The sequence below is a fragment of the Luteimonas qiangzhengi genome (assembly GCF_039548515.1).
GTDB lineage: Bacteria > Pseudomonadota > Gammaproteobacteria > Xanthomonadales > Xanthomonadaceae > Luteimonas.
Map to the genome: position 1 here is coordinate 115,150 of NZ_JBCLVE010000010.1, position 102,930 is coordinate 218,079.

The 102,930-nt window shown below is 66.7% G+C and carries 92 protein-coding genes, 2 pseudogenes and 1 riboswitch (1 of these 95 only partly in view); of the genes and pseudogenes, 53 read left to right on the forward strand and 41 right to left on the reverse strand.

Features of this window, described 5'->3' with window-relative positions:
* The 3 genes from lipA to rarD all read left to right on the forward strand — a co-directional run.
* Positions 1-887, forward strand: the 3' portion of a protein-coding gene (gene lipA / locus WCE59_RS09130; RefSeq protein ID WP_343258445.1) for a lipoyl synthase. The gene continues 121 nt to the left of window position 1, outside the view; only the last 887 of its 1,008 coding nucleotides appear in the window; its start codon lies beyond the left edge, outside the window; its stop codon occupies positions 885-887.
* 210 nt (positions 888-1,097) lie between these two features.
* Entirely contained in the window at positions 1,098-3,278 is a 2,181-nt protein-coding gene (locus WCE59_RS09135) for a carboxy terminal-processing peptidase (RefSeq protein WP_343258446.1), read from the forward strand.
* 38 nt (positions 3,279-3,316) lie between these two features.
* Positions 3,317-4,234 (forward strand): EamA family transporter RarD, encoded by a 918-nt coding sequence (gene rarD, locus WCE59_RS09140; RefSeq protein WP_343258447.1) that lies wholly within the window; start codon positions 3,317-3,319, stop codon positions 4,232-4,234.
* A gap of 64 nt (positions 4,235-4,298) precedes the next feature.
* Here the strand turns inward: rarD and WCE59_RS09145 are convergent, their stop codons facing one another.
* The 5 genes from WCE59_RS09145 to WCE59_RS09165 are packed head-to-tail and all read right to left on the reverse strand — an operon-like array spanning position 4,299 to position 9,055.
* A complete protein-coding gene (locus WCE59_RS09145) occupies positions 4,299-4,619 on the reverse strand; it encodes a hypothetical protein (protein ID WP_343258448.1) in 321 nt (106 codons plus the stop codon).
* Entirely contained in the window at positions 4,616-5,935 is a 1,320-nt protein-coding gene (locus tag WCE59_RS09150) for an ABC transporter permease (protein ID WP_343258449.1), read from the reverse strand. Before WCE59_RS09150 ends, WCE59_RS09145 begins: the two co-directional genes overlap by 4 nt.
* A 12-nt stretch (positions 5,936-5,947) precedes the next feature.
* Positions 5,948-7,114, reverse strand: a complete 1,167-nt coding sequence (locus WCE59_RS09155) for an ABC transporter permease (protein ID WP_343258450.1) — start codon at positions 7,112-7,114, stop codon at positions 5,948-5,950.
* A 13-nt stretch (positions 7,115-7,127) separates the two neighbouring features.
* Positions 7,128-7,811, reverse strand: a complete 684-nt coding sequence (locus tag WCE59_RS09160) for an ABC transporter ATP-binding protein (protein ID WP_343258537.1) — start codon at positions 7,809-7,811, stop codon at positions 7,128-7,130.
* A gap of 17 nt (positions 7,812-7,828) precedes the next feature.
* Complete coding sequence (locus WCE59_RS09165; RefSeq protein WP_343258451.1) at positions 7,829-9,055, reverse strand: efflux RND transporter periplasmic adaptor subunit; 1,227 nt, start codon at positions 9,053-9,055, stop codon at positions 7,829-7,831.
* Positions 9,056-9,194: 139 nt separating this feature from the next.
* Between WCE59_RS09165 and WCE59_RS09170 the strand changes: the two genes are divergently transcribed.
* From WCE59_RS09170 to WCE59_RS09210, 9 genes are all read left to right on the forward strand, one after another.
* Positions 9,195-10,112: an ABC transporter ATP-binding protein gene (locus WCE59_RS09170; RefSeq protein ID WP_343258452.1), complete on the forward strand. Its 918-nt coding sequence runs from the start codon at positions 9,195-9,197 to the stop codon at positions 10,110-10,112.
* Entirely contained in the window at positions 10,112-10,873 is a 762-nt protein-coding gene (locus WCE59_RS09175; RefSeq protein WP_343258453.1) for an ABC transporter permease, read from the forward strand. The genes WCE59_RS09170 and WCE59_RS09175 overlap by 1 nt, the downstream gene beginning before the upstream one ends.
* A gap of 36 nt (positions 10,874-10,909) precedes the next feature.
* Positions 10,910-12,754 (forward strand): CIA30 family protein, encoded by a 1,845-nt coding sequence (locus tag WCE59_RS09180; RefSeq protein WP_343258454.1) that lies wholly within the window; start codon positions 10,910-10,912, stop codon positions 12,752-12,754.
* Positions 12,755-12,763: 9 nt separating this feature from the next.
* The gene (locus tag WCE59_RS09185) at positions 12,764-13,933 is read left to right on the forward strand and encodes a sensor histidine kinase (RefSeq protein WP_343258455.1); all 1,170 of its coding nucleotides are present in this window, start codon (positions 12,764-12,766) and stop codon (positions 13,931-13,933) included.
* Between the two features lie 96 nt (positions 13,934-14,029).
* The gene (locus WCE59_RS09190; RefSeq protein ID WP_343258456.1) at positions 14,030-14,632 is read left to right on the forward strand and encodes a response regulator transcription factor; all 603 of its coding nucleotides are present in this window, start codon (positions 14,030-14,032) and stop codon (positions 14,630-14,632) included.
* Between the two features lie 48 nt (positions 14,633-14,680).
* Entirely contained in the window at positions 14,681-15,109 is a 429-nt protein-coding gene (locus WCE59_RS09195) for a hypothetical protein (protein ID WP_343258457.1), read from the forward strand.
* A gap of 76 nt (positions 15,110-15,185) precedes the next feature.
* Complete coding sequence (locus WCE59_RS09200; protein WP_343258458.1) at positions 15,186-15,386, forward strand: zinc-finger domain-containing protein; 201 nt, start codon at positions 15,186-15,188, stop codon at positions 15,384-15,386.
* 27 nt (positions 15,387-15,413) lie between these two features.
* Positions 15,414-16,538, forward strand: coding sequence for a glycosyltransferase (locus tag WCE59_RS09205; protein ID WP_343258459.1), 1,125 nt, complete (start codon positions 15,414-15,416; stop codon positions 16,536-16,538).
* Complete coding sequence (locus tag WCE59_RS09210) at positions 16,516-17,838, forward strand: O-antigen ligase family protein (protein ID WP_343258460.1); 1,323 nt, start codon at positions 16,516-16,518, stop codon at positions 17,836-17,838. Before WCE59_RS09205 ends, WCE59_RS09210 begins: the two co-directional genes overlap by 23 nt.
* Positions 17,839-17,930: 92 nt before the next feature.
* On the opposite strand, the gene lpxL is transcribed toward WCE59_RS09210, so the two are convergent.
* A complete protein-coding gene (lpxL, locus tag WCE59_RS09215; protein ID WP_343258461.1) occupies positions 17,931-18,845 on the reverse strand; it encodes an LpxL/LpxP family Kdo(2)-lipid IV(A) lauroyl/palmitoleoyl acyltransferase in 915 nt (304 codons plus the stop codon).
* Between the two features lie 49 nt (positions 18,846-18,894).
* On the opposite strand from lpxL, the gene waaA reads away from it, so the two are divergent.
* Positions 18,895-20,235: a lipid IV(A) 3-deoxy-D-manno-octulosonic acid transferase gene (gene waaA, locus WCE59_RS09220; RefSeq protein WP_343258538.1), complete on the forward strand. Its 1,341-nt coding sequence runs from the start codon at positions 18,895-18,897 to the stop codon at positions 20,233-20,235.
* Positions 20,236-20,262: 27 nt separating this feature from the next.
* On the opposite strand, the gene WCE59_RS09225 is transcribed toward waaA, so the two are convergent.
* The 5 genes from WCE59_RS09225 to WCE59_RS09245 all read right to left on the reverse strand — a co-directional run bounded on the left by WCE59_RS09225 (position 20,263) and on the right by WCE59_RS09245 (position 25,166).
* The gene (locus WCE59_RS09225; protein WP_343258462.1) at positions 20,263-21,612 is read right to left on the reverse strand and encodes a TolC family outer membrane protein; all 1,350 of its coding nucleotides are present in this window, start codon (positions 21,610-21,612) and stop codon (positions 20,263-20,265) included.
* Positions 21,613-21,674: 62 nt separating this feature from the next.
* The gene (locus WCE59_RS09230) at positions 21,675-22,337 is read right to left on the reverse strand and encodes a protein-L-isoaspartate O-methyltransferase family protein (protein ID WP_343258463.1); all 663 of its coding nucleotides are present in this window, start codon (positions 22,335-22,337) and stop codon (positions 21,675-21,677) included.
* Positions 22,327-23,040 carry a TetR/AcrR family transcriptional regulator gene (locus WCE59_RS09235; protein WP_449284139.1) on the reverse strand — a complete coding sequence of 238 codons (714 nt, stop codon included), beginning with the start codon at positions 23,038-23,040 and terminating at the stop codon, positions 22,327-22,329. Before WCE59_RS09235 ends, WCE59_RS09230 begins: the two co-directional genes overlap by 11 nt.
* An 84-nt stretch (positions 23,041-23,124) precedes the next feature.
* Positions 23,125-24,201 carry a hemolysin family protein gene (locus WCE59_RS09240; RefSeq protein WP_343258464.1) on the reverse strand — a complete coding sequence of 359 codons (1,077 nt, stop codon included), beginning with the start codon at positions 24,199-24,201 and terminating at the stop codon, positions 23,125-23,127.
* Positions 24,198-25,166 (reverse strand): homoserine kinase, encoded by a 969-nt coding sequence (locus WCE59_RS09245; protein WP_343258465.1) that lies wholly within the window; start codon positions 25,164-25,166, stop codon positions 24,198-24,200. The genes WCE59_RS09240 and WCE59_RS09245 overlap by 4 nt, the downstream gene beginning before the upstream one ends.
* A 53-nt stretch (positions 25,167-25,219) precedes the next feature.
* Positions 25,220-25,320, forward strand: a riboswitch (TPP riboswitch).
* 79 nt (positions 25,321-25,399) lie between these two features.
* Between WCE59_RS09245 and thiC the strand changes: the two genes are divergently transcribed.
* Together thiC and WCE59_RS09255 are read left to right on the forward strand one after the other, a co-directional pair.
* Positions 25,400-27,280, forward strand: a complete 1,881-nt coding sequence (gene thiC / locus WCE59_RS09250; RefSeq protein ID WP_343258466.1) for a phosphomethylpyrimidine synthase ThiC — start codon at positions 25,400-25,402, stop codon at positions 27,278-27,280.
* Between the two features lie 118 nt (positions 27,281-27,398).
* Positions 27,399-28,004: a DUF4136 domain-containing protein gene (locus WCE59_RS09255; protein ID WP_343258467.1), complete on the forward strand. Its 606-nt coding sequence runs from the start codon at positions 27,399-27,401 to the stop codon at positions 28,002-28,004.
* A gap of 59 nt (positions 28,005-28,063) precedes the next feature.
* On the opposite strand, the gene WCE59_RS09260 is transcribed toward WCE59_RS09255, so the two are convergent.
* From WCE59_RS09260 to ppa, 3 genes are all read right to left on the reverse strand, one after another.
* On the reverse strand, positions 28,064-28,363 hold the full coding sequence (locus WCE59_RS09260) for a contact-dependent growth inhibition system immunity protein (RefSeq protein ID WP_343258468.1): 300 nt from the start codon (positions 28,361-28,363) through the stop codon (positions 28,064-28,066).
* 18 nt (positions 28,364-28,381) lie between these two features.
* A complete protein-coding gene (locus WCE59_RS09265; RefSeq protein ID WP_343258469.1) occupies positions 28,382-29,104 on the reverse strand; it encodes an RNase A-like domain-containing protein in 723 nt (240 codons plus the stop codon).
* A gap of 117 nt (positions 29,105-29,221) precedes the next feature.
* Positions 29,222-29,755 (reverse strand): inorganic diphosphatase, encoded by a 534-nt coding sequence (gene ppa, locus WCE59_RS09270; protein ID WP_343258470.1) that lies wholly within the window; start codon positions 29,753-29,755, stop codon positions 29,222-29,224.
* A gap of 218 nt (positions 29,756-29,973) precedes the next feature.
* Here ppa and WCE59_RS09275 point away from each other — a divergent pair, with 218 nt between their 5' ends.
* The 3 genes from WCE59_RS09275 to WCE59_RS09285 all read left to right on the forward strand — a co-directional run bounded on the left by WCE59_RS09275 (position 29,974) and on the right by WCE59_RS09285 (position 33,872).
* The gene (locus WCE59_RS09275) at positions 29,974-31,521 is read left to right on the forward strand and encodes a M91 family zinc metallopeptidase (RefSeq protein ID WP_343258471.1); all 1,548 of its coding nucleotides are present in this window, start codon (positions 29,974-29,976) and stop codon (positions 31,519-31,521) included.
* 22 nt (positions 31,522-31,543) lie between these two features.
* Positions 31,544-33,073, forward strand: coding sequence for a M91 family zinc metallopeptidase (locus tag WCE59_RS09280; protein ID WP_343258472.1), 1,530 nt, complete (start codon positions 31,544-31,546; stop codon positions 33,071-33,073).
* Between the two features lie 124 nt (positions 33,074-33,197).
* Positions 33,198-33,872, forward strand: coding sequence for a hypothetical protein (locus tag WCE59_RS09285; protein ID WP_343258473.1), 675 nt, complete (start codon positions 33,198-33,200; stop codon positions 33,870-33,872).
* 87 nt (positions 33,873-33,959) lie between these two features.
* On the opposite strand, the gene WCE59_RS09290 is transcribed toward WCE59_RS09285, so the two are convergent.
* Positions 33,960-35,984, reverse strand: a complete 2,025-nt coding sequence (locus tag WCE59_RS09290; RefSeq protein WP_343258474.1) for a sodium-translocating pyrophosphatase — start codon at positions 35,982-35,984, stop codon at positions 33,960-33,962.
* A 221-nt stretch (positions 35,985-36,205) separates the two neighbouring features.
* On the opposite strand from WCE59_RS09290, the gene rimK reads away from it, so the two are divergent.
* From rimK to WCE59_RS09305, 3 genes are all read left to right on the forward strand, one after another.
* Entirely contained in the window at positions 36,206-37,114 is a 909-nt protein-coding gene (gene rimK / locus WCE59_RS09295; RefSeq protein ID WP_343258475.1) for a 30S ribosomal protein S6--L-glutamate ligase, read from the forward strand.
* A 238-nt stretch (positions 37,115-37,352) separates the two neighbouring features.
* On the forward strand, positions 37,353-38,036 hold the full coding sequence (locus WCE59_RS09300; RefSeq protein ID WP_343258476.1) for a response regulator transcription factor: 684 nt from the start codon (positions 37,353-37,355) through the stop codon (positions 38,034-38,036).
* The gene (locus WCE59_RS09305) at positions 38,023-39,360 is read left to right on the forward strand and encodes a sensor histidine kinase (RefSeq protein WP_343258477.1); all 1,338 of its coding nucleotides are present in this window, start codon (positions 38,023-38,025) and stop codon (positions 39,358-39,360) included. Before WCE59_RS09300 ends, WCE59_RS09305 begins: the two co-directional genes overlap by 14 nt.
* 29 nt (positions 39,361-39,389) lie before the next feature.
* Here WCE59_RS09305 and WCE59_RS09310 read toward each other — a convergent pair whose 3' ends face one another.
* From WCE59_RS09310 to WCE59_RS09325, 4 genes are read right to left on the reverse strand one after another with little or no spacing between them, the layout of a single operon-like run.
* The gene (locus WCE59_RS09310) at positions 39,390-40,046 is read right to left on the reverse strand and encodes an ABC-type transport auxiliary lipoprotein family protein (protein WP_343258478.1); all 657 of its coding nucleotides are present in this window, start codon (positions 40,044-40,046) and stop codon (positions 39,390-39,392) included.
* Positions 40,043-40,969, reverse strand: coding sequence for an MlaD family protein (locus tag WCE59_RS09315; RefSeq protein ID WP_343258479.1), 927 nt, complete (start codon positions 40,967-40,969; stop codon positions 40,043-40,045). Before WCE59_RS09315 ends, WCE59_RS09310 begins: the two co-directional genes overlap by 4 nt.
* A 2-nt stretch (positions 40,970-40,971) precedes the next feature.
* The gene (locus WCE59_RS09320) at positions 40,972-41,790 is read right to left on the reverse strand and encodes an ABC transporter ATP-binding protein (RefSeq protein ID WP_343258480.1); all 819 of its coding nucleotides are present in this window, start codon (positions 41,788-41,790) and stop codon (positions 40,972-40,974) included.
* Positions 41,791-41,795: 5 nt separating this feature from the next.
* Positions 41,796-42,911, reverse strand: coding sequence for an MlaE family ABC transporter permease (locus WCE59_RS09325; protein WP_343258481.1), 1,116 nt, complete (start codon positions 42,909-42,911; stop codon positions 41,796-41,798).
* 139 nt (positions 42,912-43,050) lie between these two features.
* Between WCE59_RS09325 and WCE59_RS09330 the strand changes: the two genes are divergently transcribed.
* Positions 43,051-44,301 (forward strand): threonine/serine exporter family protein, encoded by a 1,251-nt coding sequence (locus WCE59_RS09330; RefSeq protein ID WP_343258482.1) that lies wholly within the window; start codon positions 43,051-43,053, stop codon positions 44,299-44,301.
* A gap of 84 nt (positions 44,302-44,385) precedes the next feature.
* On the opposite strand, the gene WCE59_RS09335 is transcribed toward WCE59_RS09330, so the two are convergent.
* From WCE59_RS09335 to WCE59_RS09345, 3 genes are all read right to left on the reverse strand, one after another.
* Positions 44,386-44,751 (reverse strand): H-NS histone family protein, encoded by a 366-nt coding sequence (locus WCE59_RS09335; protein WP_343258483.1) that lies wholly within the window; start codon positions 44,749-44,751, stop codon positions 44,386-44,388.
* A gap of 150 nt (positions 44,752-44,901) precedes the next feature.
* Positions 44,902-46,593, reverse strand: coding sequence for a proline--tRNA ligase (locus tag WCE59_RS09340; RefSeq protein WP_343258484.1), 1,692 nt, complete (start codon positions 46,591-46,593; stop codon positions 44,902-44,904).
* A gap of 54 nt (positions 46,594-46,647) precedes the next feature.
* Positions 46,648-47,031 carry a DUF4124 domain-containing protein gene (locus WCE59_RS09345; RefSeq protein WP_343258485.1) on the reverse strand — a complete coding sequence of 128 codons (384 nt, stop codon included), beginning with the start codon at positions 47,029-47,031 and terminating at the stop codon, positions 46,648-46,650.
* A 128-nt stretch (positions 47,032-47,159) separates the two neighbouring features.
* Between WCE59_RS09345 and pssA the strand changes: the two genes are divergently transcribed.
* From pssA to rimI, 3 genes are read left to right on the forward strand one after another with little or no spacing between them, the layout of a single operon-like run.
* Positions 47,160-47,936, forward strand: a complete 777-nt coding sequence (gene pssA / locus WCE59_RS09350; RefSeq protein WP_343258486.1) for a CDP-diacylglycerol--serine O-phosphatidyltransferase — start codon at positions 47,160-47,162, stop codon at positions 47,934-47,936.
* Entirely contained in the window at positions 47,933-48,193 is a 261-nt protein-coding gene (locus tag WCE59_RS09355) for a hypothetical protein (RefSeq protein WP_343258487.1), read from the forward strand. The genes pssA and WCE59_RS09355 overlap by 4 nt, the downstream gene beginning before the upstream one ends.
* Before the next feature lie 38 nt (positions 48,194-48,231).
* The gene (gene rimI, locus WCE59_RS09360; RefSeq protein ID WP_343258540.1) at positions 48,232-48,672 is read left to right on the forward strand and encodes a ribosomal protein S18-alanine N-acetyltransferase; all 441 of its coding nucleotides are present in this window, start codon (positions 48,232-48,234) and stop codon (positions 48,670-48,672) included.
* Positions 48,673-48,716: 44 nt separating this feature from the next.
* Here rimI and WCE59_RS09365 read toward each other — a convergent pair whose 3' ends face one another.
* The 3 genes from WCE59_RS09365 to WCE59_RS09375 are packed head-to-tail and all read right to left on the reverse strand — an operon-like array spanning position 48,717 to position 53,474.
* The gene (locus WCE59_RS09365; protein ID WP_343258488.1) at positions 48,717-51,551 is read right to left on the reverse strand and encodes a valine--tRNA ligase; all 2,835 of its coding nucleotides are present in this window, start codon (positions 51,549-51,551) and stop codon (positions 48,717-48,719) included.
* Positions 51,552-51,563: 12 nt separating this feature from the next.
* Positions 51,564-51,989: a DNA polymerase III subunit chi gene (locus tag WCE59_RS09370; RefSeq protein ID WP_343258489.1), complete on the reverse strand. Its 426-nt coding sequence runs from the start codon at positions 51,987-51,989 to the stop codon at positions 51,564-51,566.
* 9 nt (positions 51,990-51,998) lie between these two features.
* Entirely contained in the window at positions 51,999-53,474 is a 1,476-nt protein-coding gene (locus tag WCE59_RS09375) for a leucyl aminopeptidase (RefSeq protein ID WP_343258490.1), read from the reverse strand.
* A 152-nt stretch (positions 53,475-53,626) separates the two neighbouring features.
* On the opposite strand from WCE59_RS09375, the gene lptF reads away from it, so the two are divergent.
* Together lptF and lptG are read left to right on the forward strand one after the other, a co-directional pair.
* Positions 53,627-54,730, forward strand: a complete 1,104-nt coding sequence (gene lptF, locus WCE59_RS09380; RefSeq protein ID WP_343258491.1) for an LPS export ABC transporter permease LptF — start codon at positions 53,627-53,629, stop codon at positions 54,728-54,730.
* Entirely contained in the window at positions 54,727-55,836 is a 1,110-nt protein-coding gene (gene lptG / locus WCE59_RS09385) for an LPS export ABC transporter permease LptG (RefSeq protein WP_343258492.1), read from the forward strand. The genes lptF and lptG overlap by 4 nt, the downstream gene beginning before the upstream one ends.
* A gap of 30 nt (positions 55,837-55,866) precedes the next feature.
* On the opposite strand, the gene WCE59_RS09390 is transcribed toward lptG, so the two are convergent.
* Entirely contained in the window at positions 55,867-57,243 is a 1,377-nt protein-coding gene (locus WCE59_RS09390) for a sigma-54-dependent transcriptional regulator (RefSeq protein WP_343258493.1), read from the reverse strand.
* Between the two features lie 95 nt (positions 57,244-57,338).
* Complete coding sequence (locus tag WCE59_RS09395; RefSeq protein ID WP_343258494.1) at positions 57,339-58,958, reverse strand: sensor histidine kinase; 1,620 nt, start codon at positions 58,956-58,958, stop codon at positions 57,339-57,341.
* A gap of 201 nt (positions 58,959-59,159) precedes the next feature.
* Here WCE59_RS09395 and sucC point away from each other — a divergent pair, with 201 nt between their 5' ends.
* Together sucC and sucD are read left to right on the forward strand one after the other, a co-directional pair.
* Positions 59,160-60,326, forward strand: coding sequence for an ADP-forming succinate--CoA ligase subunit beta (gene sucC / locus WCE59_RS09400; protein WP_343258495.1), 1,167 nt, complete (start codon positions 59,160-59,162; stop codon positions 60,324-60,326).
* 24 nt (positions 60,327-60,350) lie between these two features.
* On the forward strand, positions 60,351-61,229 hold the full coding sequence (gene sucD / locus WCE59_RS09405) for a succinate--CoA ligase subunit alpha (protein ID WP_343258496.1): 879 nt from the start codon (positions 60,351-60,353) through the stop codon (positions 61,227-61,229).
* Between the two features lie 220 nt (positions 61,230-61,449).
* Here sucD and metK read toward each other — a convergent pair whose 3' ends face one another.
* Positions 61,450-62,688 carry a methionine adenosyltransferase gene (gene metK, locus WCE59_RS09410; protein WP_343258497.1) on the reverse strand — a complete coding sequence of 413 codons (1,239 nt, stop codon included), beginning with the start codon at positions 62,686-62,688 and terminating at the stop codon, positions 61,450-61,452.
* A gap of 130 nt (positions 62,689-62,818) precedes the next feature.
* Between metK and WCE59_RS09415 the strand changes: the two genes are divergently transcribed.
* Positions 62,819-63,601 (forward strand): UPF0149 family protein, encoded by a 783-nt coding sequence (locus WCE59_RS09415; RefSeq protein ID WP_343258498.1) that lies wholly within the window; start codon positions 62,819-62,821, stop codon positions 63,599-63,601.
* Positions 63,602-63,636: 35 nt separating this feature from the next.
* A complete protein-coding gene (locus WCE59_RS09420; RefSeq protein WP_343258499.1) occupies positions 63,637-64,740 on the forward strand; it encodes a metal-dependent hydrolase in 1,104 nt (367 codons plus the stop codon).
* Here WCE59_RS09420 and dusB read toward each other — a convergent pair.
* The 5 genes and pseudogenes from dusB to WCE59_RS09445 form a co-directional block, all read right to left on the reverse strand.
* Positions 64,686-65,684 (reverse strand): tRNA dihydrouridine synthase DusB, encoded by a 999-nt coding sequence (dusB, locus tag WCE59_RS09425; protein ID WP_343258500.1) that lies wholly within the window; start codon positions 65,682-65,684, stop codon positions 64,686-64,688. The genes WCE59_RS09420 and dusB overlap by 55 nt on opposite strands.
* Before the next feature lie 72 nt (positions 65,685-65,756).
* Positions 65,757-66,737 carry a ribokinase gene (locus WCE59_RS09430; protein WP_343258501.1) on the reverse strand — a complete coding sequence of 327 codons (981 nt, stop codon included), beginning with the start codon at positions 66,735-66,737 and terminating at the stop codon, positions 65,757-65,759.
* A 14-nt stretch (positions 66,738-66,751) separates the two neighbouring features.
* Positions 66,752-67,936: pseudogene (locus tag WCE59_RS09435) on the reverse strand (NupC/NupG family nucleoside CNT transporter); the annotation flags it as partial.
* A 126-nt stretch (positions 67,937-68,062) separates the two neighbouring features.
* Positions 68,063-68,251, reverse strand: a pseudogene (locus WCE59_RS09440) (Na+ dependent nucleoside transporter N-terminal domain-containing protein); the annotation flags it as partial.
* Between the two features lie 87 nt (positions 68,252-68,338).
* Positions 68,339-69,472: a GGDEF domain-containing protein gene (locus WCE59_RS09445; protein WP_343258502.1), complete on the reverse strand. Its 1,134-nt coding sequence runs from the start codon at positions 69,470-69,472 to the stop codon at positions 68,339-68,341.
* A 122-nt stretch (positions 69,473-69,594) separates the two neighbouring features.
* On the opposite strand from WCE59_RS09445, the gene hemP reads away from it, so the two are divergent.
* From hemP to gcvH, 7 genes are all read left to right on the forward strand, one after another.
* Positions 69,595-69,801 (forward strand): hemin uptake protein HemP, encoded by a 207-nt coding sequence (gene hemP, locus WCE59_RS09450; RefSeq protein WP_343258503.1) that lies wholly within the window; start codon positions 69,595-69,597, stop codon positions 69,799-69,801.
* A 100-nt stretch (positions 69,802-69,901) separates the two neighbouring features.
* Positions 69,902-72,133 (forward strand): TonB-dependent hemoglobin/transferrin/lactoferrin family receptor, encoded by a 2,232-nt coding sequence (locus WCE59_RS09455; protein WP_449284140.1) that lies wholly within the window; start codon positions 69,902-69,904, stop codon positions 72,131-72,133.
* Positions 72,134-72,168: 35 nt separating this feature from the next.
* Positions 72,169-73,113 (forward strand): DUF6607 family protein, encoded by a 945-nt coding sequence (locus WCE59_RS09460; RefSeq protein ID WP_343258505.1) that lies wholly within the window; start codon positions 72,169-72,171, stop codon positions 73,111-73,113.
* A gap of 126 nt (positions 73,114-73,239) precedes the next feature.
* A complete protein-coding gene (locus tag WCE59_RS09465; protein WP_343258506.1) occupies positions 73,240-74,199 on the forward strand; it encodes an SPFH domain-containing protein in 960 nt (319 codons plus the stop codon).
* Positions 74,200-74,201: 2 nt separating this feature from the next.
* Positions 74,202-74,651: an NfeD family protein gene (locus WCE59_RS09470; RefSeq protein WP_343258507.1), complete on the forward strand. Its 450-nt coding sequence runs from the start codon at positions 74,202-74,204 to the stop codon at positions 74,649-74,651.
* Between the two features lie 51 nt (positions 74,652-74,702).
* Positions 74,703-75,809, forward strand: a complete 1,107-nt coding sequence (gene gcvT / locus WCE59_RS09475; RefSeq protein ID WP_343258508.1) for a glycine cleavage system aminomethyltransferase GcvT — start codon at positions 74,703-74,705, stop codon at positions 75,807-75,809.
* 88 nt (positions 75,810-75,897) lie between these two features.
* On the forward strand, positions 75,898-76,284 hold the full coding sequence (gcvH, locus tag WCE59_RS09480; protein WP_343258509.1) for a glycine cleavage system protein GcvH: 387 nt from the start codon (positions 75,898-75,900) through the stop codon (positions 76,282-76,284).
* Between the two features lie 10 nt (positions 76,285-76,294).
* Here the strand turns inward: gcvH and WCE59_RS09485 are convergent, their stop codons facing one another.
* Positions 76,295-76,858 (reverse strand): hypothetical protein, encoded by a 564-nt coding sequence (locus WCE59_RS09485; RefSeq protein ID WP_343258510.1) that lies wholly within the window; start codon positions 76,856-76,858, stop codon positions 76,295-76,297.
* A gap of 137 nt (positions 76,859-76,995) precedes the next feature.
* Here WCE59_RS09485 and WCE59_RS09490 point away from each other — a divergent pair, with 137 nt between their 5' ends.
* On the forward strand, positions 76,996-77,733 hold the full coding sequence (locus WCE59_RS09490) for a hypothetical protein (protein ID WP_343258511.1): 738 nt from the start codon (positions 76,996-76,998) through the stop codon (positions 77,731-77,733).
* 91 nt (positions 77,734-77,824) lie between these two features.
* Here the strand turns inward: WCE59_RS09490 and WCE59_RS09495 are convergent, their stop codons facing one another.
* Complete coding sequence (locus WCE59_RS09495; RefSeq protein WP_343258512.1) at positions 77,825-79,231, reverse strand: serine hydrolase domain-containing protein; 1,407 nt, start codon at positions 79,229-79,231, stop codon at positions 77,825-77,827.
* An 82-nt stretch (positions 79,232-79,313) separates the two neighbouring features.
* Here WCE59_RS09495 and WCE59_RS09500 point away from each other — a divergent pair, with 82 nt between their 5' ends.
* The 6 genes from WCE59_RS09500 (at position 79,314) to WCE59_RS09525 (ending at position 89,113) form a co-directional block, all read left to right on the forward strand.
* On the forward strand, positions 79,314-79,916 hold the full coding sequence (locus WCE59_RS09500; protein ID WP_343258513.1) for a LemA family protein: 603 nt from the start codon (positions 79,314-79,316) through the stop codon (positions 79,914-79,916).
* Between the two features lie 23 nt (positions 79,917-79,939).
* Positions 79,940-81,829, forward strand: coding sequence for a M48 family metallopeptidase (locus WCE59_RS09505; RefSeq protein ID WP_343258515.1), 1,890 nt, complete (start codon positions 79,940-79,942; stop codon positions 81,827-81,829).
* 78 nt (positions 81,830-81,907) lie between these two features.
* Positions 81,908-84,700: a type VI secretion system Vgr family protein gene (locus WCE59_RS09510; protein ID WP_343258516.1), complete on the forward strand. Its 2,793-nt coding sequence runs from the start codon at positions 81,908-81,910 to the stop codon at positions 84,698-84,700.
* Entirely contained in the window at positions 84,697-85,575 is an 879-nt protein-coding gene (locus WCE59_RS09515) for a DUF4123 domain-containing protein (protein ID WP_343258517.1), read from the forward strand. The genes WCE59_RS09510 and WCE59_RS09515 overlap by 4 nt, the downstream gene beginning before the upstream one ends.
* Positions 85,572-88,160: a T6SS effector BTH_I2691 family protein gene (locus tag WCE59_RS09520; RefSeq protein WP_343258518.1), complete on the forward strand. Its 2,589-nt coding sequence runs from the start codon at positions 85,572-85,574 to the stop codon at positions 88,158-88,160. Before WCE59_RS09515 ends, WCE59_RS09520 begins: the two co-directional genes overlap by 4 nt.
* Entirely contained in the window at positions 88,160-89,113 is a 954-nt protein-coding gene (locus WCE59_RS09525) for a DUF6708 domain-containing protein (protein ID WP_343258519.1), read from the forward strand. The genes WCE59_RS09520 and WCE59_RS09525 overlap by 1 nt, the downstream gene beginning before the upstream one ends.
* Positions 89,114-89,117: 4 nt before the next feature.
* Here the strand turns inward: WCE59_RS09525 and WCE59_RS09530 are convergent, their stop codons facing one another.
* Positions 89,118-90,374 (reverse strand): 6-phosphofructokinase, encoded by a 1,257-nt coding sequence (locus WCE59_RS09530; RefSeq protein ID WP_343258520.1) that lies wholly within the window; start codon positions 90,372-90,374, stop codon positions 89,118-89,120.
* Between the two features lie 142 nt (positions 90,375-90,516).
* Between WCE59_RS09530 and WCE59_RS09535 the strand changes: the two genes are divergently transcribed.
* Genes WCE59_RS09535 through WCE59_RS09550 form a run of 4 tightly spaced genes read left to right on the forward strand, consistent with a single transcriptional unit; the run spans position 90,517 to position 93,692 of the window.
* Positions 90,517-91,095: an adenylate kinase gene (locus WCE59_RS09535; RefSeq protein ID WP_343258521.1), complete on the forward strand. Its 579-nt coding sequence runs from the start codon at positions 90,517-90,519 to the stop codon at positions 91,093-91,095.
* A gap of 3 nt (positions 91,096-91,098) precedes the next feature.
* The gene (locus tag WCE59_RS09540; RefSeq protein WP_343258522.1) at positions 91,099-91,695 is read left to right on the forward strand and encodes a hypothetical protein; all 597 of its coding nucleotides are present in this window, start codon (positions 91,099-91,101) and stop codon (positions 91,693-91,695) included.
* Positions 91,692-93,068, forward strand: coding sequence for a UDP-N-acetylmuramate:L-alanyl-gamma-D-glutamyl-meso-diaminopimelate ligase (gene mpl / locus WCE59_RS09545; RefSeq protein WP_343258523.1), 1,377 nt, complete (start codon positions 91,692-91,694; stop codon positions 93,066-93,068). Before WCE59_RS09540 ends, mpl begins: the two co-directional genes overlap by 4 nt.
* Positions 93,069-93,101: 33 nt before the next feature.
* A complete protein-coding gene (locus WCE59_RS09550) occupies positions 93,102-93,692 on the forward strand; it encodes an LON peptidase substrate-binding domain-containing protein (RefSeq protein WP_449284141.1) in 591 nt (196 codons plus the stop codon).
* Here WCE59_RS09550 and WCE59_RS09555 read toward each other — a convergent pair whose 3' ends face one another.
* Positions 93,693-95,681: a bifunctional DedA family/phosphatase PAP2 family protein gene (locus WCE59_RS09555; RefSeq protein WP_343258525.1), complete on the reverse strand. Its 1,989-nt coding sequence runs from the start codon at positions 95,679-95,681 to the stop codon at positions 93,693-93,695. It abuts the gene before it with no gap.
* 77 nt (positions 95,682-95,758) lie between these two features.
* Between WCE59_RS09555 and WCE59_RS09560 the strand changes: the two genes are divergently transcribed.
* The 3 genes from WCE59_RS09560 to WCE59_RS09570 all read left to right on the forward strand — a co-directional run bounded on the left by WCE59_RS09560 (position 95,759) and on the right by WCE59_RS09570 (position 98,566).
* Positions 95,759-96,421, forward strand: coding sequence for a serine/threonine protein kinase (locus WCE59_RS09560; RefSeq protein ID WP_343258526.1), 663 nt, complete (start codon positions 95,759-95,761; stop codon positions 96,419-96,421).
* Positions 96,422-96,461: 40 nt separating this feature from the next.
* Positions 96,462-97,283 (forward strand): SDR family oxidoreductase, encoded by an 822-nt coding sequence (locus WCE59_RS09565; protein WP_343258527.1) that lies wholly within the window; start codon positions 96,462-96,464, stop codon positions 97,281-97,283.
* Positions 97,284-97,348: 65 nt separating this feature from the next.
* The gene (locus WCE59_RS09570; RefSeq protein ID WP_343258528.1) at positions 97,349-98,566 is read left to right on the forward strand and encodes an acetylornithine transaminase; all 1,218 of its coding nucleotides are present in this window, start codon (positions 97,349-97,351) and stop codon (positions 98,564-98,566) included.
* Positions 98,567-98,665: 99 nt separating this feature from the next.
* Here WCE59_RS09570 and hemL read toward each other — a convergent pair whose 3' ends face one another.
* Together hemL and thiE are read right to left on the reverse strand one after the other, a co-directional pair.
* Positions 98,666-99,961: a glutamate-1-semialdehyde 2,1-aminomutase gene (hemL, locus tag WCE59_RS09575; protein ID WP_343258529.1), complete on the reverse strand. Its 1,296-nt coding sequence runs from the start codon at positions 99,959-99,961 to the stop codon at positions 98,666-98,668.
* 66 nt (positions 99,962-100,027) lie between these two features.
* Positions 100,028-100,654 carry a thiamine phosphate synthase gene (gene thiE, locus WCE59_RS09580; RefSeq protein ID WP_343258530.1) on the reverse strand — a complete coding sequence of 209 codons (627 nt, stop codon included), beginning with the start codon at positions 100,652-100,654 and terminating at the stop codon, positions 100,028-100,030.
* A gap of 73 nt (positions 100,655-100,727) precedes the next feature.
* Here thiE and WCE59_RS09585 point away from each other — a divergent pair, with 73 nt between their 5' ends.
* Positions 100,728-100,919 carry a rubredoxin gene (locus WCE59_RS09585; RefSeq protein ID WP_343258531.1) on the forward strand — a complete coding sequence of 64 codons (192 nt, stop codon included), beginning with the start codon at positions 100,728-100,730 and terminating at the stop codon, positions 100,917-100,919.
* A gap of 47 nt (positions 100,920-100,966) precedes the next feature.
* Here the strand turns inward: WCE59_RS09585 and WCE59_RS09590 are convergent, their stop codons facing one another.
* Both WCE59_RS09590 and WCE59_RS09595 read right to left on the reverse strand, forming a co-directional pair.
* The gene (locus WCE59_RS09590; protein WP_343258532.1) at positions 100,967-101,812 is read right to left on the reverse strand and encodes a SirB1 family protein; all 846 of its coding nucleotides are present in this window, start codon (positions 101,810-101,812) and stop codon (positions 100,967-100,969) included.
* Between the two features lie 55 nt (positions 101,813-101,867).
* Positions 101,868-102,329: a DUF192 domain-containing protein gene (locus tag WCE59_RS09595; RefSeq protein ID WP_343258533.1), complete on the reverse strand. Its 462-nt coding sequence runs from the start codon at positions 102,327-102,329 to the stop codon at positions 101,868-101,870.
* Between the last annotated feature and the right edge of the window lie 601 nt (positions 102,330-102,930).

Genomic DNA, 102,930 nt, shown 5'->3' on the forward strand with positions numbered 1-102,930 from the left:
TCGTCGAAGCGCCGGTGCTGCGCAAGCCGTCCTGGATCCGGGTACGCATCCCGTCCAACGGTGCGGTCGCCGCGCTCAAGTCCAAGCTGCGCAAGAACCGTCTGGTCACCGTGTGCGAGGACGCCAGCTGCCCGAATATCCACGAGTGCTTCGGCCACGGCACCGCCACCTTCATGATTCTCGGCGACGTGTGTACCCGGCGCTGCAGCTTCTGCGATGTAGCCCACGGCCGGCCCAAGCCCCCTGATGCAGACGAGCCCCGGCGTCTGGCGGAAACCGTCGCCGACATGGGCCTGAAGTACGTGGTGGTCACCAGCGTGGACCGCGACGACCTGCGCGACGGTGGCGCCCAGCACTTCGTTGATTGCATCACCGCCATCCGCGAGCTGGCCCCGGGCACCAAGGTCGAGATCCTGACCCCGGACTTCCGTGGCCGTGGCCGCATGGACCGCGCGCTGGAGATCCTGGCGGTCAACCCGCCGGACGTGTTCAACCACAATGTGGAAACCGTGCCGGACCTGTACCGCAACGTGCGCCCGGGCGCGGACTACCAGTGGTCGCTGACCCTGCTGCAGAAGTTCAAGGCGCAGCATCCGCACCTACCCACCAAGTCCGGGATCATGCTCGGCCTGGGCGAGACCATGGAGCAGGTGCAGGCCACCCTGCGCGACATGCGCGCCCACGACGTGGACATGGTCACCATCGGCCAGTACCTGCAGCCCAGTGCGCACCATCATCCGGTGCTGCGCTACTGGACGCCGGAGGAGTTCAAGGCGCTGGAGGAGTACGGCATGGAACTGGGCTTCACCCACGTGGCTTCCGGCCCGCTGGTGCGCTCGTCCTACCACGCCGATCGCCAGGCGATGGAAGCCGGCGTCGCCGCCTGACCGGTCCAAACTTGCCCCCGGCTTGTCCTGAACGGGGCACAAGTCCCGTTCACTCCAACGCCACGGGCGGCAGTTAGAGTGGAAACCAAGGCAAGAAATGGCGCCTTTGGGTCGGAATGAAACTTTCGGCACTGTGACGGCGTCCAAGTCCACTCCCATATTCAAGCTGCCGGCACGCACGCCGGCCCCCACGAGGTAACGAGCCGCCGCATGAAAGCCTCCCGCCTGATCTCCACCGCGCTGATCGCGCTGACCCTGTCGGTGCCGTTGGCCCTGATGGCCCGCGCCGACGGCGAAGCGATTCCCGATTCGGCCAGCCTGGACCAGGTGCGTACTTCCAGGCTGGTGTACGGCCTGCTGTCCGACAGCCGCTTTGTCTACCGGCCGCGGGCGATGGACGCGGAGATGTCCTCGGACATCTTCGATGGCTATCTGAAGTCGCTGGACGGCAACAGGATGTTCCTCACTGCGGACGACGTGCAGCAGTTCGAGCCTTACCGCCCGCAGATGGGCGCCTCCGTGCGCGAGGGCAAGCTGGAGCCGGCCTACGCCATCTTCGCTCTGTACAAAGACCGTGTGAACGAGCGGGTGGAACACATCCGCGGCCTGCTGGAGCAGGACATCTTCGATTTCACCGGCGAGGACCGCTGGGAATACGACCGCAAGGAAGCCGAGTGGGCCAGCGGTGAAGAGCTGGATGAAATCTGGCGGCAGTCGGTGCGCAACGACTGGCTGCGGCTGGTGCTGGCCGGGCGCGAGGGCGAAGAGATCCGCACAACGCTGGACCGTCGCTATCAGAACCTGGCCCAGAATGTGTCCCAACTGGGCGGCGAGGACGCGTTCCAGACCTTCCTCAACGCCTATACCGCGTCGATCGATCCGCACACCGATTACTTCAATCCGCGCAGCACGGATCTGTTCAACCAGAGCATGTCCCTGTCGCTGGAGGGCATTGGTGCCCAGCTGCAGAAGCAGGACGACGTGGTCGTGATCCGCGAGCTGATTGCGGGCGGCCCGGCAGCGATGAGCGGCAAGTTCCGCCCCGGCGACCGGATCACCGGCGTGGGCCAGGGCACTGACGGTTCGATCGAAGACGTGGTGGGCTGGCGCATCGACGACGTGGTCGAGAAGATCAAGGGCCCCAAGGACACCCAGGTGCGCCTGGAGGTGATCCCGGCCGGCTCGGGCCTGGACAGCGAGCCGGTGTATATCGTGCTGACCCGCGCACGCGTGCAGCTGGAAGAACAGGCGGCCAAGTCCGAAGTGATCGAAGTCAGCGGCGCCGGGGGCGAGGCCGACAAGCGCATCGGCGTCATCGAACTGCCGGCGTTCTACCAGGACTTCCAGGGCCGTCGGAATCGTGATGGTGACTACACCTCGGCCACCCGCGACGTCGGCCGGATTCTGGAGACGTTCAAGAGTGAGGGCGTTGACGGCGTGGTGCTTGATCTGCGCGGCAACGGCGGCGGATCGCTCAACGAGGCTGTTGAACTGACCGGGCTGTTCATCGACACCGGCCCGGTGGTGCAGGTGCGCGAATCCGGCGGACGGGTGAATGTTGAAGGCGTGCGCACGCCCGGCGTGGCGTGGGAAGGGCCGCTGGCGGTGTTGATCAACCGCGGTTCGGCCTCGGCTTCGGAAATCGTGGCCGGCGCCATCCAGGATTACGGTCGTGGCCTGGTGATCGGTGAGACCACCTTCGGCAAGGGCACGGTGCAGAACCTGATCGACCTGGACCGCATGCCTTCCGGCGAAGGCCAGCGCTATGGTTCGGTCAAGCTGACCGTCGCCCAGTTCTACCTGCCTGGCGGCAGCAGCACGCAGAACCGCGGCGTGGTGCCGGACATCCTGTTTCCGGTGACCGTGGATGCGACCGAGTTCGGCGAAAGCACCTACGACAATGCGCTGCCGTGGAACCGGATTGCCGAGGTGCCGCATACCCGCTACGGCGACTTCAAGCCGATCCTGCCGCAGCTGACAACGCTGCATGAGGCGCGGGTGGCCGAGCACCATGAGTTCCAGTGGTTCCTGGAAGACGTGGCCGAGTCGCGCGCCGAGCGGGAAAAGAAGTACGTGGTGCTCAACGAGGCCGAACGCCGTGCCGAACGCGAGCGCCAGGACCGCAAGCGCCGCGAGCGCCAGGAGGTCCGTCGCGAATTGGGCCTGCCGCTGGATCCGCTGGCCGAAGACCGAGACGACGGCCTGCACGCCAACGAGCGCGACATCCTGGTCGATACGGCCCGGGTGAAGGCGGCGGAGGAGCGTCCGGATCCGCAGCGCGACGAAGCCGCGGCGATCCTGGCCGATGCCATGCGCCTGCTGGACGGCGACCGCGTGATCTCGGCGCAGGTGCTGCCCGAATCGACCCGTCCCGGAAGCTGGGCCCGCTGAACAGGCCCGGCTGACCGCCCTCCGAAGGAACAATTCACGTGAATGCCGGATCGGTCGGCGGCGTTGATCGCCGCGGCCTGTGGACCGCTGTGGCGGCGTTTGTCCTGTGGGGACTGATGCCGCTGTACTGGCACCTGCTCAAGGTGGTGCCGTCATTGCAGATCGTTGTGCATCGCGTGGTGTGGGGCGCGGTGCTGGTGGCCGCCTGGCTGTTCTACAAATACGGCCGCGGCTGGCTGCGCGAGACGCTGTCCCAGCCCCGGGCTGCCTGGATGCTGGCCCTGAGCGGGACGCTGATCGCCTTCAACTGGGGGCTGTACATCTGGGCGGTCAACGCCGGGCACGTGGTGGAAAGCAGCTTGGGCTACTTCGTCAATCCGCTTCTGAACGTATTGATTGGCGTGGTGCTGCTGCGCGAACGCCTGAACCGGGTGCAGTGGATCTCGGTCGCCATCGCGGTGGCCGGGGTGCTGTGGCTGACCTTCAACTACGGCAGCTTCCCGTGGATCGCACTGGCCCTGGCGGGCTCGTTTTCACTGTACGGATTGATCCGCCGCCAGCTCAGCGTCGGGCCGGTGCGCGGGCTGGGCGTGGAAAGCCTGTACATGCTGCCAGTGGCACTGGTAGTGCTGGCCATGACGGCAGGTTCGCCGGAAGGCGGAGGACTGTTTGCATGGGGCGAACCGGTGGCGCTGATGCTGGTGCTGGCGGGGGCGCTGAGCGCCTTGCCGCTGATCGGCTTCGCCTACGCGGTGCGGCGGATTCCGTTCACGCTGATCGGTCTGATCCAGTACATCGCGCCGACCCTGCAGCTGTTGTGCGGAGTGCTGGTGCTGGGCGAATCGTTTGGCCGGGACCGGGCCATCGGCTTCGGCTTCATCTGGATCGCACTGGCCGTGTTCGCCACCGACGGCCTGCTGCGCGCCCGTCGCCGCGCCGTCGCCCCGGTGGTGTAGAAGCCGTCGCTGCAGGAGCACCGGCGTTGTAGGAGCGCGCCATGCGCGCGAAGCCGCGGGCACTTCAGCGCAACGCGACCCAGGCAATCCCCAGGCTTCCAACCACCGCCACCGCCACGGTAGCGATCCACCAGCGCCGCGCCTTCAATCGCAGCCGGCGCACGCGCTCGTCATGCACCGCACGGGCCTGCTCGATCAGCGGTTCGGCCTGATTGCGCGCGCGCACCTGTGCGGCTTTCCGCTTCTTCTCCGGCAGGTCATCGATGCCCTCGTAGAAGGCGAACACCCGGTGATGAAACTCTTGGTACAGCGCGTCCAGTTCGCTGCCGGACAGGCGTTGCAAGGTGTCGGGTGAGGTGTCCGCCGTTGCGCGCTTGCCGCTCATGCAGCCCTCAGTGCCGTGGTCACCGGCAGCTGTGCGGCACGCACCGCCGGAAACAGCCCGCCGACAAAACCAATCGCCAGGGCCCACTTCAGGCCGTTCCACAACAGCTGCGGCGTGACGCTGAATTCGAACGTCAGCTGGCCCACGCCGCCGGCCAGGGTGGACGCGGTATAGCCGTTGAACACCAGCCAGGCAACCAACCCGCCCAGCACGCCGCCGATGGCTGCCAGCAGCATGGTTTCCAGCATCACCGCCACTACTACAGGCAGGCCGCGAAAGCCGATGGCGCGCAGGGTGGCGATCTCGCGTGCCCGCGCGGCGACGGTGGCGAACATGGTGTTGAGCGCGCCGAACACCGCGCCGATGGCCATGATTGAACCAACCACGATCCCGATCACGCGCAGCACCCGGGTCATGCCTTCGGATTGGCGGGCGAAGTAATCCGCAGTGGTCTCCACGCTCACCTCCAGGCGCGGGTCGTCGTCGAGCGCGGTCTCGAACGCCGCGAACGCGCCCGGACCTGTCAGACGTGCGGTCATCGAATTACGGCTGCTGCCGCGCCGGTAGGTAGTGGCGACGATCCCCGCGTCGCCCCAGATTTCAGACTCCATCGCATCGCCCGATTCAAACACCCCCACCACCCGCCACAGGTCCGGGCCCAGGCGGATCTCGCTGCCCGGATCCAGGCCGGCGAACTGCTGGCGCGCGCCGCGTCCCACCACCAGCTCGCGACGACCGGATTCCAGCGCCCGGCCTTCGATGATGCGCATGGTCGGGCGCACCTGCCAGGCCATCGGGTCCACGCCGCGCAGCTGCACGCTGCCGTCTTCTGCGGCGGCGCCGCGGCGGGGCAGGCTGGCGGCCACCACCAGCTCGGCCGAAGCCAGCGGCATGTTGTCGGCATTGCGTGCGACCTGCGGCGCCTGGGCGATGGTGACCACGGTGTCGCGGGAGAGCACCGAAAGCACTTCCGCCCCGGACCCGCCGCGCAGCACGATGGCCGTGCCTTCGTCGCCGGTCGAGGCCACCGTCTGCCGATAGCCTTCGGCCATTGCCAGCAGTGCCACCAGTACCGCGACCACGCCGGCGATGCCGATCACCACCACCGAGGAAGCGCCCAGCCGCTGGGGCAGCGTGCTCACCCCCACCCGGGTGACCGAGCCGGCCTGGCGGCCGCTGCGGCTGCCCAGCATCCAGGCCGAAAACGCGATCGCCAGTGCCAGCAGCACCGGCCAGGACAGGGCGATCCACGCCACCAGGCCGACCAGCACCACGGCACCCAGTGCAAGACCCTGGAACATGGAACGGAGCTTCATCCCGGCCCTCCCTCAGCGCCCGGCCAGCGCATCGACGATGGACAGGCGCATGCCGCGCCAGGCCGGCAGCAGGCCGATCACCACCCCAATCACGACCATCAGCCCCAGCCCAAGAAGCCAGCTGTCCAGACCCACCGGCGGCAGGGTGATCATGCCGCCGCTGGCCTGGCCGACCGCGGGGCCGGCCAGCATCGCCAGCCCCAGGCCGGCTACGCCGCCGATCACTACCAGCAGCACCGATTCGGCCAGGATCATCAGCAGCACGCTGGTGCTGGTGAAGCCGAGTGTCTTCAGCACGCCGATCTCCGAGGTGCGCTCGCGCACGGCCTGGGCCATGGTGTTGCCGGTGAGCAGCAGCAGGGTGAAGAACACCGCGCCCATGATCGAGCCCACGATCAGGCCCACGTCGGCCATCTGCCGCACCTGCGAGGCCATCGCCGCCTGCTCGCTCATGCTGCGGGTTTCGTGACGCGAGTTGGCCGACAGGGCATCGATGTCGCGCGCGATCCGGTCCGACTGGTGCACATCATTCACCCGCGAGATGTACCAGCCCACGTCGCCACTGACGTAGGGCGTGGACTCCTCGAAATAGTCATAGCGCATCAGGATGACCATGTTGGCCAGCGGATAGTCGGCGCCGTCGGCTTCGCTGAGAATGCCGACCAGGTCGAACTCCCAGTTCATGCTGCCGTCGTTGTGGGGGTAGATCGATGACAGCAGCGGGATTCGGTCGCCCACTTTCCAGTCGTAGCGCGCTGCGGTTTCCTGGCCGACCAGGATCGCGGTGCGGGTGCGCGCGAACCCGTCGCGGGCTTCGCGCGAGGCCTGGTATTCGGGATAGAGGTCCAGATAGTTGCCGGCCACGGCGAAGGCAAAGATCTGGTTGCGCGGGCTCTGGTAGGTGGCCAGAAACCAGTTGGCCCAGCTGACGTCGGCCACCCCGTCCACCAGCGCGATGCGAGGGCGCAGCGCCAGCGGCAGGGTGTCCATGAACGACAGCCGCGAGCTGGTCTGCAGGCGTTGGGCGCCTTCAGCACTTTGGCCGATCTGCACGAACGCGGTACGGATGCCATCGAGCAGGCCGAACAGCAGGAACGCGGCCATGATCGAGGCCAGGGTCAGGAACGTGCGCGCCTTGCGCCGGAACAGGGCGGCCCAGATCAGGTGCATGTACTTCATGCCGGCGCCCCGGTCACATCGCGTGCGCGGGCTGCTCGACCAGCACGCCCTTGTCCAGATGCAGGGTGTGCGAGGCGTGTTCGGCGGCCTTGGGGTCGTGGGTGACCATCACGATGGTCTTGCCGTATTCGCGGTTGAGCTCCTGCAGCAGGCCGAGGATCTCCTCGGCTGACTGCCGGTCCAGGTCGCCGGTGGGCTCGTCGCAGATCAGCAGGGTCGGATCGGAGACGATGGCGCGGGCGATCGCCACCCGCTGCTGCTGGCCACCGGACAGCTCGTTGGGCTTGTGCCGGGTGCGGTCGGCCAGGTCCACCAGGGTCAGCGCGATCTCCGCGTTGCGCCTGCGCCGGGCAGCACTGAGGTTGGTCAACAGCAGCGGCAGCTCCACGTTCTTCAATGCGCTCAGCGCCGGCATCAGGTTGTAGAACTGGAAGATGTAGCCGACATGGCGGCTGCGCCAGGAGGCGAGTTGACCGGGGCCCATCCGGTCGATGCGTTCGCCGGCGACCTCGATCTCGCCGGCGGTGGGCGTGTCCAGTCCGCCGATCAGATTCAGCAGGGTGGATTTGCCGGATCCGGAGGGGCCCATCAGCGCGACGAAGTCGCCCTCGGCGATCTCCAGGTCCAGACCCTGGAGCACTTCGACGTTCTCCGGGCCGCGCTGGTAGGACTTGCCCAGGTTGCGGACCGAGACCAGCGGCGGCGGGGTGCCGGTCACTGCAGTACCTGCACCCGGTCGCCGTCCGCCAGGCCGGCAGGTGGATCAAGGACAACGCGGTCGCCGGCCGAGAGCCCGGAGTGGATTTCACGCTGCGCGCCAATGGTGTCGCCCAGTTCAAGCGTCTGCTGCTGCACGCGGCCTTCGGAATCGATGGTGAATGCCACCGTGGCGCCATCGCGTTCGGCCAGCGCTTCGGCGGGGATTCGCAGGCTTGGCGCTTCGCCGTCCTCCGGCTCGCGCGCCTGCTCGAGAAAGCTCACCGAAGCACCCATGTCCGGCACGATCCGCGCGTCCTTTTCCAGCAACGCGATGCGCACCTTCACCGTGGCCTTACCGCGGTCGGCGGTGGGAATGATGGCGATCACCTCGGCCGGGATCTTCCAGTCCGGGTAGGCATTGAGCGTGGCTTCCACCGGCATCTGCGGGCTCACCCGGCCGATGTAGGCCTCGCCCACGTCGACCTCGACTTCCAGCGAATCCATGTCCACCACCGTGCCGATGCCGGTGCGGGTGAAACCGCCGCCGGCCGACAGCGGCGAAACGATCTCGCCGGGCTGCGCGGCCTTGGCAATGACCACGCCGGCAAACGGCGCGCGCACGATGGTGTTGTCCACGCCGAGATCCGCGATGTGCAGTTGGTCGGCGGCCACATCGACCTGGCGCTGGGTGGAGGCAAGCTGGGCGCGCAGCGAATCGCGCTGGGCCACCGCCTGTTCGTACTGCGCACGGGAGACCAGCTGCTGATCCACCAGCGACAGCAGCCGTCCGGCGTTGGCCTCGGCTTCCTTGAGCTGTGCTTGAACGTTGGCCACCTGGGTCCGCGCGGCGGCGAGCTGCGCGGCGGACAGGCTGCGCTGGGCGTCGGCATCGATCGGGTCGAGGGTGGCCATCACCTGGCCTTCCTCCACGGCCATGCCTTCCTCGATCAGTACCTCGCGCACGCGGCCGGTGATCTTGGCCGACACCGTGGCCATGCGCCGCGCAACCACGTAGCCGCTGGCATCCAGCACCGATGCCGGGGCCGCACCGGCGCCGCTGGCGACCACCTCTGCCACCCGCACCTCGACCGGCGCACCGCGACCCAGCAGCGCCGATGCAACCAGTATCAACACCAGTGCGGCGACCACTGTCAGGACAATCCACCTCCATCGCCGTGATGGCGGCGGGGCAGGCGTGCGGTCGATGCGGAGTTCCCTGAGCAGGTCTGCTTTGGTGTTCATCGGCTCTGCCGTTGGTGCGGATGTCCCGAAGCTGGCCAGCCTAAACCCGGTGTCACGCGGAGTCACGTGACACCTGTCATCTCCGCTGGCTGACCGTTGCGACTGTTGCCGCCTGTTGCAGGCGCGGAAGATTGGCCCCATGGAAACGATCACCCACCACCACAACGCGCTTCCCCTGGCCCGGCTGCAGGCCGCCCGCAAACGGTACGGCGACGTCATTGCACTGGACGGCGTCGACCTGCAGGTACAGGCGGGCGAGGTTGTTTCGGTGCTTGGTGCCAACGGCGCCGGCAAGAGCACCGCGATCGGTTTGCTGCTGGGTTTGCTCCGGCCCGACGCCGGCGAAGCGGCGCTGTTCGACGGCCCGCCGGGGTCCATGCAGGCACGCAGGCGCACCGGGGTGATGCTGCAGGAGAGCGGGGTTCACGGTGACCTCAAAGTGCGGGAGCTGCTGCGCCTGACCTGCAGCTACTACCCGCAGCCGCGCAGCATCAACGATTGCGCGGCACTGGCCGGATTGGAGGGATTGCTTGATCGCCGCTACGACAAGCTGTCGGGAGGGCAGCAGCGCCGGGTCCAGTTTGCACTGGCTATCTGCGGTAACCCGCAGCTGCTGTTTCTGGACGAGCCCACTACCGGCCTGGATATCCAGGCGCGCCAGCAGCTGTGGCAGGCGGTGTGCGCGCTGGTTGCCGAAGGATGCGGTGTTCTGCTGACCACCCATTACCTGGAGGAGGCCGAGGTACTGTCCGACCGGGTGGTGGTGCTGGATCGCGGCCGGGTGGTGGCGGCGGGCAGCGTGGGCGAGATCCGCTCGCACGTTGCCCAGCGGCGCATCCGCTGTGTATCAACGCTTGATGCCGCGCAGGTGGCCGCCTGGCCACAGGTGCTGTCCGCCAGCCGTGACAACGACCGGCTGGAGATCGTGGCCGGCACCGCCGAGCCGGTGGTCCGACGCCTGCTCGAGGCTGATCCCACGCTGCATGACCTGGAAGTGCAGCGCGCCGGCCTCGCCGACGCCTTCATCCACCTTACCCGTGAACAGGAAGCCGCCTGATGGCCATCGTTGCCCGCCCACACGCTTTCTCGCCTTGGCGCTGCTACCTGCTGGAAGCCCGGTACGAGCTGCTGCGCCAGCTGCGCGAGCCGGCGTTCGTGCTGCCTACGCTGCTGTTTCCCACCGCGTTCTACCTGCTGTTCGGGGTCATGCTGTCGCGCAGCGCGGCCAATGCGGAGTACATGTTGGCCGGATACGGGGTGTTCGGGATCATGGGCGCGGCGCTGTTCGGCTTCGGCGCGGGGATTGCGAGTGAGCGTGAGCAAGGCCTGCTGCGGCTCAAGCGCGCGCTGCCGGCGCCGCCCGGTGCGTGGCTGCTGGCAAAGATGGCGGCGGCGATGGCCTTCGCGGCGGTGATTTCGATCCTGTTGGCGACGCTGGCGGCCACCCTGGGTGGCGTGGCGCTGGCGCCCTGGCAGTGGCTGGTGCTGCTTGCGATCAACGTGCTGGGCGTACTGCCGTTCTGCGCGATCGGGCTGTACATCGGCAGTCTGGTCGGGGCCAACGCGGCGGTGGCCGTGGTCAACATCCTGTTCCTGCCGATGGCGTTCCTGTCCGGGCTGTGGATGCCGCTGGCGGTGCTCCCGGATATCTTCACCCGCCTGGCACCGGTATGGCCGGCGTACCATCTGGGCCAGGCTGCGATGAAGGTCGTGGGCCACGATGCCGGCGGCAGCCTGTGGCTGCACCTGGGCGTACTGGGAGTGGTGACGGGCGTGTTCTTCATCCTTGCGCGGCGCCGGTTGGCGGCCGCGGTCTGAGTGTCCTGTCCAACAGTATCCCTGGAGAATCGAACCATGAAACGACTTCCGGAAATCCTGGCCTTCACGGCGCTGGCTGGAGTGCTTGGCCTGGCGGTGGCGCTGCAAGGGAACGCGGGTGACCGCACTGGCAGCGACACAAATGCAGCTTCCGAGGCGCCGGGCAACAGCTTCGCGATCCGCGATGCGCGGGTGTTTGACGGCGAAGGCGACATCGGCATTGCCACGGTGGTGGTGCGCGAGGGCCTGATTGAATCGGTGGGCGCGGACGTTGCCGTGCCCGAGGGACTGCCGGTGGTGGAAGGCGCTGGTCGCACCCTGCTGCCGGGTCTGATTGATGCCCACGTGCACGCCTGGGGCGACGCCCGGCGCGACGCGGTGCGCTTCGGTGTCACCACCGCGTTCGACATGCACGGCATGGTCGATCGCCTGCCGCAGCTTCGCCAGCAGCGCGAGTCCGTGACCGATACCGGCCAGGCCGACCTGTGGGCGTCCGGCTATGCGATCACCGCGCCGGGTGGACACGGCACCCAGTACGGATTCCCGCTGCCTGCGATCGACGCGGATACCAACGTGGAGGCCTTCATCGGCGAGCGGCTGGATGAGGGCGTCGACTTCATCAAGCTGATCGTGGAAGACATGAGTGCCTATCCGGGCGCGCCTTCGCTGCCGACGCTCACGCCGGAGCAGGTGACAGCAGTGATCGGCGCGGCCCACGCCGCGGATCGTCTTGCCGTGGTGCATGCTTCGACCCTGCGCGATTCGCGCCACGCGATCGAAGCCGGGGCCAACGGGCTGGTGCACATCTTTGCCGACCAGCCGGTTGACCAGGGCTTCATCGATGCCGCGCTGAAAGGCGATGCATTCGTGGTGCCGACGCTGGCGGTGCTGGCTTCGTTCGCTGCGGCGGGCGAGGGTGCCGCGCTGGCAGCGGATCCGCACCTTGGCCCGATGCTGACCGCTGAGCAGCGGGCGACACTGGGTACGGTGATCCCGGGGGTTCCCCCCAATGACCGGCTCGAACAGTCGCTTGCCAGCGTGCGCGCCCTGCATGCCGCGGGGGTCACCATCCTTGCCGGCACCGACGCCCCCAATCCCGGCACGGCGCATGGGGTGAGCATGCATGGTGAACTCGAGCTGCTGGTCCGTGCCGGTCTGGAGCCGACGCAGGCGCTGGCCGCCGCCACGGCGCTGCCGGCCAGGCACTTCGGGATCGGCGATCGCGGTCGCATCGTGCCCGGCATGCGCGCTGATCTGCTGCTGGTGGACGGCGATCCGCTGGCCGACATCACCGCCACCCGCGCGATCGTGGGGGTGTGGAAGAACGGCTATCGGATCGAGCGCGATCCTTCGGCCGGGGCACCTGCTGCGCAGGCGGCGCCGGATCAGACCCTGGTCAGCGATTTCGACGCTGGTTCTGTCAGCGCAGCGTTCGGAAGCTGGCAGCCCACCACGGACCAGATGGCGGGTGGCGCCTCGACGGTCGGGCACCGGCTGGTGGCAGACGGCGCCAACGGTTCGTCCGGCGCGCTGGAGGTCACCGGTGAGATCCGCCCGGGCTTCCCGTTCCCGTGGGCCGGGATGATGTTCTTCCCCGCGGCCGAGCCGATGCAGCCGGTGGACCTGTCCGCGCGCGGCGAGCTGGTGTTCCAGGTGCGCGGCGATGGCCGCAGCTACAACGCCATGCTGTTCTCCGGCCCGTCGGTGCAGGGCATGCCTGCCACGCTGACCTTCCAGGCCGGTCCGGAGTGGACCGAGGTGCGCCTGGCCCTGTCCGACTTTCCCGGGGCCGATCTCTCGCTGGTCCGCGGTATCGCCTTCACCGCCGGCCATCCGGCCGGGTCATTCGAATTCTTCCTCGATGACGTGGAGCTGCGCTGACCGATGGAGATGACCGGCACCTTGCTGCGCCGGCTGTCACCGGCTCCGGATTCGGCGATGGCCTGGGCCGTGCGCCAGGGCAGGTCGCCGTGGGCGGAAATGGTCCACCTGCTGTGGTCGGCCTGGGTGTTCACCACTCCCGCGTTCTCTCCGGGCGGCTACAGCGCCCGATGGTGGCTGCTGACCGCGATGTCGTATCCGCTGTTCGTGCTGCTGTACACGCGCGTGCTCGCCGCTCCGGCGCGCAGTGCCTGGCGCTATGCGGCGGCAATGATGTTGCTGTGCGTGGTGCTGCTGCCGTGGTATCCGTCGGGCATGTCGTACTTCGTGTTCGGCTGCGTCCTGTTGCACATGCACGGGCACCGGTCCGCCTGGGTGGCGATGGGGCAGGTGGTGCTGCTCGGGATCGGTTTTGTCGGTTACGCAATGCTGCTTGGCTATCCATGGCAGGCGGTAGTGTGGATGCCGGTGGTGACGCTGATCGTGGGCGCGGTGGTCCAGGTGGAGCGCATCAACGAACTCAAGGACGCGGCGCTCAAGCTGTCCCAGGAGGAGGTGCGGCGGCTGGCCGCGACCGCCGAGCGCGAGCGCATCGGCCGTGACCTGCATGACCTGCTCGGTCATACCCTGTCGATGGTGGCGCTGAAGTCGGATCTGGCCGCGCGGCTGGTCGAGCGTGATCCGGCTGCCGCGCGGCGCGAGATCGAGGAGGTGGCAAGCGGTGCCCGGCAGGCACTGGGCCAGGTGCGGCGCGCTGTCAGCGGCATCCGCGCGGCGCAGCTGGCGGGGGAGCTGGCATCAGCGCGGCTGCTGCTGGAGACCGACGGCGTGGAGTTCGGCTACGAGATCGGCGACGGCGGCGGCGACTCGGCGCTGCCGCCGGGCGTTGAATCGATCCTGGCACTGACGGTGCGCGAGGCGGTCACCAACATCCAGCGTCACGCGCGGGCCAGTGCGGCCAAGGTGAGCTTTGCGGTCGAGGGCAAGGAGGCTGTGCTGCTGGTCGAGGATGACGGCCGTGGCGGCACGATCACTCCCGGCAACGGCCTGGCCGGCATGCGCGAGCGGCTTGAGGCGGCCCACGGCAGCCTGCAGATCGCGTCCGGCGTCCACGGCGGCACCCGCATCGAGGCGCGACTGCCCCTGGCCGCAAACGATGACCCCGACCCCGCGCTGTAGGAGCGCGCCATGCGCGCGAAGCCGCGTGACGATTGGCGTGGACCGCAGCGTCGGATGCGACGCAGGGTCACCGCCCGCTTCTGGTAGCTTGCGCGCATGATCCGGATCCTGCTGGCCGAAGACCAGGCCATGGTGCGCGGCGCACTTTCTGCGCTGCTCGGCCTTGAGCCTGATATCGAAGTGCTGGGCGCCTGCGCTGACGGCGAGAGCGCCTGGCGCGAGCTGCAGCGGCTCAAGCCCGACCTGCTGGTCACCGATATCGAAATGCCCGGCCTGACCGGGCTGGAACTGGCCCAGCGGATTCAACGCCACGAGCTTCCGATCAAGGTGGTCATCGTCACCACCTTCGCGCGCTCCGGCTATCTGCGCCGGGCGCTGGACGCGGGCGTGTCCGGCTACCTGCTCAAGGATGCGCCGGCCGAGGAGTTGGCCGAGGCGCTGCGCAAAGTGCAAGGCGGTGCCCGCGCGATCGACCCGCAGCTGGCGCTGGAGGCCTGGTCGGAAGCCGACCCGCTCAGCGACCGCGAACGGCAGGTGCTGCGCCTGGCCGGTGAGGGGCGGTCAGCCGGCGAGATTGCCACGCAGCTGCATCTGTCGCAGGGCACGGTGCGCAACTATCTGTCCGAGGCGATCGGCAAGCTGGGCGTTGGCAATCGTATCGAGGCGTACCGGCTGGCCAGGCAGAAGGGCTGGCTGTAACCGGCAACGTGCCGGCTTACACTGCCGCCAGACCACAGGGGACAGACCATGAGCACCTTGAAAATACCCGCCAGCCTGCGTGCGATTGGCTGGATAGCGCTGTTCTGGAATATTGTCGGCGTGGTGATGTTCATCATGCAGACCGGCATCACCCCCGAACAGATTCAAGCCATGCCGCCGGGGCAGCGGCTGGTGTACGAAGCCATGCCTGATTGGCTGACGGTCGCCTACGCGGTGGCCGTGTTCGCCGGTGTCGCCGGCGCGTTCGGGCTGCTGCTTCGCAAGGCCTGGGCTGTGCCGGCATTCGCACTGTCGCTGCTCGCCGTGACCCTGCAGATGGTCGGTGTCTACGTGTTCACGCCGGCTTGGCAGGTTTCCGGCGCGGCCGGCCTGCCTATGGCGGTGCTGCTGATCGGAATCGCCCTGTCTCTGCTTTGGTATGCGCGACGGGCTGCGAATCGCGGCTGGATCAGCTGACCCGGCCCGGCCGCCGTCGGCCCGGGCGGGGACAGGTTAAACTGGGCGCCGGTCCATTTGATGCATTCCATTTGCCATGACAGCAGCCACCACATCTTCCGAACAGGCCAACGCCCGGCAGACCTATGAGGTCCGTCGCAGCGAACTGCCGCTGAGCTGCCCGCTGCCGTCCATGGCCGTGTGGAATTCGCATCCGCGCGTGTACCTGCCGATCGAGGACGACGGTGGCGAAACCAGCTGCCCGTACTGCAGCGCGCACTTCGTGCTGGTTGACTGAGACCGCGGCCGCAGGCACGCCACCCCCGTGTCCGCCCGAAAACGCCTGACGGTCGTCCAACTGCTGCCGGCGCTTGAGTCCGGCGGCGTCGAACGCTCCACCATCGAAATTGCCCAGGCCCTGGTGCGCGCCGGGCACCGTGCGCTGGTGGTATCGGCAGGCGGTCGCCTCGTGCCCGCGCTCGAGGCCGTGGGAGCGCAGCACCGCCAATTGGATATCGGCCGAAAATCACTGCTGACCCTGCGTCATGTCCCGGCGCTGCGACGGATGCTGGAGGACGCCGACGCCGACATCGTCCATGCGCGGTCCCGGCTGCCAGCCTGGCTGGGTTGGCGCGCGCTGCGCGGCCTGCCCGCACGACAGCGGCCGCGCTGGGTCACCACCGTCCACGGGCTCAACTCTCCCTCGCGCTACAGCGCGATCATGGCCAGCGGCGAGCGGGTGATCTGCGTATCGCAGACGGTGCGTGATTACGTGTGCCGCCACTATCCGCAGACCGACCGGGAGAAGCTGCGGGTGATTCCGCGCGGTATCGATCCGGCAGCCTTCCCACGGCGTCCGCACCCCGACCGCGACGCCCGGGCGGAAGTGGCGGCGGAGTTCCCGGCCCTGGCCGGTGATGGCCCGCTGTTGCTGCTGCCCGGGCGTGGCACGCGGCTGAAGGGGCATGCCGATGCGCTGGCGCTCCTGGCCAGGCTGCGGGCCGGCGGGATGGACGCGCGGCTGTGGATGCCGGGTCTGCGTGAGTCCGGGCGGGAGCGCTATCTGGCCGAGCTGGAACGCGAAGCCGTCGCCCAAGGCATTGCCGGTGCCGTGGCGATGACGCCGCCCACATCCGCGATTGCCCGCGCCTACGCTGCCAGCGACCTGGTGCTGCAACTCTCGCGCAAGCCGGAAGCGTTCGGGCGCACCGTGCTGGAGGCGCTGTCGGTGGGCCGTCCGGTGCTCGGCTGGGAGCATGGCGGTGTGGGCGAAGTGCTGCGCGAGCTGGCGCCGAACGGAGCGGTGGCCCCGTTCGACATCCAGGCCCTGGCCGCGCGTGCCCACACATTGCTCGCTATGCCACCCGACGCTGCGGGTACCATCCCGTATACCCTGTCCGCGATGCAGGACGCCACGCTTTCCGTGTATGACGAACTCTACGACCGCTGACCAGGCTGCGGCCGCGCCGGGATGGCGCTGGTCACCCCATTTCGTCCTTGCCTTCGTGGCCCTGTGGCCCGCGCCCGGCTATGCCGAAGGTGTGATGGTGCTGGGCGCGCTGGTGGCGATTTCCCGCCTGTTGATGGCGCGATTCGCCCAGGGCTCGGCGCTGTTGAGTCCGCAGGCCTGGGCGCTGACCAGCGTGCTGTTCTGCGCCTACTGGCTGCCTGAGCTGATCTCCGCGATCGGCGCGGTGGATGCTTCGCGATCCCTGCGCGAAGCGCTGGTGGACCTGCGCTACCTGCCGTTCCTGTGGCTGGTGGCATCGGCCGTGGCCAACGGTCGCGGCCGCAGGATCACCTTCGGTGGCCTGGCGGTGATCGTTGCGCTGTGGAGCGTGGACGGTCTGGTGGAAGCATTCTTCGGCACCAGCCCGCTGTTTTTCGGCATTGATGGTATCAAGCAGCTGCTCAGCGACCGGCCCATGTGTACGGCGGAGCAGGTGATGGCGGCCGACCGGCTGGGGGGGGTGCTGGGTCCATGCAACCTGAAGCTGGGCTTGGTGCTGGCCAGCCTGGCCCCATTCCTGCTGTTCCCGGTGGCCAAGCGGTTCGGCATCGGGGGCTGGATCGTGGCGGCCGTTGCGCTGGGGCTTGTGGTGCTGCTGGCCGGGGCGCGTGCCTCATGGATCACCTATGCGCTGGTCCTGGTCTTTTCCGGCTGGAACCTGCTGGGCTGGAAGCGGATGCTGGTGGTGTTTGCCGGCGGTGCGGCAACGCTTGCGGCCTTGGCGCTGGTGTCTCCGCAGGTGCAGGAGCGGGTGGAGCGCACCGCGCAGCTGGCGACCGCCGACGAGTCCGGGGTGGACCTGGCGCTGTCCGGGCGCGTGCGGATCTGGAGCGCGGCGCTGTGCATGGTCGGCCAGAGCCCGTTCAATGGCGTGGGCGTGCGCGGTTTCCGCGCCGCCTATCCGGATTGCGATCCTGATCCGGCCAATCCGCCGGCCTGGGGAGATGGGCCGGCCCTGCACGCGCACCAGATCGTGCTGGAGGTCCTCAGTGAGACCGGGATCATCGGCCTGCTGCTGTGGCTGGCCGGAGCGGCGCTGGCCTGGCGTGCGTGGCGCTATGCCGATCCCGATGCCCGCAACCGGGCACGCCCGGCCATGCTGGCGCTGGCGGTCACGGTATTCCCGCTCAACACCCACCTGGCGTTCTATTCGACGTTCTGGGGCGGGCTGACGTTGATGCTGGCGGCGCTGTATGCCGGCAGCCTGCTTGGCAGCGACGCGCCGGAGCCGACGCAGTAGGTCGGGGCTACGCCCCCCGACGCGAGGGATGCGTGATTGGCGGCGAACGCGGGAATGCGTGACTGGCGGGGCGTCGGGGGCGTAGCACCGACCTACGGGGCGTAAATGTCTTTGCCGTCCGGGCGGCGCTTGAAGCGGCGATGGATCCACAGGTACTGCGCCGGCGCCGCGCGGGCCATCTGTTCGATTCCGGCGATGATCCGGGCGGTGTCCGCGGTCGCGTCCCTGGAAGGGAAATCCTCCACCGGCTGCAGGCGTAGCGTGTAGCCGCCATCGCTGCGGCGCTCATGCTGGAACAGCAGCACCGCCGCTCCCGACATCCGCGCCAGCTGGTGGGTGGATGTCAGGCTGTGGGCCGGCTGACCGAAGAACGGCACGTACACCGCATCGCCGCGGCTGGGATCCTGGTCGGGTGCATACCAGAGCAGGCCGCCGCGCTTGAGATGGCGCAACGTGCCACGGACATCCTGCTTGGGAAACATGGCCGCCGCATAGCGCGCACGTCCGCGGCGCACCGCCCATTCCATTGCCGGCTGCGCGTGCGGTCGGTACATCCCCGCCAGCGGCACGTAATCGCACATCAGGCGCCCGCAGATCTCCAGGGTGGTGAAGTGGCCGGACACCACGATCACTCCGCGCCCCTGCGCGCGCGCGGCCTCCATATGCTCCAGCCCTTCAACCACCAGGCCGCGGCGCAGCGGTTCCACGGAGCCCCACCATGCGCGGGCGAATTCGAACAGCGCGATCCCCAGCGAAGCGAAGTGTTCGCGCACCAGGCGTTCGCGTGCGCTGGCGTCCAGCTCCGGAAAGCACAGCTCGAGATTGCGGGCCGCCACGGCGCGGCGGCTGCGCAGTGTCAGGCGCAGGGTTGCCCCGAGCGCCCGGCCGAGGGCGCGCTGCAGCGGCCATGGCAGCCGGGCCAGCGCGGCGGCCAGGCCGATGCCCAGCCAGGTGGGCCAGTGGCGGGGCGACAGCGGGGCGGAATGTGATGGGTCTTTGTTCGACATATGCCGATTGTAGGGCTCCATGCCTTTGATGAACGGCTATCCTTGGGCAATGCGCGAAACCATCGTTGAACGTCTGCTGCGCGCCCTGTATTCGGCCATGCTGTATGTGCTGGTGCCGGTGACGGTGTATCACCTGATCTGGCGCGGCTTTCGCCAGGCGGAATATTTCCAGCGCTGGGGCGAGCGCTACGCATCCTATTCGGACGAGCCACACCGGGCCACGCTGTGGGTGCACGCCGTATCGGTGGGTGAGGTCAATGCGGCCGCGCCGCTGGTGGACGCGCTGCTTGAGCTGCGCCCGGGCATGCGCCTGCTGGTGACCACCATCACTCCGACCGGTTCGGCGCGGGTGGGCAAGCTGTGGGGTGAACGGGTGGAGCACGTGTATCTGCCCTACGACCTGTCCGGGGCGGTGCACCGGTTTCTGGATCATTTCCAGCCGCAGCTGGGCCTGATCGTGGAAACCGAGCTGTGGCCGAACCTGCTGTTCTGCTGCCGCGATTACGGGGTGCCGCTGTACATCGTCAATGCGCGTCTGTCGGCGCGTTCGCTGCGCGGCTATCGGACGCTGCGTCCGCTGGTTTCGCGTGCGTTGCGCACGGTGCGCGTGATTGCCGCGCAGTCGGAGGAGGACGGGCGCCGCTTCCGTCGCCTTGGTGCGCTGGAGCATCAGGTGACCGTGACCGGCAATCTGAAATACGACATGGAGGTTGATCCCGGGCTCGCCGGATTCGCCCGCCAGTTCCGCCAGCGGGCCGGTGAGCGGCCGACCTGGATCGCCGCCAGTACCCATGTGGATGAGGAGGCCGCGGTGCTGGCCATCCACGCCCGGCTGAGCAAGCGCTGGCCGGACCTGCTGTTGCTGTGGGCGCCACGACATCCGGAGCGCTTCCGCGCGGTGACCCAGCTGGCCGTCGAAGCTGGAATGCGCACCGCCACCCGCACCCTCACCCGCGAGCCGGACGCCGCCGATGCGGTGTTCGTAATCGATACCCTGGGTGAGCTGACCAGCTTCTATGCCTGCGCGGACGTGGCGTTCGTCGGTGGCAGCCTGCAGGAAGTGGGGGGCCACAACCTGCTGGAACCGGCGTCCACCGGCACAGCGATCGTTACCGGTCCGCATCTGCACAACTTCGCCGACATTGCCCGTCGGCTCCGCGAGGTGGATGCGCTGTGCGTGGGCCGGGATGCCGAGGCGGTGGGTGCCGGGATCGAGCGGCTGCTGGAGGATCCACAGCAGCGCAGCCGGATGGCCGCGGCCGCCGCCCAGCTGGTGGAGGATGGGCGCGGGGCGGTGCAGCGCACGCTGGAAGTGGTCAAGGCGGACATGCCGCCAGTAGCTGGGCCACCAGTAGCAGGGCCGCCAGCCGCGGAGCAGGGCGGGCCCTGAGCAGGCCCGCCGGGGTACAGCGCCGGCTTATTCGACCGAGGACGGAAGCTGGGCTTGAGCGGACACGGTCAGCAGCGAGTTGATTTCCTGCAGATCGGAGATGTCCAGCGTGCCGGCAGCCTGGGCCAGCAGCAGCCGGCTCTGCAGGAAGCGGTAGCGGGCCAGGGCCAGGTCGCTTTCGGCGTTGAACAGGTTCTGCTGGTTGATCAGCACGTCCACCACGGTGCGGGTGCCGACTTCCAGGCCCACCTGCGATGCTTCATATGCGCTGCGCGCCGAGATCACCGCCTGGCGGCGCGCCTCGACTTCGCTCACGCCAGCCACCACCGCGTTATAGGCGGCGCGGGTGCTGCGCTCCAGCGCCCGGCGGGTCAGTTCCACGTTGTCCTGGGAAATGTCGCGGCGGGAGATCGCTTCGCGCACACCGGAGCGGATCGCGCCGCCGGCGAACAGCGGCACGGTCAGGTTCAGGCCCACACCGTAGCCTTCGTTTTCACTGTTGCGCGGCAGGCCCGGCACGTCCGGGTCGCCGAAATCACCCCAGCCGGCGCGGTTGCTGTAGTCGGCGCCCAGGGTGATCCGCGGCAGGTGCTGGGACTTTGCGGCAGTCACGCCGTGTGCGGCAGCGCGCGCGTCGTATTCGGCAGCCTGCAGGTTCGGGTTCTGGGCGAATGCGGTGGCAACCCACTCCTGCACCCCTCCATCGGTCGGCATTGACGGCTGGAAATCCTCCGGCAGCGCGCGCAGGTCGCGGACCGGCACGCCGGTGATCTCGGCCAGCGCCTGGTAGGCGTCTTCCAGCGCGTTCTGGGCCAGCAGCACGTTTGCGCGGGCGGTGTCGTACTGGGCGCGGGCTTCGTGCACGTCGGTGATCGGTGCCAGGCCCACTTCAAGGCGGCGGTCGGCGAAGTCGTACTGCTTCTGCAGCGCCTCTTCAGCGGCAACCGCGGCCGCGAGGGTTTCAATGGCCACCAGTACGTCGAAGTAGGCGGCCGAGGTGCGGGTGATCAGTTCGCTGTTGGCTGCGCTCAGGTCGAACCCGGCGGCGGTGTCCAGCTCGGTCTGCGCACGGTAGTTGGCGATCTGGCCCAGGTCGAACACGGTCTGCTGAAGGCCGACGCCCCAGCTGCGGCTGCGGCTGTCACCGGACTGGCCGGCCACGTAATTGCGGCCAATCGATGCACTGCCGCTGACCGATGGCAGCAGGTTGGCGCGGGCCTGGACGCGTCCTTCGCGGGCGATATCGCGGCTGGACTCGGAAATGGACAGCTGGCGGTCGCCGGTGCGGGCCATTTCATAGGTGGTCATCAGGTCCGCTGCCTGGGCGGCGGCCGGGAGCAGGGCGAGGGACAGGGCAAGGGCGAGGGGACGCAGCATGTAGAAATCCTTGGTGGGTTCCGGAGGGCCGTGCGGGGCGGGGGCCCAGGGTCGGTCCGCGGTTAAAGTTGGAACGCGGGCACCGGTTCAGCGCCTGCCAGATAGTCGAGTTCGGTATCAAACAACGATTCAGTGCGCGTCGCGTTGACATCATCGCCGTCACGATGGATCAGCACCGCTTCCATGACCGGGGCGTGGCCGTGGACGATGAACATGCGTCCACCCGGACGCAGCCACTGGATGAAGCGGGCGGGGATTTCAGAGACGGCCGCATTCACGCTGATCACATCAAAGCGCCGCTCGGTGTCCCAGCTGAAAGCGTCGGCGTTTACCACCGACACGTTGCTGGCACCACGGGCCAGCAGGCGCTGGCGGGCGGCGTCGGCCAGGGTGGCCTCGCGCTCCAGGCTCAGTACTTCGCGGGCCATCAGGCCCAGGCCGGCACTGACGTAGCCGCTGCCGGTGCCGATTTCCAGCACTTCTTCGCCGGCCTGCGGGCGCAGCGCCTGCAGCACACGTCCGGCCACCACCGGCTTGAGCATCCGCTGGCCATGGCCGAGCGGGATCTCAAGATCTCCGTAGGCCACCGTGCGGTAGGCTTCGGGTACAAAATCCTCGCGCGGCAGGGTGCCCAGCACCTCGAGCACGCGCGCATCCAGCACATCCCAGGGACGAACCTGCTGTTCGACCATGGCATCGCGGGCTTGGGCGTAATCAATCGTCATCTGTGGCGGTCTCGATCGCGGGGGAACGCAAGTTTACCTTTGAAGCGCCGAAGGCGCGCAGGAACATGTCCGCGCAGGCCTCAAGATGGGCGCGCTCCTGTTCGGCCCGGGTCATGTCCGGATCGTGGTGGCAGTCAAACACCATGCGCATGTGCAGTTCCCCGCGGACCAGCGCGAAAAACTGCGCCGAAGCGCGGGCAACATCGTCGATTTCCAGGTCGCCAGCCGAGATGCGGCGCCTCAGGAAATGGGCGAACTCTTTCTGCACCCGCCCGGGGCCGGCTTCCCAGAACAGTTCGGCCAGCCGCTTTTCCACCATCTGCGGAGAACACAGCAGGCGGTGGCCGGCCACCGCTTCGGGCGCGCTGATCATGGAGAAGAAGCTGCGGGCGATATCCAGCAGGCGATCGCGCACCGGCACTTCGGGCGCAGGTTCGAACACCGAGCCGGGCATCTGCTGCTCGCAATAGGCCTTGGCAGCCTCGGTGAACAGACTGTCCTTGTCGCCGAAATGGCTGTAGACGGTGAGCTTGGAGACCTCCGCCGCAGCGGCGATCTGGTCCATGCTCACGCCTTCGAAGCCGTGCAGCAGGAACAGCCGTTCAGCCGCCTCGAGAATGGCGGCGCGTTTGGCCAGGTCCTTGGGCCGCCCGGGGCTGGCGGTCGGCCGGGCGACGGCTTTCTTGGCGCTGGAAGGCATCATCACGGCCAATATGATACCTGTCAGTTCTGTAAATATGCTGAACCTGCAGGTTCACTAATGTGGTTGCCAGGGCGCAACTGTGCGTCAGTACCGCCCGGTCCCCGCATCTGTCACCCCGCTGCGGCGCGCGCGCTCCTGCCACAGTTCCCGGGCGTAAACGCGCAGATCGGGAATGGTGTCCAGCTCGTCCACGATCTCAAAGCCGAACACCGTTTCCACCACGTCCTCCAGGGTCACGATGCCCACCGCGGTGCCGTATTCGTCAACGACCAGCAGGATGTGGTGACCCTCGGCGATGAAGTGCCGGAACAAGCGGTCAACCGGCATCTTGTCCAGGGTGGAGGCGAGCGGACGGGCGAGATCGGCCAGCGTCGTGGGCGCAGGGTCGTCGCGGGTCTGGATATGGCGCATCAGCGCTTCGCTTTTGAGCACGAAGCCGGTGATGTCCGCCCGGTCATCGCCTTCGTAGACCGGAATGCGGGTGAAGGGTGACTCTTCCACCGCCGCCACGAATTCCTGCAGCGGCAGGGTCTGGGGCAGGGCGAACACCACCGTGCGCGGGGTCATGATGTCGCCGGCTTTCACCTCGTCCAGCTGCAGCACGTTGCGCAGCACGCGGCTTTCCCCCGGCAGCAGCTGCCCTGCATCCTCGCCCATGCGTGCCACCGTCAGCAGTTCATCACGATGCTTGGGCAGGGGGGCCGGGCGGCCGCGGGTGATAAGGCGGGTCAGCTGCTGGGAGAACCACACCAGCGGCGCCAGCCCCACCACCAGTGGGGGCAGCACCCGGGCCACGAACGGAGCCACGCCGACGGCGTAGCGGGCGCCGATGGTCTTGGGAATGATCTCGGTCAGGATCAGCACCGCCGCGGTCAGGGCGACGGCAAACAGGGCTTCGCTGCCGTAGCCGAACACCCGCGCATACTGCGCCCCGGCGCCGGCCGCGCCCATGGTGTGGGCCACCGTGTTGAGCGTGAGGATCGCGGCCAGCGGCCGGTCAACGTCCGCCTTCATTTCCCCGTAGACCTTGGCCCAGCGCTGGTTGCCTTCCTTGCCGGCCTCGATCTGGGTGGGGGTGATGGTCAGCAGCGAGGCCTCCAGGATCGAGCACAGGAAGGACACGCCCAGCGCCGCGGCAACGTAGATGATGAGCAGGGTCATGGGTGCGGGTTCCGCGAAGTGGGGGAAAGAAGCCGGGCGCCGTTGGCGGCAACGGGCGAGACCCAGGCCGAGGCGTCGAAACCGGCATCGATGAAGCCTGAGCGCATGGCCGGCGCCGCGGCTTCGGCTGCCGCGCGCGAATCAAACCAGGCAAACACCGCCGGCCCGGCGCCGGAAATGCTGGCGCCCAGCGCGCCGCCCTCCAGCGCGGCCGCTTTCACCCGGTCAAAGCCCGGAATCAGCGCGGCGCGGCGCGGCTCCACCAGCACGTCATGCAGGCCGGCCCGGATCAGCGCGGCATCCGCGCGCTCCAGCCCCAGCAGCAGCTGGGCCAGGTGCGCGCAGTGGGCAACGATGGTGCCAAGGGGGTACGGATCGGCCAGCACCTCGCGGGCGCGGCGGGTTTCCAGCACCTGATCGGGATGCACCAGCACGCAGTGCAGCCAGTCGGGCGCAGTCAGGCGGATCATGCGCTCGGTGGTGGCCAACACCACGCCGCCCAGCAGCATCGGTGCCACGTTGTCGCCCTGACGGCTGTTGCTGGCAACCGACTCGCCGTCCAGCGCGAATGGATACAGGGCCTCGCGTTCGAGCGGCACGTCCAGCAGTGCGTTGGCGGCAACCAGCGCGGCCACGCAGGAAGCGGCTGAGCCGCCCATGCCGGAGCCAAGCGGGATCCCCTTTTCCAGCTCCACTTCAAACCCGAACGGCAGGGCCAACGCCTCACGCAGTGCGATCAGGGCGCTTCCCGCCGTGTTGGCGCGCGCTTGCAGCGGGATCGCTTCTGTTCCGCGGACCCGGCCGGTAACGCGGGTCACGCGTACGAGCGGCTCCTTCAGCAGACTGACCGTAGCGATGTCCCCGGGCCCCTCAATCACGTGGCCGAGCAGGTCGAAGCCCACCCCGATGTTGCCGACGCTGGCTGGGGCGAATGCGGTGGCGACACGGGAGGCGTGGGCATGCATGGGCGAAGATCATAGCGGCCCGCTGGTCCACACCGCGGCTTCATGCTCCAATGGCCGTGAAGCGGGGGTACCGCGCGCTGTTGGCGCGGTTGAGACAGACCCTTCGAACCTGATCCGGTTAATACCGGCGTAGGGAAGCTTCGCAGATGTGCCGTATCGCCCGTGGCTTGCCGCGGGCGCTGTGTGCGCAGCATGCGCCGCCGCTTCGTCCCCTCCATTCCAGGACGATGCCGATGAACGCAAGCACCATTCCCACCCTGTTGCAGCAGGCTGGAGAACTCTCCGGATCCGTCACCCGCCCGATTCCGGGATCGCAGAAAACCCACGTGCAGGGTTCGCGCCCGGACCTGCGCGTGCCGATGCGCGAGATCGCGCTGACCCCGACGCCTACCCTGTTTGGCGGCGAGGACAATCCTCCGTTGACCGTCTACGACACCTCGGGTCCCTATACCGACCCTGCCGCGACGATCGATCTCGCCCGGGGCCTTGCCCCGCTGCGCGCGCGCTGGATCGAGGAGCGCGGCGACACCGGGGTGCTGCCGGGGGTGAGTTCACGGTTCGGTCGTGACCGCGAGACGGATGTCCGGCTCGACTCCGTGCGCTTCCCCAGCCGCCGCCCGCCGCGCCGTGCGCTGGCCGGCGGCAACGTCACCCAGATGCACTACGCCCGTCGCGGCATCGTCACCCCGGAGATGGAGTTCGTGGCGATCCGCGAGAACCAGCGGCTGGAAGCAATGCGCGATGCCGGACTGCTGGCGCAGCATCCCGGCGAATCGTTCGGGGCCGCGATCCCCAGGGCCGTCACTGCGGAATTCGTGCGCGACGAGATCGCCCGCGGCCGCGCGATCCTGCCCTGCAACATCAACCACCCCGAAAGCGAGCCGATGATCATCGGCCGCAACTTCCTGACCAAGGTCAACGCCAACATCGGCAACAGCGCGGTGAGCTCCGGCATTGCCGAAGAAGTGGAAAAGCTGGTGTGGGCGATCCGCTGGGGCGCGGACAACGTGATGGACCTGAGCACCGGCAAGCACATCCATGAAACCCGCGAATGGATCATCCGCAACTCGCCGGTGCCGATCGGGACCGTGCCGATCTACCAGGCGCTTGAAAAGGTGGACGGCCGGGCCGAGGAGCTGACATGGGACATCTTCCGCGACACCCTCATCGAGCAGGCCGAGCAGGGCGTGGATTATTTCACCATCCACGCCGGCGTGCGTCTGGCCCATGTGCCGCTGACTGCCAAACGCGTGACCGGCATTGTCAGCCGCGGCGGCTCGATCATGGCCAAGTGGTGCCTGGCCCATCACCGCGAGAGCTTCCTCTACGAGCACTTCGAGGACATCTGCGAAATCATGAAGACCTACGACGTGGCCTTCAGCCTCGGCGACGGACTGCGCCCGGGCTCGATCGCCGATGCCAACGACGCGGCGCAGTTCGCCGAGCTGGACACCCTGGGCGAGCTGACGAAGATCGCCTGGAAGCACGATGTGCAGACCATGATCGAAGGGCCCGGTCACGTGCCCATGCAGCTGATCAAGGAGAACGTGGATCGCCAGCTGGCGGTATGCGGCGAGGCGCCGTTCTACACCCTGGGGCCGCTGACCACCGACATCGCGCCCGGCTACGACCACATCACCAGCGCCATCGGCGCGGCCATGATCGGCTGGTTCGGCACCGCCATGCTTTGCTACGTGACGCCCAAGGAGCACCTGGGCCTGCCCAACCGCGAGGACGTGCGCGACGGGATCATGGCCTACCGGATCGCCGCCCACGCCGCGGACCTGGCCAAGGGCCACCCGGGCGCGCAGGTGCGCGACAACGCGCTGAGCAAGGCGCGCTTCGAGTTCCGCTGGCAGGACCAGTTCCACCTCGGCCTGGACCCGGAAAAGGCCCAGTCGATGCACGATGAAACCATGCCCAAAGAGGCGCACAAGCTGGCCCACTTCTGTTCCATGTGCGGACCACACTTCTGCAGCATGAAGATCACCCAGGACGTGCGCGAATATGCCGCGGGCCGGCAGATGGAGGGCAGCCAAGCGCTGGAAGCCGGGCTGGCGGAGAAGGCGGAGCAGTTCCGGGCCGCCGGGGGACAGCTCTACCAGCGTGAATGAATGCTTCATGCGGCCGTTGCGTCGCTTCGACGCCGCCGGGAGTATATGGATGACCAGAGGGCGTGCCCGGCACGCCCCTGGCACCCCCCCCCCGGCATCCTCTTACTGGAGATCCGCCATGCATGCCCTCCGCCACTACACAGCTTCCGGCATCGCCTGGGTCGCAGCCCTGTGTGCGGTGCTGATGCTCGCCGGCTGCGCCACCGGCCCGCGCATCAGCACCGAGGCCGACCCGCACGCCGACTTCTCCTCCTACCGCACCTGGGCGTTCTACGAGCCGCTGGCCGTGGAAGCCTATGGCTATGAAACCGCGACCAGCGAGATCGTCAAACGCACGGTCGAGCGCGAGATGCAGGCGCGCGGTTACGTTCTTGATCAGGACAATCCCGACCTGCGGGTCAATGTCAACGCCTACATGCAGCGGCGGACTGACGTCAGTTCGATTCCCACGGTGGATTACTCCTACTACTACAACTACCGCGCACGGCGTTATGTGGCGGTGCCGTACTGGCACGACCGCACCCACGTCAGCCGCTACACCGAGGGCACCATGAACGTGGACCTGGTGGATGCCGCCCAGAACCGGCTGGTGTGGGAAGGAATTGCGGTGGGCAGGGTTGCCAATATGAATGCTGAAAACCGCGAGGCGCGAATCAGCCAGGCGATCGCCGAGATCTTTGTCCGCTACCCGCATCGTGCGGGGATGACCGCGCCGGCGATGTAGGCGCGGCGCGGCTGCGCCCCGGGACTATCTCCCGGGGCGATCCGGAGGTGATCCCAAGGTCAGGGGTGCAGCTGCCGCTGGACGGTGGTCAGCCAGTCACGCCAGCCGCCATCGCCGCGCGATTCGTCGCGGGTCGGGTCGTATTCGCAGCCCAGGGCGCGCACTGCTGCGCCCAGTGCCGCGTCGTCCAAGTCGCGCGCCAGCAGACGGTCCAGCTCATCGCGGGCACGGGCGATGTATTCAGCGTCTTCGCCGTCGCGCCAGGCATCCACGACGGCGTCGGCGCTGTCGTGCTCAACCGACCAGTCCTGGTGGAAGTACGCGGAAAACAGATTCTGCAGCGTAGGGAAGTCGCTCATGCTTGATCATCCAGCCGGTCAGGGTGCGGAAGGGTATCCGGTGATGATTCTATAGCCGGTGTCGAGTCGATCCGAGCGCTCAAGCACTACCTTGACCGAGAACACGTCCTCGGCCTGGTTCTGGCCCCGGGCCACTGAAATGCCGGTGGTGGCATCAAAGCTTGCATCCACTACCAGACGGTTGCCGCCCTTGCCGTCCAGCCAGGCATCGATCGCCCCGGAATGCTCATCCAGGGTCTGGGCCACGAAGTATTCCGCCTCGGGCAGGTCGCGGAAGCTGGAGGCGGCGCTGATGTTGTCATTGCGCACCCGGTCCACCAGCCACTGCTCACTCTTGCCCACGTGACGGTCGATCAGATGGCCGCCGGCGTCTTCATGCGCCTGCAGGCCGCCGCCGGGGACCTGGATGCCGGTGTCGGTATCCGTGCCTTCCAGGTGGGCATCAAGCAGGGTCAGGGTGTCCGCGACCGCGTCGCGCCCGGTGCGCGGCAGGTCGCTGGTGTCCAGCCCGGCCAGCGCGTCACGGATGACGGTCAGGGCAGGGTCGAGGCGCTCGGCCAGGAACGGGGTCTGGCTTGCCAGGCCCACCGCGGCCTGGGTCTGGTCGAGGAATTCACCCAGCGCGCCCTGCGATACCAGGTCGGCCAGGTGTCCGGCCAGATCCGGTCCGGCGCTTGCGGCTTGCAGCGCAAACGAGTGGGCGTCGAGGCGGGAATTGGAGAGTACGGACGCCGCATCCATTGAGGGGTGCGGCAAAGAGGCATTGATGGGGTTCATGGCAGGCCGACATCAGCGGGGGATGGCGCCAAGGTTAGGGCGCCATCTCCGCGAGGCCTATCTGGTGCCGACCCTAGGGGCTCAGTCGACCTGGTAGCGCTGCATGGCGTCCACCAGCAGGCGTTTGGCTTCCTCGGCGTCGCCCCAGCCTTCCAGCTTGACCCACTTTTCTTCTTCCAGGTCCTTGTAGTGCTGGAAGAAGTGGCCGATCCGCTCCAGCCAGTGGGGGGAGACGTGGTTGATGTCGGTCACGTGGCCGTAGCCGGCGAACACCTTGGGCACCGGAACCGCCAGCAGCTTCTCGTCGGCGCCAGCCTCGTCCGACATCTTCAGCACTCCTACCGGGCGGCAGCGGATCACCGAACCGGGAACCAGCGGCAGCGGCAGGATCACCATCACGTCGGCCGGGTCGCCGTCGCCGCAGATGGTGTTGGGCACGTAGCCGTAGTTGCACGGGTAGCGCATCGGCGTGGACAGCACGCGGTCGACGAAGATCGCGCCACTGTCCTTGTCGACTTCGTACTTCACCGGCTCCGAGTCCTTGGGGATCTCGATGACGACGTTGATTTCATCCGGCGGATTGGTGCCGGTCGGGATCAGGTGCAGGGGGGCCATAGGAGGTCTCCGGCATGCGCGGGGCCGCGCACTTGGGTTGGAAAGGGCGCCTATTTTAGCGGGTTTCTGCTGCGACGCAGCACGTGCCTGCGGATGCAGTATTCCGTAGGCCATTCGACCCCTCGGGAAAACCCCATCTGGGGAACGCCCCAGCTTGGCGATGTCCATACGCATGCGTATCTCTATGCCCACTCAGTCAACGACCAGAGGCACACGTCATGTCGATCCAGCTTGATTCGTCCATTCCACACCAGGCCGCCCAGACCAGCCAGAGCAGCGTCTGGGAGCAGCCGCTGGACAGCGCTGCCCGCATCGACAGGCGCGAGCTGGAGAATTCGCCGACCCATCCGTCCGCCGGTCCGCGTCCGGTGGATACCGCCGCGACCCGCGTGGATGGCAACGCAACCAACGAGGGAACCCGCACCCAGGAGTCCACCGTTGACGGCAAGCCGGTGCTGATCGACCAGCTGCACGAGTCGCCGGGCGTGTCGATCACCCGTGAGCGCACTGCGGTCGAGCAGGGCGGGCAGTACTACGTGGCCGATGACCAGCTGGTGTTCACCACCGGTAACAACAACGACCGCGTCCAGGTGACCCAGAGCGCGAACGGCGGCGTCAACTTCGACGTCAACGGCGAGACCTACGAGGTTGACCTGGCCCGCGGCCAGGAGATCACCATCCGCGCCGGCGAGGGCGATGACACCATCGAGATCGCCGAGGGCGTTACCGTGAATTTCGTAATCGAGGGCGGCTCGGGCGAGAACACCATCTCCGCGCTGGGCAGCGGTGACGATCGCATCTTCGGTGGCTCCGGCAACGACGCCATCACTCTGGGCCAGGGCAACAACTATGTGTACGGCGGTGCCGGCGACGACACCATCTCGGTGCTGGGCGAAGGCCGCAATGTGCTCTACGGTGGTGAAGGCAACGACACCATCAGCGGCGGCCAGGGCATCGACTACATCGATGGTGGCGCCGGTGACGACCGGATCGACGGCGTGGCCGGCCAGAACATCCTGGTGGGCGGGCTGGGCAACAACATCATCAACAGTGGCATCGGTGATTCGCGCGTGTACGCCGGTGACAGCAGCACCGTGGTCAACAACGGCGGCCAGGACGTGATCTACGCGGCCGAATCGATCTCCGACCGCATCAGTGCCGAGAACGGTGCCAGCAACACCGTGGTCAACGTGGCGCTTGATCCCGCGCTGGGCCAGAGCCTGACCATCGAGGGTTCGGAGGAGTTTGTCAGCCGCGTGCAGGCCGATATCGAGATGCTGCGCACCTCGCCCCATGGACAGCAGATGCTGGCCGAGTTCGATGCGGCCGCCGCGGACAAGGGCAACACCGTGACCATCCGCGAGCTGCAGAACGAGCAGAACGGCTACGCCAGCATGATCCCGAGCTACATCAGCAACGGCCAGGCGGGCGGCGGTGCGGACGTGACGATTTCCTACAACCCGGGATTCTTCGTGGAGGGCCTGCCGGCGCCGTCGGTGATCCTGTATCACGAGATGTCGCACGCCTTCAACGGCGTGACCGGCACTTTCATGCCGGGCGAGTATGACGGCGGTGAACAGGGCCGCAGCCATCCCGACTACGGGCTGGTGAACGTGGAGCGTCAGGCGGTGGGTCTGCCGAGCAGCCATCCGGAGTTCGACTACGGCAACGGCCGGGTGACCAGTTCCAACCCGTACGAGCTGACCGAGAACGGCATCCGTGAAGAAATGGGGCTGGATCTGCGCCCGAGCTACATGAGCCCCTGATAAGCCTGATAAGGACGATCCCATGTCACTGAACCTTGATTCCGCAATCAACGCATCCTCCCTCGCCCAGGCCAACCAGCAGTACTGGGACAGCCCGCTGGCCGGCGGGGAGAAATTCGCCGAAGCGCCCTTGCGCAGCGATATGGGCGCCCCCGTTGAAGCGTCCGTTGACAGTGCCATGGACGGTGCCGTCACCATCTCCGGCAACGACACCGGCACCAGCCTGCCAAACAAGACCACCCCGGACGCCAAGACGATCCGCAACGCCGAGCTGCACCAGGGCGAGCAGGCCAGCGTGACCCGCGAGCAGACCATGAGCAACTGGGGGATCAGCAGTGACCAGGTGGTCTTCACCACCACCGGTCAGGGCGATGCCCACGTGCAGATCAGCCAGCGCGATGACGGCACCCTGGACATCGATGTCAACGGTGAGGTGTACGAAGTGCGCCTGAACCAGAATCAGGAGCTGACCATCCGCACCGGTGCGGGCAACGACACCATCGAGGCCTCGCCCAACGTGACCGTGAACATGGTGGTGGATGCCGGCGCAGGCGACGACCACATCGTCACTGGCATGGGCGACGACCGCATCCAGGCCGGCGACGGCAACGACTTCATCCAGACCATTGGCGGGCGCAACGACATCGACGCCGGCGCGGGTGATGACGTCATCCACGGCGGCGACGGCGCCAACGTGATCTACGGTGGCCGCGGCAACGACGAGATCCACGCCGGCGGCGGCTTCAACTACATCGATGGCGGCGCCGGGGACGATGTGATCCACGGTGGCAACGCGCAGAACATCATTTCCGCCGGGTCCGGCAATGACCAGGTCAATCTTGGCAGCGGCCAGAACACCGTCTACACCGGTGACGGCCGCACCGCACTGGAGGGGGCGGATGGCGACGACATGGTCTACTCCACCGTCAACGATCTCATCAGCGCCAGCGGCACGGCTGCTCCCACGGTGGTGAACGTGGAGATCGATCCGGAGCTTGGACGCAGCATCCAGATCACCGGCTCGGACGCCTTCCAGCAGCGGATGGAAGCGGAGATGGACTTCCTGCGTGCGTCCCCGGCCGGGCAGCAGATGCTGGCCGAGCTTGATGCCGCCGCAGAGAAGGGCAACGTGGTGACCATCCGCGAAATGGCCAATGAGCAGAACGGCACCGCGATGACCGAGAACCGTCGCGCCGCCGAGATCTCCAATGGCCAGGCCGGCGCGGGCTCCAACGTGCTGGTCAGCTACAACCCGTCCTTCCACATGGATCGCTTCCCGGCATCCAACGTGGTGCTGTTCCACGAGCTGTCGCATGCCTACAACGGGGTGACCGGCACCTTCCAGCCGGGCACCTACCAGGGTGCAGGCCCCGACTCGGGCCGGGTCTCGAACGCCGAGCGCCAGGCGGTAGGCTTGGAGACCTCGGGCCAGCCGTTTGATTTCGACGGCGATCCCAGCACCCCGCCCACCACCCACAACCCGATGCACCTGACGGAGAACGGTATCCGTCGGGAAATGGGGCTGCCTGACCGCCCCAGCTACAGCCAGTAACCGGCTGCCTTTGGCAGCGGTTGCTATCTCCAGGGAAGGAGAAGGCGGGCAGCCTGCTTCACGGCAGGCTGCCCGCCACACTTTATGCTCCATCCACCGGTCCAGGCCCCAGAGGTGACGCCGCATGACATCCAGCTTTCCCCGCGCCGCAACCCTGCAGGGCCTGATTGCCCTGGCGCTGGCCACGATGACGGGCGCCGCGTGCACGCACGCCCCGGCCTCCGCCGGTTACGATCAGACCCCACAGGCAATGGAGACAGCAGCAATGTCGAATGCGGGCGCAAGCACCACCGTGGACGGACAGGGCGTACAGGTGGAGACCTCGTTCGAGGCGCCCGCGGGCGGTCCGCTGACGGTGCGCTACCGGGTGCACAACAGTGGTGATGTCGACCTGGCCGTGTTCGACCGCGGCAATCGCCATGCGGTGCTGACGAAGCGGATGCAGGCGGGTGACGTCGGCGAGCCGGTGTTCCAGGAAGCCGATGGCGGGTTGACCCTGAGCCACAAGGTGCTGCCGCTGCCCGAGCCCAGCCCCACCCTGCCGCCGGTGCCGCTGGCGGCGCGGCTGGCGCCGGGAGCTTCGCTGGAGGGCACGTTCAACTTCGCCCCGCTGGTGGGCGGCCAGCCCGACCGGGTGCGCTGGTGCCTGGGCGTGGCGCCGTTCGAGGAGGAGCTGTTCCGTTCGCCGGATCAGGGCGGTGCGGTGGAGGTGTGGCAGGCTTCGTTCTCGCTGGCCGACAGCCAGCAGCTGGTGTGCACGCCGTGGTTCGATACTGCCCGGGGCGCGTTCGAGGAATAAAGCGCGGGTACGCCAGGATCAATGAAAAACGGCGGCCATTGGCCGCCGTTTCTGTTCCAGACCCCGCCTATGCGGCGGGCCACGCCCTCAGAGCAGCGGCACCATCAGCAGCGCCACGATGTTGATGATCTTGATCAGCGGGTTGATCGCCGGTCCGGCGGTGTCCTTGTAGGGATCACCGACGGTGTCACCGGTGACCGCGGCCTTGTGGGCCTCGCTGCCCTTGCCGCCGTGGTGACCGTCCTCGATATGCTTCTTGGCGTTGTCCCACGCCCCGCCGCCGGCGGTCATCGAGATCGCCACGAACACGCCGGTGACGATGGTGCCGATCAGCAGCCCGCCCAGCGCCTGCGGACCAAGCAACAGCCCGACCACGATCGGCACGGCTACCGGGAGCAGTGACGGGATGATCATTTCCTTGATCGCCGATCTGGTCAGCATGTCCACCGCGCGGCCGTAGTCCGGCTTGGCGGTGCCCTGCATGATTCCGGGGATCTCGCGGAACTGGCGCCGCACCTCTTCCACCACCGAGCCCGCGGCGCGGCCCACGGCTTCCATCGCCATCGCCCCGAACAGGTACGGAATCAGACCGCCGATCAGCAGGCCGATGATCACCATGTGGTTGGACAGGTCGAACGTGGTCTCCACGCCCAGATGGGTTTCAAGGTTGTGGGTGTAGTCGGAAAACAGCACCAGCGCCGCCAGTGCGGCCGAGCCGATCGCGTAGCCCTTGGTGACCGCTTTGGTGGTGTTGCCAACCGCGTCCAGCGGGTCGGTGACCTCGCGCACTTCCGGCGGCATGTCCGCCATCTCGGCGATGCCGCCGGCGTTGTCGGTGATCGGACCGTAGGCATCCAGGGCCACGATCATGCCGGTCATCGACAGCATCGCGGTGGCGGCGATGGCGATGCCGTACAGACCACCGAGTTCAAAGCAGGCCCAGATCGCGATGCACACCGCGATCACCGGCAGCGCCGTGGCCTTCATCGAGATCCCGAGGCCGGCGATGATGTTGGTGCCGTGGCCGGTGGTGGATGCGGCCGCGATGTGCTGCACCGGCTTGTACTGGGTGCCGGTGTAGTACTCGGTGACCCATACGATCGCTCCGGTCAGCACCAGGCCGATGATGGCGCAGGCGAAGATGTTCATCGCCCCATACACGTTGTCAGCCATCAGCGACGTGGTGATTGGGAAGAAGGCCACCGCGGCCAGCACGCCCGACACGATCACGCCCTTGTACAGCGCGCCCATGATCGAGCCGCCTGGCTTCACCTTGACGAACATCGTGCCGATGATCGAGGCGATGATCGACACGCCGCCCAGTACCAGCGGGTACAGCACGCCGTTGCTGCCGACTTCACCCACCATCAAAAAGCCCAGCAGCATGGTGGCGATCACGGTGACCGCGTAGGTCTCGAACAGGTCGGCGGCCATGCCCGCGCAGTCGCCGACGTTGTCGCCCACGTTGTCGGCGATCACCGCCGGGTTGCGCGGGTCGTCTTCCGGAATGCCGGCCTCGACCTTGCCCACCAGGTCCGCGCCCACGTCGGCGCCCTTGGTGAAGATGCCGCCGCCCAGGCGGGCGAAGATGGAGATCAGCGAGGAGCCGAAGGCCAGGCCCAGCAGCGCGTGCAGCACGTCCTCGGTGGGCATGCCCATGAAGTTGAGCACCGCCCAGTAGCCGGCCACGCCCAGCAGGCCCAGCCCGACCACCAGCATGCCGGTGATGGCGCCGCCCTTGAAGGCCACGTCCATGGCGGCACTGATGCCGTTGCGGGCGGCCTCGGCGGTGCGCACGTTGGCGCGCACCGATACGTTCATGCCGATATAGCCGGCCGCGCCGGACAGTACCGCGCCCACCAGAAAGCCGATGGCCGTGGGCCAGTTCAAAAACAAGCCGACCAGTACGAACAGCACCACGCCGACAATCGAGATGGTCAGGTATTGCCGGTTCAAATACGCGCGTGCGCCTTCCTGGATCGCCCCCGCGATCTCCTGCATGCGTTCGTTGCCGGCCGGTTGCCGGTTGATCCACTGCGCCGCAATGACGCCATAGACAATCGCGATGATGGCGCATCCCAGCGCCAGCCAAAGACCATATAGCTCGAGCATGAAACCCCTCCCAGAGTGATGCATCGAAAGTGCGCCGGATAATCGGCAGCCTGCCGACTATGGCACACGGTCCAGGGTGCGCCAATGCCACAAACCCACGGCGGAAACAAGGGGTGGCAGGACATCCACGCCGGCGCCGGGGTGCGGAAATCCATGAGCACGAGCGTGAGTACGAGCGGGGAGTGCTGATATAAGGAATTCCCCCCGCCACACGCATACCGATGAAACTTGCCATCCTGTCGCGCAACAGCCGGCTGTACTCCACCCGGCGCCTGGTCGAGGCCGCGCGCGTGCGTGGACACAGCGTGCGGGTGCTGGATCCTTTGCGGTGCTATATGCGGATCGCCCGCGAAGGCTTCGCCATGCATTACAAGGGCAAGCCGCTGACCGGTTACGACGCGGTGATCCCGCGCATCGGCACGTCCATTTCCCGCTATGGCAATGCGGTCCTGCACCAGCTTGAGCTCATGGGGTGCCACACGCCCAACCCTTCGGCGGCGATCGTGCGGGCGCGCGACAAGCTGCGCTGTCACCAGCTGCTGGCCGCGGAAGGTATCGACATGCCCGCGACGGTGTTTGGCGACAACCCCGACGACACCGCCGACCTGCTGTCGATGCTCGGTCCGGCGCCCCACGTGATCAAGCTCAATGAAGGCGCCCAGGGTTCAGGAGTGATGCTGACCGAGAAGCTGTCTTCCTCACGCAGCGTGGTGGAAGCGCTGCGCGGCCTGCACGCCACCTTCCTGGTGCAGGAGTACGTGGCTGAATCGCAGGGCCGGGACCTGCGCTGTCTGGTGGTGGGCGATCGGGTGGTTGCAGCGATGCAGCGCGAGGCGCCGGAAGGGGACTTTCGCGCCAACCTGCATCGTGGCGGCAGCGGCAGCCATGCCGAGCCCACGGCCGATGAGCTGGAGCTGGCGGTGCGTGCGGCCCGGGTGCTTGGCCTCGGCGTGGCCGGGGTGGATCTGGTCCATTCCGGGCGCGGCCCGCTGGTGCTGGAGGTCAACGCCTCACCCGGGCTGGAAGGCGTTGAAACAGTGTCCGGGACGGACATTGCCGGGGCCATCATCGATCACATCCACGCCGGGGTCGGCGAGCGGCCCAGACGGTCGCGACGTGCCCGTGTTTAACAAGCTTCTACCCACAACTTAACCGGCGTTTAATTGCTGCGGGCGTAGGGTGATCCCACCGCAGAGAAGCTCTCTCCTTGATCAGGTTGCGGCACATGGGATGGTTGATCTCTTGGCCCGGGCATCGCCCGGGTCTTTTGTGTCCGCTCCCCAAATCCATGACACGCGGCTTTAGCACGCGGCTTTACTTGGGGATGTGCCAGAATCCGGGGTCGTTTACCGATATGGATCACCGTCGATGCGCATACTCGTCATAGAGGACAATCAGGATATCGCTGCCAATCTGGGCGATTATCTTGAAGACAAGGGTCATACCGTCGACTTCGCCGCCGATGGGGTGACCGGCCTGCATCTTGCGGTAGTGCACGATTTCGATGCCATCGTGCTTGATCTGAACCTGCCGGGCATGGACGGGCTGGAGGTGTGCCGCAAGCTGCGCACCGAGGCGCGCAAGCAGACTCCGGTGCTGATGCTGACCGCACGCGACAGCCTGGACAACAAGCTGGCCGGTTTCGATTCCGGCGCCGATGACTACCTGATCAAGCCCTTCGCCCTGCAGGAGGTGGAGGTGCGGCTGAACGCCCTGCAGCGTCGCGGTCGTGGCGTGCAGACCCGGGTGCTGGAAGTCGGGGACCTGGAATACAACCTCGATACACTGGAAGTGCGCCGCGAAGGCAAGCTGCTGCAGCTCAATCCCACCGCGCTGAAAATCCTGCAGTCGCTGATGGAAGCCTCACCGGCCGTGGTCACCCGCCAGGAGCTGGAAACGCGGGTGTGGGGCGAGGAACTGCCGGATTCGGATTCGCTGCGCGTGCATATCCACGGCCTGCGCGCGATGGTGGACAAGCCGTTCCCCACGCCAATGATCCAGACCAGGCACGGCATCGGTTACCGGATCGCCCAGCCAGATGGCGGCAACTGATCCGGAAAGCACGCCCGCGCGCAGGCGCAGGCGGTACCGGCGGCGCCTGCGCAGCCGCATCATCGTCACCTTCGTCCTGCTCGGCTTCGGGCTCACGGTGCTGTTCGCGTTCCTGACCCAGGAAGCACGTAACCGGGTCGAGAACGCGCTGGTCGAAGACGTGATGAACCAGAATATCGACGAATACGCGCGCCGGTATTACACCGATCCCACCCAGAATCCCGATCTGCCGGTGCAGCAGATGGTTGGCCGGGTGGTCAAGAGTGGGCGGTTCGAGGCGCTGAGGTCGGAAGAGCCGGACTGGTACGACCTGCCCAACGGCAATCACAACCTGAGCGGCGTGGACGAGTACGGCGAGCCGTTCGCCTACAAGCTGGCCGTGCGCAAGACCCCGGACGAGTGGTTTTTCCTGGCCTACGACATGACCCAGGCCGCGCGTGGCGAAGCCCAGTTCCAGCGCGCCATCCTGGGTGCGGTACTGGTGGTGACCCTGATATCGGTGCTGCTGGGGTGGTGGTCGGCGTCCCGGGTGATGAGCCCGGTGTCCGAGCTTGCCAACCGGCTGCGCCAGTCGGGCGGCAACCGGCCCGAAGAGCTGGCCGCGCACTTTCCCGACGATGAGGTGGGACAGCTGGCGGGTGCGCTGGACGACTACGCCGCCCGGCTGACCGAGGTGGTGCAGCGCGACCGGGAGTTCAACGCCGACGTCAGCCATGAGCTGCGCACGCCGCTGGCGGTGATCCGCGGCGCGGTCGAGCTGCTGCTTTCGCGACCGGAGCTGGATGAGCGTACCCGGACCAGGCTGCTGCGGATCCAGCGCGCCGAGCAGCAGTGCACCGACCTGATCAGCGCCTTGCTGCTGCTATCACGCAGCGAGCGTGGCCACGGCAATACCGACGTGTGCAAGGTGGCCGAACAATTGCTTGACTCGCACCGCGCCCAGGTAGGCAACAAGCCGCTGGAGCTGCGGCTGGAAGTTGGGGCCGAGCTGATGGTCGATGCGCCGGAGTCTGCGGTCTCGGTCGCGCTGGGCAACCTGATCGGCAATGCGGTCAAGTACACCAGCGCGGGTGAGGTGATCGTGCGGATCCTGCCCGGCGCGGCCGAAGTGATCGATTCCGGCCCGGGCCTGGGGGGCGAAGAGGCGGCCAAGCTGTTCGAGCGCGGCTACCGGGGCGCCCATGCCGAGCATTCCCAGGGTGGAGGCATCGGCCTGTCGATCGTGCGCCGGCTCTGCGAGCTGTACGGCTGGGATGTGCGCGTGGCCCCCGGCGAGACGCAGGGCGTGGTCGCCACCCTGTCATTCACCCGTCCTGCTGCGTAGCAGCGCGCCGCGCGCGCGAAACCGTCCCTCTACAGCGGCTCATCCGGGCGCTGTGCGTCGATCTGGCCGTTGGACAGGGTCCAGCCCACCAGGTCGGCGCTGATCGCAGCCAGGGTCTGCTCGAACGCGGCCACCACTTCCGGCACGGCGGTGCCGGCGGCGGGCGCGGCTTCAAGGAAGGTGTGCGAAGCCACCACCCGCTGGTCGCGGTTGTAGAGCAGCTTGGCGGCCACTTCGATGGTGGCGTTTGGAGTCGCCTGGCCGGCGTAGTCCGCCTCGAACCGGCGGATGTCCATCACCAGCTTGTAGTCCGGGCGGATGCCCACTTCGCTGCGGGCCACCGCGTCGATGCGGCCGGAATCCTCGAACGCACGCAGCACCGTGGTTTCCAGCAGGTCGGTTGAAGGCTGTGCCCAGGAGCTGCCCGCATAGACCTGGAGCTGCGATGGAACCGGACGGACCGAGATGCGCGGGCTGTCGACCATGCGCGCGGCGGTGGCGCTTGCGATCGACAGCTGCCAGTCCACGCTGGGCCATGCCGGATCGGCCTGTACGCGCACGTCGGGTGAATAGATGGTGCCGCGTTCGCGCGGGCCGCTGTCACCGAGCAGGCTGCAGCCGGCGAGCAGCAGGGCCAGGCTGCCGACGGCAGCAATGCGGAAACCGGGAATGTGATGGATGCTCATTCGGGTTCGAACTCCGTAGGCGTGTCGCGGCCCAGCAGATAGCGGACGGGATTGTTGTCCAGGCGGTCGCTGATCCGGCGAAGGTCACGTACCAGTCCGCGCAGCTCTCCCAGGGTTGGGCCGAGCTGGGACAGGCCATCGTTGGCAAAGCTGTTGATCGCGGCGCGGTTCTCGTTGAGGATCGCGTCGGCGCCGTCGGCGGCCGAGTCCAGCCGGGCCATGGTGTGGTCGAGCCGCTCCATCAGCGGCGGCAGCTGCTGGACGAAGCTCCGGTCGAAATCGGAGATGGTGCTGTTGGCGGTGGTCAGGGTCTGCTCAAGCTTCTCGCTGGCCTGGCGTGCAGAGCGCAGCAGGGCAGAGATGTCTTCGCGGCCGTCACCGAAGGCGGCGGTGGCGTTCTCCAGGTTGGCCAGGGTGCTTTCGATACTGGCGATGTTGTCCTCGCTGAGCAGGCCGTCGAGTCGTTCGACCAGCCGGTTGGCCGTGTCGGCGATGTTCTGCAGGGCCGAGGGCGCGGTGGGGATGATCGGCACGTCGCGGCTGCTGGTATCCACCAGCCGCGGCGCTTCCGGGCTGCCGCCGGTGAGCTGGATGATGGGCGGGCCGGTGAGGCTGGTCATCGACATGCGGGCCTGGGTATCGGCCTTGACCGGGGCGCGCGTATCAATGCGCAGCATGGCCACCACCTGGCGCGGATCATCCGGCGCCAGCCTCAGGCTCTGTACTGTGCCCACGGCGATGCCGTTGTACTGCACGCTGCTGCCTTCGGACAGCCCGGTGACGGGTTCGCTGAACACCACCGCGTAGGTCTGCCAGCTGCGGTCGGAGGCGAACTTGGCCGCCCACAGCGCAAACAGCAGGCCGAAGACGGCGACCGCGATGGTGAAGGCGCCGATCAGGACGTAGTTGGCTCTGGTTTCCATGGTCAGGCTTCCAGCGGGGTGTCGTGTGGGGGATTGCCGTCGCGCGCGGTGCGAGCCGCCCTTGCGCGCGGACCGTGGAAGTATTCCTGCACCCACGGATGGTCGATCTGCTCCGCTTCCTGGATCGGCGCGGTGGCCAGCACCTTGCGCTCGGCCAGCACGGCGACCCGGTCGCAGATGGTGTACAGCGTATCCAGATCATGGGTGATCAGGAACACAGTCAGTCCCAGCGCCTGCTGCAGGGTGCGGATCAGCTGGTCGAACGCCGCCGCGCCGATCGGATCCAGCCCGGCGGTGGGTTCATCCAGGAACAGCAGCGGCGGATCCAGCGCCAGCGCCCGCGCCACGCCAGCGCGCTTGCGCATGCCGCCGGACAGCTGCGAGGGCAGCTTGTCGATCGCATCGGCTGGCAGGCCTGACAGTTTCACCTTCAAAAGCGACAGCTCATAGCGCAGTGAGTCGCTCAGGTCCGGGTAGTACTCCTTCAGGGGCACCTGTACGTTTTCGCCCACCGTCAGCGAGGAGAACAGCGCGCCGTCCTGGAACAGCACGCCGATGTTGCGCTCGATATGGTGGCGCGCGCGGCGGTCCTCGCTGAGCGCATCCTGGCCGAGCACCTGGATGCTTCCAGCGTTGGGCCGGCGCAGGCCGATGATGGTACGCATCAGCACGGATTTGCCGCTGCCCGAGCCGCCGACGACGCCGATGATCTCGCCGCGGCGCACATCCAGGTCCAGGTTCTCGTGCACCACCTGTTCGCCAAAGCGGTTCTCGAGGCCGCGGATGCGGATGATCGGCTCGTCTCTGCTTTGTCCGGCCATCGCCCTCACCAGCCCATGTGCATGAACCAGATCGCCGCGAATGCGTCGATCACGATCACCAGCGCTATCGTCTGTACCACGCTGGAGGTGGTGCGCTCGCCCACTGATTGCGCGGTGCCGCTGACCTTCAAGCCCTCCAGGCAGCCGATCAGTCCGATCAGTAGTGCGAACAGCGGAGCCTTCGACAGGCCGATCAGCATGTGCCGCATTTCGAAGGTGTCCTGCATCCGCGCCAGATAGGCCTGCGGCGGCACGTCCAGGCTGAACACACCAACGCTCAGACCGCCGGCCAGGCCCGCGATCATCGCCAGGAAGGTCAGCAGCGGCAGCATCACCAGCAACGCCAGCAGCCGCGGCAGCACCAGCAGGTCGATCGGATCCAGGCCCAGGGTGCGGATGGCATCCACCTCCTCGCGGCTCACCATCGCACCGATCTGGGCGGTGAACGCGCTGGCGGTGCGTCCGGCGAGGATGATCGCGGTCAGCAGCACGCCAAATTCGCGCAGGAACGCGATGCTCACCAGTTCCACCACGAAGATTTCTGCGCCGAAGTCGGCAAGGATGGTCGCGCCCAGGAAGGCGATCACCGCGCCCACCAGATAGGAGAGCAGCACCACCAGCGGCACCGCGTCCAGACCCACCTGTTCCATGTGGTGCACGGTGGAGGTCAGCCGGAAGCGCGACGGTTCCTTGCCCAGGCGGAACAGCTTGACCAGGTTCTCGCCCAGAAAGCTGGCCAGCGAGGTGGCTTCCTTCAGATAGCCGTGGACTGCGTGACCCAGTCGGCCCAGGGCGGCGCCGAAGCCGTATTCGCGCTGGCGCTGAGGCCGATCATCCTGCACATCCTCGATGGCGGCGACCAGGGCGTGATGGTCCGGGTGGAAGTCGATCGCGGAGAAGTCGAGTTCGTGCCGGCGCGCGAACCGGATGAGCTGCAGCACGCCCAGCGTATCCAGTCGCTCCACCCCGGTGGCGTCTATGCGCGCCACTTCGTCCGGGACGTCGGCCAACACCTGGCTGATCACTCCGGTGTGACGCAGGGTCCAGCGTCCTTCCAGACGCAGGCGGTCCGGGTCTTTGGCATCACTGTGGGCGGTCGGCGGAGCAGGAGTCAGCGGCATGCAGCGGTCAGGAGTGCCGAGGGTGCGGGGAAGGCAATAGAGTACGAGATCGTGTCGCAAGAGAGTGAAAGGGGCCGCGCTGCGTGATCGCATTGCGCCGGCGCTGTCCGTCGGCCGAGCCCCATGCCATGCTGTTGCGATGACCCGATTGCCCCCCCTTACCTACAGCTATGCGGCCCGGATCGCCTTCGTCGTGGAGCTGGCCGAACATCTGCATGCCTATGGCACCACTGCGCAGCGGGTGGAAGGCGCGGTGATCGGCGTGGCCCAGCAGCTTGGCTTGGAATGCGAGCCCAGGGTATCGCCGACCGGCATGCTGCTGTCTTTCAGCGACCCGCAGTGCCCGCCTGGAGAAAGCGATACCACCCGGGTCCTGCGCATGGGCCTGGGCGAAGTGGATCTGTACAAGCTGAGCGAAGCGGACCGGATTGCCGAAGAAGTACTTGCCGGCGCCCTGGACCTGTCCGAAGGCCATGCCGCGCTGCTTGATCTGGACCGGCGCAGGCCAGGTCGCGGCGGAAAGATCCTGCACGCCCTGGGCTTTGCGCTGATCGCCGCGGGCGTTGCCGGCCTGTGGCGATTGCCATGGCTGGATATCGGCACTGCCGCGGGCATCGGCCTGCTGGTAGGCCTGCTGGACATGCTGACCCGCACCGGTGACCGCCTGAAAGAGGCATTCGAGGCGATCGCCGGGATGGTGGCGGCCGCGGCCGCGATTGCGGTGGCCAGCACGGTGGGCCCGCTCAATCTCAACACGGTGATGATCGCCTCCCTGCTGGTACTGCTGCCCGGTATGGCGCTCACCAACGCGGTGAATGAACTGACCAGCCAGCATCTGGTCTCGGGCACTGCGCGGTTTTCCGGCGCCATTGCCACCGTGCTCAAGCTCACCGTGGGCACCATGATCGCGCTGACCCTGGCCCAGATGATGGGCATCGAGCCGCAGGTGCGTGCCTGGCGTCCGCAGCCCGACTGGGTGGAGTGGGTGGGCCTGGTGGTGGCTGCTGCCGCATTCGCGGTGCTGTTCCGTGCCCGCATGCGCGATGTGCCGCTGGTTATGGCGGCGGCTGCCACCGGTTACCTGATTTCCCGCTACGCGGGCCTGGCGTGGGGTGCTTCGGTCGGGCTGTTCCTGGCGGCACTGGTGGTGACAGCAGCCGGCAACGGGTATGCGCGTTGGGCCAATCGTCCGGGCGCGATCGTGCGGGTGCCGGGGATCATCATGCTGGTGCCTGGAACGGCCAGTCTGCGCGGACTGATGGACCTGATCCAGCAGCAGAACCTGGCGGTGGGCCAGGAGGCGATGATGGCGGTGGTGAACATCATCCTGGCCCTGATCGCCGGCCTGCTGTTTGGCAACCTGATATTGCCGGCGCGCAAGAATCTCTGACCGGCGGGAGCGGCGGAAACAATTTCCTGCAAATGAAAACGCCGGCGGAAAGCCGGCGTTTCACATCACAGGAAAGGCGCCCGATCAATCGATCAGGAAATCTTCCACCTTCTTGCCGGTTCCGATTTCCCGCGTCATCCAGCGCGGCTGCTTGCCACGACCGGTCCAGGTCTCTTCCGGGTTTTCCGGGTTGCGGTACTTGGGCGGTACCTTGCGGCCCTTGGTGGCGGTCCTGCCGGTCTTGCTGGTCTTGCGGGTCGCGGTCTTCCTGGTGGCCACGACGCCGAACAGGTCTTCGATCGTGTAACCCTCGGCTTCCGCCTGGGTGATGAGCCTGTTGCGAACGGTCGCGATGGGCTTGCGCTTTTTGAGGATGACCTTGCGGCGCTTGGCCTGCGTGATCAGGCTTTCAAGTTCTTTCGGGGTCAGATCAGTCAGGTCGATCGCCATTGGGGCGCTCCTTGATATTGGAGGATTATGCGGAAAGCGCGGGGCGCTCACCGCCGGAGCCGCGATGGTAATCGATCAGGTTAATAATTTACAAACCCCCGGCAACGTATTGCACGCTGCCGGGGCGGTATCGGGTTGCCGGTGCAGGGTTCAGGCAATGCGCGCCAGCAGGGCTTCGCGGTCCAGGTTTTCCGAGGCTTCGGCGGTTCGGGCCCTATATTCATAGGTCTGTGCGGCCAGTCCGCGCTCCGATACCACTACCCGGTGCGGAATGCCGATCAGCTCGATATCGGCAAACATGGGCCCAGGCCGCAGGCCGCGATCGTCCAGGACCACATCGATGCCGGCAGCCGCAAGCTCCGCGTAGAGTTCGGCGGCGGCGGCGTTCACCTCGGGATTCTTCTTCGGATTGATGATGCACACCGCCACCTGCCACGGGGCCATCGGCGCGGGCCAGGTGATTCCCGCCTCGTCATGGTTCTGTTCGATCGCCGCGGCAACAATGCGCGATACGCCGATGCCATAGCAGCCCATCCACGGGTGGGCGGTGCTGCCATTCTCGTCCAGCACGGTAAAATCCATCGCCTCGCTGTATTTGCGGCCAAGCTGAAAAATGTGGCCTACCTCGATGCCGCGGGCGATTTTCAGGGTGCCGCCGTCGGCGGCACGATCGCCCGCCAGCACGTTGCGCACATCGGCCACGGTGTCGGGTTCGGGCAGGTCGCGGCCCCAGTTGACTCCGGTCAGGTGATAACCGGCCTCGTTGGCGCCCACTACGAAATCGGCCATGGCGGCCACTTCGCGGTCGGCAATTACCCGGATCCCGGCGCGCGGATTGATCGGGCCGATGAAGCCGGGTTCGCTGCCCAGGTGTTCGATGATTTCCGCCTCGGTAGCCATGCGGTAATCGGCCATCCCGGGGGCCTTGGCCAGTTTCACCGGATTGGCCTCGTGATCGCCACGGACCAGCACCAGCACGAAACCCTCATCAGTCATCGTTGCCAGCGATTTGACGGTGCGCTGCAGGGTTATATCCAGCAGCTCCGCGACCGCCGCGCAGGTTTTCTGTGACGGGGTTTCCACTTTGCGCATTGCTTCCACCGCGGCCGGGCGCGCGCCCGGTTCCGCGGCCGTCGCGGTCTCCACGTTGGCCGCGTAATTGGAGCCATCGGAAAACGCGATGGCGTCCTCGCCCGAATCCGCCATGACGTGGAATTCCTGCGAAGCATCCCCGCCAATGGCGCCCGAATCAGCCTGCACCGCGCGGAAATCCAGCCCGAGGCGGGTGAAGATGCGTGTATAGGCTGCGTGCATATTGAGGTATTCGTCCGCCAGCCCGCTGGCATCGACATGGAACGAATACGCGTCCTTCATCAGGAATTCGCGCGCCCGCATGACCCCGAAGCGCGGCCGGATCTCGTCACGGAACTTGGTCTGGATCTGGTAGAAATTGACCGGCAGCTGCTTGTAGCTGGACAGCTCGTGGCGGGCGAAGTCGGTAATGACTTCCTCGTGGGTCGGGCCCACGCAATACCAGGCCTGCTTGCGGTCCTGGACTTTCAGCAGCTGGCCGCCGAATACCGCCCAGCGGCCGCTCTCCTCCCACAGCTCGCGCGGCTGCACGGCCGGCATCAGCAGTTCGACCGCGCCGGCGGCATCCATTTCCTCGCGCACCACGGCCTCCACCTTGCGCAGCACGCGCAGGCCAAGTGGCGACCAGGTGTACAGACCCGCGGCCAGGCGCCGGATCAGGCCGGAGCGCAGCATCAGCCGGTGGCTGGCGATCTCGGCGTCGGCGGGGACTTCACGGGTGGTATGCAGGTGGAATCGCGACAGGCGCATGGATCGGGCTTCGGCAAAGGAGGGCCCGGCATTGTGCCATGTGGCGTGCGGGGCTCAGTCAGCCCCGTCGGCGTTGCAATAGGCGCGCACTGCGGCCTGGGCCAATTCCAGCTGGCGGCTGCGATCGTCGTCGCTCAGGGCAACGCGTTCGCCGGCGTCATCCTCCTGATAGACCGGGCCTTCGCCCTGCAGGACTTCGATATTGGCCTGCGCGGCGGTGCACTGTGGATTGGCTTCGACCGGGGTGCTGGCGGGCTCCCGGGCGCGCAGGCCGGTACCGGTATCGGTGATCCGGCGCACCTGGTACTCGGTGCCCGCCGGGGGAGGCGCTTCGGAGTAGTGGGTGACGCCACGGGCATCGGTCCACTGGTAGATTTCGCTGGCGCCGGCGGTGGCTGCGGCCAAAAAGAGAATTGCACAGACAATCGCGAGGCGCATGGAAACTCCGGCTGGACTGGGAATGGGCGCGATTGCAGCACTCCCAAGCCGGGGGCGCAAGTCACGTTGCCGAACCGCAAAGACAAGGAAACTGCGGATTCCGGCTCAGAGGTCGGTAAACTGCCGGTATGGACGATCAGCACACCCCGGCCAACCGCCCCCGACCGCGCGGCATCTACCTGCTCCCGAACCTGTTCACCACAGGCGGGCTGTTTGCAGGCTTCTTCGCCATCATCGCCGCCTCCCAGGGACGCTTCGGACCGGCTTGCCTGGCCATTTTCGTGGCTGCGATCCTGGATGGGCTCGATGGGCGCGTGGCGCGCCTGACCAATACCCAGAGCGAATTCGGCGTGCAGTACGACTCGCTGGCCGACCTGATCAGTTTCGGCATGGCGCCGGCGCTGGTGATGTATCACTGGGCGCTGCTGGAGCTGCGCATGGACGGCGTCACCCTGGGCCGGGTGGGCTGGCTGGCGGCGTTCCTGTACGCCGCCTGCGCCGCGCTGCGGCTGGCGCGATTCAACAGCCAGGTGTCGCAGGTGGACAAGCGCTGGTTCGTGGGGCTGGCAAGTCCGGCCGCGGCCGGCTTGATGGCCAGCTTCGTGTGGACCGCGCATTCGCTGGGCATGGGCGGCTATGAAATGCGGTTCGCGGCCGTCGCGATGACGGTGGTTGCCGGACTGTTGATGGTCAGTCGATTCCGCTATTCCAGCTTCAAGGGCAGTGGCAGCGGGCCGCGATCTGACCGGGTGCCGTTCGTGGCGTTGCTGGGTGTCGTTGGCGTGCTGATCGCGCTGTGGATCGACCCGCCCAAGACCCTGCTCGCCGCGTCACTGCTGTACGCCCTGTCCGGGCCGGTCACCTGGCTGTGGCGCCGCTGGAGGCCAGCGGAGGCTGCCGCATGAGCTGGGACGGGCTGCAGCGCGAAACACTGGAAGCGCTGGGCTACTCGCTGTGGCAGCGGATCGATCCGCAGGCAGTTGAGCTGCCGGACGACCCCCTGCTTGACGCTCTGCTGCAGGCCGCGGGGCGTAACCGTGATTCTGCCGATGCCGGTGCGCTGTACCGTTCCTGGCCGCCGCTGACCCAGCTGCGTGATCCCAAGGCAAAGCGTGCCCTGTGGCCCCGCCTTCGGGCGATGCGCGGGCAGCCACCGGCGTGAGCGCCGTGGCTGCCGGGCTGTCGGCCCCGCGTCCGGCAATGCGGCCGATGCGCGAGGCGGACGTCGAGTCCGTCATGGAAATCGAGCTGCGCGCCTATCCCTTCCCCTGGACCGCGGGAATCTTCCGCGACTGCCTGCGCGCCGGCTATCAGGCCTGGGTGCTGCACCAGGCGGAGGGGCTGTGCGGATACGGGGTGGTGAGCGTGGCCGCGGGCGAGGCGCACCTGCTCAATATCTGCGTGGATCCGAAGCTGCAGAGCCACGGACACGGCCGCCGGCTGCTGCACGCGCTGTTGAAGATCGCCCACCAGCAGGGCGCGGAGCGGATGTATCTGGAGGTGCGGCCGTCGAACGTCAACGCGGTGGCGCTCTATCACGATGAAGGCTTCAACGAGATTGGACGCCGTCCGCGCTATTACCCGGATCACGAAGGTCGCGAAGACGCGCTGGTGATGGCGCGCGAGCTGTTCGGCGATTGAGACCTGGTTTACAGCCGCGCGTGCGTCGGGGGCGTAGCCCCGACCTACAGGCGCGCGCGCTGGGCGGTCAGGTTGTCCAGCTGGGCGGTCCAGTCGGCCAGGCGCTTGCGCTCCTGCTCCACCACGGCGGCCGGCACCTTGTCACTGAACTTCGCCAGTTTGGCGCTGCTCTTGTCCTTCTCGGCCGACACCCGGGTGATTTCCTTGTCCAAGCGCACGCACTCGGCGTCCAGATCCACCAGCCCCTCCAGCGGCACAAACAGCTTCAGCTCCCCTGCCAACCCCGTGGCCGAAGGTGGCGGATCACCTTCGACGGTATCGATCCCGTCCAGGCGCAGCAGGAAGCGCAGCTGTGAGTCAAAACGCTGCAGTCGGGTGATGTCGGCGGCGCTGCCACCCTGCACCAGCAGGGGAACCAGCCGGTTCGGGGACACGCCGAGCTCGCTGCGGATCCGGCGCAGCGCGGACACCATCTGCTTGAGCCATTCGACGTCCGCTTCGGCCTGTGCATAGGCGCCGCTGTCAAAGTCGGCTGCCTGCGGGTAGCGCTGCAGGCTGATCGTGTCCGCCTGCATGCCCAGGCGCGGGGCTACGTGGCGCCACAGCTCCTCGGTCACGAACGGGATCAGCGGATGCAGCATCCGCAGCAGCGCTTCCAGCACGCGCAGCAGGGTGCGGCGGGTGCTGTCGGCGGCCGCGGCGTCGGTGCCGTTGAGCGCAGGCTTGGCCAGCTCCAGGAACCAGTCGCAGAACTCGTCCCAGGTGAACTCGTACAGCGCCTGGGCCAGCAGATCGAAGCGGTAGCTGGTGAAGTGCGCCTGGACTTCGGCGGCGGTGGCCGCCACACGCGCCAGAATCCACTTCTCGGCATCGGTCACCGGCTCGTGCGCACCGCCGGCATCCACGCCCTCGGTATTCATCAGCACGAAGCGGGTGGCGTTCCACAGCTTGTTGCAGAAGTTCCTGTAGCCGTCGGCGCGGCCCAGATCGAACTTGATGTCGCGCCCCGGACCGGCCAGCGCGGCCATGGTGAAGCGCAGCGGATCGGCGCCGTGGGCATCGATGCCGTCGGGAAATTCCTTGCGGGTGGCCTTGTCGATCCGGGTCAGCATCTGCGGCTGCATCAGGCCGGTGGTGCGCTTGGCCACCAGCGCGTCCAGATTGATCCCGTCGATGATGTCCAGCGGATCGAGGATGTTGCCCTTGGACTTGGACATCTTCTGCCCGTCGCGGTCGCGCACCAGGCCGGTGATGTAGACATCGCGGAACGGCACCTGGCCGGTCAGCCGGTCGGTCACCATGATCATCCGGGCGACCCAGAAGAAGATGATGTCAAAGCCGGTCACCAGCACGCTGGAGGGCATGAAGTCATCAAAGCCGCGCTCGGCCATGGCGGCCTCGTCCGGCCAGCCCATGGTGCTGAAGGGCCAGAGCGCGGAGGAGAACCAGGTTTCCAGCACGTCGCTGTCCTGGCGCAACGTCACGTCGGCAGCCAGACCGGCGCGGACGCGCGCATCGGCTTCGTCGCGGCCCACGTAGGCGTTGCCTTCATCGTCGAACCAGGCAGGAATACGGTGCCCCCACCACAGCTGGCGGCTGATGGTCCAGTCCTGGATGTTGCCCAGCCAGTGGCGGTAGGTGTTGATCCAGTTCGGCGGCACGAATTTCACCGCGCCCGGCTTGCCGTCCACGCCTTCCACCAGTTCCAGGCCGCGCTTGCCCATCTCGTCCATGCGCACGAACCACTGGTCGGTCAGGTACGGCTCGATCACCTGGCCGCTGCGGTCGCCGCGCGGCACCTGCAGCCGGTGCGGCTTTGTCTCGACCAGCAGGTCTTCTGCTTCCAGGTCCGCGAGCACCGCCTTGCGGGCATCGAAACGATCCAGACCGCGGTATTTTTCCGGCGCTTCGTCGTTGATGCACGCGGTGGCGGTGAAGATGTTGATCAGCGGCAGATCGTGCCGCTGGCCCACCGCGTTGTCGTTGAAGTCGTGCGCGGGGGTCACCTTGACCACGCCGGTGCCGAAATCGGGATCGACGTAATCGTCGGCGATCACCGGGATCTCGCGCCCGGTGAGCGGCAGGGTGACCGCCTTGCCGATCAGGCCGGCATAGCGCGGGTCCTCGGGATGCACCATCACCGCGCTGTCGCCGAGCATGGTTTCCGGGCGGGTGGTGGCCACCACCAGGTAGTCGCGGGTCTCGCGCAGTACTTCGTTGCCGTCGGCGTCGTGCTCGATGTGCTCGTAGCTGGCGCCGCCGGCCAGCGGATAGCGGATCGACCACAGGTGGCCGTTTTCTTCCTCGCTCACCACTTCCAGGTCCGACACCGCGGTCTGCAGCACCGGATCCCAGTTGACCAGGCGCTTGCCGCGGTAGATCAGGCCGTCCTCGTGCAGGCGCACGAACGCTTCCACCACGGCGGCCGAGGGGCCATCGTCCATGGTGAACACCTTGCGCGACCAGTCGCCGGACACGCCCATGCGGCGCATCTGCCGCTCGATGGTGTCACCGGACTGCTGCTTCCACTCCCAGACCTTTTCGATGAAGCCGTCGCGGCCCAGCGAGTCGCGGGTTTCGCCCTTGCCTTCGGCGGCGAGGTTGCGGGTCACCACCATCTCGGTGGCGATGCCGGCGTGGTCGCTGCCCATCTGCCACAGGGTGCGGTAGCCGCGCATGCGGTGATAGCGCACCAGCGCGTCCTGCAGGGTGTGCTGGAACGCGTGGCCCATGTGCAGGGTGCCGGTGACGTTGGGCGGCGGCAGCAGAATCGTGTACGCGGGGCCGTCACCGCGCGGCGCGAACGCGCCCGATGACTCCCACTCGGCGTACAGGCGGGATTCGAAGCTGCCGGGGTTGTAACTGGGGGCCAGGGACATGGTCTGCTGCTCTCACATATCGTGCTTGGTTACCTGCAGCCCGCGGGCCCGGTATTGTTTCCAGCGCTCGCGCAGGGGCTCGCGTGCGGCAGGGTCGGCGGGTACCACTTCCAGCACCCGGTCGAAGCCGCCTTCCACCGCCGCATCGCGCAGGTTGAGCACCAGCGGGCGCATCGGCGCGTCGTACTCCGGGCTGGCGATCAGCACCGGGGTTTCACCGTCTTCATCCGGGTCGAGCCCGGCGATCTGGTGCGGGATGAAGGCGTCATCGCCCATGTCCCACAGCAGATCGTCCAGCAGCTCGGCCTGGGTGCGATCGCGTGCCAGCACCAGGGTGGGCAGGTTGGCGGCGTGCGCCTTGCGTACCAGCTCACACACCAGACGCAGCGGTTCGTCGAGGAACCGCGGCTTGGCGATCAGGTAGAAGTCGGCGCGCACTGCCAGGGCTCAGGTGCGGTCCAGCAGCCACTGGCTGAGCAGGCCGACCGGACGACCGGAAGCCATGCCCATCTTGCCGTCGCCGCTGGCGCTGCCGGCGATGTCGATGTGTGCCCAGCGCTGGCCTTCGGTGAAGCGCGACAGGAAACAGCCGGCGGTGATCGCGCCCGCCCAGCGTCCGCCGATGTTGTAGATGTCGGCGAAGTTGGAATCGAGCATCGACTGGTATTCGTCCCACAGCGGCAGGCGCCAGGCGCGGTCGAACACGGTTTCACCGGCGGCCAGCAGCTCGTTGGCCAGGTCGTCGTGTTTGCTCATCAGGCCCGAAGCCTGGCGGCCCAGCGCCACCATGCAGGCGCCGGTGAGGGTGGCCACGTCGACCAGCGCCTCGGGCTCGAAGCGCTCGGCGTAGGTGAGCGCATCGCACAGGATCAGGCGGCCTTCGGCGTCGGTGTTGCCCACTTCGATCGTTTTGCCGGACATGCTGGTGATGACGTCGGACGGGCGGTAGCTGTCGCCGTCGATCGCGTTCTCCACCGCCGGCACCACTACGCGCAGGTTGATCGGCAGCTCCAGGCCCACCGCAGAGACGAACGTGCCCAGCACCGTGGCGGCGCCGCACATGTCGAACTTCATCTCCTCGATGCCGCCCTGGGTCTTGAGGTTGATCCCGCCGGTATCGAAGGTGATGCCCTTGCCGACCAGCACGTAGGGCTTGGCATCGCCACCGTTGTTCCATTCCAGCACGATCAGGCGCGGGCGGTTGGCCGAGCCGCGCGCCACCGACAGCAGCGAGCCCATGCCGAGCGCTTCCATCTGCGCTTCTTCCAGCACCGTGCAGTCGGCCTTTTCAAAGCGCGCGGCAAAGTCGCGGGCCTGGTCGGCCAGGTAGGCCGGGTTGCAGATGTTCGGCGGCAGGTTGCCCAGCTCGCGGGCAAACCGGACGCCTGCGGCGATCGCCTTGCCCTGGGCCAGGGCCTGGGCGTCGTCGCCGGCCACGGCCACCGAGCTCAGACCGGTGTGATCGCGCTTCCTGTTCTTCTCGCCCAGGGTCGCGGTGTAGCGATAGGCCGCGTGATCGGTGGTGATCACCGCCTGGCGGATATTCCAGGCTGCGTCGCGGTCCTTCACCAGCACTTCGGTCAGGGTCAGCAGTGCGGACTCGGTGGCGCCGGTCTTGAGCTTGCTTGCGGCGGTGGCGATCGCCTGCTGGTAGCGCGCGGCGTCAAACCGGTCGCGCTCGCCCAGGCCAACCACCAGCACCCGCGGCGCGGTGATGCCATCGAGCTCGTGCAGCAGCACGGCGCTGCCCGGCTTGCCGGGCAGGTCGCCACGGCCGGCCAGGCGCGACAGACGGCCACCGCTGGCCTCGTCCAGCACCGCGGCGGCGGGGGTGAGGGCCTTGTCGGCGAAGATACCCACCACAACGCAGCCGGTATCGGCGGTCGCGGCAGGAGCATGGTTCAGGGTGAATTCCAGGGTCATCAACGAGATTCCGTGTCCAGTTCCTTACAATCGGACAATCCACGCGCGGATCCGGCTGTGCGGATCGGCCAGCGTGCGCCTTTTCAGGCGGCGTGGAAGCGTGCTGCAAAGAACAAAAATGAATCCCCAAGTCTAAAGCAAGCAATCTTTTGATGCCCAAACTCGACAGCTATCTGTTCCGCGAATTCGCCCAGGCCACCTTTGCCGTGATGGTGGTGCTGATGGTGGTCAGCCTGGGCGGCGTGTTTGCCGATGTGCTGGGCAATATCGCCCGGGGCCGGGTGCCGGCGGGGATGATGCTGAGCCAACTCGGACTGCAGGTGCTCAATTACCTGCCGCTGATCCTGCCGCTGGGTCTGCTGCTGGGACTGCTGCTGTCGGTGGGCAGGCTGTACCGGGATTCGGAAATGCCGGTGCTCACCGCGACCGGCGTGGGGCCGCGGCGGCTGCTGCGACCGGTGCTGATGCTGATCGTGCCGATGGTGCTGCTGGTGGCGGTGTGCTCGATGTGGCTGGGGCCCTGGGCGCGTGACTATTCCGCGCGCATGGTGGAAGCCGGCAGCCGCAGCATGATGGTGGCCGGGCTGGAGGCGGGCCGGTTCGTGGAGATTCCCGGCGGCGGCGGCGTGGTCTACGTGGGCGGGATGTCCGGCGATGGCACGGAAATGGCGCGGGTGTTCGTCTATCAGCAGGACGGTGGGCGCATGGACGTGACCACTTCGACCACCGGGCGCCTGAACGTCGAGCCCGACGGCGAGCGCTATCTGGTCCTTGATGATGGTTTCCGCGTGGAAGGCCCGCAGGAAGAAGGGCTGGATTTCCGCCTGATGCGATTTGCCAGCAACGAGCTGCGCCTGCCTCCTGCCGACCACAGCCGGGATGAGGAAGATCCGGAGCTGATGCCCACCCTGACGCTGCTTGGTGACGAACGCCCCGAGGCGCGCGCGGAGCTGCATTTCCGCATCGCACCGCCGCTGCTGGCGCTGGGCTTTGGCCTGCTGGCGGTGCCGCTGGCGCGCAGCCCGCCGCGACAATCACGCTACGGCCGCACCATGCTGGCTTTCCTCGGGTATTTCGTTGGTGTGAACCTGATGATCCTGGGCCAGGATTGGCTGGCCGAAGGCACTATTCCGCTGGCGCTGGGACTGTGGTGGCTGGTGCTGCCGGTGCTGGCGCTGGGGCTGTGGATGTACTTTGACGACGGGCGCCTGCGCAGGTTTCCCGCTTTACGCAGGGCACGGAGGCGCAAGGCATGAGGATGTTGCCGAAGATCCACGACCTGTACGTGGCGCGCGTGGTCCTGACCACCGTCGTGCTCACCTGGGCCGTGCTGACCGGGCTGGACCTGCTGATCAGCGGCCTGCTGGCGGAGATCGATGACATCGGCGAAGGCGACTACGGCTTCGTGCATGCGCTCACCTATGTCATCTACACCCTGCCGCGCCGGGCCTACATGATGTTCCCGACGGGTGCGGTGATCGGCACGCTGATGGGCCTGGGCGTGCTTGCCGCCAGCTCGGAGCTGACCGCGCTGCGGGCGGTGGGGCTGTCGCGCAAGCGGCTGAGCGCATCGGTGGCGGTGCCGCTGCTGCTGATCACCGTGGTGATGCTCATCAACGCCGAAACCCTGGCGCCGTGGGCCCAGCGCAGCGCGGACAACATGAAGGCGGCGGCCAAATCCAGCGACCTGATCGTGGCCCGCTATTCGGGCCTGTGGGCCCGAGAGGGCGATACCTTCCTCAACGCCCAGGGCGGCGAGGAGCGGCGCGAGGGCGACCGCCAGTGGCTGGAGCTGAGCGACGTGCGCCTGTTTGAATTCGACGAGGAAGGCCGGCTGGCGTCGGTGGCCAAGGCGGCCAGTGCTGCCCATGATGGCGACGGCTGGCTGCTCCAGGGCGTGCGCCGGGTGTGGTTCGAGGAGCGTTCGGTCTCGGAGACCGAGGTGATGGAGGAGCGCTGGACCTCGCAGCTGGATGCGGCCGCGCTGGCCACCGCCAGCAACCTGTGGCGACCACGCTACCAGAGCACGTCGGACCTTCGCCGGGGCATCGATTACCGCCAGCGCAACGGGCTGGATGCCAGCGAGTACGAGGAGCATTACTGGGGCCGCTGGTTCTATCCGTTCAACGTGCTGGCGCTGTGCCTGGCGGCGATCCCGTTCGCATTCGGCAGCCTGCGCAGCGGCGGGCAGGGCCGCAGACTGTTTATCGGGGTGGTGTTCGGACTCGGGTTCTGGCTGCTGCAGAACCAGTTCGTGCGCCTGGCGGGCGTGTACCAGTTCGATTTCCGCATCGCCTACCTGGTGCCGCCGGTGCTGATGCTGACGATCTCGTTCCTGCTGTTCCGGCGTCGCAGCGGCTGATGTCGTGCGCTGGCCCGCCTGGGTGGCGGGTCAGTCGATGCCCAGCTTCTTGAGCTTGTAGCGCAGGGCGCGGAAGGTGATGCCCAGCGCGGCGGCGGTCCTGGTCTTGTTGTAGCGGTTTTCCTGCAGCGCCTGCTGGATGGCCGCACGCTCGATTTCCTCGATATACGAGGGCAGGGCGCTGGAGGCGGTGTCATAGGGGCTCAGGCGGGAGGGATCCATGCCGTGGTCGATGGCGGCAGGCTGCGCGGGGCGCGGCTCGTGCCGGGGCAGCTGCAGGTCTTCCACCTCGATCACATCGCCGTCGGCCAAGGCCATGGCGCGTTCGAGGATGTTCTCCAGCTCGCGCACGTTGCCGGGGAATCCGTATTCCTCCAGCGCAGCGGATGCTTCGGGCGAGAGCTGGGGCACGCCCCGGTTCATGGTCAGGGCCAGGCGCTGCAGGATGGCGGTGGACAGCAGCGGCAGGTCGCCGGTGCGCTCGCGCAGCGGCGGCACGTGCAGGCCGATCACGTTGATGCGGTAGTACAGGTCGTGGCGGAAGCTGCCGTTTTCGACCAGCGCGGCCAGGTCCTTGTGGGTGGCCGAGAGGATGCGCACATCCACGTCCAGTTCGGCCTGGGCGCCGACCGGGCGAATCTTCTTTTCCTGGATCGCGCGCAGCAGCTTGACCTGCATCGACAGCGGCAGTTCGGCCACTTCGTCCAGGAACAGGGTGCCGTCGTTGGCACTCTGGAACAGGCCGGGTTTGTCGGCGTGGGCGCCGGTGAAGCTGCCCTTCCTGTGGCCAAAGAACTCGCTTTCCATCAATTCGTTGGGAATCGCGCCGCAGTTGACCGGCACGAATGGGCCGGCTGCGCGCGGGCCCTGGGCATGGATCGTGCGCGCCACCAGCTCCTTGCCGGTGCCGGATTCGCCGCTGATATGCACCGGCGCCTGGCTGCGGGCGACCTTGGCGATGGTACGGCGCAGGGTGATCATCGCTTCGGACTCACCGAACAGGCGGTTGGCCTCGGTCGGCTGCTGCTGGGTGGTGTGTGACAGGTCCAGCGCCTGGCGCACAAGGCCGCGCAGCATGTGCACATCGACCGGCTTGCTGACAAAGTCGAACGCGCCGGCCTTGAGCGCTTCCACCGCAGCCTCGACGTTGCCATAGGCGGTGATCATGGCCACGGGCGTGTCGGGGAAACCGGTGGCGATCTCGGTCACCAGCTCCAGTCCCGAGCCGTCCGGCAGGCGCATGTCAGTCAGGCACAGGTCGTACTTGTTGGCGCTGAGCAATTGCCGGGCGGCGGTGAGGTTGGCCGCTGTATCGGTGCGCAGGCCCATGCGTCCCAGGGTCAGGACCAGCAGCTCGCGGATATCATGCTCGTCATCGACGATCAGAACGCTGCTGTTTTCACGCATGGAGGGGCCTGGAAGTGCGAAACCGGTCTCCATTGTGCCTCGCGGCAGGACTAAAGTAACGGAACAGCGGCGAAAACTGCCCTTTTCCGACTGTTTCAGCGGGCCGGGTCTGCCAGAAGCGGGTTGCGCCCTGCCAGGGTGATCCGGAAGCAGGCGCCGCCGCCCGGTATCGCGACATAGTCCAGACTGGCCCCGTTGGACCGGCTCAGTTCGCGGGCGATGTACAGCCCCAGGCCCGTGCCGTGCTCGGAAGTGGTGAAGAACGGTCGACCCAGCTGGGCGGCGATGGCGTCGGGCACGCCCGGCCCGCGATCCAGCACCTCGACCACCGGCCGCCCATCGCGCTCGTCCACGGCGATGGTGACCCGGGCGGCTTCACCCGGCAGGCGGCCGTAATTGATGGCGTTCTGCACCAGGATGGTAAGGATCTGCTGCAGGTGGCCGGGATCAAACACCCCGATCAGCGGCTTGTGGCGATCGTTGACCTGCAGCACGCCGTTTTCCGGCGTCATGGTGCGGGAAAATTCGTCCACGAAGCGCCGCGCGAAGGCCGTCAGTTCGAGCTGCTCGCCCATGGCGCGCTCGCGCCGCGCCAGGCCCAGCACGCTTTCCACGATGCCGTTGGTGCGCTGGCACTGGTGGTGGATGATTTCCAGCAGGCGCCGGTCGGTATCGGGCAGGCTGGTGGACTCTTCCAGCAGCTGCACGGCGTAGTTGATCGCCGCCAGCGGATTGCGGATCTCATGGGCGAGGCTGGCCGAAAAGCGGCCCATGGCGGAGAGGGTCAGCGATTCCGCCCGGCGCGAAACCAGCGAGGCGTCGTCCAGGAAAACCAGCACGGTGTCACTGTCGTTGAGCAGGCGGGTGAAGCGCGGCTGCACTTCCAGCCGTTCGGCGCCGTAGCTCATTGGCGTGTCGTCCAGGGCGCCGGTGCGCAGCCACTCATGGAGCCGCTCGCCCAGTTCGGGCGACAGCTCGGACAGCGGGCGCCCTTCCAGGCTCTGCTCGGTTTCCCCGTACAGCTGCAGGGCGGCCTCGTTGGCCAGGCGCACCCGCCGGATCGCATCCACCATCAGTACGCCGGTGCGCATGCGGCGGATGATCAATTCGTTGATCCCGGCCAGGTTCTCCGCCTCCGCGCCGCGCCGGTCGGCCAGGTCCTGGCTGGTGCGCAGGCGCTCACCGAGCAGGAAGGTCAGGGTCACCATGGCGAAAAAGCTGAAGCTGAACATCAGCAGCTCGGCCAGCGGGCGATCGGCCGGGATGCCGTCCAGCCGGCTCCACAGGAATTGCGCCACCAGCGTTGCGACGGCGAAGGCGGCCACCGCCAGCCCGGCCTGCAGGCGCAGGAACAGGGCCGCGGCCCCGAGGTTGAACACCAGCATCAGCGCAATGCCAGGCCCTGCCTCCGGGATGGCATGGGTCACCAGGAAAGCCACGACGATGTCGGTGCAGACCCCCACCAGGGCCACCTCCGACATGCGCGTATCGGTGCGCAGCGACCAGAACAGCAGCAGCAGCGAGGCGGGCACGTAGGCCAGGCACGCCGCGGTAGCCAGCGCGATGTTGCGCGGCTCGCCGCTCAATACTTCCCAGGGTCCGAACACCACCAGGGCCAGCAGGCTGGCCTCCAGCAGGCGGTACAGCGCGAACAGGTACAGCTCGCGGCGCAGGACAAGCTGGGTATAGGCGGGCGGGGCAAAAATCGAGGGCAAGCGCTGCAGCCGTCAGGATCCAGAGGCCGAGTATAGGCTTCGCCGCGGAGGCCTCCGGCAGCGCCGGCAAGAGAGGTTTTGCCCGCGCCAGCCGCATCGGCGAGAATAGTGGGCCGGACGCGCGCTGCATGCGCGGTGCGGCGCCCCGGGTCCGTGCGGACCTGCGGGGCGCAATTGACCCCTCCCACGCATGGATCCCACATGAATTTCCACGAATACCAGGCAAAACAGCTGTTTGCCGATTACGGCATCGCAGTTCCCGCGGGGCGCATTGCGCGCTCTCCCGAAGAGGCCGTCGAGGCCGCCAAGGCCATCCCCGGCAATCTGTGGGTGGTCAAGGCGCAGATCCACGCAGGTGGCCGCGGCAAGGCCGGCGGCGTGAAGCTGGCCAAGACCCACGACGAAGTGCGCGAGTACGCCAAGGCGATGCTCGGCACGAAGATGGCGACCTACCAGACCGCCGGGGTCGAGCTGCCTATCGATTCGGTGTTGATCTCCGAAGGCACCGATATCGCCAAGGAGCTGTACCTGTCGGTGCTGGTGGACCGTTCGACCCAGTCGATCACCTTCATCGCTTCCAGCGAAGGTGGCATGGACATCGAGCAGGTGGCCGCCGAGACGCCTGAAAAAATCCAGACCCTCAACGTCAACTACATCCAGGGCCTGCAGCCGTACCAGTGCCGCGACCTGGGCTTCGCCCTGGGCCTGAACGCCAAGCAGGTGGGCCAGCTGTCGAAGATCATGATGGGCCTGTACAAGCTGTTCAACGAGAAGGACCTGGCGCTGGTTGAACTGAACCCGCTGGCCATCCTCACCGACGGCAGCCTGGCCGTGCTTGACGGCAAGGTGGACTCGGACGACAACGCCGCCTACCGCCATCCGGACCTGGTCGCCATGCGCGACATCCGTCAGGAAGACGAGACCGAGGTCGCCGCCAGCCAGCACGACCTGAACTACGTGACCATGGACGGCAACATCGGCTGCATGGTCAACGGCGCGGGCCTGGCCATGGCCACCATGGACGTGATCCAGCTGGAGGGCGGCTCACCGGCCAACTTCCTGGACGTTGGCGGCGGCGCCACCAAGGAGCGCGTGACCGAGGCGTTCAAGCTGATCCTGTCGTCGGACGATGTGAAGGCGATCTTCGTCAACATCTTCGGCGGCATCGTGCGCTGCGACATGATCGCCGAGGGCATCATTGCCGCGGTCAAGGAAGTTGACGTCAAGGTGCCGGTGATCGTGCGCCTGGAAGGCACGAACGTGGACGCCGGCAAGGAGATGCTGAAGAACTCCGGCCTGGCAATCACCTCCGCCGACGACATCAACGACGGTGCCCGCAAGGCCGTCGCCGCAGCCAAGGCTGCTTGACCGAATTCCAAGGATCCTGACGAAATGAGCGTTCTCGTAAACAAAAGCACCAAGGTGATCGTGCAGGGCTTTACCGGCCAGCAGGGCACCTTCCACGCCGAGCAGATGCTCGAGTACGGCACCAAGGTTGTCGGCGGCGTGACCCCGGGCAAGGGCGGTACCGAACACCTGGGCCTGCCGGTGTTCAACACCGTGATCGATGCGGTCGAGGAAACCGGCGCCAACGCCTCGGTGATCTACGTGCCGCCACCGTTCGCGGCCGACGCCATCCTGGAAGCCGCTGAAGCCGGTATCCAGGTGATCGTGTGCATCACCGAAGGCATCCCGGTGCTGGACATGCTGCGGGTCAAGCAGACCCTGAACATGACCTACCCGGACACCGTGCTGGTGGGTCCGAACTGCCCCGGCATCATCACCCCGGGCGAGTGCAAGATCGGCATCATGCCGGGCCACATCCACCAGGCCGGCAAGGTGGCCATCGTGTCGCGCTCGGGCACGCTGACCTATGAAGCCGTGAAGCAGACCACCGACGCGGGCCTGGGCCAGTCGACGGTGATCGGCATCGGCGGCGACCCGATCCACGGCCTGAACTTCATCGACTGCCTGAAGCTGTTCCAGGACGACGAGCAGACCGAGGGCATCATCATGGTCGGCGAAATCGGCGGCAGCGCCGAGGAAGAAGCGGCCGAGTTCATCGCCGAGCACGTGACCAAGCCGGTGGTCGGCTTCATCGCCGGCGCCAGCGCCCCTCCGGGCAAGCGCATGGGCCACGCCGGTGCGATCGCATCGGGCGGCTCGGGCACGGCCGAAGGCAAGTTCGCCGCGCTGGAAAAGGCCGGCGTGACCACGGTCAAGTCGCCTGGCGACCTCGGCCCGGCGATCGCCAAGCTGCTCAACGGCTGATCACCCGTAACCAGTGCGCCAACAGGAAGGCCGCCCAATGGGCGGCCTTCTTTTTTTTGGATGTGACATCCGTTGGACGCGGGGGCCCGAGTTGTAGGAGCGCGTCTTACGCGCGAAGCCGCGTGACGCCAGGGGCGCGGCGTGGCTTCGGCCGCAGCGTCTTTGCCGACACCTCGCGGTGAAGCCGGGATTCACGCGGCTTCGCGCGCATGGCGCGCTCCTACCGGAGCTTGGCGGCTTTGCGCAGCTCTTCGGCGCGATCGGTCTTCTCCCACGAGAAGGCGGTCGCGGTTTCCGAGCGCTTTTCCACCTGGCCGTTTACCGTTTCTTCCCAGCGGTAGGTGTGCTGGTAGGGCTTGCGGCCGAAGTGGCCGTAGGCGGCCGTGGGCTGGTAGATCGGATGGATCAGGTCGAGCATGGTCACGATGCCGTACGGGCGCAGGTCGAAGTGGGCGCGGATCAGCTTCTCGATCTGCGCGTCCGGGATCCTGCCGGTGCCGAAGGTGGTGACCGAGATGGAGGTGGGCTCGGCCACGCCGATCGCGTAGCTCACCTGCACCTCGCACTTGTCGGCCAGGCCGGCGGCCACCACGTTCTTGGCCACGTAGCGCGCGGCATAGGCGGCCGAACGGTCAACCTTGGACGGATCCTTGCCGGAGAACGCACCGCCACCGTGGCGGGCCATGCCGCCATAGGTGTCGACGATGATCTTGCGCCCGGTCAGGCCGGCGTCGCCCACCGGGCCGCCAATCTCGAACTTGCCGGTCGGGTTGATGTGCAGCGCCTTCTTCGGCAGCGCGTCCAGCCATGCCTTGGGCAGCACTGGCTTGAGGATGTGCTCGCGCACGCCTTCCACCAGGTCCTTCTGCTTCACGCCCGGGGCATGCTGGGTGGACAGCACCACAGCGTCCAGGCCGACGATCTCGTTGCCGTCATAGCGCAGGGTGACCTGGCTCTTGGCGTCCGGACGCAGCCACGGCAGCGGCGAGTTGCGCTTCTTGCGCACCTTGGCCTGCTGCTCGACCAGGCGGTGGCTGTAGTAGATCGGCGCCGGCATGTATTCGGGCGCCTCGTTGCAGGCGTAACCGAACATCAGGCCCTGGTCGCCGGCACCCTGCTGTTCCGGGTTCTTGCGATCGACGCCCTGGGCAATGTGCTGGGACTGCTTGCCGATCAGGTTGAGCACGCCACAGGTGTCGCCGTCGAAGCCGACGTCGGAGCTGTCATAGCCGATATCGGTGATGACCTTGCGCACCAGCGCCTCCAGATCCACCCACGCCGAGGTCGTGACCTCGCCGGCGACGATGGCCACGCCGGTCTTGATCAGGGTCTCGCAGGCGACGCGCGCGCCTTTGTCCTGGGCCAGCATCGCGTCCAGGACGGCGTCTGAAATCTGGTCGGCGACCTTGTCCGGGTGGCCTTCGGACACCGACTCAGAGGTGAAGAGGTAGCTCGACATCGGCTGTATCCCTGTATTCGGATGGAAAGATGGCCGCGAATGATACTCCGCGCGTCCCTGCTTTGCATGATTGCCTGCTGATTGGAAGGCGGCGTTAAACTGCGGCTCACCTGATCCGGCAAAGACAACGATGGCACAGATGGAAAACAGCGGCGTACCAATCGAAGAAGACGACCTGGCAGCGCTTGAAACGCTCGCCGAAGGCTGGGCGATGGAGCATGGCGGCATGCCGCTGGAGGCGCTGGACGGCTTGTTTTCCGCGCTGATGGTTGGTCCCGCGCCGGCCGCGGGACCGCAGGATTACCTGCCGCTGGCGATGGGCGATGCGCGCCTGGGCGGCGCAGCCCAGCAGCAGGCCCATGCGTTGCTGGCCCAGCTGTGGAGCCACGTGAAGTGGCGGGTCGCGCAGCCGCTTGCCGATGAGGACGATGAATCGGACGAGGCGATGCAGCGCGATTTCGAGCTGCTGCCCTTCCTCGGGCTTCCCGCCCCGGAAGATGGCGAGCTGGGGCCGGACGATGACCCGCTGGCCTCTGTGCCGCAGGACTTTCCACTGGGTGCGCTGTGGGCGTCAGGCTTCCTCCAGGGTGTTGCCCTGCGCGCCAAAGGCTGGTCGGCGTGGGCCGCGGACGATGAGGATCTGGCCCGCGATCTTGAAGACCTGGCCCGCCTGACCCTGATCGATCCGGTCCAGGCTGGCGAACTGGGCATGGATTGGGAGGCCCGGTTCGACTTTGATGACCGCTGGGACCTGCTTTCTTCCGTTCCCGGCCTGTTGCAGGACCTGCATCTTGCGCAGTTGCAGGAAGCGCAGGTGCCGGTGCGGGGCAATGCGCAGCCCGGTCGCAACGATCCCTGCCCCTGCGGCAGCGGTCAGAAATGGAAGAAGTGCTGCGGCGCCAGCGTGCATTGATCCGGCCGCCGCGGGTGCCGCCCTACATTTAAACGATGGATTCCCTGACCCAGATATTGCTTGGCGCATCGGTGGCCGGCGCGATGGTGCCGGCCACCCATCGCCGGGCGGCGATGGGTGCGGGCGCGGTGCTGGGCACGCTGCCCGATCTGGATACGCTGCCCCTGCTGTTGCTGACCGACAACCCGATCGCCCTGATGACGTTGCATCGGGGCGTCAGCCATTCGCTGCTGGTGCTGCCGCTGGTGGCATGGGCGATCTGGTGGTTCTTCCGCCGCCGGGGTGGTCGCGTGGCACTGGCGCCCGGACGCTGGTTTTTGGCCATCCTGCTGGCCCTGGTGACCCATCCACTGCTGGATGCGTTCACCGTCTACGGCACCCAGTTGCTGTGGCCGCTGCCGATGCGGCCGGTGATGTGGTCAACGGTGTTCATCATCGATCCCGCCTATTCGCTGTGGCTGCTGCTGGGCAGCGCGCTGGCGCTGTACGCAGGGCCACGCGCGCTGGGACAGCGGGCGCTGGTGCTGGGTCTGGCCTTGAGTACGGTGTATCTCGGCTGGTCGCTGCTGGCCAAAGGCATGGTGGAACGCGAAGCCGAGCGCTCACTGGCGGCGATCGGCCTGCAGGATGCGCCGCGGTTCTCCGTGCCGATGCCGCTCAACACGCTGCTGTGGCGGGTGGTGGCGCTGACCCCGGAGGGCTTCGTTGAAGGCGAGCGCTCGCTGGTCGCCGACAGCGGCCCGATCACCTTCCACCATTACCCCTCCGACAACAGCGCGCTGGCGGCCGCCGCCGGGCTTGCCGATGTCCAGCGACTGGCGTGGTTCAACCATGGCTTCATGAAGGCGCGGGTTGAAGATGACCGTCTGCTGCTGAGCGACCTGCGCATGGGGGCCGAGCCGGACTACAGCTTCACCTTCATCGTTGCCGAGCGCGATGGCGGCGATTGGCGCGTCATCGACCCCGAACAGCTGCCCATGCAGCTGCCACAGGGAGGGCTCGCCGGGCTGTGGGAGCGGATCTGGAATGCCCCGGACACATCCGATCCCGCGATGGCGCGGAACGTGCAGACGCCGCCGGAAGCTCAGGCAGCCGCCGACAGTCCCGGAGCGACTCCGGCCGCCAGCGCGTCGAAATAGTCGCGGGTCAGGCGGATCTGCGCGTCCGCGGTTTCGGCCTGGTTGACCACCGCGCGGAAGGCACGGTTCTCCGGGCGGTCCTTGGCATACCAGCCCAGGTGCTTGCGGGCGATCCGGACGCCGGAATGTTCTCCGTAGAAGGTGTGCAGGGCCTGCAGGTGCCCGATCAGCACGTCGCGCACTTCCGGCAATGATGGCTCGGGCAGGTGTTCGCCGGTGGCCAGGTAATGGGCGATCCCGCGGAAGATCCACGGCCGGCCCTGGGCGGCGCGGCCAATCATCAGCGCGTCGGCGCCGGTGGCACGCAGCACGTGGGCGGCCTTTTCCGCCGAGTCGATGTCGCCATTGGCGATCACCGGGATGGAAAGGTCCTGCTTGATCGCGGCAATGGTGGCGTATTCGGCCTCGCCCTTGTAGTGCTGGTCGCGGGTGCGTCCGTGCACCGCCAAGGCGGCGATGCCGCTGTCCTGGGCGATGCGGGCGATCCGCGGCGCGTTGCGATGCTCCGCATCCCATCCGGTACGGATCTTCAGCGTCACCGGCACATCCACGGCGGCCACCACGGCCTCCAGGATGCTGGCCACCAGCGCCTCATCGCGCATCAGCGCCGAACCGGCCCAGGCGCTGCACACCTTCTTGGCCGGACAGCCCATGTTGATGTCGATGATCTGCGCGCCCTGATCGGCGTTGTGCCGGGCCGCATCCGCCATCACCTGCGGCACGGTGCCAGCGATCTGCACGCTTACCGGATCCGGTTCGCCGGCGTGGTCCATGCGTCGCAGGGATTTCTCCGTATGCCACAGGCTCGGATCGCTGGTGGTCATTTCCGACACCGCCAGCCCGGCGCCCAGCTGCTTGCACAGCTGCCGGAACGGCTTGTCGGTGACCCCCGCCATCGGCGCGAGGATCAGCCGGGGTGCAATGCGGTGGCTTCCAATCTGCATGGTGGAATTGTCGCCGATCCCGCTGCGCGCCGCCGGCCGTGATCTGGAAAGCCGCGGGCCGTAGAGGTCCGGTCAGTTGGCGTGGATCTGGAAGCGTTGCCGCACCTGCCCAGCCGTAGGCATGGAGGCTGCGGCGCCAGCGCACTCCGTGGACAGGGCCGCGAAACAGGCGGCAAAGCGCACGTGGCGGGCAAACGGCTGCCCGTCGCCGCTGGCCAGTCCCGCGGCCAGCGATCCGTTGAAAGCGTCACCGGCACCGGTGGTGTCCACGGTGGCGACGCGCTCGGCCGGCACCCGGTAGTGGCTGTCGACGTCGCCGAGCAAGCGGTCCGGCGGATGCGAAACGAAAGCGCCCATCTCGCCCAGGGTCACCACCACGCTGCCATGCGGCAGCAGGGCCCGGCACAGGGCATGCAGGGCCTCGGGCTGCAGCCCGGCGATGCTGGTCGGATCAACCGCGCCATGGCTGTGGGCCTGCAGCAGGGCGGAGAACTCGGTTTCGTTGGGGGTGATGAGGTCGGAAGCGGCCAGAAGTTCTGCGCCCACCGGGGCATTGGCGGGCGCCGGGTTGAGCATGGCCATGCCGCCACCTGCGCGGACCGACTGCAGGGCCGCGAGTATCGACGCGGGCGGGGATTCAAGCTGGGCAAGTACCACGCGCGCGGCACGCAGAGCAGCTTCCTGCGCTTGTACAAATGCCGCATCCAGCGCGGCGTTGGCGCCCGGGCCGATCACGATCGAGTTGCGACCCGCGGCATCGGTATAGATTCCGGCGGTGCCGGTGGGCGCGTCGGCCAGCAGCACGTGCAGGTCGATCCCGTCGGTTGCAGCCAATTCCCTGGCCAAGGCCCCGCCGGCATCGTCGCCCAGGGCGCAGATGAAGCTGGTTTCCGCCCCTGCGCGTCGCGCCGCCACCGCCTGGTTGAACCCCTTGCCGCCTGGTCCGGTGGCGTATTCACCGGCCAGGGTCTCGCCCGGCCGCGGCAGGCGCGGCGCATGCCAGACGTGATCGACATTGAAGGAGCCGACGACGGCGACGCGGGCGCTGCTCATGGAATCAGGCAAGCTCAGGCCAGATTGGTCAGAACGCCGGCAATGGTGGCGGTCATCATGGTCACGATGGAGCCGCCGAGCACCGCGCGCAGACCTAACTTGGCCAGCTCGGCGCGGCGGGTGGGCGCGATGCCGCCAATGCCACCGATCTGGATCGCGATCGAGCTGAAGTTGGCGAAGCCGCACAGCGCGTAGGTGGCGATCAGGGTTCCCTGCGGCCCCAGGCTCACGCCATCCACGTTGCCGCGGATGATCTCGCTCAGCTGCACGTAGGCGACAAATTCGTTGAGCACCACTTTCGTGCCGATCAGCCCGCCCACGGTGGAGGCCTCCTGCCACGGCACGCCGATGACCCAGGCCAGCGGCGACAGCAGGACACCCAGCAGCGCGGACAGGTCGGTTGGCCGACCCAGCAGTTCCTCCAGACCGGTGGCCTGTCCCAGCCACACCAGCGGCCAGTTGAACAGGGCAATCAGGGCAATGAACGCCAGCAGCATCGCGCCCACGTTCAAGGCCAGCTTCAGGCCCTCGGCGGCGCCGGTGGCGGCGGCGTCGATCACGTTTGCGGTGCTGTGCTCCACCTCGACCCGCACCGAACCCATGGTCAATGGGGTTTCGGTTTCGGGCTTGAGGATCTTGGCGATCACGATGGTGGCCGGTGCCGCCATCACGCTGGCGGTGATCAGGTGGCGGGCGAAGTAGGCCTGCTGCACCGGGTCGTCCCCGCCGAGCAGGATCACGAAGGCGCCCAGCACCCCGCCGGCGATGGTGGCCATGCCCGACACCATCACGGTGAGCAGCTCGGACTGGGTCATCTGCGGCACGTAGGGGCGGATCACCAGCGGCGCTTCGGTCTGGCCGACAAACGTGTTGGCACTCACCGCCAGCGTCTCCGCGCCGGACACCCGCATCAGCCGGGTCATGCCCCAGGACATGGCCTCCACGATCTTCTGCATGATGCCCACGTGGTAGAGCACGCTCATCAGGCTGGCGAAGAAGATGATCGTGGGCAGCACCTGGAAGGCGAAAATGAAGCCGAAGCGCGAGGTGTCGGTGAAATCACCGAAGATGAAGCTGGCACCCTCGCCGGTGAACGCCAGCAGGCCGACGAAGCCGCGGGAAATCGCCCCGATCACCGCGCCGAAGTAGGGCGCTGTCAGTACCGTGGCCAGTGCGGCGACCGGCAGGGCGGTGGTTGTGATGCGCTCCACCCGCTCGGGAGCGCCACCAGTACGGCGGGTGATGGATGCCATCACGATCAGCAGCGCGGTGATCACCCAGCCCGCAACCGCCAGCCGCGGCAGCCACTGCAACAGCGCCGGGCTGACCGAACCCAGCCAGCCGAGGAACCGGTCACCCAGCAGAACCAGGGTGGCGAACACGATCTGCAGCACCAGTCCGGTGCCCACCAGCGACCAGGACACGCGACGCTTGTTGTCGGAGAACAGCCAGGTGATTCCCACCAGCACAGCCAGCCCCACCAGGCCGAAACCGACCCGCATCAAACCTTCCATCGTTGCCCCTGGGCACGCAGTCAATCAGGCAGGTTAGGCGAGGGAGGGCGGCACGGCAATATCGACCTTGGCCGGAAAGGCCGGAATTCAGCCATCGCGGGCCACGACCCGGTTGCGTCCGGCCTGTTTGGCCTGCTGCAGCCGCCGGTCCGCAGAACGCAGCAGGGTTGAGGTGGAGTCGCCGTCCTGGGGCCAGGCCGCCAGCCCTGCGCTGAACGCGAGCCGGTGCGGGTCTGTACCCCGTCCGGACAGGAATGGGCGTTCATTGAGCAGAAGCCGGGTGCGGTCCAGCCGCTCCCATGCGCTGCCGATCGGTGAGGCGAGCAGCAGCACGAACTCCTGGCCGCCAATCCGGGCCAGATGCTCGTTCTCCTCCAGCATCTGCTCCAGCTGTGCGGCCACCTGGCGGATCGCGCGGTCGCCGCTCTGGTGCCCGGCGTCGTCGTTGATGCGGCGGAAACTGTCCAGATCCAGCAGTGCAAGGGTCAGTGAAGCGCCACTACTGCGTGTTGATTCAAAGATCCGCGGCATGCTCTGCAGCAGCCACGCGCGGTTTGGCAGCCCGGTCAGCCCGTCACGCCCGGACATCTGCACCAGTCGCTGCATGCGGTAGACGATGGTGGCGGTCACCACAGTCACCAAAAGCAGCAGGACCACCCGCTGCATCTGGTCTCCGATGGACGCCGTGCCGTAATCCACCGACACCAGCAGCTCGGCCGGGGTCACGGCAAGGATCACTGCGGCCAACAGCGCGTACTGCACCGTGGCCAGGGCGCCGATGTACAGCGTCAGGCGGCCGTCATGGCGCAGCGCGGTGAGCAGGATCGCAATGACATAGAAACACCACACCACCAGGCTGCCGGTGCCAGCCACCGGGTCGTTGAAGGCAAGAGCGGCCAGGACGCAGCTGGTGGCGGTGACATCCCAGATGCTGCTGGCCAGGGGCAGCCAGCGGTGCCGCCGGGCATTGCGGGCCAGGGCCAGCCACACCTGGGCGAAAATGTTGGCCACCAGCGCGGAGGTCAGGCCGATCATCGCTTCGCGCACGGTGCCGCCGCCAAGCAGCAGCAGGACAGGAAGCAGCAGGGCAATCGCACACCCGACCGCCCGCACGCGGGCCACCAGCAGTTCACCATCGGCGCCCATTTCCAGCGCGAGCTGGTCCGGTCGTGCCAGCAGCTCGCTGATGATCCTGGATGGCGCTTTGCCCAGATCGCGCATGCCCGATGCAGCTCCCTTTCCCCTCGCCGAGCATAGCGCGACGCGATCCGGTGTCAGCACACGGGTTGACAGGCAAATGAGAATCATTAACATCACTCGCCCTGGCCAACTGGAACTGTCCGATGCTTTCCGTCCCCTCATGTGACGAAAATCCGGGTTCCGGCTCCACCGGAATCGACGCGCGCAGCCCTTCCCCCTCCGCCCCGGGCGCGTCCGAGCTGGACAGCGCCCGTCTGCTGCAGGGCCAGCGCGAAGTGCTCATCCGCCATGGCGGCGAGTGCTACCGCTTGCGCCACACCCGTAACGACAAGTTGATCCTGACCAAGTAACCGCGGGGCACCGATCCGGTGCTCCGATTCCAAGGCCCGCCCGCCCTCCGGTCTCCCCGGACGCCAGCTGCCGCCCGCGATCGATCCATGCGAGCCTGCAATGCGTCCGAGTTGTCTGTTCCTTGCCTTTTGTGCGGTCCTGTCTGCGACCGCCGCTGCCGTTGAACCTGGATCCGGGGCCGACCCGGGGACGGCCCCCGTGGCCACCGATTTCCACCGGGTGGTGGTGACCGCCACCCGCACCGCGCGCGCCATCGTCGACGTGCCCAATACGGTCGACGTGATCGAGCGGGAGCGGATGGACGAGCTGCTCGTGCGCGATCTCAAGGACCTGTTCCGCTACGAACCCGGGGTGACCGTCACCGCCTCCTACGGCCGCTTCGGCATCGGCGACATCCGCATCCGCGGCCTGGGCGGCAACCGCGTGCGCATCCTCACCGACGGCGTGCCGGTGCCCGATGCCTTCGACATCGGCAGCTTCTCCAACGCCAACCGCAACTTCGTCGACCTGGGCACGCTCAAGCGGATCGAGGTGGTGCGCGGGCCCGGCAGTTCGCTGTACGGCTCGGACGCGCTGGGCGGGGTGGTGTCGTTCGTGACCAGGGATCCCGCGGACTACCTGCGGCCGGGCAGGGATGCCCACTTCGGCTTCAAGCTGGGCCTGGAGAGCGACTGGGACGGCCTGTTCGCCGGCGCCACCGCGGCCCTGGGCGGCGAGCGCTGGTCAGGCCTGCTGGCCGTGGGCCACCGCCAGGGCCGCGAAGCGGAGAACATGGGCGACAACGACGGCATCGGCGCCGCCCGCACCGTGCCCAATCCGCAGCGCCGCGACGGGCGCAGCGTGCTTGGCAAGCTGGTATTCGAACCGGCCGCCGGCCAGCGCTTCCGGCTCACCGTGGAGGGCAACGAGGACAGCGCCGACACCGACATGCTGAGCATGCGCGGAGTGCAGGGCCTCACCGGCGCGGACAACCTGGACGTGCGCGCCGATGACCACCAGACCCGCGCCCGCGTGGCTCTTGTCCACGAGGTGGACGCGCTGGGCGCGAGATTCGCCGATGCGCTGGACTGGACGTTCTATCGCCAGGACAGCGAGACCACCCAGGATACGTTCGAGGAGCGGCGCACCGCCGCCGGCGTGCACGAGCGGCGCGACCGCAGCTTCAACTTCGATCAGCGTGCGTACGGGCTGCAGGCCAACCTGTACAAGTCGTTCGCCACCGGCGGCGCGCGCCACGCGCTGACTTGGGGCATCGACGCCTCGCGCACCCGCACCCGGCAGAAGCGCGACGGGCTGGTGACCAACCTGGCCACCGGCGCCACCAGCAACGCGATGCTGCCCGACGTGTTCCCGGTGCGTGACTTCCCGGTCAGCACGACGACCACGTACGCGCTCTACGCCCAGGACGAGATTGCAATCGGCGACGGCGGCTTCCGGCTGGTGCCGGGGCTGCGGGTGGACCGCTACGAGCTGCGGCCGGAGCGGGACGACATCTTTGCCGAAGACAACCCGGGCGTGGCGGTGAGCGACCTCACCCGGACCCAGGTCTCGCCCAAGCTTGGCGCGGTGTGGAAGTTCGACGGCGGCTGGTCGCTGTTCGGCGGCTACGCGGGCGGTTTCCGGGCGCCGCCCTACAGCGACGTCAATATCGGCTTTACCAACGTCATGTTCGGCTACACCGCGATCGCCAATCCGGACCTGCGGCCGGAGACCAGCGACGGGCTCGAAGCCGGCGTGCGTTACGCAGGCGAGGCGGTGTACGCGGGGCTGACCGGATATTACAACCGCTACGAGGATTTCATCGAGTCGCTGCGCTTCGTCGGCTTCAACGGCCAGGGCCTGATGGTGTTCCAGTCGCAAAATGTGTCCGAGGCGCGCATCCGCGGCGCAGAGCTGAAGGCGGGTGTGGACCTGGGCGCGCTGTCGCCGGCTTGGCAGGGGTGGTCGCTGCGCGGCGCGGCGGCGTGGTCGCGCGGCGAGGACCGTACCGCCGGCGTCCCGCTGGACTCGGTGGACCCGCGCACCGCCACTCTCGGCGTGGCATATGACGCCGCTGGCTGGGGCGCAGAGCTGGCTGGCCGCTTTGTGGCCAGCAAGGACCGCGTGTCCGACCCCGAGCTGTACCGCACCCCCGGCCACGCCGTGTTCGACCTGTATGCGCACTGGGACTTCGGCCCGGGCCTGCGGGTGAACGCCGGCGTACGCAATCTCGCCGACCGCAGGTACTGGGCGGCCGGAGACCTTCCGCTGGCCGTTGCCACCAGCGGCGTGCTGGACCGCTACACCTCCCCCGGCCGCAGCGTCGCGGTCAGCCTTTCGGTGGAGCTTTGATTCTTCCGCAACCCATCCAGACGAGAACCCTGCCAATGAAACCGGAACTGCTTTTCAAGCTGGCACTGCTGGCACTGCTGTCCTGCGGCGTCGCCGCCGCCTCCGAACCCCTGCCGTCCGATCCGCAGCGCGACCGCGAGGCCATTCTTGCCATGCAAGGCGAATACACGGTGGACTTCATGTTCGATGAAACCGTGCTCCTGGCAGAAGGCTACGAGCGCATGGAGCCGCAGCGCAGCGGCGGCGACGAGGTGGTGATCGTGGTCGAGGACTCGCCCGGCAAGGTCGTGCTGCAGCACATCCTGGTGCACCAGCCGACCGGACACGTGACCAAGCACTGGCGCCAGGACTGGATCTACGAGGCGCCGCAGCGGTGGGAGTTCACCGACGAGCTGACCTGGCAGGTGCGCGACATCCCGGCTGAAGTCACGAAGGGCGCCTGGACCCAGTGCGTCTACGAGGTCAACGACGCGCCGCGCTACTGCGGCACCGGGCGCTGGAACCACCGTTACGGGGTGGCCACCTGGACTTCTGATCGCACCTGGCGTCCGCTGCCGCGCCGCGAGTACACCAAGCGCAACGACTACAACGCGCTCAACGTGGAGAACCGCCACACCATCGTCGCCGGTGGCTGGACCCACGAGCAGGACAACACCAAGGTGGTGCGGCGGGCCGACGGCAGCACCGAGCGCACGATCGCACGCGAGGTCGGCTTCAACGACTACATCCGCACCGGTGAGCTTGAGTTCGCCCCCGCCTACGCCTACTGGGACGCCACCGCCGGCTACTGGGCCCGGGTGCGCGAACGCTGGGACGCGCTGCTGTGGCAGGGACCGGGCATGCGCCTGAAGACCGGGGTCGACGGCATGGAGCTGATCATGCCGCTGTTCGAGCAGGCCGGGCGCGTGGAGGAGGGCGAACAGGTCAGCGACGCCGAGATCGATGCGGCGTTCGTTGAATGGGTGGAGCCCGTTGGTTGATAGAGCGACGGTCGCGTGGGTCAGTACATGACCCACGCGTTCCTTGCGTCGCGCTTTCCATCGCCCAGGAGAACAACCATACTTTTCTTCGACCGCCGAGCCGGCGGGGGGAAATGGAGAGGTCTGATGGGAGCGACAGGATTCCTGGCGGTGGTGCTGTTGGTGGCCGGCGTCATTGTGTTGTTCAAAACGGTGCGCATGGTGCCGCAGGGTTATGAGTGGACCGTGGAACGCTTTGGGAAATACACCCACACCATGACTCCCGGGCTGCATTTCCTGGTGCCGGTGGTTTATGGGGTCGGCCGCAAGATCAACATGATGGAACAGGTGCTGGACGTTCCCAGCCAGGACGTGATCACCAAGGACAACGCAGTGGTGCGGGTGGACGGGGTGGTGTTTTTCCAGGCGCTGGACGCGGCCAAGGCGGCCTACGAGGTGGCCAACCTGGAAATCGCCACGATTGCCCTGGTGCAGACCAATATCCGTACGGTGATCGGTTCGATGGATCTGGATGAGTCGCTCTCCAACCGCGAAAAGATCAACGCCCAGCTGCTGGACGTGGTGGATCACGCCACCAATCCCTGGGGCATCAAGGTCACCCGCATTGAAATCCGCGACATCCAGCCGCCGCGCGACCTGGTGGATTCGATGGCCAGGCAGATGAAGGCCGAGCGCGAGCGCCGTGCGGTGATCCTTGAGGCTGAAGGCCACCGTCAGTCCGAAATCCTGCGCGCCGAAGGTGAGAAGCAGGCGGCAATCCTCGAGGCGGAAGGCGAGAAGGAATCCGCCTTCCGCGAAGCCGAGGCCCGTGAGCGCCTGGCCGAAGCCGAGGCCAAGGCCACGCAGCTGGTGTCCGACGCGATCGCCCAGGGTGATGTGCAGGCGATCAACTACTTCATTGCCCAGAAGTACGTGGAAGCGTTCGAGAAGCTGGCCACTGCGCCCAACCAGAAGTTCGTGCTGATGCCGATGGAGGCGACGGGGCTCATCGGCTCGATCGCCGGTGTTGCCGAGATCGCGCGCGAGGCGCTGGGCAAGCAGCAGGATGCGACCCAGGCGCGGGTTGCCACGCGGCGGGAAGGCTGACCGTGCGCTGGGAGGTGGTGGTCTGGGGCGCGGTGGCGCTGCTGCTGTTCGCCGCCGAGGCCTTGGCGCCGGGCGCTTTCATGCTGTGGATGGGCTTTGCCGCTGCCGCGCTGTTCGTGGCGGTGCTGGCGGTGCCGGGCATTCCCCTGCTGGCCCAGGTAGCCGCCTTCGTGGTGCTGAGCTTTGTCTCGATCCAGATCTACAGGAAGTGGTTCCGGCACCGGGCGCGCGAAAGCGACCGGCCCACGCTCAACCGGCGCGCTGCCCAGCACGTGGGCCGGGTGGTGGCGCTGGAGACGGCCATCGTCGCGGGCCGCGGCAGGGTCAAGATCGGTGATGCGTTCTGGGTGGTGGAAGGCACGGACATGGCCGCGGGCGCGACCGTGCGCGTGGTGGGTACCGATGGGGTGAGCCTGCACGTGGAGCCGGCGGGGCCGACGGCCGCCAACTAGGGCCGTATCTGGGATAATGCGGAGCTCCGCCCACACAACAACAGGTGCGCCATGCTCCGCAAGACCGTCCTCAACGAAACCCACCGCGCCCAGGGCGCGAAAATGGTCGACTTCGGCGGTTGGGACATGCCGCTCAACTACGGCTCGCAGATCGAAGAGCACCATCAGGTGCGTCGTGCGGCCGGCATGTTCGACGTGAGCCACATGGCGGTGATCGACGTGTTCGGCCCCCAGGCGCGCGAATTTCTGGAGCGCCTGTTTGCCAACTCGATCAACAAGCTGAAGAAGCCCGGGCGCGCGCTGTACACCTGCATGCTCAACGAGCAGGGCGGGGTGATCGACGACGTGATCGTGTACCTGTTGGACGACAACCGCTACCGGATGGTTGCCAACGCCGGTACCCGCGACAAGGACCTGGCCTGGATCGGCACGCAGGTGCGGGACTTTGACGTGGAAGTGCGCGAGCGCACCGAGCTGGCGGTGATCGCCGTGCAGGGTCCGCAGGCACGTGATGCGGTCATTGGCCTGCTGGCCGAGGCCGACCGCGAGGCCATTACCGTGCTGGGCCGTTTCGCCGCGATTGAAGCCACGGCGCTCAGCGGCGCGCGCATGTTCATCGCCCGCACCGGCTATACCGGCGAGGACGGCTTTGAAGTGATGCTGCCCGACGCCGACGCAGTGGCGTTCTGGAACGCACTGGTGGAAGCCGGGGTGAAGCCGGCTGGCCTGGCTGCCCGGGACACGCTGCGACTGGAGGCCGGCATGAACCTCTACGGCCAGGACATGGACGAGGATGTAACCCCGTACGTGGCCGGGCTCGGCTGGACCGTTTCGCTGGATGAAGGGCGTGATTTCATTGGCCGCAAGGCGCTCGAGGCGCAGCAGGCGCAGGGCGTGCCGCAGCAGCTGATCGGCCTGGTGATGGACGATCGCGGTGTGCTCCGCCATGGCCAGCGCGTGCTGACCGATGCAGGCGAGGGGCAGATCCTGTCCGGCACGTTCTCACCCACCATCGGCAAGGCCATCGCCTTTGCGCGCGTGCCCGCTGGTGAGCCGGGGCAGGTGCGCGTGGACCTGCGCGGGCGTGAAGTGCCGGTGCGCACCGTGCGTTTTCCGTTCGTGCGTGAAGGCAAGGTGCAGCCCGGCATCGAGCAGTAATGCACGCGCTCCCGCTGCCCCGTACGGCGGCGCGGGGCTACACTAGACCCGTTCCTTTTCCCACACACAAACCGATCCGGAGCCAACCATGAGCGAGATCCCAGGCGATCTTAAATTCCTCAAGTCCCACGAGTGGGCACGCGTCGAAGAAGGCGGCAAGGTCACGGTTGGCATTTCAGAGCACGCACAGGAATCGCTGGGTGATCTGGTGTATGTCGACCTGCCCGAAGTTGGCGACACCGTCGAGGCAGGCAGCACCGTCGCCGTAGTGGAGTCGGTCAAGGCCGCTTCCGATATCTACACGCCGGTGTCCGGCACCATCGTGGCAGTCAACGAAGATCTTTCCGACACGCCCGAGACCATCAACGAGGACGCCTTCGGCAAAGGCTGGATCTTCGTGGTCGAGGCGGACAACCTGGACCCGATCAAGGAGATGCTTGATCCGGATGCCTACACCGCCCAGCTGGACGACTGAGCAGCAGTCGTCAACGCCAGGCAGCTGATGAGGCTGCCTGGCAAAGCCAATGCGAATGCCGGCCAAGTGCCGGCATTTGTGTGTTCGGGGTTTGCGCATTTGCGGCGCAAACCGCCTTGTGCAATGCAGGAACGGCATGTTGAACGTGACCGCATGGCAACCGGCAAGGTGCGTACATGTCATCGACGTAAGCACGGCGTCGCGCACTGCCAAAGCGTCGGTCAGCGTTGATGATGACAAAGGCGGGAGGCTTCAAAACACCTTGTAAACAGGTCTTTCGTGATGTGTCTTCGTCGAGTGTGCTGATGGTGTGACCAGGTGGCATGGCCAGCATGCAATCACCGCGGGGGCCTTGTGCATGCCTTGGCCGCCCGTCTTTCAGCAGCGTTGATGTTTGCGGGTGTTGACAGTCTAAATTGCCATGATTAGGTTTCGCCCAAGCAGGCAATGGCTGCAACAGACGAGTGACAGGCATCAACGCGAACGAAGCCGGGACAGTCAGACCTTCCGCCATCAGCGACAAGTCGGTGGTAGCAGGCTTCGCCTCCGGCAACAGCCATTCCCCGATCAACATCGCACCCGTGGCGTATCCCGCTGCGGGTGTTTTTCATTCCGCATGCGCAAGCCGGATTGTCGCAGTCAGTGCCAAGGCACCCAGCAACTGGGCCGACAGGTAGCAACGCGAAGTTCAACGACGAGGAGAGCCAACACATGGCCACGAAGAAAGCTGCAAAGAAGCGCGCCGCCACCAAAAAGGCGGCCAGGAAAGTAACGACGAAGAGTGCGGTCGCCAAGAAGACCGCCAGCAAGGTTGCCAAGAAGGTCGCGAAGAAGACTGCAGCAAAGAAAGTGGTCAAGAAGGCTGTAGCCAAGAAGAGCGCTGCGAAGAAGGTTGCGAAGAAGGCCTCAGCCAAGAAGGTTGCGGCCAAGAAGGCGACGAAGAAGGTCGCCAAGAAAGCCGTGGCAAAAAAAGTAGCGAAGAAGGCCACCAAAAAGGCAGCGACAAAGAAGGCCACCAAAAAGGCAGCGACAAAGAAGGTCGCCAAGAAAGCAGCCGTCAAGAAAGCCACAAAGAAAGTAGCTAAGAAGGCGGTAGCCAAAAAGGTAGCCAGGAAAGCAGCCGTCAAGAAGGCCACCAAGAAGGTCGCAAAGAAAGCTGCAACCAAGAAGGTAGCCAAGAAGGCAGCGGTCAAAAAAGCCACCAGGAAGGTTGCCAAAAAGACTGCAACGAAGAAGGCCGCCAGCAAGACCGCAGCCAAGAAGGCGACCAAGAAAGCGACGAAGAAGGTAGCCAAGAAGGCCACAGCTAAAAAGGCGACCACGAAGGTCGCCAAGAAAGTTGCCAAAAAAGTCGCCAGGAAGGCAGTGAAGAAGGCCGGGCCGGCTCGCGCCGCCAAGAAGGTGGTGCCGCCGCGCGTGATCCAGGATGCGCCCAAGCCCCTGATGTAAGGGCGCACGGGCGAGACGCGCTCAAGCTCCCTCTCCGCAAGACCAGGCGGAGAGGGAGCTTTTTTATGGGCAATCGATCAGTGGTGAGCGATCAGTAAGGCTGGGCGTGTGACACGGTGGCGGAAGCGCCGCCCTCAGACTGCGCATCTTCGCTGCCGTAGCGGGTGTCCGTATCGGCATCGGCGTCCGGATCGTAGTCGTAGTCGACCGCCAGCCAGCGCTGGTTGGACAGACCGATGGCGCGATCGAGGATGGTCGGCATCAGGCCCGAAGGCAGCGAGCTGCCGCTGTTCCACAGGATCACCACGCCAATGTCGCGCTCCGGCAGGATCGCCATCGCCCCGCGATAACCCTGCACCGCACCGCCATGGAACACCATGCGGTGCCCCGAATAATCATAGATCCGCCAGCCCAGGCCGTAGCCCGCGGCGTTGAGTCGCTGCTGGCGCCAGGAGCCGCTGCGCCCGCGCATTTCACCCGGGGTGCCAACGATGGGCGCGTGCAGGGTGGACAGCAGCGGTGCCGGGAGCACATCGGGCCGGTAGCCCATGTGGGCAATCAGCCACTGGGCCATGTCTGAAATGCTGGCGTTGACGCCCGCTGCCGGAGCCACCCGGTAATAGGTGGGCTTGGGCGTGAGAGAGGTCCAGCCGCGGCCTGCGCGCACGTGCGGTTTGGCCCAGCGCGGACTGTTCTGGATCCCGTCCAGGCCATAGCTGGCATCGTGCATGCCCAGCGGCTTGAACAGCCGGCGCGAGACCGCTTCGCTGAAGAACTGGCCCGAGGTGGCGAACACCACATCGCCCACCAGGCTGAAGGCAACGTTCTGATAGCCATAGCAGTCGCCCGGCTCGCAGGTCATCGGAGCCTGCGACAGCTGCTGTACCAGGGCGTTGTACTCGGCGCCGCGTTCGATGTCGCGGTCATAGGTATGCCGGCCGAGGCCGACGCGGTGGCTGAGCACATCGGCTACGGTGATCTTCCCGGCGGCTTCGGGGTTGGACATGCGCAGGCCGGGCAGGTAATCCACCACGCGGCTGTCCCAGCGCATCGCGCCCTCGGACACCAGCATGCCGGCGACGGTGCCGGCAAACGACTTGGACAGCGAAGCCAGGCGGAACACGGTATGGGCATCCACCGGCTCGGCCGCCTTGACGTCGGTAATGCCGTAGCCGCGCGCGCTCAATACCTGTCCGTTGTGGACGATGGCCATCGCCAGGCCCGGGACGCGCTGGCCCTCGACCAGGGCGTCGGCCATGGCTTCGAACTCGCGTACGTCGAAACCTTCGGCCAGCGGCAGGCGCTCTTCAGGCGGCGGCATCTGCGTGGGCCGGCCATCGGTTGGAGCGGGGAAGGCCGACATGGTTTCAGGAAACGCGACGCTCTCCACCGGCGTCTGCGCTGCGGTGCCAAGCGCGAGCGGCATCAACATGCCAATCAGTCCCAGCTGCCAGGCCGAAAGGGCTGGCCAACGGTCCCGGCGTGTCTTCACTTTCATCGGGTCTATCCCCTGCGTATGCTTGCCTGCAGAACGATCATAAGCGCGTCAAAAACCGTTTGCATGAATAAGGGGAGCTTTGATGGGTAGTACGTTGATTATCCTGGTATTGCTTGGCGCGGTCGCAGTGGTTGTCCTGTGGGGTGTGGGCATCTACAACGGCCTGGTCACTGCCCGCAACGCCTTCAAGAACGCGTTTGCCCAGATCGACGTGCAGCTGCAGCGCCGATTCGACCTGATCCCCAATCTGGTGGAGACCGCGCGCGCCTACATGGGCCATGAGCGCGAGACGCTGGAGGCCGTGACTGCCGCGCGTACCGCCGCGCAGTCGGGACTGGCGGCGGCCAAGGCCAACCCGGGCGATCCGGAAGCCATGGCCACGCTTGCCGCCACCCAGGGCCAGCTCAACGGCGTGCTGGGCCGGCTGATGATGGTGGCCGAGGCCTATCCGGACCTGAAAGCCAACCAGAACATGATGCAGCTGACCGAAGAGCTGACCAGCACCGAGAACCGGGTTGCCTTCTCCCGTCAGGCTTTCAACGATTCGGTGATGGCCTACAACAACAAGCGCGAGGTGTTTCCTTCCAGTGTGGTTGCGGGCATGTTCAATTTCGCCCCGGCAGCGCTGCTTGAGATCCCGGCCGACCGCGCCGAGGTGCGCGAGGCGCCGAAGGTGCAGTTCTGACGAGTCGTCACGCCGGCTCATCCATGAACTTCTTCGAACGCCAGAACCAGGCACGCCGCAACACCACGCGGCTGGTCGTGCTGTTTGCGCTGGCAGTGGTGGGAATAGTGGTGGCAGCCTGCGTGGCAGTCGCCCTGGTCGTTGGTCCCGATCCGGCCGCGCTGGCCGGCACGGCGATCATCACCGGCGGCATCATCGGGCTGGGGTCGCTGTTCCGGATCTCCTCGCTCGGCAGCGGCGGTGGCGCGGTGGCCACCCAGATGGGCGGCGTACCAGTGGCCGAAGACACGCTGGATCCGCACCTGCGCCGGCTGCGCAACGTGGTGGAGGAGATGTCGATCGCCTCCGGCGTGCCGGTGCCGAAGATCTACGTGATGGAGAACGAGGCGGGAATCAACGCCTTCGCCGCCGGCTACTCGCCCTCGGACGCAGCGGTGGCGGTCACACGCGGTGCGCTGGACAAGCTCAACCGCGACGAGCTGCAGGGCGTGATCGCCCACGAATACAGCCATATTCTCAACGGCGACATGCGCCTGAACATCCGTCTGATGGGCGTACTGTTCGGCATCCTCATGCTGGGCCTGATTGGCCGCAAGATCATGCTGTACGGCGGTCGTTCACGTGAACGCGGCGCCGCCGTGGTCCTGATCGCGGCGCTGGCGGCAATCGTGATCGGCTACATCGGAATTTTCTTCGGACGCATGATCAAGGCCGGAGTGAGCCGCTCGCGCGAGGTGCTGGCCGATGCTTCGGCGGTGCAGTTCACCCGTCAGACCAGCGGCATTGCCGGCGCGCTGAAGAAGATTGCCGGCGTGCAGGAAGGGTCGCAATTCGCCCAGCGCGGCGAAGTGGAGGAAGTCAGCCACATGCTGTTCGGCGACGGCGTGGGACTGTCCGGGCTGTTCGCCACCCATCCGCCGATCCTGCAGCGCATCCAGGCGCTGGAGCCGGGGTTCCGGTCCGAGCAGCTGGAGCGGCTGCAGAAACAGTGGTTCAGTGCACCGCCCAACGGCCTGCAGGAGGACCTGCAGATGGGCCTGGCCCCGAGTGGAGAGTCGCTGCTGCCGGATGCGCGTATCGAACTCGACGTGACCCCGCCGATGGTTGCCGCCCAGGTGGCCAACCCGCGCGACGACGATTACCGGCGGGCGGACACCATCGTTTCGACCATGCCCGCCGAGCTGCGTGAGCTGGCCCGGCACCGTGATTCGGTGATGCCGCTGCTGCTGGGCCTGCTGCTGGACGATGAGGACGCCACGGTGCGCGGCCATCAGCACAGCGAAATCGAGGCCCGGCTGGGTGCGCCCATGGCCGAGGCCGCCGAATCGCTGCGCGCCGGTCCGCTGCTGGCCCTGCATCCGATGCACCGGCTGCCGCTGGCCGCGCTGGCGTTCCCGGTGCTGCGCCTGCGGCCGCGGCCGGAGCTGGAATCCTTCCTGGATACGGTCCACGCGGCGGTCCATACCGACAACCACGTGTCCCTGTTCGAATACTGCCTGGGCCAGCTGCTGGAAACCCAGGTGCGTGAATCGCTCAACCCGGCCGCGCATGCGCGCTTCGGCCGGCGCAAGCCGGTGGCGGTGAAGCGGGAGTTCTCGATCCTGCTGGCAGTTGTGGCCCAGGCCGGCCACCGCGATCCGGACGAGGCCCGGCGCGCCTACCTCGCCGGCCTGCAGCGGGTCCTGCCGCGCGATCACGTGCCCTACGAACCACCGGCACGCGGCGTGCTGGCGCTGGATGACGTGTGGGATCCGCTGGATCGACTGGATCCTTTGGCCAAGCAGCTGATGGTGGAGGCGCTCACCGCGGCCGCCATGCACGATGGCCGGGTCACGGTGGCCGAAGCCGAACTGCTGCGCACGATCTGCGGCGTGCTGCACTGTCCGCTGCCGCCCATGCTTGAACAGCAATGACGGTACTTTGAGCCCGGCCGACCTTGCGGCATACTCGGCTGTCCGGGCGTTTGATGATGGATCATCAAGGAGCACGACATGGACGTACTCGCCATCGCGATGGCGGCGCTGGCCACCCCGGGCCAGCATGACCGGCTGTTGCGACTGCACACCCCGCTGGGCGGCGACGTTCTGGTTGCCGAAACCCTGCTGGCACGCGAATCATTCGATCAGGGCGGCTTCCGCCTTGAACTGACCGCGCTGTCGGTTGACGCGCACCTGTCGCTGGACGACCTGATCGGCCAGCCGGTGCTGGTGGAGCTGCTGACGGCGGACTCCCGGGCCGACCTTCGTCCGTTCCACGGCCACGTCACCGACTGCGAAGTGCTCGGAAGCAACGGCGGCCTGGCGCGCTACCGCCTGGTGGTGGAGCCGTGGCTGGCGTTTCTCGGCCAACGCTTTGACAGCTACGCCTTCCAGGACATGACGGTGATCGAGATCGTCGAAGACCTGCTTGCCGACTACGCCCAGGCCGGTGCATTGGCACCGGCCTGGCGATGGGAGCTGGCCGATCGCGCGCTGTACCGAAAGCGCAGCCTGACCACCCAGTACGAAGAGAGCGACTTCGCCTTTCTGCACCGGCTGCTGGCGGACGAGGGCATCTTCTACTGGTTCGAGCATGCCGGTGCCGCGGATGACGCCACGCTGGGCAGCCACACCCTGGTGCTGTGTGATCACTCCGAGGCGTTTGCCGACGGCGGAGCGGTGCGTTTCCACCGTGCCGATGCCACCGAACGCGAGGATTCGATCCAGCAGTGGTCGCGTACGCGTCGGCTGCAGACCGGGCGCATTGAGCGCGCCAGCTGGGACTATCGCAGCCGTAGCCTGCGCCCGGCCTCGGCCGATGGGCAGGCACATGGGAGCGTGATGCCGGTCGATCAGGACACTGCCGGTCCTTATGCCTGGGTAGATGGCGCCCAGGGCGAGCTGCGCGCCCGGCGACAGGTGGAAGCGCTGCAGGTGCGCTCGCACGTCATCAATGGGCAGGGCACGTGGCGCCGGATGGCAACCGGACAGTCGTTCGAGTTGACCCAGCACCATGCCTCGCGTGACAGCGAAGTGCGGGAGTTCGTGTGCCTGGAAGTGATCCACCGGGCCCGCAACAACCTCGACGCCCAGGTGCACGATGCGCTGGAGCAGACGCTGGGTGCGGTGGCCATGGCCGACGCAGACCTGCCGGCGGGACTGTCAGTGGACAACATCGGTGTCGGGCGCGGGCTACTGGAAACAGGGGTCGAGACGGATTTCTATCGCAACCGCTTCACGGTGATTCCTGCTGACGTCGCCTATCGGCCCACCACTGCGGACGGTCATGGCATCCGGCTGCACCCAAAGCCCACCGTGCATGGCACCCAGAGCGCCATCGTGGTGAGCGACGGGGGGCCCCTGCTGACCGACCGCGACCACCGGATCAAAGTGCAATTCCCTTGGCAGCGCGGCGCGGATGCGAGCAGCGGCACCGCACATCCGGGTGGCGACGACAACGCGCCCGGCGATGGCGGCGCGTGGACCTGGGTCCGGGTAGCCACGCCCTGGGCCGGCGACAACTGGGGCGGTGTGGCGGTGCCGCGCAAAGGCCAGGAAGTGCTGGTGGCCTTCCTGGAAGGGGATATCGACCGTCCGGTGGTGATCGGCACCGTCTACAACGGTCGCGGTCAGGAAGACGCCCAGCACAACCAGCTGGCCGGCGGCGGAGCGGGAGCCACCGGCAACGCAGCGGCCTGGTTCGACGGCAACGACCACGCGGCCGTCTACACCGGTTTCAAGAGCCAGGCGCTCGCCAACAGTCAGGACGGCGGCGGCGGTTACCAGCTGCTGCGGCTTGACGACACGCCGGGGCAGGGGCGCGCGCAGGCCGCAACTACCCAGCACGCCACCACCCTGACGCTGGGTCACCTGAAGGGTGGACAGGACAACGTACGCGGGGCCGAACGCGGCTTCGGTACCGAATTATCTACCCAAGCCAGCGGCGCGATCCGTGCCGGTAGCGGCCTGCTGCTGACCACCGAGCCGGGCACACAGCAGCTGGCCGCAGGCGGTGCGCTGTCCCAGCTGACCGAAGGTGAGCAGCTGCTGCAGGCACTGGGGGATACCGCCGCGAGCCAAGAGGCCACGTTGCCTGAAGACCCTGAAACCCTGCCGGCCCAGCAGTCCCTGCAAGACGTGCAGGAGCACCTGCGCGCCACCCTCCAGGGCAGCGCAGCAGGTGGCGAGGGCGACACGGCAATTGGTGGCGGCGAGGGCGAAGTACCCGCCTGGGCCGCCCCACACCTGCTGGCCTCCAGCCCCGACGGCGTGATGACCCTGACCCCGGCCGACCAGGCCTGGGTCTCTGGAACGCAGACCACATTGGTGGCCGGCAGCGACCTGGACTGGGCCAGCCAAGGCGAGACGGTGATCGCCGCCGGCGGCGGCATCGCCCTGTTCACCCAGGGCAGCGACGCACCGGCCGGCAAACCCAACCAGGAAACCGGCATCGCCCTGCATGCCGCGCAGGGCAAGGTGAGCGCAAGAGCCCACAGGAACGAGGCGAAGGTGGCGGCCAAGCAGAGCGTCACTATCGCCAGCACCCAGGCCGACGTGGAGATCGCCGCCCCGAACAAGCACGTGCTGCTGGCGGCGCAGGGGGCTTACCTGAAGCTTGAGGGCGGCGACATCGAGCTGGGAGCGCCGGGCAGGGTCGAGTTCAAGGCATCGAAGCGTGAACTGACGACGCCGAAGGCGGCCAGCGGGCAGGTGCCGTTGTTCGGAGAGGCCGAACCGAAGTTCTGCGACTACACCGCGCGTCAAGCCGAAGCAGACGGCGCTGCCACGGTGCCAATGGGCGGATGATGGCACTGGAGCGACTCCACGACCTGGGTTACCGGGAACTGTTCGGCCACGACTTCGCGCTGATCAATCCGGTGCGGGTGCGTGAAGAGCGGTGGCAGGACCTGCCGGTCGTGCCCCTGCGCGCGCCGGCGTTCGACGCACAGCCCCACCTCGTGCCCCGGCTGCTGCCGTTGGCGGCGCTCAATGCTGACCAGCAGGTCGAGCTGCTCAAGCGCAACGACCGCCAGTGCGTGGAAGCCGGCCAGCCGATGTTCTGCGCCCTGCTTGCGAGCCCTGCCGAAACCCGATCCCTGGCGGCCAGCCTCGGTAGCAGGATGCTGCTGGATGCGCCTACGGGTCAGACGGTGTGGCTTCGCTTCCATGATCCGAGGGTGTTCAGTGCGCTGGCGTGGTGGCTGGACCAGGATCAGATTGGATGTCTGATGGGGCAGGTGCAGGGCTGGGCCTGGTACGAACCCAGGGACGCCAACTGGCACCGGCTGAAATGTCCGTCCGTCTCGGGGCCGCGGCGGTTGAGGCTCAACAAGGAACAATGGGATCGGCTTGAACGCCAGCCCCTGGTCAACCGTACCCTGAAGGAGTCGGGACGTACGCCGCCGTTGGGCCAATCGTTGAGAAACCTGGTTGAGCTTGTTGATGCCCAGCTCATCCGTGCCGCAGCAAGTGGCTTGGCTGAAGCAACCGACCTGTCCCGCTTCGCTGCAATGACGGCGCGACACGGTGAAACCTGGATCACCCACCCGGTTGCAGCGCGTGCCCTGAGCGCCGCGGCCGAAGGGCGGCAGACGCTGGCAGCCGGGCTGGCAAGCCTGGGGCATGCCGAGTTGCAACAATGGGCGCGCGCGAGCGCTGTGCACAAGGAGGAGCACGCATGAACACTTCATCAGGGCAGGCAGGGACTGCGGACAAGCCACACCGTTGCCCCGCCTGTACGGTAATCGGGCTGCCGATCATGCCGTTGCGTTATGGCGTGGCGTGGGCGGGGGACGACGTGCCCGATGAGGAGCGCGCTCCCCGGCTCGTGGCTCCCTTTGAAGCTTCGGCTTACCCCGAGCTGGGAACCGGAAGCGCGCTGTACACGCTTCGCCAGCTGCGAGGCGGATATCTGTACGTATACGAGGAAGCGACCGAAGAATGGGCCGGGTATGAAGTGAATGATGCGGGCCGCCTTGATCGATTTGAAATCGACGACGGACCGCTGGCCAGCGAAAGTCCGGATGACGCAGCCAGATGCAGTCGGAATGCGTCGCTGGCACTTGCAAACTGCATCCAGATCCAAAACGCAGGGAACGCAACAAAAGTCTGGATGGCGTTCAGCCAGACTCGGTGGACGCCTGCGGTGAAGGCGCGATATGACGTCGATTCATATCGACAAAAGCACATGCGCTGTATCGACGCTTCTGCGTGGATCAATAGCGGCGGGGATGCTGTCCAGCCCCACGTGCGTCCGCTCTCGGATGTGCTGGAACAGCTTCCGGAATACTCGCTGGGCCGGCAGGATCACCAGTACTACGACAACGAGGAAGCGCAGGCCAACAAAACCTGGGTCGGCGCGGGCGCCATGGCCGCAGTTCAGGCGGTGCGCTCTCCGGTCTCATTCGAGTTCTCGCCTTATTCCATTGGGAACGGGTCGAGAGCGCACTTCACGGGCGTGTTGTGGGGCAGCCAGCCGGATGACCCGGCGCCGGATCCGCCGCCGTTGATGGTGGCGCTTGATGATCCCGTGGGCGTTGCGGCCGAACTGGCCGCGCTGATGAACTGGCGGCTGGAAAATTTTCTGCATGAACCCGGCCGCATCCGTCCGATGGCGGTCTCGGCGGCAATTCAGCAGCTGCGCGATTCCGTGGAACACCAGGCGGAGCTGAAAGCCGCAGATGCGGTGAGTAGCGCTCAGGCCGACCTCTCCGCCTACGCGGAAATGCGTGGCGGTCCCGGTGTCGGCGCCATGGCAACCGAGGGGCTGGAGCTGAAGCCTGCGGACCTGGCCAATATCCGGAGGGGGGCGTGGAAAAATGGCGGGTACCTCGAGAAATACGCTGAAGACCAGCGAGGGGCGTGGCAGGAAAGCCACGAAGCGGAACTCAAGGTGCTTGATGCGGTGGTGCTCAAGCCGCTGACGGATGCGCATGTCGCCCTGCTGAAGGGCGAGAAATTGCAGGCACACCTGAACTGCAACCACGACCCGGATGACATTCAAAGTGGCGCTGGTTACTTGGGAGCGGTGCTGTCATGCATCGTCGGCACCACCGACAAGGAGCCGCAGGCAAAGTTGTACGAAGAGTGGTTTGAGGCATCCCCTCGGGATCGCGACAACCTGCTGCTGCGGGCGTTTTCCCTCAATCAGGACCGGATCGCAGCCGAGGTGGCTGCGACCGCTGAATCCACCGGCAATCTAAAGGCCGCGAAGCTGCCGTGGGACAAACTCTTCTCGTTGTATGGCGAGGCATCCAAGCAGCTTGGGGCGGATACGCTGGACGCGTTCATGGCTCTTCTAGTGCGCGAGACGTTGGCCCCGGCCGCAAAAACGATATCCAAGGTCGTCGATGGTGCGCCCAGGCTGTACGGTTTGGCGGCCTGGGGCATGGTGGCAGACTTGCCCCTGGAGTGGGTGCCCATAGAGGGCTCCAGCGACCAGATCGTGCGTTCCGTGATGCTCACATTCCAGCGCGAACTCGGTTTTCGCAAAGGGTCCAGTGCGGTGCGCTCAGAGCTGCGTCGGCTGCAGATCTACGGCGTCAACTCCAGACAGAAGATCACCACGGGGTTCATTGGCCTGCAGCGGGACGGAAATTTGATTACCCGTGCGCAATTGAGCGCTAAGCGGGGTAATTTCCTGGAGACAAGATTGCTCGGTTGGCGCACGACCATGGACACCAGCGTGAGGACGGGTGTCGGCGCGAGTCTTCTGTCGTCCCTTGCTTTGTTCCAGCTATATCGGGATGCCACGACCGGCATGCGCCATCAACGGGTGGAATCATGGACTCGCTTTGCTGCGACTGCGACCGGTTCAGTTGCGGGGGCTGTTGAGGCCGCCGGGACGGCGCTGGATAACATGAGTGATCGGAGTCTGCGATACGCTAGGCACGTGAGATTGTGGACGGTCATGAGGGCAGGCGGAAGGGCCGTGGGTGTGGTGGCGGGTGTGGTGATGGCGTTTCTGGATTTCAGGCGGGCTTGGGAGGAGCGCAAAGAAGGTAATTCCGCCCTCGCCGGAGCTTATCTAATATCCGGAGTTTCTGGGGCGGTCTTGGCGTTTGCCATTGTAGCCACTGCTGTTTTTATCGGAGTCATCGCGTTCGTGGCGCTTATTTTGGCATCTGTTTTTATTCTGTGGGCATCCGATAGTGCCGGTCATGACTGGCTAAAGCGTTGCCTGTGGGGATGCTTGGATGATGGGCAGAAATATCAAGGTCTTGACGTTGAAATGGAAGAGTACAAGCTTGCCCTGAGGACGGTTTGATGGCCGGTTACACTGGGTTAATTAAAAAATATCCGGTTAACCGGCTATTGACGAAACAGGATCGTAAGTATCATTTGGCTCAAGGTGAGCGTCTGGATCTAAGCCCTTATCCGGACATAGTTATTGTTAAAGTCAACTCGACCTATCTAGAGGTTGTGGATAAATATTTTCAAGGGAAAGGATTATTGTCCTTGATGGTGCTGGCTTTTTCCACCATGGTTTTTGGTTTTGGAGCGGCGTTTTTCATCTCTTCTATGAATCCGCCCGCGCACATCCGTTCCCCGGGGGAATATGTGGCCTTTGGGGTAGTCGCGGGTGCAGTTCTCTTTTCGTTTGGCCTTGGTTTGATATGGTTCGGCCGTGTCGAATGGCGTGGCTACACGCACTACCCCATCCGCCTCAACCACAAGACTCAGATGGTGCACGTGTTCCGCAAGGACGGCAGCGTGTTGAGCGTGCCGTGGGCCGATCTCTACTTCACCCTGGACTACGACTTCAGCTATTTCCGGTTCTGGCACATCCACGGCCATGTGCTGGCCGAGGATCGGGAGACGGTTCTGGAGACCTTCGCGCTGGGCATGAGTGGGGATGTCGATCCCGTTGGTCTGCAACTGCTCCACAGGCACTGGGAGTTCTTCCGTCGCTACATGGCCGAAGGTCCGGAGTCGGTGGCCAGCTACGTCCGGAACGCGATGCCCGTGGATGGCAAGCGTGAATCATTCCGGTCCGGATACGAGGTGATCATGTCAGAGCTTCGTCATGATCATCCCATCGCAGATGCGATCCGATTCGTCCTGTGGCCATTCTTCTTCCTGCAGTCACTGGTTCGGTGGGTGGTCATGCGCACCAGCAAAATGCCACGCTGGCCGGAGGAGATCGAGGCGGTGAACAAAGTTTCCCCCAATGATCCCTACGACATCGATTCCCGGATCAACCCACCGGAGCTGCGCTGACGAATCAGTCGTCCCAGCTTTCCAACTTTTGATCTACGAGCGTATTCTCCAGCGCCACGTAGGCAGGAATCCCATTCCGCCCATACGGCGGATACGCCTCGCCGCGGATCAGCGGTTCCAGGTATCTCCGCGCCGAGGCGGTGATGCCGAAGCCGTCTTTGCGCAGGAATGCCGCCGGCACCTTCTTCTCGCGGTTGGCGATGCGACTGAGCGGGGCAGGTTCGATCTTCCAGCGGTAGGGGCTGTCGGAAGTGCGCTTGATGGCCGGCATGGTGGCGTTCTTGCCCTCCAGCGCCATTTCAACTGCAGCCTTGCCGACTGCCATGGCCTGGTCCAGGTCGGTCTGGGAGGCGATGTGGCGGGCGGAGCGCTGCAGGTAATCGGGCATGGCCCAGTGGACTTTCAGGCCCAGTTTGTCCTGGACCCTGCCTGCAAGATACGGAGCGACGCCGCCGAGCTGGGTGTGACCAAAGGAGTCCTTGCCACCGCCGGCGTCGGCAACGAAGCTGCCATCTGCGGTGCGGATACCTTCGCTGGCCACCACGACGCACCAGCCCACGCGATCCACCACCTGCTGCACGCGGGCCAGGAAGTCAGCCTCGTCGTAGCTGCGTTCGGGGAAAAGGATGATGTGCGGTGCCTGGTCGGGCCCGTTGCCGGCCAGCCCGGCGGCGGCGGCGAGCCAGCCGGCGTGTCGGCCCATGGCCTCGTAGACGAAGACCTTGGTGGAGGTGTCGGCCATGGCGGCGACGTCCAGGGCGGCTTCGCGCACGGAGACGGCGGTGTATTTGGCAGCCGAGCCGAAGCCGGGGCAGCAGTCGGTCAAGGCCAGGTCGTTGTCGACGGTTTTGGGCACGCCGATGCAGGTCAGCGGGTAGTCGAATTCAGCGGCCAGCTGTGAGAGTTTAAGCGCGGTATCGGCCGAGTCGTTGCCGCCGTTGTAGAGGAACCAGCGCACGTCGTGGGCGCGCAGCACATCGATCAGGCGGGCGTATTTCGCGCGGTCTTTGTCCAGGCTGCCAAGCTTGTAGCGACAGGATCCGAACGCGCCGCCGGGGGTGTGGGCCAGGGCGCGGATCGTTGCTGCGCTCTCGCGGCCGGTGTCAATCAGCTCCTCACGCAGCACGCCCAGGATGCCGTTGCGTCCGGCAAGGACCTTGATCCGGCGCGCGCGGGCCGTGGAAATGACGGCCGAGGCGGTGGCGTTGATGACGGCGGTGACGCCGCCCGATTGGGCGTAAAGCAGCGTTCCCTTGGGCATATGAAGTCCATATCGGTGATGAAGTGGCCGGAGGCGTCCGGCCGATGCAGTAAACTGGCGCCCGCAGGCGCCCGGGGAGCAGTCTATCGCCACCCTCGTGCCGTCGGGATTCACGCATTCGAACAGATCGAGGAGCGACAAGATGCGACTGGTACTTTTGGGGGCCCCGGGGTCGGGCAAGGGAACGCAGGCCGCGCGCCTCAGGGAGCAGCTGGGCGTCCCGCACATTTCCACCGGCGATCTGCTGCGCGCCGAAGTAGCCGCGGGCAGCCCGTTGGGACTGCAGGCCAAAGAGGTGATGGCCCGGGGTGACCTGGTGTCCGACGACATCCTGCTGGGCATGCTGGAAGACCGGCTGGCGCGCGACGACGTGCGCAGCGGGTTCATCCTGGACGGCTATCCGCGCAACCTGGCCCAGGCGGCGGCGCTGGGCGAGCTGCTGGAACGGCTCGATCAGCCGTTCGATGCGGCCGTGCAGCTGGAAGTGGACAACGAACTGCTGATCGATCGCCTGGCCGGTCGGGCCAAGGCCGAGGGCCGTTCTGACGACAATCCGGAATCGGTGCGCAAGCGTCTGACGGTGTATGACGAACAGACCGCCCCGGTGATCGAGTTCTACCGCGAGCACGGCCAGCTGACGGTTGTGGACGGCGTCGGCGGATTGGATGAGGTGTTCAACCGTATCCTGGCCGCCATCGGCGCCGGCAAGACCGCCGCCTGAGTCATGACCGGCCCGGTGGCCAGCCGCTGGTGGCGCTGGCTGCGGGGAACCGGGCCGCTTGAGATCCTGCCTGGCCGGCCGCTTCCGGCCGCGATGGCCTGGCTGTTTGCGCTGGCACTGAGCTGCGCCGTAGCGGCCGGCGCACCGCCACGTCAGGCCATGGCCGCCGTGGTCACCGGGCTGATGGTGGAAGCGCTGCTGATTGTCGCTGTCCTGCTTGTCGCGCGTCGGCGCCACCTGTTGGCGCAGGCGCTGCAGGCGGCGGGCCTGTTGGCCGGTCTGCGAAACCTGCTGCTGGCCCCCGTGGTGGGGCTGCTGTTCGTGGCTGGGGAAGGGGCCGGGCCCGGCACGATCCTGGCGCTGTTCGTCCCGTTGGGGCTCGCCACGGTATTGGCCATGGCCTGGCTGGTGCGACGTTACATGGCCCTTTGGAAGCAGGCGCTGGGGACCACGCCTGCTGCGGCCGGCGGACTGTTGTTGGGACTCGCGCTGGCTCTGTTGCTCGCCGAAGCCGTGCTGGCGCGGGCATTCCCGATGCCCGGAGCCGCGTCGGGTAAAGTGCATTCAGGCTCCCAAGCTCAAGGAAACCAAGTCTCTTGAAGATCCATATCCTCGGCATCGCCGGGACTTTCATGGGCGGCGTTGCCGCGTTGGCGCGCGAATCCGGCACTGAAGTCGAAGGCAGCGACCAGGCGGTCTATCCGCCCATGTCCACCCAGCTCGAGCGCCTGGGCATCACGCTGCATCAGGGCTACCGGCCCGAGCACATCAGCCCCGATGCCGACCAGGTGATCGTCGGCAACGCCCTGTCGCGAGGTAACCCCGCGGTCGAGGCCCTGCTGGATTCCGGCCGTGGCTACACGTCCGGGGCACAGTGGCTGGCTGAGCATGTATTGCCCGGCCGCACCACGATTGCCGTCGCCGGGACCCACGGCAAAACCACCACCAGCACCATCCTCGCCTGGCTGCTTGAGGCCGCCGGGCGCGATGCAGGCTTCCTGATTGGCGGCGTCCCGGATGATTTCGGCGTCTCCGCCCGTCTGGGCAGCGATCCGGTGTTCGTGGTTGAAGCCGACGAATACGACACGGCCTTCTTCGACAAGCGCAGCAAGTTTGTGCACTACCGGCCGAAGATCGCCGTGCTGAACAACCTCGAATTCGACCACGCCGATATCTTCCCGGACCTGGCCGCGATCGAGCGCCAGTTCCACCACATGGTTCGTACCGTTCCGGGCGCAGGCCGGCTGCTGGTCAACGGCGAGGACGCCAACCTGGCGCGGGTCCTGGACATGGGCTGCTGGACCCCGGTGGAGCGGTTCGGCATCGACGGCGACTTCGATTGGAACGCGCGCCTGGTGGAAGCCGATGGCAGCGTGTTCGAGGTCCTGCGCGACGGTGTTGCACAGGGCACGGTGCGCTGGCCGCTGCTGGGGCGGCACAACGTCATGAATGCGCTGGGCGCGATCGCCGCGTGTGCGGCGGTGGGCATTGAACCGGCGCAGGTGATCCCGGCGTTGGAGCGCTTCAACAGCGTCAAGCGGCGCATGGAGCGGATCGGCGAAGTGGATGACATCGTGGTCTACGACGATTTCGCCCACCACCCGACGGCGATCGCCACCACCCTGGCCGGGCTGCGCGCCAGTACGCCTGCGGGCCGGATCGTTGTGGCGATGGAGCCGCGCAGCAATTCAATGCGCCTGGGAGCGCACGCTGATGCCCTGGCTCCGGCGTTCGACGACGCCGACGCGGTGGTATTCCTGCATCGGCCGGAGCTGGCCTGGGATGCGGACAAGGTGGTGGACGCTGTGCGTGGCCAGGCGACCGCCGTGGCCGACGTGGACGAACTGGTTGCCAAGCTGGTGACGCTGGTCGGTCCGGGTGACCGGGTGGTGTTCATGTCCAACGGTGGGTTTGACGATGCACCGCGGCGGTTTTTCACAGTCCTGCAGGAGGCCCGTACGGCAGCCAGGTGATGGATACCCGGGCGGCTGATCCGGAGGTTGATGATGACGACACAGGCAGATTTGCCACTGTTTCCACTGCATACGGTGCTGGTGCCCGGCGCGGCGCTGGGGATCCGGGTGTTTGAACCCCGCTACCTGGATCTGGTGCGCGAGGTTGGGCGCAGCGGTGGAGGTTTCGGCGTGTGCATGATCGTGGAGGGCAGCGAGGCTGGCGCGGCGGCCACGCCAGCGGCGTGGGGCACCGAGGCGCTGATCGAAGATTTCGACCAGGGGCCGGATGGCGTGCTGGCGCTGCAGGTCCGTGGTGCGAGGCGATTCCAGGTGCAACGCACCCGGGTGCGCGACAACGGTCTGGTCATGGCCGACATCGACTGGGTCGTAGAGGATGAATCGCCCCGCTTACGCCCCGAGCACGCCCTGCTGGGCGAACTGCTGGTGCGGATCCTGGAGCAGACCGACGCTGATCTGAACGCCATCGCCAAGCCGCGGCTGCAGGAAGCCGCGTGGATCGGCTGGCGGCTGGCGGAGCTGCTGCCGCTGGTCAACGAACAGCGGCAGGGCCTGCTGCAGGAGCGGGATCCGCACGCCCGGCTGCAGTGGATCCTGGACTTTGTCTCCGAAAGCGAGCCCTGATCAGTCCGGGCTCATGCGGATCCGCAGGACCGACAGCCCCGACTGCGGATGCGGCTCCACCTGCGTGTCGAGCTCTTCCACCGCTGCGTGCAGTTGATCCCAGGCGCCATGCTCATCGACACGCGGCTGCCACAGTCCAAACAGGTTGAAGGGTCGCGTGTAGTGCAGTGTCTGCACCGTGCCCACCCACAGCGGCGTGCCATCGGTCAGCGCAGTCGGGGCACGCCACAGGCGCAACACCTGGGTCCGGTCCGGACCGGCGTCCCGGCGTAGAAGCAGGGCTTCGGCTTCGGTATCCAGGGTCGCGGGCAGGACCGGCTGTTCGGCCGGCGCCAGGTCGTCGTCCAGCAGGCCGAGCGTCGCGATCCAGCCCGCCTGCGGCTGCGCCACCCATCCCCGGGATTCCAGTTCGCGCTGCAATGGCTGCAGCGGTCCCGCGATCTGCACGTCCAGCGGCCAGCGCAGCTCATGGTCACGCTCGTTGCGCCGCGGCGGGAGCATACGCCAACCTTCCTGCCACCACTGTTGTGCGGTCATCGTTGCGGCCGGGGGCGGTGGGGACAGACTGGCCAGCATCGGGTCGATGGCGCGTGGAGCGTGCCACAGCGCGGCCACGGCAAACGTCAGATAGAAGATGACCGCCAGCGGCCGCATCCAGAACGAGCGGTTCACATGGCTGCGATAGGCCAGGCCCAGCACCAGCAGCCACACGACCCCCAGCAGCATGCCGCCCACCACGTCACTCAACCAGTGCGCGCCCAGGTAGATGCGGGCGAAGCCGAGCAGCGTGGCCACGATCCCCGAGACCAGATAGGGCCACACCCGCGAACGCCCCGGCAGCTCGCGGGCAATCAGCACGGCGAAGAAGCCGAAGGTGATGGTGGCCATGGTCACGCTCATGGACGGAAAGCCGAAGCTGCCGTGGGCCCTTGGCGGGGGCGGCATGCTGATCACCGCCTCCAGCAGCGCGGTCAATGCCACGCCGAAGCCGATTGCCGCCGCCCAGTGCGCCATCGCCATCCAGCGCCGCCGCCACGCCAGCCAGATCATGGCCAAGCCCGCCGCCGGCACCAGCACTTCGGCATTGCCGATCGATGCCAGGCCGGCCATCAGGCGATCGGCCAGCGGGTTGCGCAGCGTGGTCATGAAGGCGTGCACGTTCTGGTCGATGGCCAGCGGCTCGCCTTTCATCAACACCGTGGTGAGCAGGGCGAACCACGCCCAGCCGATGCCGATCAGCAGGACTGCCAGGATCGCCAGTGACGGCGACTCCGGCCGGCGCGGATCGATCAGCGCTTCGGCGTAGCGGCCCAGCCGCGGACGCGAACGGCTCCAGCGCAGCGCCCGCGCCAGCAGTTCACTGGTGCGGCCGTCAAACCAGCGCCAGGTGTAGAGCACGCAGGCCCAGACCAGCGCCAGCGCGGCCAGCAGGACCACCAGCACCAGCGCCAGCCGGTCGGCCACCGCCGCCACTGCTTCGTAGGAAGCGCCAAAGATCCAGCCCGGTGCCAGAAACACCGCCGCCCACGCCACCGCGGCAAGCGCGCTGAAGGGCAGGAAGCGACGCAGCTGCATCCGCAGCATGCCGGCAATCGCCGGGACAAACGGCCGTACTGCGCCCACGAACCGTGCCACCAGGATGCTTTTGACATCGTGGCGGCGGAACAGGTTTTCACCGCGGTCGAGCAGCTGCGGGTAGCGCCGGAATGCCCACAGCTCCCGCATCTGCGGTCCCCAGCGGCGACCGACCCAGTAGCTCAGCGCATCGGCGCTGAACGCCCCGGCGGCGGCGCAGGCAATGGCGTAGGGACCATCGATATGGCCGAGCCCAATCAGCGTGCCCACTGCAAACAGCAGCGGCATGGCCGGCACCACGATGCCCACGATCACCAGCGAATCGAGGAAGGCGATCAGGAAAATCACAGCGCCTGCAGCCACGGGGTGGGCGCTGACCCAGGTCAGCAGGCTGTCGAACCAGGCGTCATTCATCGCGCAATTATGGCAGCGCCCATTGCAACGCCGACTGCACCGCCGCGCTGCCGGCGGCGCGACCCTACAATGATGGAATGAACGAACAAGTCGCGACCGAAATCCAGGCGCTCAAGGCCGACAGCTTCGGCCGTATTTCGCTGATGCGCGGGCCGGCGGGATTATTCGTGCGGCGCGACCTGCGCCACGTGCCGCTGTGGCTGAGGCTGCCCGCGTGGTGGCTGGCCCGGCGCGAGGCGCGCGGGCTGGAGCAGGTGCGCGGCATGGCCGATGTGCCGCAGCTGCTGGCCTGGGATGGACGCCGGCTGGATCGCAGCTACATGGCCGGTGCGGCCATGTACCAGCGCCCGCCGCGTGGGGACCTGGCCTATTTCCGCGCTGCCCGCCGCAAGCTGCAGGAACTGCATCGCCGTGGCGTGGCCCACAACGACCTGGCCAAGGAAGCCAACTGGCTGGTACTGGAAAACGGTGGCCCGGCGATTATCGATTTCCAGCTGGCGGTGGTCGGTAACCCGCGCTCGCGCTGGATGCGGCTGCTGGCGCGCGAAGACCTGCGCCATCTGCTCAAGCACAAGCGCATGTACTGCCGCGAGCACCTGACGCCGGTGGAAAAGCGCGTGCTCAAGCGCCATTCCTGGGTGCGCGACCTGTGGTTTCGCACCGGCAAGCCGGTGTACCGGTTCATCACCCGCCGGATCCTCAAGTGGGAAGACAACGAGGGCCAGGGCCCCAAGCCATGATCCAGATCACGACCGCCAGCAGCGCGCAGGAGAACGCAGCATGACCACGCTCAAGGGCAAGACATTGTTCATCACCGGCGCCTCGCGCGGCATCGGCCGGGCCATCGCCCTGCGCGCCGCGCGCGATGGCGCCAACGTCGCCATCGTGGCCAAGTCCGGGGTGCCCAACCCCAAGCTGCCTGGCACCATCCACACCGTGGCCGCTGAAGTGCAGGCCGCGGGTGGTCGCGCGCTGGCGATCCAGTGTGATATCCGTGAAGAGGACCAGGTCCGCGAAGCGGTTGCCGCCACCGTGGCCGAATTCGGCGGACTGGATATCCTGATCAACAACGCCAGCGCCATCTGGCTGAAGGGCGTGCTGGATACGCCGATGAAGCGCTTCGACCTGATGCAGCAGGTCAACTCGCGCGGCACTTTCCTGTGCGCCCAGGCTTGCCTGCCGCATCTGCTGGAGGCGGACAACCCGCACATCCTCACCCTGGCCCCGCCGCCGTCGCTGGATCCCAAATGGTGGGGGCCGCACACCGGCTACACCCTGGCCAAGATGGGCATGAGCTTCGTCACCCTTGGACTCGCAGCGGAGTTCGGGCCGCGCGGCGTGGCGGTCAACGCGCTGTGGCCGCGCACGGTGATCGCCACCGACGCCATCCGCATGATCCCCGGCGTGGAAGCCGCCCGCTGCCGCACCCCGGAGATCCTTGCCGATGCCGCCCACGCGGTGCTGGTGCGCGAAGCCGCGGGGTTCTCGGGACAGTTCCTGATCGATGACGAAGTGTTGGCCGCAGCCGGCGTGAGTGACCTGTCCGGCTACGCGGTCGACCCCGCCCAACCGCTGCTGCCCGACCTCTTCCTCGATTCCTGAGACACCGGCACCAACCGGCGCGGGATGGGCCAGAATGTGGCCATTCCCACCTGCCTGATCGCGCCATGAGCCAGACCACCGATAACCTGCTGCCCCTGTCCGGCTACTACCTGCCGGTATATCGCCAGCGCGAAGTGGTGCTTGAGCGGGGCCAGGGAGCCCGGCTCTGGGACACCACCGGGCGGGACTATATCGACCTCGCCGCGGGGATCGCGGTGTGCAGCCTCGGCCACGGCGATCCGGATCTGCTCGCCGCGCTGACCGAACAGGCTGGCAAGCTCTGGCACACCAGCAACGTGTTCCACAGCGAGCCGCCGCTGCGTCTTGCCCAGGAGCTGGTGGAGGCCTCGCGCTTTGCCAGCCGGGTATTCCTGTGCAACTCCGGCGCGGAGGCCAACGAAGCAGCCATCAAGCTTGTTCGCAAGTGGGCTGCCGCTGAAGGACGCCCACCGGAGCGACGGGTCATCCTCACCTTCCGCGGGGGCTTCCACGGCCGCACGATGGCCACGGTGACCGCCACCGCCCAACCCGCTTACCAGGCCGGCTTCGAGCCGCTGCCGGGGGGCTTTCGCTACGTTGATTTCAACGACCTGGTGCAGGTTGAGATCGCCATGGCAGCCGGTGACGTGGCCGCGGTGCTGGTGGAACCGGTGCAGGGAGAAGGTGGGGTCACGCCGGCCGCGCCCGGTTTTCTGCGCGGGCTGCGTGAGCTGTGCGACCACCATCGTGCGCTGCTGGTGCTGGATGAAATCCAGTGCGGCATGGGGCGCACCGGCACCCTGTTCGCGCACTGGCATGACCAGATCGTCCCCGACGTGGTCACCCTGGCCAAGGCACTGGGTGGCGGGTTCCCGGTCGGCGCGATGCTGGCCGGCCCCAAGGTGGCCGAAGCCATGCAGTTCGGGGCCCATGGCAGCACCTTCGGCGGCAACCCGTTGGCGGCCGCGGTGGCCCGGGTGGCACTGCGCAAACTTGCCTCGCGCGAAGTGGCCAGCAACGTCTCGCGCCAGTCGGCGGCGCTGCGCAAGGGTCTGGAAGCGATCAATGCCGAGTTGGGGCTGTTCTCACAGGTCCGGGGGCGCGGGCTGATGCTGGGCGCTCAGCTGACCCCGGCCCATGCTGGTCGCGCCGGCGAAATCCTGGATCTCGCCGCCGCCAACGGTTTGCTGCTGCTGCAGGCCGGGCCCGATGTGCTGCGCCTCGTGCCGGCGTTGACCATCAATGATGGTGAAGTGGCTGAAGGCCTGGCGCGATTGCGCCAGGCGTTGTCCACTCTCCCGTAGGTCGGGGCTACGCCCCCGACACCCCGCGAATCATCCGTCGCGGCGTTCACTGCGTGTCATGCAATCCTCGCGTCGGCCGCATAGGGCCGACCTACGCAGCTACGACCCGGCAGCTACGACCCGGAACGCCTTGCGCGCGGCTTCCAACGTCGCCTCGACCACCGCTTCGTCGTGGGCGCTGGAGATGAAGCCCGCCTCGTAGGCGGACGGTGCCAGGAACACGCCGCGCTCCAGCATCGCGTGGAAGAAACGCTTGAACGCATCGGTGTCGCAGGCGGTCGCGCCGGCGTAGGTGTCCACCTGTTCGCTGCTGAAAAACAGCCCGTACATCGCGCCAACGCGCGTGGTGGTCAGCGGCACGCCGGCATCGCGCGCTGCGGCTTCAAAGCCATCGCACAGTGTGTTGGCAGTCGCTTCCAGCCGATCGTGGAAGCCCGGTTCCTGCACCAGTTCCAGCATCGCCAGCCCGGCGGCCATTGCCACCGGGTTCCCGCTCAGCGTGCCGGCCTGGTAGATCGGGCCGGCCGGGGAGATCTGCTCCATCAGGTCGCGACGGCCGCCGTAGGCACCCACCGGCATGCCGCCGCCGATGATCTTGCCGAAGGTGCTCAGGTCCGGGGTCACGCCATAGCGCGCCTGCGCGCCGCCCAGCGCCACCCGGAAACCGGTCATCACCTCGTCGAAAATCAGCAGCGCGCCGTGCTTCGTGCACAGCTCGCGCAGGTGCTGCAGGTAGCCTTCCCGCGGTGGCAGGCAGTTGGCGTTGCCGACGACGGGCTCGATGATCACCGCGGCCACTTCGCTGCCGATGTCATCAAACAGCTGCGTCGCGCCTTCGAAATCGTTGTAGCTGATGGTCGAAGTCAGCTCGCTCAATCCGGCCGGCACGCCCGGTGAAGTCGGCACGCCCAGGGTCAGCATGCCGCTGCCGGCCTTGACCAGGAACGAGTCGCCGTGGCCGTGGTAGCAGCCTTCAAACTTGACGATGCGCTGGCGCCCGGTGGCGCCGCGCGCCAGGCGGATTGCCGACAGCGTGGCCTCGGTGCCGGAGTTGACCATCCGCACCATCTCGCAGGACGGTACCAGCCGGCTGATGGTTTCAGCCATGGTCACCTCGGCCGGGCACGGGGTGCCGAACGAGAGGCCGTTGCCGATCGCTTCCGCCACCGCCTCGCGCACCTTCGGGTGGTTGTGGCCGACGATCATCGGCCCCCACGAGCCCACGTAGTCGATGTAGCGGTTGCCATCCACGTCATGCAGGTACGCGCCGTCGGCACGTTCCACGAAAAAGGGTTCGCCGCCCACCGAGTTGAAGGCGCGTACCGGCGAGTTGACGCCGCCCGGGAGCAGGCGCTTGGCGCGGGAGAACAGGGCCTGGGACTTGTCGTGCTTCATGGAGAGGGTTCCTGGGAGATGGGGGAGCGCCTTGCGGCGGGAATGATGGCCGGCAGCTGCGGGCGGTCAGGCATCGAATGCCCGGCGCAGGGACTGCGCGGAAGCGCGCGGGTCGGGAGCGTCGAAAACGGCACCGATCACCGCAATCAGGTCCGCGCCGGCGGCCACCAGCGCTGGAGCATTGTCGGCGTTGATCCCGCCAATCGCCACTCGGGGCAGACCCAGCGCGCCGGCTTCACGCAGCAGGGCCGGGCTGGCGCGGCGGCTGGTGGTCTTGCTGGAGCTGGGGAAGAAAGCGCCAAAGGCCACGTAGTCGGCGCCGGCGGTGGCCATCTGTTGTGCCCGCTCGAGGTCGTCATAGCAGGAGATGCCGATGATGGCCGATTCCCCCAGCAGAGCCCGAGCGGCCGCGATTCCCCCATCATCCTCACCCAGATGCACGCCGTCTGCATCGCACGCACGGGCGAGCTCGGGGTCATCGTTGATGATCAGCGGAACGCCCGCTTCGGTGCATAGCGTTCTCAACGCAGCCGCCTGGGTGTGGCGCAACCCGGCATCGGCTGCCTTGTTCCGGTACTGCAGCCAGGTGGCCTGGCCGATTACCTCGCGCACCCGATCCAGCAGGCGCGGGGTATCGCATTCATCCGGGGTGATCAGGTACAGGCCGCGCGCGGCGGCTGACTTGTTGTTCATGTGACGGTTTCCGTGGCGCGGCAAGCGGTGGGACAATGTCCGCTTCTTCAGCCGCAACAGGACCCATTATCAGATGAACGCCACCGCCACGCAGACTGCTTACCAGACCTGGATGTGCGTGGTTTGCGGATTCATCTATGACGAGGCCGCCGGCATGCCCGAAGAAGGCATCGCCGCAGGAACGCGCTGGGAGGATGTGCCTGAGGACTGGACCTGCCCCGACTGCGGCGTGACGAAGGACGATTTCGAGATGATGGCCGTCTGACGCAGCAGCTTTCGCGCGGTCGCCCGTTCGCGCGAGCGCCCGGTGACTCAGTTCAACCGGGCGCTACCGCTGCTGGCTTCGGTCAGCGATGCATGAACCTGGCGGGCATCGCCCGCGCCCGGGTCAAGCAACAGGTAACGCCCCAGGTCCGCACGCGCACCGTGGCGATGACCCAGGTGCAGGTATCCCATGCCGCGATCGCGCAACGCCGCGGGATTGTCCGGGGCCAGTTTCAGGATCCGGTCCGCGCTTCGCACCGCGCGCGCCCAGTCGCCGTCCTGCGCGTACAGCCCATGCAGGTTGCGCAGCATGCGGACCAGGATGCTGCGGTGCGATGCCGGGTTCAGCACCTGATGCAGGGCCTTGTCGTCTATCTGCGTCCCGGCAAGATGGGGCTGGATCCGTTCGCGCAGCTCGTCCGCATCCAGCGGGCGGCCCCGGTTGAACGGGTCCATCACCAGCATGCCGTCATCGACCGGCAGCCGAACCAGGAAGTGACCGGGGAAGGAGACGCCCTCCAGCGGCATGTCCAGCCGTCGCGCCACTTCAATCTGCACGACCGCCAAGGAAATCGGAATGCCCAGCCGGCGCTCGAACACCTCGTTGAGATAGCTGTTGCGCGGATCGTAGTACGCGTCGTGATTGCCGGTGTAGCCGAGCTCATCGAACAGGTATTCGTTGATGGCCAGCATCCGCATCGGCCACGGCTCGATCGCCTGCACCTTTGGGCGCAGCTGGGTCACGTGCTGCGCCAGCATCTGTTCGTAGTAGTGCGGCTCCAGCTCCGGGTACTCGTCGCGCGCAATCAGCAGGGAGGTGCCGAGCAGGGGAATGTCGGCGTCATCCAGTGTGGCCAGCGCGTTCCAGTCGGGCAGAAGAAGATCAGTGCTCATGCTTCAAAGATCGGGTCCGTGGGTGGGCCGGTACAAGGATGGACGGTGCAACGGTTCAGTCCGCAACCGGGATGCCCGGACCAAAGTGCATCGGGGCGCCATCCTCCAGCTGCAGTCGCGCGGCTTCCCCCGCGTTGAGTTCCAGTACGTAGAGCGCGGGAGCGCGGCTGGGATAGGACGGGCAGCGATAGTCGGCCGAGCAGGGCGGCACATCGCGCTGCTGTGACACCAGCTTGCGGTCGCGGTCGAAATACAGGATGTCCAGCGCGATCAGCGTGTTCCGCATCCAGTACGCCTGCGGCTCTTCCCGATCATGGATGAACAGCATGCCGGCGCCAGCGGGGAGCTGATCGCGAAACATCAGCCCGCGTGCCCGCTGTTCATCAGTGGCGGCGATTTCCACCGTGAAGCGCTCGCCGCCAACCTCGACCCAGTCGCCACCGCTTGCACAGCCACTTGATAGCAGGAGCGCCAGGACAGGTAGAAGCCGGGTGAACAGGGAGCGGGATACAGACATGAGGGGTGGTCCTTGATGGTGTGCGAGGAACGATCAACCATGGCCGCGACGGCGGTCAAGCGACTGGCAGCCGGGCAAATGGCGGGGCGGGCGCAACCCCTTCCTTCTTTCGTTGAACTTGTGCACAATGCGCGGCCCGCAACGGACAGCGGCCGGCACAGCCCGGCGGACCTGAGCGGGAGAAGAACGCAACTGCTTCACGAGGTGTTGACGTTCTTCAAAACCGCGCTAGAATGTGCGGCTCGCTCCCCGAACAGTCACCGACTGAACAGGGAGCGGCGGAAGAAAGTCACCCTCACGAGGTGTTGACAGAAACCAAATCCGCGCTATCATGTGCGGCTCCCCTCGAGAACTTGCGAGGGGTTGGGATCCAGGCGCTGAGGCCTGTTCCCGGGTTCTTTGACAGTGTGCGCAGGTGACTTGTGCGGGCGTCTGGCAGGTGGGTGACCATCCACAAAATGCAGACGTTTGTCACAAGAGCAACAAAGATTCAAATGCATGCAAATGCAAGCGAGTAATTGGGGCTCAGGTAACGACGACTGCACTCAAGACTTAAGGGCTTCGGCCCTGCAAGACTTAAGTGAAGAGTTTGATCCTGGCT

Bases quoted from the DNA above. Each gene is read 5' to 3' on its own strand.
- WCE59_RS09135 (WP_343258446.1), top strand. From the start codon at position 1,098: ATGAAAGCCTCCCGCCTGATCTCCACCGCGCTGATCGCGCTGACCCTG.
- WCE59_RS09145 (WP_343258448.1), bottom strand. From the start codon at position 4,619: ATGAGCGGCAAGCGCGCAACGGCGGACACCTCACCCGACACCTTGCAA.
- WCE59_RS09150 (WP_343258449.1), bottom strand. From the start codon at position 5,935: ATGAAGCTCCGTTCCATGTTCCAGGGTCTTGCACTGGGTGCCGTGGTG.
- WCE59_RS09155 (WP_343258450.1), bottom strand. From the start codon at position 7,114: ATGAAGTACATGCACCTGATCTGGGCCGCCCTGTTCCGGCGCAAGGCG.
- WCE59_RS09165 (WP_343258451.1), bottom strand. From the start codon at position 9,055: ATGAACACCAAAGCAGACCTGCTCAGGGAACTCCGCATCGACCGCACG.
- WCE59_RS09170 (WP_343258452.1), top strand. From the start codon at position 9,195: ATGGAAACGATCACCCACCACCACAACGCGCTTCCCCTGGCCCGGCTG.
- WCE59_RS09175 (WP_343258453.1), top strand. From the start codon at position 10,112: ATGGCCATCGTTGCCCGCCCACACGCTTTCTCGCCTTGGCGCTGCTAC.
- WCE59_RS09180 (WP_343258454.1), top strand. From the start codon at position 10,910: ATGAAACGACTTCCGGAAATCCTGGCCTTCACGGCGCTGGCTGGAGTG.
- WCE59_RS09185 (WP_343258455.1), top strand. From the start codon at position 12,764: ATGACCGGCACCTTGCTGCGCCGGCTGTCACCGGCTCCGGATTCGGCG.
- WCE59_RS09190 (WP_343258456.1), top strand. From the start codon at position 14,030: ATGATCCGGATCCTGCTGGCCGAAGACCAGGCCATGGTGCGCGGCGCA.
- WCE59_RS09195 (WP_343258457.1), top strand. From the start codon at position 14,681: ATGAGCACCTTGAAAATACCCGCCAGCCTGCGTGCGATTGGCTGGATA.
- WCE59_RS09200 (WP_343258458.1), top strand. From the start codon at position 15,186: ATGACAGCAGCCACCACATCTTCCGAACAGGCCAACGCCCGGCAGACC.
- WCE59_RS09210 (WP_343258460.1), top strand. From the start codon at position 16,516: ATGACGAACTCTACGACCGCTGACCAGGCTGCGGCCGCGCCGGGATGG.
- lpxL (WP_343258461.1), bottom strand. From the start codon at position 18,845: ATGTCGAACAAAGACCCATCACATTCCGCCCCGCTGTCGCCCCGCCAC.
- waaA (WP_343258538.1), top strand. From the start codon at position 18,895: ATGCGCGAAACCATCGTTGAACGTCTGCTGCGCGCCCTGTATTCGGCC.
- WCE59_RS09225 (WP_343258462.1), bottom strand. From the start codon at position 21,612: ATGCTGCGTCCCCTCGCCCTTGCCCTGTCCCTCGCCCTGCTCCCGGCC.
- WCE59_RS09230 (WP_343258463.1), bottom strand. From the start codon at position 22,337: ATGACGATTGATTACGCCCAAGCCCGCGATGCCATGGTCGAACAGCAG.
- WCE59_RS09235 (WP_449284139.1), bottom strand. From the start codon at position 23,040: ATGATGCCTTCCAGCGCCAAGAAAGCCGTCGCCCGGCCGACCGCCAGC.
- WCE59_RS09240 (WP_343258464.1), bottom strand. From the start codon at position 24,201: ATGACCCTGCTCATCATCTACGTTGCCGCGGCGCTGGGCGTGTCCTTC.
- WCE59_RS09245 (WP_343258465.1), bottom strand. From the start codon at position 25,166: ATGCATGCCCACGCCTCCCGTGTCGCCACCGCATTCGCCCCAGCCAGC.
- thiC (WP_343258466.1), top strand. From the start codon at position 25,400: ATGAACGCAAGCACCATTCCCACCCTGTTGCAGCAGGCTGGAGAACTC.
- WCE59_RS09255 (WP_343258467.1), top strand. From the start codon at position 27,399: ATGCATGCCCTCCGCCACTACACAGCTTCCGGCATCGCCTGGGTCGCA.
- WCE59_RS09260 (WP_343258468.1), bottom strand. From the start codon at position 28,363: ATGAGCGACTTCCCTACGCTGCAGAATCTGTTTTCCGCGTACTTCCAC.
- WCE59_RS09265 (WP_343258469.1), bottom strand. From the start codon at position 29,104: ATGGATGCGGCGTCCGTACTCTCCAATTCCCGCCTCGACGCCCACTCG.
- ppa (WP_343258470.1), bottom strand. From the start codon at position 29,755: ATGGCCCCCCTGCACCTGATCCCGACCGGCACCAATCCGCCGGATGAA.
- WCE59_RS09275 (WP_343258471.1), top strand. From the start codon at position 29,974: ATGTCGATCCAGCTTGATTCGTCCATTCCACACCAGGCCGCCCAGACC.
- WCE59_RS09280 (WP_343258472.1), top strand. From the start codon at position 31,544: ATGTCACTGAACCTTGATTCCGCAATCAACGCATCCTCCCTCGCCCAG.
- WCE59_RS09285 (WP_343258473.1), top strand. From the start codon at position 33,198: ATGACATCCAGCTTTCCCCGCGCCGCAACCCTGCAGGGCCTGATTGCC.
- WCE59_RS09290 (WP_343258474.1), bottom strand. From the start codon at position 35,984: ATGCTCGAGCTATATGGTCTTTGGCTGGCGCTGGGATGCGCCATCATC.
- rimK (WP_343258475.1), top strand. From the start codon at position 36,206: ATGAAACTTGCCATCCTGTCGCGCAACAGCCGGCTGTACTCCACCCGG.
- WCE59_RS09300 (WP_343258476.1), top strand. From the start codon at position 37,353: ATGCGCATACTCGTCATAGAGGACAATCAGGATATCGCTGCCAATCTG.
- WCE59_RS09305 (WP_343258477.1), top strand. From the start codon at position 38,023: ATGGCGGCAACTGATCCGGAAAGCACGCCCGCGCGCAGGCGCAGGCGG.
- WCE59_RS09310 (WP_343258478.1), bottom strand. From the start codon at position 40,046: ATGAGCATCCATCACATTCCCGGTTTCCGCATTGCTGCCGTCGGCAGC.
- WCE59_RS09315 (WP_343258479.1), bottom strand. From the start codon at position 40,969: ATGGAAACCAGAGCCAACTACGTCCTGATCGGCGCCTTCACCATCGCG.
- WCE59_RS09320 (WP_343258480.1), bottom strand. From the start codon at position 41,790: ATGGCCGGACAAAGCAGAGACGAGCCGATCATCCGCATCCGCGGCCTC.
- WCE59_RS09325 (WP_343258481.1), bottom strand. From the start codon at position 42,911: ATGCCGCTGACTCCTGCTCCGCCGACCGCCCACAGTGATGCCAAAGAC.
- WCE59_RS09330 (WP_343258482.1), top strand. From the start codon at position 43,051: ATGACCCGATTGCCCCCCCTTACCTACAGCTATGCGGCCCGGATCGCC.
- WCE59_RS09335 (WP_343258483.1), bottom strand. From the start codon at position 44,751: ATGGCGATCGACCTGACTGATCTGACCCCGAAAGAACTTGAAAGCCTG.
- WCE59_RS09340 (WP_343258484.1), bottom strand. From the start codon at position 46,593: ATGCGCCTGTCGCGATTCCACCTGCATACCACCCGTGAAGTCCCCGCC.
- WCE59_RS09345 (WP_343258485.1), bottom strand. From the start codon at position 47,031: ATGCGCCTCGCGATTGTCTGTGCAATTCTCTTTTTGGCCGCAGCCACC.
- pssA (WP_343258486.1), top strand. From the start codon at position 47,160: ATGGACGATCAGCACACCCCGGCCAACCGCCCCCGACCGCGCGGCATC.
- WCE59_RS09355 (WP_343258487.1), top strand. From the start codon at position 47,933: ATGAGCTGGGACGGGCTGCAGCGCGAAACACTGGAAGCGCTGGGCTAC.
- rimI (WP_343258540.1), top strand. From the start codon at position 48,232: ATGCGGCCGATGCGCGAGGCGGACGTCGAGTCCGTCATGGAAATCGAG.
- WCE59_RS09365 (WP_343258488.1), bottom strand. From the start codon at position 51,551: ATGTCCCTGGCCCCCAGTTACAACCCCGGCAGCTTCGAATCCCGCCTG.
- WCE59_RS09375 (WP_343258490.1), bottom strand. From the start codon at position 53,474: ATGACCCTGGAATTCACCCTGAACCATGCTCCTGCCGCGACCGCCGAT.
- lptF (WP_343258491.1), top strand. From the start codon at position 53,627: ATGCCCAAACTCGACAGCTATCTGTTCCGCGAATTCGCCCAGGCCACC.
- lptG (WP_343258492.1), top strand. From the start codon at position 54,727: ATGAGGATGTTGCCGAAGATCCACGACCTGTACGTGGCGCGCGTGGTC.
- WCE59_RS09390 (WP_343258493.1), bottom strand. From the start codon at position 57,243: ATGCGTGAAAACAGCAGCGTTCTGATCGTCGATGACGAGCATGATATC.
- sucC (WP_343258495.1), top strand. From the start codon at position 59,160: ATGAATTTCCACGAATACCAGGCAAAACAGCTGTTTGCCGATTACGGC.
- sucD (WP_343258496.1), top strand. From the start codon at position 60,351: ATGAGCGTTCTCGTAAACAAAAGCACCAAGGTGATCGTGCAGGGCTTT.
- metK (WP_343258497.1), bottom strand. From the start codon at position 62,688: ATGTCGAGCTACCTCTTCACCTCTGAGTCGGTGTCCGAAGGCCACCCG.
- WCE59_RS09415 (WP_343258498.1), top strand. From the start codon at position 62,819: ATGGCACAGATGGAAAACAGCGGCGTACCAATCGAAGAAGACGACCTG.
- WCE59_RS09420 (WP_343258499.1), top strand. From the start codon at position 63,637: ATGGATTCCCTGACCCAGATATTGCTTGGCGCATCGGTGGCCGGCGCG.
- dusB (WP_343258500.1), bottom strand. From the start codon at position 65,684: ATGCAGATTGGAAGCCACCGCATTGCACCCCGGCTGATCCTCGCGCCG.
- WCE59_RS09430 (WP_343258501.1), bottom strand. From the start codon at position 66,737: ATGAGCAGCGCCCGCGTCGCCGTCGTCGGCTCCTTCAATGTCGATCAC.
- WCE59_RS09445 (WP_343258502.1), bottom strand. From the start codon at position 69,472: ATGCGCGATCTGGGCAAAGCGCCATCCAGGATCATCAGCGAGCTGCTG.
- hemP (WP_343258503.1), top strand. From the start codon at position 69,595: ATGCTTTCCGTCCCCTCATGTGACGAAAATCCGGGTTCCGGCTCCACC.
- WCE59_RS09455 (WP_449284140.1), top strand. From the start codon at position 69,902: ATGCGTCCGAGTTGTCTGTTCCTTGCCTTTTGTGCGGTCCTGTCTGCG.
- WCE59_RS09460 (WP_343258505.1), top strand. From the start codon at position 72,169: ATGAAACCGGAACTGCTTTTCAAGCTGGCACTGCTGGCACTGCTGTCC.
- WCE59_RS09465 (WP_343258506.1), top strand. From the start codon at position 73,240: ATGGGAGCGACAGGATTCCTGGCGGTGGTGCTGTTGGTGGCCGGCGTC.
- gcvT (WP_343258508.1), top strand. From the start codon at position 74,703: ATGCTCCGCAAGACCGTCCTCAACGAAACCCACCGCGCCCAGGGCGCG.
- gcvH (WP_343258509.1), top strand. From the start codon at position 75,898: ATGAGCGAGATCCCAGGCGATCTTAAATTCCTCAAGTCCCACGAGTGG.
- WCE59_RS09485 (WP_343258510.1), bottom strand. From the start codon at position 76,858: ATGTTGATCGGGGAATGGCTGTTGCCGGAGGCGAAGCCTGCTACCACC.
- WCE59_RS09490 (WP_343258511.1), top strand. From the start codon at position 76,996: ATGGCCACGAAGAAAGCTGCAAAGAAGCGCGCCGCCACCAAAAAGGCG.
- WCE59_RS09495 (WP_343258512.1), bottom strand. From the start codon at position 79,231: ATGAAAGTGAAGACACGCCGGGACCGTTGGCCAGCCCTTTCGGCCTGG.
- WCE59_RS09500 (WP_343258513.1), top strand. From the start codon at position 79,314: ATGGGTAGTACGTTGATTATCCTGGTATTGCTTGGCGCGGTCGCAGTG.
- WCE59_RS09505 (WP_343258515.1), top strand. From the start codon at position 79,940: ATGAACTTCTTCGAACGCCAGAACCAGGCACGCCGCAACACCACGCGG.
- WCE59_RS09510 (WP_343258516.1), top strand. From the start codon at position 81,908: ATGGACGTACTCGCCATCGCGATGGCGGCGCTGGCCACCCCGGGCCAG.
- WCE59_RS09515 (WP_343258517.1), top strand. From the start codon at position 84,697: ATGATGGCACTGGAGCGACTCCACGACCTGGGTTACCGGGAACTGTTC.
- WCE59_RS09520 (WP_343258518.1), top strand. From the start codon at position 85,572: ATGAACACTTCATCAGGGCAGGCAGGGACTGCGGACAAGCCACACCGT.
- WCE59_RS09525 (WP_343258519.1), top strand. From the start codon at position 88,160: ATGGCCGGTTACACTGGGTTAATTAAAAAATATCCGGTTAACCGGCTA.
- WCE59_RS09530 (WP_343258520.1), bottom strand. From the start codon at position 90,374: ATGCCCAAGGGAACGCTGCTTTACGCCCAATCGGGCGGCGTCACCGCC.
- WCE59_RS09535 (WP_343258521.1), top strand. From the start codon at position 90,517: ATGCGACTGGTACTTTTGGGGGCCCCGGGGTCGGGCAAGGGAACGCAG.
- WCE59_RS09540 (WP_343258522.1), top strand. From the start codon at position 91,099: ATGACCGGCCCGGTGGCCAGCCGCTGGTGGCGCTGGCTGCGGGGAACC.
- WCE59_RS09550 (WP_449284141.1), top strand. From the start codon at position 93,102: ATGACGACACAGGCAGATTTGCCACTGTTTCCACTGCATACGGTGCTG.
- WCE59_RS09555 (WP_343258525.1), bottom strand. From the start codon at position 95,681: ATGAATGACGCCTGGTTCGACAGCCTGCTGACCTGGGTCAGCGCCCAC.
- WCE59_RS09560 (WP_343258526.1), top strand. From the start codon at position 95,759: ATGAACGAACAAGTCGCGACCGAAATCCAGGCGCTCAAGGCCGACAGC.
- WCE59_RS09565 (WP_343258527.1), top strand. From the start codon at position 96,462: ATGACCACGCTCAAGGGCAAGACATTGTTCATCACCGGCGCCTCGCGC.
- WCE59_RS09570 (WP_343258528.1), top strand. From the start codon at position 97,349: ATGAGCCAGACCACCGATAACCTGCTGCCCCTGTCCGGCTACTACCTG.
- hemL (WP_343258529.1), bottom strand. From the start codon at position 99,961: ATGAAGCACGACAAGTCCCAGGCCCTGTTCTCCCGCGCCAAGCGCCTG.
- thiE (WP_343258530.1), bottom strand. From the start codon at position 100,654: ATGAACAACAAGTCAGCCGCCGCGCGCGGCCTGTACCTGATCACCCCG.
- WCE59_RS09585 (WP_343258531.1), top strand. From the start codon at position 100,728: ATGAACGCCACCGCCACGCAGACTGCTTACCAGACCTGGATGTGCGTG.
- WCE59_RS09590 (WP_343258532.1), bottom strand. From the start codon at position 101,812: ATGAGCACTGATCTTCTTCTGCCCGACTGGAACGCGCTGGCCACACTG.
- WCE59_RS09595 (WP_343258533.1), bottom strand. From the start codon at position 102,329: ATGTCTGTATCCCGCTCCCTGTTCACCCGGCTTCTACCTGTCCTGGCG.